Source organism: Pandoraea pulmonicola (genome assembly GCF_000815105.2).
Lineage (GTDB): Bacteria > Pseudomonadota > Gammaproteobacteria > Burkholderiales > Burkholderiaceae > Pandoraea > Pandoraea pulmonicola.
The window spans coordinates 57672-171604 of sequence record NZ_CP010310.2; the positions used below are offsets into that span (position 1 = coordinate 57672).

General features: G+C 65.4%; 100 protein-coding genes, 1 tRNA gene and 1 pseudogene (1 of these 102 only partly in view). 51 read left to right on the top strand and 51 right to left on the bottom strand.

What is annotated here, in order from left to right; genetic code table 11:
* Positions 1 to 2: 2 nt before the first annotated feature.
* Complete coding sequence (locus tag RO07_RS00175) at positions 3 to 1004, bottom strand: NEL-type E3 ubiquitin ligase domain-containing protein (RefSeq protein WP_052266893.1); 1002 nt, start codon at positions 1002 to 1004, stop codon at positions 3 to 5.
* Between the two features lie 554 nt (positions 1005 to 1558).
* Here RO07_RS00175 and RO07_RS25635 point away from each other — a divergent pair.
* Entirely contained in the window at positions 1559 to 1729 is a 171-nt protein-coding gene (locus RO07_RS25635) for a hypothetical protein (protein ID WP_157118186.1), read from the top strand.
* Here RO07_RS25635 and RO07_RS25405 read toward each other — a convergent pair.
* Complete coding sequence (locus RO07_RS25405; RefSeq protein ID WP_160118086.1) at positions 1707 to 3338, bottom strand: NEL-type E3 ubiquitin ligase domain-containing protein; 1632 nt, start codon at positions 3336 to 3338, stop codon at positions 1707 to 1709. The two genes, RO07_RS25635 and RO07_RS25405, sit on opposite strands and share 23 nt — an antisense overlap.
* A gap of 1017 nt (positions 3339 to 4355) precedes the next feature.
* A tRNA-Leu gene (locus RO07_RS00190) sits at positions 4356 to 4440 on the bottom strand.
* A 336-nt stretch (positions 4441 to 4776) separates the two neighbouring features.
* Here RO07_RS00190 and RO07_RS00200 point away from each other — a divergent pair.
* The gene (locus tag RO07_RS00200) at positions 4777 to 5298 is read left to right on the top strand and encodes a GNAT family N-acetyltransferase (protein WP_039406983.1); all 522 of its coding nucleotides are present in this window, start codon (positions 4777 to 4779) and stop codon (positions 5296 to 5298) included.
* Positions 5299 to 5374: 76 nt separating this feature from the next.
* Here the strand turns inward: RO07_RS00200 and RO07_RS00205 are convergent, their stop codons facing one another.
* From RO07_RS00205 to RO07_RS00215, 3 genes are all read right to left on the bottom strand, one after another.
* Positions 5375 to 7255 carry a methyl-accepting chemotaxis protein gene (locus RO07_RS00205; RefSeq protein ID WP_039406985.1) on the bottom strand — a complete coding sequence of 627 codons (1881 nt, stop codon included), beginning with the start codon at positions 7253 to 7255 and terminating at the stop codon, positions 5375 to 5377.
* A gap of 571 nt (positions 7256 to 7826) precedes the next feature.
* Positions 7827 to 8456 (bottom strand): ABC transporter ATP-binding protein, encoded by a 630-nt coding sequence (locus tag RO07_RS00210; protein WP_039406987.1) that lies wholly within the window; start codon positions 8454 to 8456, stop codon positions 7827 to 7829.
* 13 nt (positions 8457 to 8469) lie between these two features.
* Positions 8470 to 8739 (bottom strand): metal/formaldehyde-sensitive transcriptional repressor, encoded by a 270-nt coding sequence (locus RO07_RS00215; protein WP_039406991.1) that lies wholly within the window; start codon positions 8737 to 8739, stop codon positions 8470 to 8472.
* A 109-nt stretch (positions 8740 to 8848) separates the two neighbouring features.
* On the opposite strand from RO07_RS00215, the gene RO07_RS00220 reads away from it, so the two are divergent.
* The 3 genes from RO07_RS00220 (at position 8849) to RO07_RS00230 (ending at position 11409) form a co-directional block, all read left to right on the top strand.
* A complete protein-coding gene (locus RO07_RS00220) occupies positions 8849 to 9757 on the top strand; it encodes a nickel/cobalt efflux protein RcnA (RefSeq protein ID WP_039406994.1) in 909 nt (302 codons plus the stop codon).
* 100 nt (positions 9758 to 9857) lie between these two features.
* Entirely contained in the window at positions 9858 to 10715 is an 858-nt protein-coding gene (locus RO07_RS00225; protein WP_039406996.1) for a class I SAM-dependent methyltransferase, read from the top strand.
* Positions 10716 to 10836: 121 nt separating this feature from the next.
* A complete protein-coding gene (locus RO07_RS00230; protein ID WP_039406999.1) occupies positions 10837 to 11409 on the top strand; it encodes a DUF1993 domain-containing protein in 573 nt (190 codons plus the stop codon).
* Positions 11410 to 11428: 19 nt separating this feature from the next.
* Here the strand turns inward: RO07_RS00230 and RO07_RS00235 are convergent, their stop codons facing one another.
* Positions 11429 to 12307, bottom strand: a complete 879-nt coding sequence (locus RO07_RS00235) for a LysR substrate-binding domain-containing protein (RefSeq protein ID WP_039407002.1) — start codon at positions 12305 to 12307, stop codon at positions 11429 to 11431.
* 199 nt (positions 12308 to 12506) lie between these two features.
* Here RO07_RS00235 and RO07_RS00240 point away from each other — a divergent pair, with 199 nt between their 5' ends.
* The 7 genes from RO07_RS00240 (at position 12507) to metC (ending at position 19295) form a co-directional block, all read left to right on the top strand.
* The gene (locus RO07_RS00240) at positions 12507 to 13331 is read left to right on the top strand and encodes a transporter substrate-binding domain-containing protein (protein WP_039407005.1); all 825 of its coding nucleotides are present in this window, start codon (positions 12507 to 12509) and stop codon (positions 13329 to 13331) included.
* A gap of 15 nt (positions 13332 to 13346) precedes the next feature.
* Entirely contained in the window at positions 13347 to 14039 is a 693-nt protein-coding gene (locus RO07_RS00245; RefSeq protein ID WP_039407008.1) for an amino acid ABC transporter permease, read from the top strand.
* 1 nt (position 14040) lies between these two features.
* Complete coding sequence (locus RO07_RS00250; RefSeq protein ID WP_039407010.1) at positions 14041 to 14733, top strand: amino acid ABC transporter permease; 693 nt, start codon at positions 14041 to 14043, stop codon at positions 14731 to 14733.
* Positions 14734 to 14771: 38 nt separating this feature from the next.
* The gene (locus RO07_RS00255; protein ID WP_052267486.1) at positions 14772 to 15539 is read left to right on the top strand and encodes an amino acid ABC transporter ATP-binding protein; all 768 of its coding nucleotides are present in this window, start codon (positions 14772 to 14774) and stop codon (positions 15537 to 15539) included.
* A gap of 80 nt (positions 15540 to 15619) precedes the next feature.
* Positions 15620 to 16216: a cysteine dioxygenase family protein gene (locus RO07_RS00260; RefSeq protein WP_039407015.1), complete on the top strand. Its 597-nt coding sequence runs from the start codon at positions 15620 to 15622 to the stop codon at positions 16214 to 16216.
* 204 nt (positions 16217 to 16420) lie between these two features.
* Positions 16421 to 18019, top strand: coding sequence for a rhodanese-like domain-containing protein (locus tag RO07_RS00265; protein WP_052266895.1), 1599 nt, complete (start codon positions 16421 to 16423; stop codon positions 18017 to 18019).
* Between the two features lie 85 nt (positions 18020 to 18104).
* On the top strand, positions 18105 to 19295 hold the full coding sequence (metC, locus tag RO07_RS00270; protein ID WP_039407016.1) for a cystathionine beta-lyase: 1191 nt from the start codon (positions 18105 to 18107) through the stop codon (positions 19293 to 19295).
* A 38-nt stretch (positions 19296 to 19333) separates the two neighbouring features.
* On the opposite strand, the gene RO07_RS00275 is transcribed toward metC, so the two are convergent.
* The 4 genes from RO07_RS00275 to RO07_RS00290 form a co-directional block, all read right to left on the bottom strand.
* Positions 19334 to 20356: an alpha/beta hydrolase gene (locus RO07_RS00275; protein ID WP_084072374.1), complete on the bottom strand. Its 1023-nt coding sequence runs from the start codon at positions 20354 to 20356 to the stop codon at positions 19334 to 19336.
* Between the two features lie 37 nt (positions 20357 to 20393).
* Positions 20394 to 21620 carry a PNC family class C beta-lactamase gene (gene blaPNC, locus RO07_RS00280; RefSeq protein ID WP_052266896.1) on the bottom strand — a complete coding sequence of 409 codons (1227 nt, stop codon included), beginning with the start codon at positions 21618 to 21620 and terminating at the stop codon, positions 20394 to 20396.
* Between the two features lie 222 nt (positions 21621 to 21842).
* Positions 21843 to 22214, bottom strand: coding sequence for a DUF3331 domain-containing protein (locus RO07_RS00285; protein ID WP_052266897.1), 372 nt, complete (start codon positions 22212 to 22214; stop codon positions 21843 to 21845).
* 98 nt (positions 22215 to 22312) lie between these two features.
* The gene (locus RO07_RS00290; protein ID WP_039407019.1) at positions 22313 to 23608 is read right to left on the bottom strand and encodes an NAD(P)/FAD-dependent oxidoreductase; all 1296 of its coding nucleotides are present in this window, start codon (positions 23606 to 23608) and stop codon (positions 22313 to 22315) included.
* Positions 23609 to 23764: 156 nt separating this feature from the next.
* On the opposite strand from RO07_RS00290, the gene RO07_RS00295 reads away from it, so the two are divergent.
* The 3 genes from RO07_RS00295 (at position 23765) to RO07_RS00305 (ending at position 26229) form a co-directional block, all read left to right on the top strand.
* Positions 23765 to 24433, top strand: coding sequence for a TetR/AcrR family transcriptional regulator (locus RO07_RS00295; protein ID WP_039407022.1), 669 nt, complete (start codon positions 23765 to 23767; stop codon positions 24431 to 24433).
* Between the two features lie 112 nt (positions 24434 to 24545).
* Positions 24546 to 24899, top strand: a complete 354-nt coding sequence (locus RO07_RS00300; RefSeq protein WP_039407025.1) for a RidA family protein — start codon at positions 24546 to 24548, stop codon at positions 24897 to 24899.
* A gap of 97 nt (positions 24900 to 24996) precedes the next feature.
* Complete coding sequence (locus RO07_RS00305; protein WP_039407028.1) at positions 24997 to 26229, top strand: NAD(P)/FAD-dependent oxidoreductase; 1233 nt, start codon at positions 24997 to 24999, stop codon at positions 26227 to 26229.
* A gap of 58 nt (positions 26230 to 26287) precedes the next feature.
* On the opposite strand, the gene RO07_RS00310 is transcribed toward RO07_RS00305, so the two are convergent.
* Genes RO07_RS00310 through vapB form a run of 3 tightly spaced genes read right to left on the bottom strand, consistent with a single transcriptional unit; the run spans position 26288 to position 28573 of the window.
* Entirely contained in the window at positions 26288 to 27913 is a 1626-nt protein-coding gene (locus RO07_RS00310) for an SH3 domain-containing C40 family peptidase (RefSeq protein ID WP_052266898.1), read from the bottom strand.
* A gap of 22 nt (positions 27914 to 27935) precedes the next feature.
* Entirely contained in the window at positions 27936 to 28337 is a 402-nt protein-coding gene (locus tag RO07_RS00315) for a type II toxin-antitoxin system VapC family toxin (protein ID WP_039407032.1), read from the bottom strand.
* Positions 28337 to 28573, bottom strand: a complete 237-nt coding sequence (vapB, locus tag RO07_RS00320) for a type II toxin-antitoxin system VapB family antitoxin (protein ID WP_039407034.1) — start codon at positions 28571 to 28573, stop codon at positions 28337 to 28339. Before vapB ends, RO07_RS00315 begins: the two co-directional genes overlap by 1 nt.
* Before the next feature lie 280 nt (positions 28574 to 28853).
* On the opposite strand from vapB, the gene uvrA reads away from it, so the two are divergent.
* Complete coding sequence (gene uvrA / locus RO07_RS00325) at positions 28854 to 34772, top strand: excinuclease ABC subunit UvrA (RefSeq protein ID WP_039407036.1); 5919 nt, start codon at positions 28854 to 28856, stop codon at positions 34770 to 34772.
* A gap of 287 nt (positions 34773 to 35059) precedes the next feature.
* Positions 35060 to 35362, top strand: coding sequence for a DUF4148 domain-containing protein (locus RO07_RS00330; RefSeq protein ID WP_052266899.1), 303 nt, complete (start codon positions 35060 to 35062; stop codon positions 35360 to 35362).
* 543 nt (positions 35363 to 35905) lie between these two features.
* On the opposite strand, the gene RO07_RS00335 is transcribed toward RO07_RS00330, so the two are convergent.
* The gene (locus RO07_RS00335; RefSeq protein ID WP_052266900.1) at positions 35906 to 36811 is read right to left on the bottom strand and encodes a dienelactone hydrolase family protein; all 906 of its coding nucleotides are present in this window, start codon (positions 36809 to 36811) and stop codon (positions 35906 to 35908) included.
* A gap of 242 nt (positions 36812 to 37053) precedes the next feature.
* On the opposite strand from RO07_RS00335, the gene RO07_RS00340 reads away from it, so the two are divergent.
* Both RO07_RS00340 and RO07_RS00345 read left to right on the top strand, forming a co-directional pair.
* Positions 37054 to 38367 carry an O-acetylhomoserine aminocarboxypropyltransferase/cysteine synthase family protein gene (locus RO07_RS00340; RefSeq protein ID WP_039413729.1) on the top strand — a complete coding sequence of 438 codons (1314 nt, stop codon included), beginning with the start codon at positions 37054 to 37056 and terminating at the stop codon, positions 38365 to 38367.
* A gap of 198 nt (positions 38368 to 38565) precedes the next feature.
* Positions 38566 to 39417 (top strand): undecaprenyl-diphosphate phosphatase, encoded by an 852-nt coding sequence (locus RO07_RS00345; RefSeq protein ID WP_039407040.1) that lies wholly within the window; start codon positions 38566 to 38568, stop codon positions 39415 to 39417.
* Between the two features lie 295 nt (positions 39418 to 39712).
* Here RO07_RS00345 and RO07_RS00350 read toward each other — a convergent pair whose 3' ends face one another.
* Both RO07_RS00350 and RO07_RS00355 read right to left on the bottom strand, forming a co-directional pair.
* Positions 39713 to 39967, bottom strand: a complete 255-nt coding sequence (locus tag RO07_RS00350) for a hypothetical protein (RefSeq protein ID WP_039407043.1) — start codon at positions 39965 to 39967, stop codon at positions 39713 to 39715.
* A gap of 210 nt (positions 39968 to 40177) precedes the next feature.
* Positions 40178 to 40360 (bottom strand): hypothetical protein, encoded by a 183-nt coding sequence (locus RO07_RS00355; protein ID WP_039407046.1) that lies wholly within the window; start codon positions 40358 to 40360, stop codon positions 40178 to 40180.
* 333 nt (positions 40361 to 40693) lie between these two features.
* Between RO07_RS00355 and RO07_RS00360 the strand changes: the two genes are divergently transcribed.
* The 3 genes from RO07_RS00360 (at position 40694) to RO07_RS00370 (ending at position 43364) form a co-directional block, all read left to right on the top strand.
* Positions 40694 to 41005, top strand: a complete 312-nt coding sequence (locus RO07_RS00360; protein WP_039407049.1) for a DUF4148 domain-containing protein — start codon at positions 40694 to 40696, stop codon at positions 41003 to 41005.
* A 263-nt stretch (positions 41006 to 41268) separates the two neighbouring features.
* A complete protein-coding gene (locus RO07_RS00365; RefSeq protein ID WP_237171493.1) occupies positions 41269 to 42357 on the top strand; it encodes an NAD-dependent epimerase/dehydratase family protein in 1089 nt (362 codons plus the stop codon).
* Entirely contained in the window at positions 42354 to 43364 is a 1011-nt protein-coding gene (locus RO07_RS00370; protein WP_039407051.1) for an AraC family transcriptional regulator, read from the top strand. The genes RO07_RS00365 and RO07_RS00370 overlap by 4 nt, the downstream gene beginning before the upstream one ends.
* A gap of 9 nt (positions 43365 to 43373) precedes the next feature.
* On the opposite strand, the gene RO07_RS00375 is transcribed toward RO07_RS00370, so the two are convergent.
* Both RO07_RS00375 and RO07_RS00380 read right to left on the bottom strand, forming a co-directional pair.
* Positions 43374 to 44651 (bottom strand): DUF445 domain-containing protein, encoded by a 1278-nt coding sequence (locus tag RO07_RS00375; protein ID WP_039407054.1) that lies wholly within the window; start codon positions 44649 to 44651, stop codon positions 43374 to 43376.
* Positions 44652 to 44780: 129 nt separating this feature from the next.
* Positions 44781 to 46961, bottom strand: a complete 2181-nt coding sequence (locus RO07_RS00380; protein WP_039407057.1) for a malate synthase G — start codon at positions 46959 to 46961, stop codon at positions 44781 to 44783.
* Positions 46962 to 47448: 487 nt separating this feature from the next.
* Here RO07_RS00380 and pepE point away from each other — a divergent pair, with 487 nt between their 5' ends.
* Positions 47449 to 48147 carry a dipeptidase PepE gene (gene pepE, locus RO07_RS00385; protein WP_418303737.1) on the top strand — a complete coding sequence of 233 codons (699 nt, stop codon included), beginning with the start codon at positions 47449 to 47451 and terminating at the stop codon, positions 48145 to 48147.
* Positions 48148 to 48353: 206 nt separating this feature from the next.
* Here pepE and RO07_RS00390 read toward each other — a convergent pair whose 3' ends face one another.
* Positions 48354 to 48776 (bottom strand): hypothetical protein, encoded by a 423-nt coding sequence (locus RO07_RS00390; protein ID WP_039407064.1) that lies wholly within the window; start codon positions 48774 to 48776, stop codon positions 48354 to 48356.
* A gap of 193 nt (positions 48777 to 48969) precedes the next feature.
* Here RO07_RS00390 and RO07_RS00395 point away from each other — a divergent pair, with 193 nt between their 5' ends.
* Positions 48970 to 49332 (top strand): DUF2288 domain-containing protein, encoded by a 363-nt coding sequence (locus RO07_RS00395; RefSeq protein ID WP_039407066.1) that lies wholly within the window; start codon positions 48970 to 48972, stop codon positions 49330 to 49332.
* A gap of 46 nt (positions 49333 to 49378) precedes the next feature.
* Here the strand turns inward: RO07_RS00395 and RO07_RS00400 are convergent, their stop codons facing one another.
* Entirely contained in the window at positions 49379 to 49753 is a 375-nt protein-coding gene (locus tag RO07_RS00400; RefSeq protein WP_039407071.1) for a hypothetical protein, read from the bottom strand.
* A 49-nt stretch (positions 49754 to 49802) separates the two neighbouring features.
* Entirely contained in the window at positions 49803 to 50696 is an 894-nt protein-coding gene (locus tag RO07_RS00405; RefSeq protein WP_039407074.1) for a LysR family transcriptional regulator, read from the bottom strand.
* 218 nt (positions 50697 to 50914) lie between these two features.
* Here RO07_RS00405 and RO07_RS00410 point away from each other — a divergent pair, with 218 nt between their 5' ends.
* The gene (locus RO07_RS00410; RefSeq protein WP_084072807.1) at positions 50915 to 52240 is read left to right on the top strand and encodes an MFS transporter; all 1326 of its coding nucleotides are present in this window, start codon (positions 50915 to 50917) and stop codon (positions 52238 to 52240) included.
* Positions 52241 to 52279: 39 nt separating this feature from the next.
* Here the strand turns inward: RO07_RS00410 and RO07_RS00415 are convergent, their stop codons facing one another.
* Complete coding sequence (locus tag RO07_RS00415; protein WP_039407077.1) at positions 52280 to 53188, bottom strand: LysR family transcriptional regulator; 909 nt, start codon at positions 53186 to 53188, stop codon at positions 52280 to 52282.
* A 179-nt stretch (positions 53189 to 53367) separates the two neighbouring features.
* Here RO07_RS00415 and RO07_RS00420 point away from each other — a divergent pair, with 179 nt between their 5' ends.
* Positions 53368 to 54558 (top strand): MFS transporter, encoded by a 1191-nt coding sequence (locus tag RO07_RS00420; RefSeq protein ID WP_039407080.1) that lies wholly within the window; start codon positions 53368 to 53370, stop codon positions 54556 to 54558.
* Positions 54559 to 54585: 27 nt separating this feature from the next.
* On the opposite strand, the gene RO07_RS00425 is transcribed toward RO07_RS00420, so the two are convergent.
* Positions 54586 to 55437 carry a TOBE domain-containing protein gene (locus RO07_RS00425; protein ID WP_039407082.1) on the bottom strand — a complete coding sequence of 284 codons (852 nt, stop codon included), beginning with the start codon at positions 55435 to 55437 and terminating at the stop codon, positions 54586 to 54588.
* Between the two features lie 288 nt (positions 55438 to 55725).
* On the opposite strand from RO07_RS00425, the gene RO07_RS00430 reads away from it, so the two are divergent.
* The gene (locus RO07_RS00430; protein WP_147284577.1) at positions 55726 to 55998 is read left to right on the top strand and encodes a hypothetical protein; all 273 of its coding nucleotides are present in this window, start codon (positions 55726 to 55728) and stop codon (positions 55996 to 55998) included.
* A 96-nt stretch (positions 55999 to 56094) separates the two neighbouring features.
* Here RO07_RS00430 and RO07_RS00435 read toward each other — a convergent pair whose 3' ends face one another.
* Positions 56095 to 57711, bottom strand: a complete 1617-nt coding sequence (locus RO07_RS00435) for an EAL domain-containing protein (RefSeq protein WP_039407088.1) — start codon at positions 57709 to 57711, stop codon at positions 56095 to 56097.
* 411 nt (positions 57712 to 58122) lie between these two features.
* Here RO07_RS00435 and RO07_RS00440 point away from each other — a divergent pair, with 411 nt between their 5' ends.
* Positions 58123 to 59367, top strand: coding sequence for an MFS transporter (locus tag RO07_RS00440; protein ID WP_039407091.1), 1245 nt, complete (start codon positions 58123 to 58125; stop codon positions 59365 to 59367).
* Between the two features lie 94 nt (positions 59368 to 59461).
* Here the strand turns inward: RO07_RS00440 and RO07_RS00445 are convergent, their stop codons facing one another.
* The 3 genes and pseudogenes from RO07_RS00445 to RO07_RS26835 all read right to left on the bottom strand — a co-directional run.
* The gene (locus RO07_RS00445; protein WP_147284576.1) at positions 59462 to 60025 is read right to left on the bottom strand and encodes a hypothetical protein; all 564 of its coding nucleotides are present in this window, start codon (positions 60023 to 60025) and stop codon (positions 59462 to 59464) included.
* On the bottom strand, positions 60015 to 61136 hold the full coding sequence (locus tag RO07_RS00450) for an aminotransferase-like domain-containing protein (RefSeq protein WP_052266902.1): 1122 nt from the start codon (positions 61134 to 61136) through the stop codon (positions 60015 to 60017). Before RO07_RS00450 ends, RO07_RS00445 begins: the two co-directional genes overlap by 11 nt.
* A gap of 98 nt (positions 61137 to 61234) precedes the next feature.
* Positions 61235 to 61381: pseudogene (locus tag RO07_RS26835) on the bottom strand (PLP-dependent aminotransferase family protein); the annotation flags it as partial.
* Between the two features lie 133 nt (positions 61382 to 61514).
* Here RO07_RS26835 and RO07_RS00455 point away from each other — a divergent pair.
* Entirely contained in the window at positions 61515 to 62750 is a 1236-nt protein-coding gene (locus RO07_RS00455) for an MFS transporter (RefSeq protein WP_218026552.1), read from the top strand.
* Here the strand turns inward: RO07_RS00455 and RO07_RS00460 are convergent.
* A complete protein-coding gene (locus tag RO07_RS00460; protein ID WP_052266905.1) occupies positions 62734 to 63684 on the bottom strand; it encodes a MurR/RpiR family transcriptional regulator in 951 nt (316 codons plus the stop codon). The two genes, RO07_RS00455 and RO07_RS00460, sit on opposite strands and share 17 nt — an antisense overlap.
* Before the next feature lie 265 nt (positions 63685 to 63949).
* Between RO07_RS00460 and RO07_RS00465 the strand changes: the two genes are divergently transcribed.
* From RO07_RS00465 to RO07_RS00505, 9 genes are all read left to right on the top strand, one after another.
* Positions 63950 to 65299 carry an aspartate aminotransferase family protein gene (locus tag RO07_RS00465; RefSeq protein ID WP_039407095.1) on the top strand — a complete coding sequence of 450 codons (1350 nt, stop codon included), beginning with the start codon at positions 63950 to 63952 and terminating at the stop codon, positions 65297 to 65299.
* Positions 65296 to 66183, top strand: coding sequence for a beta-keto acid cleavage family enzyme (locus RO07_RS00470; protein ID WP_039407097.1), 888 nt, complete (start codon positions 65296 to 65298; stop codon positions 66181 to 66183). Before RO07_RS00465 ends, RO07_RS00470 begins: the two co-directional genes overlap by 4 nt.
* Positions 66184 to 66353: 170 nt before the next feature.
* On the top strand, positions 66354 to 68003 hold the full coding sequence (locus RO07_RS00475) for a methyl-accepting chemotaxis protein (RefSeq protein ID WP_039407099.1): 1650 nt from the start codon (positions 66354 to 66356) through the stop codon (positions 68001 to 68003).
* 55 nt (positions 68004 to 68058) lie between these two features.
* Entirely contained in the window at positions 68059 to 68562 is a 504-nt protein-coding gene (locus tag RO07_RS00480) for a chemotaxis protein CheW (RefSeq protein ID WP_039407110.1), read from the top strand.
* Positions 68559 to 70040 (top strand): CheR family methyltransferase, encoded by a 1482-nt coding sequence (locus RO07_RS00485; protein ID WP_052266906.1) that lies wholly within the window; start codon positions 68559 to 68561, stop codon positions 70038 to 70040. The genes RO07_RS00480 and RO07_RS00485 overlap by 4 nt, the downstream gene beginning before the upstream one ends.
* The gene (locus tag RO07_RS00490; protein WP_052266907.1) at positions 70037 to 70678 is read left to right on the top strand and encodes a chemotaxis protein CheW; all 642 of its coding nucleotides are present in this window, start codon (positions 70037 to 70039) and stop codon (positions 70676 to 70678) included. The genes RO07_RS00485 and RO07_RS00490 overlap by 4 nt, the downstream gene beginning before the upstream one ends.
* Complete coding sequence (locus RO07_RS00495; RefSeq protein ID WP_039407111.1) at positions 70675 to 73068, top strand: hybrid sensor histidine kinase/response regulator; 2394 nt, start codon at positions 70675 to 70677, stop codon at positions 73066 to 73068. Before RO07_RS00490 ends, RO07_RS00495 begins: the two co-directional genes overlap by 4 nt.
* On the top strand, positions 73065 to 74075 hold the full coding sequence (gene cheB / locus RO07_RS00500; RefSeq protein ID WP_039407113.1) for a chemotaxis-specific protein-glutamate methyltransferase CheB: 1011 nt from the start codon (positions 73065 to 73067) through the stop codon (positions 74073 to 74075). Before RO07_RS00495 ends, cheB begins: the two co-directional genes overlap by 4 nt.
* A 13-nt stretch (positions 74076 to 74088) precedes the next feature.
* Entirely contained in the window at positions 74089 to 75126 is a 1038-nt protein-coding gene (locus RO07_RS00505) for a diguanylate cyclase (protein ID WP_167369425.1), read from the top strand.
* 6 nt (positions 75127 to 75132) lie between these two features.
* Here RO07_RS00505 and RO07_RS00510 read toward each other — a convergent pair whose 3' ends face one another.
* The gene (locus RO07_RS00510; RefSeq protein WP_039407116.1) at positions 75133 to 75606 is read right to left on the bottom strand and encodes an SgcJ/EcaC family oxidoreductase; all 474 of its coding nucleotides are present in this window, start codon (positions 75604 to 75606) and stop codon (positions 75133 to 75135) included.
* Positions 75607 to 75802: 196 nt separating this feature from the next.
* On the opposite strand from RO07_RS00510, the gene RO07_RS00515 reads away from it, so the two are divergent.
* The gene (locus RO07_RS00515; RefSeq protein ID WP_039407118.1) at positions 75803 to 76540 is read left to right on the top strand and encodes a glutathione S-transferase; all 738 of its coding nucleotides are present in this window, start codon (positions 75803 to 75805) and stop codon (positions 76538 to 76540) included.
* Between the two features lie 63 nt (positions 76541 to 76603).
* On the opposite strand, the gene RO07_RS00520 is transcribed toward RO07_RS00515, so the two are convergent.
* The 3 genes from RO07_RS00520 to RO07_RS00530 form a co-directional block, all read right to left on the bottom strand.
* Positions 76604 to 77239, bottom strand: a complete 636-nt coding sequence (locus tag RO07_RS00520) for a GNAT family N-acetyltransferase (protein WP_084072376.1) — start codon at positions 77237 to 77239, stop codon at positions 76604 to 76606.
* A gap of 162 nt (positions 77240 to 77401) precedes the next feature.
* The gene (locus RO07_RS00525) at positions 77402 to 78823 is read right to left on the bottom strand and encodes a TAXI family TRAP transporter solute-binding subunit (RefSeq protein WP_052266908.1); all 1422 of its coding nucleotides are present in this window, start codon (positions 78821 to 78823) and stop codon (positions 77402 to 77404) included.
* Positions 78824 to 78898: 75 nt separating this feature from the next.
* Entirely contained in the window at positions 78899 to 79819 is a 921-nt protein-coding gene (locus RO07_RS00530; RefSeq protein ID WP_039413753.1) for a LysR family transcriptional regulator, read from the bottom strand.
* A 263-nt stretch (positions 79820 to 80082) separates the two neighbouring features.
* Between RO07_RS00530 and RO07_RS00535 the strand changes: the two genes are divergently transcribed.
* On the top strand, positions 80083 to 81273 hold the full coding sequence (locus tag RO07_RS00535; protein WP_039407121.1) for a M20 aminoacylase family protein: 1191 nt from the start codon (positions 80083 to 80085) through the stop codon (positions 81271 to 81273).
* A complete protein-coding gene (locus tag RO07_RS00540; protein WP_218026551.1) occupies positions 81270 to 82580 on the top strand; it encodes an MFS transporter in 1311 nt (436 codons plus the stop codon). The genes RO07_RS00535 and RO07_RS00540 overlap by 4 nt, the downstream gene beginning before the upstream one ends.
* Positions 82581 to 83103: 523 nt before the next feature.
* Here RO07_RS00540 and RO07_RS00545 read toward each other — a convergent pair.
* From RO07_RS00545 to RO07_RS00585, 9 genes are all read right to left on the bottom strand, one after another.
* Positions 83104 to 83709 carry a DUF4276 family protein gene (locus RO07_RS00545; RefSeq protein ID WP_072636919.1) on the bottom strand — a complete coding sequence of 202 codons (606 nt, stop codon included), beginning with the start codon at positions 83707 to 83709 and terminating at the stop codon, positions 83104 to 83106.
* The gene (locus RO07_RS00550; RefSeq protein ID WP_039407123.1) at positions 83706 to 84905 is read right to left on the bottom strand and encodes an AAA family ATPase; all 1200 of its coding nucleotides are present in this window, start codon (positions 84903 to 84905) and stop codon (positions 83706 to 83708) included. Before RO07_RS00550 ends, RO07_RS00545 begins: the two co-directional genes overlap by 4 nt.
* Before the next feature lie 607 nt (positions 84906 to 85512).
* Positions 85513 to 87012, bottom strand: a complete 1500-nt coding sequence (locus RO07_RS00555) for a M81 family metallopeptidase (protein ID WP_039407126.1) — start codon at positions 87010 to 87012, stop codon at positions 85513 to 85515.
* Complete coding sequence (locus RO07_RS00560; RefSeq protein ID WP_039407129.1) at positions 87009 to 88271, bottom strand: Zn-dependent hydrolase; 1263 nt, start codon at positions 88269 to 88271, stop codon at positions 87009 to 87011. The genes RO07_RS00555 and RO07_RS00560 overlap by 4 nt, the downstream gene beginning before the upstream one ends.
* Positions 88272 to 88396: 125 nt before the next feature.
* On the bottom strand, positions 88397 to 89098 hold the full coding sequence (locus tag RO07_RS00565; RefSeq protein WP_039407133.1) for an ABC transporter ATP-binding protein: 702 nt from the start codon (positions 89096 to 89098) through the stop codon (positions 88397 to 88399).
* Positions 89095 to 89862 (bottom strand): ABC transporter ATP-binding protein, encoded by a 768-nt coding sequence (locus tag RO07_RS00570; RefSeq protein WP_039407136.1) that lies wholly within the window; start codon positions 89860 to 89862, stop codon positions 89095 to 89097. Before RO07_RS00570 ends, RO07_RS00565 begins: the two co-directional genes overlap by 4 nt.
* Positions 89859 to 90845, bottom strand: a complete 987-nt coding sequence (locus RO07_RS00575) for a branched-chain amino acid ABC transporter permease (protein WP_039407139.1) — start codon at positions 90843 to 90845, stop codon at positions 89859 to 89861. The genes RO07_RS00570 and RO07_RS00575 overlap by 4 nt, the downstream gene beginning before the upstream one ends.
* Positions 90845 to 91702, bottom strand: coding sequence for a branched-chain amino acid ABC transporter permease (locus RO07_RS00580; RefSeq protein WP_039407142.1), 858 nt, complete (start codon positions 91700 to 91702; stop codon positions 90845 to 90847). The genes RO07_RS00575 and RO07_RS00580 overlap by 1 nt, the downstream gene beginning before the upstream one ends.
* A gap of 123 nt (positions 91703 to 91825) precedes the next feature.
* Entirely contained in the window at positions 91826 to 93031 is a 1206-nt protein-coding gene (locus RO07_RS00585) for an ABC transporter substrate-binding protein (RefSeq protein WP_039407145.1), read from the bottom strand.
* A gap of 235 nt (positions 93032 to 93266) precedes the next feature.
* On the opposite strand from RO07_RS00585, the gene RO07_RS00590 reads away from it, so the two are divergent.
* Complete coding sequence (locus RO07_RS00590; RefSeq protein ID WP_072636921.1) at positions 93267 to 94385, top strand: FadR/GntR family transcriptional regulator; 1119 nt, start codon at positions 93267 to 93269, stop codon at positions 94383 to 94385.
* Between the two features lie 72 nt (positions 94386 to 94457).
* Here the strand turns inward: RO07_RS00590 and RO07_RS00595 are convergent, their stop codons facing one another.
* From RO07_RS00595 to RO07_RS00605, 3 genes are all read right to left on the bottom strand, one after another.
* Complete coding sequence (locus tag RO07_RS00595; protein WP_052266910.1) at positions 94458 to 95057, bottom strand: molybdopterin-dependent oxidoreductase; 600 nt, start codon at positions 95055 to 95057, stop codon at positions 94458 to 94460.
* Between the two features lie 136 nt (positions 95058 to 95193).
* A complete protein-coding gene (locus RO07_RS00600) occupies positions 95194 to 98955 on the bottom strand; it encodes an AAA family ATPase (RefSeq protein WP_039407149.1) in 3762 nt (1253 codons plus the stop codon).
* Positions 98956 to 99284: 329 nt separating this feature from the next.
* A complete protein-coding gene (locus RO07_RS00605; RefSeq protein ID WP_084072378.1) occupies positions 99285 to 100355 on the bottom strand; it encodes an aliphatic sulfonate ABC transporter substrate-binding protein in 1071 nt (356 codons plus the stop codon).
* 13 nt (positions 100356 to 100368) lie between these two features.
* Here RO07_RS00605 and RO07_RS25640 point away from each other — a divergent pair, with 13 nt between their 5' ends.
* Positions 100369 to 100515, top strand: a complete 147-nt coding sequence (locus RO07_RS25640; RefSeq protein WP_157118187.1) for a hypothetical protein — start codon at positions 100369 to 100371, stop codon at positions 100513 to 100515.
* Positions 100516 to 100884: 369 nt separating this feature from the next.
* Here RO07_RS25640 and RO07_RS25645 read toward each other — a convergent pair whose 3' ends face one another.
* Positions 100885 to 101052 (bottom strand): hypothetical protein, encoded by a 168-nt coding sequence (locus RO07_RS25645; RefSeq protein WP_157118188.1) that lies wholly within the window; start codon positions 101050 to 101052, stop codon positions 100885 to 100887.
* On the opposite strand from RO07_RS25645, the gene RO07_RS00610 reads away from it, so the two are divergent.
* Together RO07_RS00610 and RO07_RS00615 are read left to right on the top strand one after the other, a co-directional pair.
* Complete coding sequence (locus tag RO07_RS00610) at positions 101051 to 103291, top strand: TonB-dependent receptor (RefSeq protein WP_039407151.1); 2241 nt, start codon at positions 101051 to 101053, stop codon at positions 103289 to 103291. The two genes, RO07_RS25645 and RO07_RS00610, sit on opposite strands and share 2 nt — an antisense overlap.
* Positions 103292 to 103428: 137 nt before the next feature.
* The gene (locus RO07_RS00615; RefSeq protein WP_039413767.1) at positions 103429 to 104115 is read left to right on the top strand and encodes a Fe2+-dependent dioxygenase; all 687 of its coding nucleotides are present in this window, start codon (positions 103429 to 103431) and stop codon (positions 104113 to 104115) included.
* Between the two features lie 128 nt (positions 104116 to 104243).
* Here RO07_RS00615 and RO07_RS00620 read toward each other — a convergent pair whose 3' ends face one another.
* Both RO07_RS00620 and RO07_RS00625 read right to left on the bottom strand, forming a co-directional pair.
* On the bottom strand, positions 104244 to 104831 hold the full coding sequence (locus RO07_RS00620) for a Spy/CpxP family protein refolding chaperone (protein ID WP_039407154.1): 588 nt from the start codon (positions 104829 to 104831) through the stop codon (positions 104244 to 104246).
* Between the two features lie 237 nt (positions 104832 to 105068).
* Entirely contained in the window at positions 105069 to 105476 is a 408-nt protein-coding gene (locus tag RO07_RS00625; protein WP_039407157.1) for a DoxX family protein, read from the bottom strand.
* Between the two features lie 333 nt (positions 105477 to 105809).
* On the opposite strand from RO07_RS00625, the gene RO07_RS00630 reads away from it, so the two are divergent.
* The 3 genes from RO07_RS00630 to RO07_RS00640 all read left to right on the top strand — a co-directional run bounded on the left by RO07_RS00630 (position 105810) and on the right by RO07_RS00640 (position 107810).
* Positions 105810 to 106397 carry a hypothetical protein gene (locus RO07_RS00630; protein ID WP_039407159.1) on the top strand — a complete coding sequence of 196 codons (588 nt, stop codon included), beginning with the start codon at positions 105810 to 105812 and terminating at the stop codon, positions 106395 to 106397.
* A gap of 121 nt (positions 106398 to 106518) precedes the next feature.
* Positions 106519 to 106920 carry a PaaI family thioesterase gene (locus RO07_RS00635; protein ID WP_039407161.1) on the top strand — a complete coding sequence of 134 codons (402 nt, stop codon included), beginning with the start codon at positions 106519 to 106521 and terminating at the stop codon, positions 106918 to 106920.
* Between the two features lie 41 nt (positions 106921 to 106961).
* The gene (locus RO07_RS00640) at positions 106962 to 107810 is read left to right on the top strand and encodes a patatin-like phospholipase family protein (protein ID WP_039407162.1); all 849 of its coding nucleotides are present in this window, start codon (positions 106962 to 106964) and stop codon (positions 107808 to 107810) included.
* 20 nt (positions 107811 to 107830) lie between these two features.
* On the opposite strand, the gene RO07_RS00645 is transcribed toward RO07_RS00640, so the two are convergent.
* A complete protein-coding gene (locus tag RO07_RS00645) occupies positions 107831 to 108841 on the bottom strand; it encodes a D-2-hydroxyacid dehydrogenase family protein (protein WP_039407163.1) in 1011 nt (336 codons plus the stop codon).
* A 565-nt stretch (positions 108842 to 109406) separates the two neighbouring features.
* On the opposite strand from RO07_RS00645, the gene RO07_RS00650 reads away from it, so the two are divergent.
* The 3 genes from RO07_RS00650 to RO07_RS00660 all read left to right on the top strand — a co-directional run bounded on the left by RO07_RS00650 (position 109407) and on the right by RO07_RS00660 (position 112198).
* Positions 109407 to 111293 (top strand): phosphoenolpyruvate carboxykinase (GTP), encoded by a 1887-nt coding sequence (locus RO07_RS00650; RefSeq protein ID WP_039407164.1) that lies wholly within the window; start codon positions 109407 to 109409, stop codon positions 111291 to 111293.
* 249 nt (positions 111294 to 111542) lie between these two features.
* Positions 111543 to 111761, top strand: coding sequence for a hypothetical protein (locus RO07_RS00655; RefSeq protein ID WP_039407166.1), 219 nt, complete (start codon positions 111543 to 111545; stop codon positions 111759 to 111761).
* A 17-nt stretch (positions 111762 to 111778) separates the two neighbouring features.
* Positions 111779 to 112198, top strand: coding sequence for a type II toxin-antitoxin system VapC family toxin (locus RO07_RS00660; RefSeq protein WP_039407169.1), 420 nt, complete (start codon positions 111779 to 111781; stop codon positions 112196 to 112198).
* A 38-nt stretch (positions 112199 to 112236) separates the two neighbouring features.
* Here the strand turns inward: RO07_RS00660 and RO07_RS00665 are convergent, their stop codons facing one another.
* Together RO07_RS00665 and RO07_RS00670 are read right to left on the bottom strand one after the other, a co-directional pair.
* Positions 112237 to 112869, bottom strand: coding sequence for a response regulator (locus RO07_RS00665; protein ID WP_115089003.1), 633 nt, complete (start codon positions 112867 to 112869; stop codon positions 112237 to 112239).
* Positions 112866 to 113933, bottom strand: the 3' portion of a protein-coding gene (locus RO07_RS00670; protein WP_039413770.1) for a cache domain-containing protein. It continues 318 nt past the right edge of the window; the window shows 1068 of its 1386 coding nt (coding positions 319-1386); the start codon falls outside the window, past its right edge; its stop codon occupies positions 112866 to 112868. The genes RO07_RS00665 and RO07_RS00670 overlap by 4 nt, the downstream gene beginning before the upstream one ends.

The window sequence follows — 113933 nt, forward strand, 5'->3', positions numbered from 1 at the left end:
CGTCACCGGTTGTTGGTGCCCATGATCTGGTCCATAAGCGCCTCCTCACCCCGCTTGCGCAAGAATTCTCGAGCGAGTTCCTTATAGGTCGCCAACTGCTGTGTCTTCATGATGCCGACCCCGACCTGTGCCTGCGTTTCGTGATCTCCCGGCAGACCGAGATTAATCAACTGCGCCGCCATTTCCTGCTCATATCCGGCGAGCATGTCCTGCATTTTCTGACGCGCTCGCTCTGTCCCTTCGGGATCCAATCGTGCCAGCACTTGCTGCCAAGGCTCCCATTCGACCAGAAAATACTGAGGGAACTCCGCGGACTCTCGAGCGTGAACCTCCTGCTCGGCGTTCGTCAGACCCTCTGGCGTCACCCCCGCAGCGTTGAAGAAGCGCATGTTCGCGATATCAGTGGGCAATTTCAACCGATCACGCAAGTGGACCTGATAGGCCAGGAAGACCTCGATTTCGTCAACGCGCGGCAACGATCGGGCTTTCATGCGGGCGATTTTCTCCAGTGCGTCCAGACGGAATGCGCCGCGCCCGCGCTCGACGATCTCGACGAGGTTATTGTCGTGATCGCCACGGCTGATGGCGCGCGCATGACTGAGTTTCGTCAGGTTGTTATATGTGAGCGCGACGCGATCCTCACAGGTCTCGGCGGCTCCTTGGGCGGCCTGGAAGGTCAATTGGCGAAGCTCCCCATCCTGGGCGAGCCCGGATAGCCAACTGGCGAGCTTCGTCTTGAATTCAGCGTTGTAGTTGACGGACGCTTTCAATCGGTCCAGAAAACGGGAGAACTCTGCGGCGTGTGCTTCTTCGCCGTACGCTTGCCATTGGTGAACCTGCGCTTGCTCGTCGTTTCGGAACCAGTCTCGAACGGCTTCGTGAAGGGGACGCGTTTCCGCCTTGATCGCACCGGGGGGCGTCATGGAGAAGTGCGTCTGATGCGTGCCATCCCATCGTATGGCACGTATGAGCGCCAGCATCTCCGCGGGAATTCGCGCTTCCATGAGCGCTGCGCGTTCGAACGAGTTTGATGGCCCGTCGGACGGATCAGGGATCCAACGGCACCGTGCGGAACTCTCCTGGATGGACGTCGACCAGTCCGATTGTTGCAATGTTCCGGGAGGCTGTTCGACGAAGCGTCGCAAGGCGCTCACCGCCAAGTCATGGGTACGTTGTTCCGTTCGTCCACCGGCCTGAACCGCCTGACCGGTGCCCGTCCCCGCTTCGAGGGGGGGCACGCATCGGCCCGGACTCGATGGCGCATGGGACCGCCCGTCAATCTGACACACTTCGCGCACGTTGGTGCCAAGGGTAGACAACCGCGTCGAAGTTGATGCTGACGGAGTACGTTGTGCCGACGTCGAGGTCGCCATGCGGGGCGGGGAGCTTAGAGCCCCAGTGCTTGAAACGGGACGCATTGGCTTGCCTCACGGGAGTTTCTTGATCGCGGCGTCCTGTCATCGTTGCGGCCCGCCGAATGCACTTGATTGTCGCAGGGGCTCACCAACCCCACATGCATAAATCGCTCTTTCGCCATTGCGCCATTGCGCAAATGCGAATGGAAATTTCCGCGATCGCGTTTGCGGGGCTAGCGATGCTCTCGGGCTTTACGTGGGTGCACATGCTCGCCAGGACGGAGCTGTTTCCGCCGCGTATCTGTGCGCTGGCAGTGGGCTGCCCGTCGCCGCTGATCGACGCCGAAGCCGTCACCGGTTGTCGGCGCCCATGATCCGGTCCATAAGCGCCTCCTCGCCCCGCTTGCGCAAGAATTCTCGAGTGAGCTCCTTATAGGTCGCCAACTGCTGTGCCTTCATGATGCCGACTCCGACCTGTGCCTGCGTATCGTGATCTCCCGGCAGACCGAGACTGACCAACTGCGTCGCCATTTCCTGCTCATATCTGGCGAGCATGTCCTGCATTTTCTGATGCGCTCGCTCTGTCCCCTCGGGATCCAATCGCGCCAGCACTTGCTGCCAAGGCTCCCATTCGACCAGAAAATACTGAGGGAACTCCGCGGACTCACGGGCGTGAACCTCTTGCTCGGCGTTCTCCAGTTCCGTCGCCGTCACCCCCGCGACGTTAAAAAAGCGCATATTCGCGATGTCAGTGGGCAATTTCAACCGCTCACGCAAGTGGACCTGATAGGCCAGGAAAACCTCGATTTCGTCGACGCGCGGTAACGATCGGGCTTTCGTGCGGGCGATTTTCTCCAGTGCGTCCAGACGGAATGCGCCGCGCCCGCGCTCGACGATCTCGACGAGGCTATTGTCGTGATCGCCACGGCTGACGGCGCGCGCATGACTGAGTTTCGTCAGGTTGTTATATGTGAGCGCGACGCGATCCTCGCAGGTCTCGGTGGCCTCTTGGGCAGCCAGGAAGGCCAGTTGACGAAGTTCTCCATCCTGGGCAAGCTTGGCCAACCATCCGGCTACCGCCGTCTTGAATTCAGCGTTGTAGTTGATGGACGCTTTCAAACGGTTCAGAAAACGGAAGAACTGTGCGGCGTGCGGTTCTTCGCTGTGCGCTTGCCATTGGTGAATCTGTGCTTGTTCGTCGTTGCTGAACCAGTCTCGCACGGCTTCGTGAAGGGGGCGCGGTGCTGCACGGATGTACGCATTCCTAATCGTGTTGAGCCGGTCCTCGCCGCGCTGGGTCAGTGTGCCGTTTGCACGAAGGTAATTTCTCAGTGCCGCAAGCGAGACATTGTCCCGCCTGGCCAGACCGCCGAGCCCACCCGAGGCCTCGATCCCCGCTTGGCCGAGGTCCGACCATGCCCGCAACATGGTGTCAGTGACCATCACATTACCCACCGCGTTGAGCCGGTCTTCGCCAAGCGCGGTCAGGCGGCCGTCTGCACGAAGGTAGCGTCTCAATGCCGCAAGCGAGACATTGTCCCGCCTGGCCAGACCGCCGAGCCCACCCATAGCCTCGATCCCTGTCTGACCGAGGGCCGTCCATGTCTGCAACATGACGGTGGTGATTCTCGCGTTCCTGCCCGACGCGTCAGTCCTTCGCCCGGGGTCTCCGGCCACGCGCGGCATGAGAGCCGCATCCCTTCCACGGCTTGCGTTCCGTGGCGCCGAATGCCTTTCCGATCCGCCGTACGAGGTGATTTCCAGCGTTAGTGTTGCGATGGAAAGCGGTCGTTGGGCCGAACTCGACGGCATGCCGACCAACGCCTGGGCATTGGCATCAGGTGCGAGTACGCCGCGTTGGGAGTCCAGAGACCCATCCACGATTTCCGGGACTTCGGAAGTTGGCGATCGTTGGGCCGAACTCGACGGCATGCCGAGCCGTTCATCGGCCTGACACACCGCGCGCACGTTGGCAGCCAGCACGGTCGGCGGCTCTCCGTTCTGTCGAGACTGCGCCGACGTTGAGGCAGTCACCGGGGGCTGGGAGCGCGTAGCTCCAGTACTGAGAACTTGATCCATGGCTTCTCACGATAGAAATTTCTGCGGTCGCGATTACCTGGTGTCAGGGAGGTTCCCATTCCCACCCGGGTTGAGCCGGTTTTCGCCTCGCTGGGGCAGGCTGCCGTCTCCTCGAAGGAGACGTCTCAGTGTCGCGAGCGAGATATTCCTCTGTCTGGCCAGACCTTCGAACCCACCCGCATCCCTGTTCCCGTAGAGCTGGTCTTCGCCGCGCGGAGTCAGGCTGCCGTCTCCACGAAGGTATAGATTCAGCACCGCAGGCGGGATACCTTCCCATCTGGCCAGTGCGGTGAGCCCACCCGCGGCCTCGATTCCCGCTCGACCGAGGCCGCGCCACCTCAGCAACATGGCGTTGGTGATCGTCGCATTCCTGTGCGACGGGCCAGGCCTTTGTTCGGCAATTTCGGCTGGGGGCTGTATGGGAACGGCATCCCTTCCACTGTTAGCGTCCTGTGGTACCGAAGGCCTTTCCGATTCGCCGTCCGAGATGGCTTCCGGTGTTGCGGGAGAATGCGGTCGTTGGGCCGAGCTCGACGGCATGCCGGAGGCCCGCGCGCCCGGCAGCGCTCGGCGAACGACTGACGGGGTGTCGGGAGGCGACGGTCGTTGGACTGAACCCGACGGCATGTCGAGCCGCTCATCGGCTTGACGCACCATACCCACATTGGCAGCCAGCGCAGTTGGCGGCTGTCCGATCTGTCGAGACTGCGCCGACGTCGAGGCAGTCACCGGGGATGGGGAGCGCGAGGCTCCAAGGCTGGGAACGTGACTCATGGCTTCTCACATGACGGAAATTTTTGCGATCGCAATCGACTGTCGCATGGTCTCGCCATCTGTGCTTGCATGAATCGCTCACGGCGCTTCCCCGGGCGTAAACGGAAAAGGCAGAAGAGCTAACGCTCCTCTGCCTTTTGAATTCCTTGGTGCCCAGGGCGGGACTCGAACCCGCACGCCTCTCGGCGCTACCCCCTCAAGATAGTGCGTCTACCAATTCCGCCACCTGGGCAAGGGGAGCGCGATTGTAACGGGAAAATTTAATTTTGTGAATGCTTCTCGTACCTCTCATCCCTGTATTTGTCTCAGTTGTGACATGCCCCAGCGCGCAGGAGAATGAACTCAACACGGCGCCATCGAGGTTCCGGGCAACCCTTCAACAACTCGCAAGGAGAAACATCATGCAACTGATCGCCGCCGCTCTGGGTGCCGCCTTCGCCTACGTCTCCCATACCTACGACCTGCCGATGTGGCTGTGAAAGCCGCCGGTACTGCAAAAAACCATCGACCTTGCAGCGCTACCGACCGACAATGGTTCTCCTCGAAATGTCATCAGCCAAGGGGAACCATGTCGTCAGCGCCGCATGCCATTCGCATCGAATCGCAACGTTTGACCCTCCGCCCGTTCCAACCCGCCGACGCGCCCGAAGCCTTTGATTGCATCTCCGCGCGTCTTGCCCGCTACATGTCCTGGGAGCCGTCACCGGACCTCGAACACTTCGAATCCGTATGGCAGACGTGGCTGACGCAAATGACGAACGGAACGGACTACGTCTTCACGGTTCGCCTGCATGACGGCGACGCGTTCCTCGGACTCGCCGGACTCCATCGCACGACAGACGAATACCCCGAACTCGGTATCTGGATCCGGGAGAGCCAGCATGGCAACGGATTCGGGACGGAGGCCGTTCGCGCCGTCGCCGATTGGGGCGCTCGCGTACTCGGCATTCGCGGGTACGTCTACCCGGTCGCGACGGAAAACACGCCGAGCCGCCGTATCGCCGAATCGCTGGGCGGCGTTGTCATCGACGCGCGTACCACGCCGAAGTACGCATTGGTGATCTACAGGATTCCGGTCGCTCCGCATTGAGCGGAAAAAAAGCACGCCGGGCGGAACCGGCGTGCCTTGTTTTGTCCCGGACGGACAATCGCGTCCCGTTATCTTGTCAGGCCGCCCGACGCTGCGTCGACGCAACCACCGACAGCGATGGCGCAGCGCCCAGACCGCGCAGTCCTTCGTGCTGCCCCTCGCGCAAGCGGAAGCGCGCCACCGTCTCGGCCAGCATGCGCGCCTGCTCGCTCAGCATCGCCGATGCCGCCGCCGACTCCTCGACCAGCGCCGCGTTCTGCTGCGTGGCCTGATCCATCTCCGAAACCGACCGGTCGATCTGGCTGATGCCCGTGCTCTGCTCGGTCATCGCGGCATGGATCTCGCCGACCAGACGCTGCACGCGCGTAATGCCCTCGACGATCTCGTGCATCGTCGTGCCCGCCGCCTGGACACGTTCGGTGCCGCTCTTCACGTTCTGCACCGACGTCTCGATCAGCGCCTTGATCTCCTGCGCCGCCGCCGCGCTGCGCTGCGCCAACGTGCGCACTTCGCCCGCCACCACGGCGAAGCCGCGGCCCTGCTCGCCCGCGCGCGCCGCCTCCACCGCCGCGTTGAGCGCCAGGATGTTGGTCTGGAACGCAATGCCGTCGATCACGCTGATGATCTCCGTGATGCGCTCCGACGACTGTGTGATCTCCCCCATCGTGCTCACGGCGTCGGTCACCACCTGACCGCCGCGCGCGGCAGCCGCGCTCGCATCGTTGGCCAGACGCGTTGCGTGCTCGGCCGTATCGGCCGTCTGCTTCACGCTGGACGTCAACTGGGTGAGTGCCGACGACGTCTCCTGCAACGAACCCGCCGACGCCTCCGTGCGCTGCGACAGATCGCGGTTGCCCATCTCGATCTCGCTCGTGGCCGATGTCATCGACGCGACGCCCGAACGCACGTCGAGCATGACCGAGCTGATCTTGTCGACGAATGCATTGAACGACTTCGAGATCTGCGCGACTTCGTCATCGCCGACGACATCCAGTCGCTGCCTCATGTCGCCATCGCCCGAACCGATGGTGTCCATCGCGTCGCGCACCGTCGACAGACGTTTGAACGCGCGCGACGTGAAGATCGACGCGATCGCCAGCGCGACCAGCGTGAGCACGATCAGCGTGACGACCGTCGCCCACAGCACGTACGTGAGCCCCGCGGTGGCCTCGGCACGGTCGAGCGCGACCACCAGGTACCAGTCCGTGCCCGGAATGCGCTTGGCCTTGAGCAGCTTGGGAGCGTCCGCGAGCGTCATCTGGACGGGTGCGGCGTCGTCGCTGGCCAGTCCTGGCAGCGATTCGGCCGTGAGCGTGGCCGCCACATCGGTGGACGGCTTGAGCGAGAACTTGTTGTCCGGGTGCGCGATCACCTGCCCGTCGCCCGCCACCACCAGCGCCAGGCTCGACGGCGTGGGATGCACCGCCTTGATGATGTCCTGCACGCCCGTGAGCGCCACCGCGCCGCTCACGGCACCGACGGTCTGACCGTCACGCACGAGCGGCGTGGTGAAGGCAACGTACGGGATGCCCGTCGACGAGTCGCCGTACGGCTTGGTGACGGTGAGCTTGCCCGCCGCGACGGCGCTCTTGTACCAGGGGCGCGCGGTCGGATCGTAGTCCGGCGGCGTGGGCGCGGTGGAAAAGAACGTCTTGTCGGACCAGCCCACGCTCGTGATCGGGAAGTCGTTCGTCTTGCCCATGAGCTTGACCAGCCCGCCCGGGTCGCCCTTCTCGACGACCTGCGCGGTGGCGTTCACCGCCTGCGCCTTGTCGGCCGACCAGCGTTCGATGGCGCTCGCGTTGCCTTTGGCCACGGCCGAGAGCGTCTGCGCGATGCTCGACATCATGCTGTCGCGCACGATCGCGTAAGTCGTGACGCCTGAGAGGATCAGCGCACCCACCACCGTCAGGCAGGTAATGAGCAGAATCCGGGTTCGCAACGAAGTGACTTTCATGGGCTTTCATCGGTAGGCCCGCAAGCGAGCCGTTGAGGGGGAATGCCGCTCGGGCAGTGCCGCCGCACTGGCCCACTGCCGCCTTACTCTCTGCGCTTACGGCCACTTCACCGCCGAACTTTAGTGAGCGCAGATCAACGCACGTCGGACTGGTTTCAACAGATCTGGCGATCCCGCCATTCCTCCCTCCGTCCGTCCCTCCTTTCCCTTCCCTTTCCACGCTTCGCCCCTTTGCCCCCTCAGCCGTGCCAGCGCCGTCCGCCGGGCGTGCCGCGCGGCACGAGCTCCGACCGCGCCGAGCGCGTACGCGGTGAACGCGGCGAGCATTGGGCGCACGGGCCCGAAACGGTCGGCGACGCGTCCCGCGCTCAGGCTGGCCACGGCCGACGGCGCGCGTGCGCTGCGTGGAATCCGGTGTAGCCTGATGAATGAGCTTGAGCTTGAGCTTGAGCTTGAGCTTGAGCTTGAGCTTGAGCTTGAGCGAGCACGGCACCAGCAGCGCCGCACCGATACCCCCACGCGGCGCGCGAAGCCACGAGCATCCACGGCGACACGGCAAGCGCGGCCGGGGTCAGGCCGGCTCGGCGCCGGAGAGTTCGGGGAAGCGGAGCGGGGTGGCGCGACAGCCGTCGACGAGCTCGTCGTCGTGCGTCGAGAAGAACACGCAACCCGTTTCGCCGAGGGTGGTGAACAGGTCGATCAGCACCGCGCGCGAAGCCGCATCGAGGCCGCCCGTCGGCTCGTCCGCAAGGATCACGCGCGGGCCGCCGAGCAGGACCGCCGTCAGATAGAACTTGCGACGCGTGCCGGTCGACATCTGCTCGAAGCGCTTTTCCATGTGCGGCATGAGACTGAAGCGTTCGACCAGATCGAGCACGCGGGCGTCGACGCTGGTGCGCCGGGCCGCCGCGCGGGCATCGAGAAAACCGCGACCCGTCTGCAGCGGTTCGGCGAGACAGTCATACGGTACGAAAGCCAGCGATGCACGTGCGCCGGCGGCGTCGTCGCGCATCGAATGGCCGTCGATCCAGATGTTTCCCTGGCCGGCATCGCGCTCGCCCGCGAGCATGCCGAGCAGCGTGCTCTTGCCGCCGCCGCCTTCGTCACGCAACGCGAAACAGCCGCGCTCGGCGCGAAAGCGCAGATTTTCAAACAGTGTGAAGTCGTCGAAACGTTGGGTGAGATTGTCGAAGCGCAGCATGGGGCGGGATCGGTTACTTCAGATAGGCCTTGATGACGTGCAGCACGGGAGCGAGCTCGGCTTCACGATCGGCCTGCTCAGGCTCGTTCACGAGGTGATCGACGAGATGACCTTCGATGACCGCCGCCATCAGGCCGTTGACCGCGCCGCGAATGGCGGCGATCTGCTGCAGCACTTCGACGCAGTCGCCCTCGTTGCTCAACTGACGCTCCAGCGCCTGCGTCTGGCCCTGAATGCGACGAACGCGCGCGAGCAGCTTGTTCTTGTCCCGGATCGTATGCACGTTCTGTCGCGCTCCTGTATTGGCGGTGAATCCACGAAAAAGACTAACACAAATATACTGGGGGGCAGTATATTGCAACCATCCTTCATTCGCCACCGAGCGCATCTCCATGACCGAGTTTTCGACCCTTCTCCAGCAGGGCAATGCCTGGCTGTTCGTGCCCAGCGCCATCCTGCTCGGTGCGCTCCACGGCCTCGAACCCGGGCATTCCAAGACGATGATGGCGGCATTCATCGTCGCCATTCGCGGCACCGTCGGGCAGGCCGTGCTGCTCGGCCTGTCGGCGACGCTCTCGCACACGGCCGTCGTTTGGCTCGTGGCGGCGGCCGGGATGTACTTCGGGCGCAATTGGAACGTCGAGGCCACCGAACCCTATTTCCAACTGGCCTCCGGGGTGCTGATCCTGCTGATCGCCGGATGGATGCTGTGGCGCACGTGGCGCGACAACGGACATGCGAAGGCGCATGGTCATTCGCACGGGCACGATCATGACCACGGGCATGACCATGGTCACGACCACGACCACGACCACGACCACAGCCACGACCATGGTCACACGCACAGCCACGCCACACACTCATCCGCGTTGGCGTCGCATTCGCACGTTGGCCTCGAACTGGGCGTGGTCGGTTACCAGGACGCTCACGAGCGGGCGCACGCGCGCGACATCCAGAAGCGTTTCGCGGGTCGTGACGTCACGACAGGTCAGATCGTCATGTTCGGCCTGACGGGCGGCCTGATTCCCTGCCCGGCATCGATCACGGTCCTGCTGCTGTGCCTGCAACTCAAGCGCTTCGCACTGGGCGCGGGTCTGGTGCTGTGCTTCAGCATCGGTCTTGCGCTGACGATGGTGGCGTCCGGCGCGTTGGCGGCGCTCAGCGTGCGGCATGTGTCGCGTCGCTGGCGCGGCTTCGGCGAGTTCGCCCGCAAGGCGCCGTACTTCTCCGGCATCCTCATCGTGCTGGTCGGCTTGTACGTCGGCTATCACGGCGCCGCGCAACTCTTCTTCAACGCCTGATCCGCTCGATTCTTCGGCGACACCTCACCCCTGCCGTGCCCGATCCGGCCGCTTGTGCAAGAATCTGCGCATCCGGCAACGATCTCACGAGGCAAGCGACATGGTTGACCCGAAAGACATCGCACCCGACAGCACGGCGGCACGCGTGGCGCTATGGCGCGCGCTGCATCTTGAAGCGGACGCCGCGCCGCACGTCCTGAAAGACGACATCGGTCTGAAGCTGCTCGAACCGCCCGACGACTGGCGCGAACGCGGCGACATGAGCCCGTTCACGCAGCCGTTTCGCGCCTCCATCATCGCGCGTGCGCGCTTCATCGAAGATCTCGTGGAAGCGGAGATGGCACGCGGCGTGCGCCAGTACGTGATCCTTGGCGCCGGTCTGGACAGCTTCGCGCAGCGACGTCCCGAGCTCGCCGACCGACTGACGATCTTCGAGATCGATCGTCCCGGCCCACAGGCGTGGAAGCGTCGACGCCTGATCGCCCTGGGCTACGGCGTACCCGACAGCCTGCGCTTCGTGCCGGTGGACTTCGAAGCGGGCCAGTCGTGGCGCGAGGCGCTCCTGCGGAACGGCTTCGCGGCGGACGAGCCGGCGGTGATCGTCTCCACGGGCGTGAGCATGTATCTCACGCGCGAAGCCAATGCGGCCACGTTGCGCGAAGTGGCGTCGTTCGCGCCGGGATCGACGTTCGCGATGACGTTCCTGCTGCCGTTGTCGATGGCGGACCCCGCCGTGCGCCCGGGCCTGGAAATGGCGGAGAAGGGCGCGCGCGAGAGCGGCACGCCGTTCATCAGCTACTTCACGCCGGACGAGATGATGGCGTTTGCGAGAGAGAACGGCTTTCGCGATGCCAGACATGTCTCGGCACAGACGCTGACCGAGCGCTACTTCTCGAATCGCAGCGACGGACTGCGTCCGCCGGCGAACGCGGAAGAGCTCCTCGTCGCGACGACCTAGCAGGCTCGCGGTGTGCCTCGGGACGGGCTGGTGTGCGAAGGGACGGCGGTCGCGATAAGCTTCGCGCGCGGCACATCGACCGCCACGATACCCATCACGAACGCACATACGGAGTCACCGCATGACCCTGACCGAAATTCTGAAGCCGACGACCTCACAGATGATGCGCGCCTTGTCGGCATGGCTCGACAAGGCGGCGCGCTACGAAAAGTCGAAGGGCGGTACGCCCGACAGGCTGATGACGCTGCGTCTTGCACCCGACATGTACCCGCTCGCCGCCCAGGTGCGCTTCGTCAGTTATCAGGCGATGGAGCCGGCGTTCCGTCTGCGCGGCGAAGCGATTCCCGACGACGTGCTCGCCGTGCAGAGCGAGGGCTGGCGCGCGAGCGAAAAGCCAGGCACGTTTGCCGAGGCCAAGGCCTGTCTCGCCAACGCCATCGCGTTTGTCGATGCGTTGCCCGCGAACGCGCTCGACGCCGGCGCCGACAAGGTCGTCTCGCTCGCCCTGCCCAACGGCGTGATCTTCGACATGACGGGCGAGCAGTACGTGCGGGACTGGCTGCTCGCGCAGTTCTACTTCCATACCAACACCGCTTACGCCATCCTGCGCCAGCACGGCGTGGAACTCGGCAAGGCCGACTACGTGGCGCATGTGCTTCCCTACATGCGTTCCGGCAGCGCGCCGCAGGGCTGATATCGCCGCCGCCCGTCGATCATTCTCCGATGAGGAACGGCGGGCCGAAGCGCGTGGCGATGTGTTCGGTCGATTCGAACAGCTCGCGCAGCACCTGGCTCGTGCACGTCGGCTGCACGTAAAGATAGAACGCGACGTCGGGCAGGCGCGGAAGACCGTCCGCCTCGGACAGCACGCGCATGTTCGCGTCGAGCAATTCCGTCGTGCGGGCGGTGACGCCAAGACCTGCATTGATCGCCGCCTTGATGCCGGTAAGCGTCGGTGAAATGAAGCTCGTGCGCCACGCGATGCCCGCCGCGTTGAGGCGCTCGATCGACAACCGTCGGAAGAGGCTCAGTTCATCGGCCATCACCAGCGGCACGGGCGCGGCGGCGTTGAAGATGAAGTCGTCCGCGCAGATCCACACCATCGGCGACGTGCGCAACTTGATGCCGGGAAAGGCTTCGTCGTAGCGCGTGGAGATCGCCAGATCCAGCTCCTTGTCGCGCAGCGCGTCCATGAGGTGCGGACTGCGTCCGACGATGATCTCGAGCTGCAGTTCCGCCGAGAGCTTCGACAGGCGTCGCAGCATGCTCGGCAGGATCGAATCGGCCACGTCGTGCGGCGAACCGATGCGCAACTTCTCCGCCGGCCCCCGCGTCTGCATGACCTGCACGGCCTGATCGTTGAGCGCCAGAATCTTGTTGGCGTACGCGACGAGACGTACGCCGTCGGCCGTCATTGTCTTCTGCCGCCCCTGCTTTTCGAACAGCGGGCATCCCATCTCCTGTTCCAGCCGCTGCATCTGCTGCGTGATGGCCGATTGCGTGCGGCCCACTCGCGTGGCCGCCGCCGCAAAGGTTTCGTGCTGTGCGATCGCCACGAAAGTCCGCAACAGATCGATATCGAGATTGCGCATGGTCGCCTGAGTCGATACTTCAGAAACGATAATGTTTCCGAGATAAAAATTAAATTGTTCTTGGGGATTTTGGTCGATAACCTGCCTGACACTCAAGCAATATTTATGTGACCGGGCAATAAAGGGTGGATCTCCGGCGCTGTCCGGTCGCCCGCTAATCGATTCGCCCGCCTGGCCGAACTCAAGGAGACTCAGGATCATGTGGCAACGACACCTTGCAGCCGCGCTGTTCGCGACACTCGCCATGATGGACGTCGCGCACGCCGATCAACTGGCCGACATCAAGGCGCGCGGCACGCTCGTTTGCGGCACGCAAAACGCGAGCGAACCGTACGCCTTCCCCGATGCCGCCACGCGCAAGATCGTCGGCTTCGACGTCGACGTGTGCCATGCGATTGCCAAGGGGCTTGGCGTGAAGCTCGAGCATCGCGCCCTGTCGACCGATGCGCGCATCCCCGAGTTGAAGACGCGTCGCGTGGACGTGCTGGCCGCTGCCGTGGCCTGGATGCCGGCCCGCGCCGCCCAGGTCGATTTCAGCGATCAGTACTTCGTTGCACCGATTCGCGTGCTGGTGCGCGCCGACTCGCCGGTGCAGACGCTCGATCAACTCGCCGGCAAGAAGATCGCCGCCTCGGAAGGCTCGAGCTCGGCGGCGGTGTCGGTCACGCGCCTGCCGGATTCGAACCTGCTCACGTTCCATGACATTTCGTCGGCATTCCTCGCGCTGCAACAGGGCAAGGTGGAAGGCCTCGTGGCCGGACAGCTGATCCTCGCGCGCTTCGCCAACGAAGCCGCGGCCAAGGGCGGTCAGCAATACCGCCTGCTCACGAAACCGGTGTTCGAAGAGCGCTGGGGTGTGGTGATGAACAAGAACGAACCGGCGCTGCTCGCGGCCGTGAACAAGATACTGCTCGACTACGAGAAGACGAACGGTCTGCAGGACAGCTTCGACAAGTGGCTCGGCAACAAGTCGGTCTACAAGTTCACGCGCGACTACAAGGTCGAGCCGATCAAGGTGCAGTAAGCGAGACACGACGCAATGTTCGACCTCTCGTTTCTGCTCGAAGACGGCTACCTGAAGCTGTTTCGCGACGGGGTGCTGACCACGCTTAGGCTGTTCGTGGTCTCGGGCCTGCTGGCGATCGTGGTGGGCGTGGTGCTCACCACGTTGCGCGCCCTGCCGGTCAAGCTCTTCAAGGGCTTCGTGATCGTGGTGGTGGAGTATCACCGCAACGTGCCGGTGCTCGTGCAGATCCTCGTGTGGTACTTCGGCGTGCCGCAACTGCTGCCCGACGGCTTGCGCGACTGGATCAACGCGGGCAACACCGAGTTCTTCTTCGCCACGGTGGCGCTGGCGCTCAACGCGGGCGCCTTCATCTCCGAAGACCTGCGCTCGGGGCTGCGCGCCATTCCGAACACGCAACAGGAAGCCGCGTGGTCCATTGGCCTCACGTATCTGCAGTCGTTCCGCTACGTGATCCTGCCGCAGGGCATTCGCGTGGCGCTGCCGGCGCTGCTCAACCAGGCGCTGCTGCTCTTCAAGAACAGCTCGCTGGCGATGGCCATCGGTGTGCACGAGCTGCTGTACCGCACGCGCCAGATCGACAACCTCACGTTCCGCACGTTCGATGTGTTCCTGGTGGCGACGATCCTGTACCTGATCGGCACGCTTGCCCTGATGGCGCTCTCCGAGCACTTCGCCAAACGCCGTACGGCGCCCTCGGGAGTCTGAGATGTACGAGATTCTGCACGACTATCTCGCGTTGTTCCTCGTCGGCAGCTGGCCCAACGGTCCGCTGGGCGGCGTGGCCGTCACGCTTATCCTTTCGGCGCTCGGGCTGGTGATTTCGTTTCCCATCGCCGTCGTCGTCGGCATGGCGCAGGTTTCGCCGTGGCGCTGGCTGCGGCGTGCGATCGGCGTCTGGACGCGCCTCGTGCGCGGCATTCCGCTGTTGATGATCATCTTCTGGGCGTACTTCGCCGTGCCGCTGCTCGTGGGGGCCGAGGTGTCGGCCTTTACCACGGCGGTGTGCGCGATCATCGTCTACGAAAGCGCGTTCCTGTCGCAGATCGTGCGCGCCGGGCTCGAAGGGCTGCCGCGCGGACAGATGGAGGCGGCGCGCTCGAACGGCCTGTCGTGGCTGCAGAGCATGCGCTACGTGCAACTGCCGCAGGCGCTCGCGAACATGCTGCCGTCGATCGTCAATCAGTTCGTGTCGATCATCAAGGCGACGTCGCTCGCCTACGTGATCGGCGTGCCGGAGCTCACCTATTCGGCCGCGCAGGTCAATACGATCACGCTGACCAAGCCGCTGCAGACGTTCCTCGTGCTCGCAGCTTTCTATTTCGTGCTGTGTTTCGCCATTTCGCGCTTCGCCGGCTGGCTGGAGCGGCGCATCGCCCGCCAGCGCGCGGGGCTGGCATGAGCACGCCGGGTCTTACGAAGGAGAACGCGACCATGACCATGCTCGCATTCGAGAATGTCCACAAATACTACGGCGAACATCACGTCCTCAAGGGGATCGACGCCACCATCGGGCGCGGCGAAGTCGTGGTCGTGTGCGGTCCGTCGGGCTCGGGCAAGTCGACGCTGATTCGCACCGTCACGCGACTCGAAGCCATCCAGAAGGGCCGCATCCTGTTCGAGGGCAAGGACGTTGCCGCCCGCGACGTGAAGCTCAACCAGTTGCGCGCGCGCATCGGCTTCGTGTTCCAGAGCTTCAACCTGTTCCAGAATCTGTCGGTGCGGCAGAACCTGATGCTCGGGCCGACGAAGGTGCTCGGCATGTCGCGCGACGAAGCCGTGGCGCAGGCCGAAACGCTGCTCGCCAAGGTGGGCCTCGCGCACAAGATCGACGCGATGCCGGCCAATCTGTCGGGCGGCCAGCAGCAGCGTGTCGCGATTGCGCGCGCGCTCGCCATGAAGCCGCCGCTCATGCTGTTCGACGAGCCGACCAGCGCGCTCGATCCCGAGATGGTGCAGGAGGTGCTGCAGGTCATGCGCTCGCTGGCCGACGACGGCTTGACGATGATGATCGTCACGCACGAGATGGGTTTTGCGCGCGACGTGTCGAGCCGCGTCTGGTTCATGGACCAGGGGCAACTGCTCGAAGACTCGCCGCCCGCGGAATTCTTCAGCCAGCCCAGGCACGCTCGCGCACAGCGATTCCTGCAGGACGTCCTGCGTCCGTCGCCGCTCGTGAGCGTGCCGCGCGACGCCGTGCCTGCCTGAACGGCCAGACATCACCCACACACGACAGCGCCTCACCCGGGCACATCGCATAACAAGGCACTACGGAGAAGACTTTCATCATGTCCACGCCCTCCCTTTCCGAACAACGTCAAGCCGCTGTTGCGGGCGCCATCGACGCCATGAAGGCCGCGCTGGCCCCGGCGGGCGAGACGCGCCCCGCACTGGCCGCCGTCCTGGAGCAGGTCAAATCGCTCGCCGCGCAGCGCGCGCTGTGGAGCGAAGCCGATTTCCCGCCGCCGACGGACGGCGAGCTCCAGGCCCGCTACCTGATTCACGAAGATGCCGACAAGACGTACGCGCTGTACCTGAACGTCATGCGACCCGGCAAGAAGATCACGCCGCACAACCACACCACGTGGGCGTGCATCGCCGCGGTCGATGGCGTGGAATACAACTACGTCTACCGTCGCACGGACGACGGCAGGACGCCCGGCGTCGGCACGCTGGAAGTGAGCGACACGGTGGTGGTCGATCCGGGCCATGGCATCGCGCTGGCGTCGGACGATATCCACGCCGTGGAGATCAAGGGCGACGCCCCGATTCGCCATCTGCACATGTACGGGCGCGCGCTGGAGACGCTCACCGAGCGCATCACCTTCGATCTCGAGAAAGGCACGTATCAAGTGATGGACATCGGCGTGAAGACGCGCCGCTGACGTCCGGCGTCAATGCCTGATTTGCCGCCGGGTGCGAACGTCACGACACCTTCGCCCGGCGGCGCGAATCCCTGACGGCGCGAGCGATTTTCGCGCCACCCGAATCACATCGCCCCGGCGGGCGGTGCGGGCCCGCTCATTCCTGCGATCTGGCCAAGGCCTGCGCAAAACCTGATAACGGATGCCGGTCACCGGCGCAACGCTATGACTTCGTTCATTCCCCAATTTGTGCCGCCTTCCCAGCTCAAGGCCTGGCTGCACGACGGCGACGAGATCGCCGTGTTCGACGTGCGCGAGCACGGCCAGTACGGTGAGGCGCATCTTTTCTACGGCGTCACCCTGCCCTACAGCCGGTTGGAAATCGACATCGTGCGACTCGCGCCGCGCCGCGATGCGCGCATCGTCGTCTACGACACCGACGCGAGTGTTGCCGTGCTCGCGGCGCAGCGTCTTGCCGCGCTCGGCTATTCGGACGTCCACGTGCTCGAAGGCGGCACGAACGCCTGGCAACAGGCCGGCTACACCTTGTTCGCGGGCGTGAATGTGCCGTCGAAAACCTTCGGCGAACTGGTGGAGATGGCGTATCACACGCCGCGCGTGACGGCGCGCGAGCTGGCCGCGATGCGCGAGCGCGGCGAGAACGTGGTGATTCTCGACGGTCGTCCCGTGAGCGAGTATCTGAAGATGACGATCCCGTCGTCGATCTGCTGCCCCAACGGCGAATTGGGCTATCGTATTCGCGAGCTCGTGCCCGATACGACGACGCCCATCGTGGTGAACTGCGCCGGTCGCACGCGCAGCATCATCGGCGCGCAGACGCTCATCAACCTCGGCATTCCCAATCCGGTGATGGCGCTGGAGAACGGTACGCAGGGGTGGTATCTCGAAGACCTGCCGCTCGAGCATGGCAGCACGCGCCGCTATCCCGATGCGGTGGCGTCCTCGAGCCTCGCGCAGATGCGTGAGGCGAGTCAGGCACTCGCCGCGCGGTTCGCCGTGCCCGAGGTCGACGCCGCGACGTTCGCCCAGTGGGCGGAAGACACGTCGCGCACGCTGTTCCTGTGCGACGTGCGCACGCCGGAGGAATTCGCCGCCGGTTCGCTGCCGGGCGCGCAGCACACGCCGGGCGGCCAGTTGATTCAGGCGACGGATCAGTACGTCGGCGTGCGTCACGCGCGCGTGGTGCTGTTCGACAGCGATGGCGTGCGCGCGCCCATCGTGGCGAGCTGGCTGCGTCAGCTGGGGCACGACGCCTACGTGCTTCGCGACGGCCTCGCCAGCGGCGCCTCGTTGCGCGCGAGCACGCCCGGCGTCGAGACGACGCTGCCGCGCGTCGATGCCGCGGCGCTGGCCAGCGCTCTCGCCGACGGCAGCGTGCTCGCCGTCGATCTGCGACCGAGCATGAGCTATCGCCGCGAGCATGTGCCGGGGTCGCAATGGGCGATCCGGCCGCGTCTGCCGCAGTTGCCAGCCTCGCGTAACATCGTGCTCGTCGCCGACGAACCCGGCGTGGCCGAGTTGTTCGTCGCCGACTGGCGTGCGAAGCACAGGCAGGATACGCGCACGTTCTCGCTGCTCTCCGGCGGTCTGAAAGCGTGGGTGGCGGCCGGCCATCCGGTCGAGAGCACGCCGGATCTCCCGCCGGACGCGGACTGCATCGACTACCTGTTCTTCGTGCACGATCGCCACGACGGCAACAAGGCGGCGGCGCGTCAGTACCTCGCGTGGGAGACCGGTCTGCTCGCCCAGCTCGACGATCAGGAGCGCGGTGCGTTCCGCATTGGCGAGCCTGCCGCGAAGTAAGCTCGGGGGGCGGGCATGGGGTTGCCCCAGCACGCCTTTCGCCCGTTGTTCGAACCGTCGAATCGTTTAACGTAGTTCTCCGATCATGTCTCGACAAACGTCTCCCAAACGCCTCGCCACCCGGCTCGTCAAAGGCGGTACGCATCTCGCCGTCGACGGTGGCCGCGCCGTGAATCCGCCGGTCGTGCGCGCTTCCACCGTGCTGTTCGAGTCGATGGACGACCTCAACGACGCACGGCGCCGTCGCGGCTCGCAGCGGCTGTTCACCTACGGCGCACGCGGCAACCCGACCGGCTTCGCGCTGGAGGACGTGGTCGCCGACCTGGAGGGCGGCTATCGCGCACGCCTCTTCCCGACCGGGCTCGCCGCCATCGCCATGGTGTTTCAGGCCTATCTGCGACCCGGCGATCATGTGTTGATTTCCGATTGCGTCTACCAGCCGCTGCGTCACTTCGTCGATACGTTCCTGCGGCCGTGGGGCGTGCAGGTGACCTATTTCCGCGCCGACGGCAGCGACGCCGCCGAGCACATGACTGCGCGCACGAAGATGCTCTACGTCGAGACGCCAGGCTCGCTCGTCTACGAGCTGTGCGACATTCCGGCGCTGGCCGAGCTGGCGCATCGCCACGGCGCGCTGCTGGTCGCGGACAACACGTGGGGCTCGGGCGTGCAGTACCGCCCGCTCATGCTGGGTGCGGACGTCTCGATCATGGCGGCGACGAAGTACCTCAGCGGGCATTCCGACGTCATGATGGGCACCATCGCCACCACCGAGGAGACCTGGCAGACGCTCGCCGTCATGTGCGATGCCCAGGGCGTGGCGGTGAGTCCCGACGACGCCTATCTCGTGCTGCGCGGCACGCGCACGCTGGCGGCGCGTCTGCAGATGCACGAGCGGCATGCGCTCGAAGTGGCGCACTGGCTGAGCAGCGTGCCGGACGTCGCCCGCGTGTTCTGTCCGGCGCTGCCGACGCACCCGGGACACGCGCTGTGGCAGCGCGATTGCAGCGGCACCAACGGCCTCGTCTCGTTCGAATTCGCCAACGCCACGACCGCGCAGGCGGATCGCTTCGTCGACGCGCTGGAGTTGTTCGGCATCGGCGCCTCGTGGGGGGGCTTCGAGAGCCTGGCGACGGTGACGAACGTGGCGGCGACGCGCACTTGCGAGGACTGGTCATCGGCCGGACCCATCGTGCGCCTGCACATCGGTCTGGAAGATCCTCAGGATCTGATCGATGACCTGGCGGCGTCGCTGGAGAAGGTGTTCGGGCGTTGATGTCGCCGCAACGCACCCGCGTGTGCCCCACGTGTGCGCTACCGAGCGGGGGCGGGTGTCGTCGGGTGAGCGTCGATGAAGCCGGCAATGGTGTCGACGACCCCCGGCGCGAGCGGCAGCGAGGCGTCGCTGTAGGTGCGCAGGTTGGCGGCGCGATCGTCCGTCGTGACCGTCTTCAGTACATGGTTGGTGTCGGGCAGCAGGGCGAGCGTGGCGGTCGGCTGCGCCTGCTCGAGTCGCCGTGCATCGGCCGGACTCACTTGCAGATCGCGCGCGCCCTGCACGATCAGCACCGGCACGCGCACCTGCGCGATCAACCGTGCCGGGTTCTGGGCAAAGAGGCTCATGAGGAAGCCCTGCACCGCCGGATTGAACAGCGGCGCGAGCGGTGCGGGTAACGTCGAGGCGTCGACGTGCCTGCCTTTCGTGAGCGCACGGATGGCGTCGTCGCCCGCGTCGGCCAGCGGACCGTTGGCCGGATTGGCGTGCAACTGCTCGCTGAGCACGTCGCCGAGCGGCCGTCCGGCCGTCGACACCAGAATCACGCCGCAGATCGATGCGGAATCGCGCGCCGCCGTCGCGAGCGCCATCAAGCCGCCTTCGCTGTGCCCCAGCAGCCAGACACACGGCGTGCCGGTCTTCGCGCGGATCGCGTCGATCCACGCGCGGGTGTCGCGCACGTAGTCGTCCACCGTCACGGCGTTCGCATCGCTCACGGCGCTCGCGCTGCCGAACATGCCGCGCTTGTCGACGCGCACGCTGGCGATGCGTCGCGCGGCGAGGCCGTCGGCCAGCAGCCGATAGGGGCTCGCACGCACGCCGAGTGGATTGTTGCCGTCGCGATCGGTCGGCCCGGAGCCGGGAATGACGAGGACGGTGGCGTGGCTGCCGGCAGGGGCTTCGTAAGTGCCCGCGAGCGGCTTTTGCAAGCCCTCGGGGCCGGGGGCCCGAATCTCGGTGGACGGTGCCGCGCCGAGTGGGCTCGCCGCGGCCGTCGTCGTGACGGCCGCGGCGATGGTCAGGGCGATACCCCGGGCGAGGGACAGAGCGCTGGGCGTCATCGGTGCGGTGTCGGAATCGTGGAAACCGATGACGATATCACTGCTGCGGGACCACCGCGGTGCGCGGTATGCCGTCGAGGACAGTGAGGATGTGATGCGCGGCCCGCACGCGCTCCTTGATCGGATAGTTCTTGTTTGCCAGCATGACGATGCCCATCTGTTTCGACGGCACGAACGCCACGTAAGTCCCGAAGCCTTGCATCGAACCGGTCTTGTTGACCCATGCGACCGGCGTGGGCGCCATCGGCGGCGAGAATTCGCGCACGGGCGTCGGCTCGTAAGCCATCTTTGCGGAATTGCCTTCGAGCAGTGTGTCCACGCTGACAGGGTACGGGTATTGCTCCCAGACCAGATCCTGCGTCATCGGCTTGTCGAAGAAATAGCCGGTGCGCGTGGCATAGATCGCGTGGCGCAGACGATAGTTGAACACCGGCTTGCCCAGGTTGGCGCTCACGAAGCGCAGCAGGTCGCTCGCCGTCGTCTTGACGCCATAGGCTTCCTCTCCCATCAACGCCGGGGAGACGCGCACCGGTTTGCCGGTCTTGTCGTAACCCCACGCGTAATGCTTCATCTGATCGGCGGGCACGCGGATGAAGGTGTGCTCGAGCTCCAGCGGCTTGAAGACGTGCTCCGTCATGAGCGTGGCGAAGTCGCCGCGCATGGCGCGCGCGACGATTTTCCCGAGCATGCCGATGCTCACGTTCGAGTACGTGCGCACGGTGCCGGTGGGCTGCGCGGGCTTCCATGCCTTGAGGTACCGGAGCAACTGTTCGTCGTTGGTGACGTCGTCGGGCACCTGCAACGGCATGCCGCCGGTGGTGTGCGTGCCGAGGTTCACGAGGCTGACCTCGCCGAACGGCGTGCCGGCGACTTCGGGCATGAAGCGGCGGGTCTTGTCGGTAAGCGAGAGCGCCCCGGCGCCCTGCGCATAAGTCGCGAGCGTAGCGGTGAACGTCTTGCTCACGGAGCCGATTTCGAAGAGCGTCTCGTGTGTGACGGGGCGATTGCCGGCCTTGTCCGCAACCCCATAGTCGAAGACATAGGTCTTGCCGTCGAAGTCGACACCGACGGCCATGCCGGGAATCTGCTGCTGAGCCATCAACGGCTCGACGGTCTTGTCGACCAGCGAGCGGATCTCCGCCAGACGCGGATCGCTCTCTGGTTGCGCGGCATAGCTGCGGGCGCTGAGCCCCATCCAGACGACGGCTGCGGTGGCCGTCAGCGTGGCAAGGGCGGTGAAGACAGTGGGACGGGACTTGGACATCGAGGAGACTCTCCTTGGCAGTGAGGGGCCGGATTGCCGTCATTGTGAGGCTGCGGCAAACGATGTCGGAAGCGTAATCCCAAAGCGGTCGTCGGTTGCATCTGCGGACGGTAACCGGCGTAACCGATGCAACGCACCGCCAAAAAAAAACCGCCCTCTCGGGGCGGTAACACGCTGAATTCAACGGGGGGTCCGGGGGGACTACATTTCAGCGCGAGGGAGTCAGTCGTCTTGCAACGCCGGTTCCAGCTCCCGCTCGCGCATGGCGCGGATGGGGCTTGCCAGAATCATGGCGTCGGCGTTGAGCGGCGGGATATCGCCGAAGAGCGGACGGTAGACGAAGTCGCCCACGTCGATCGTCTCTCCCGTGAGCGCGCACTCGCCCGGATGATGCGCCTTGCGAATGCGCCAGATCTGCGCGCCGTAGTTGCCGCCCATCGCGTCGTTCCACGACACGGTGATCGTCAGCTCGCTGGAGATTTCCAGCACGCGCACGATGGGCGCGCGCCGCGTGTAGGGAATGACCGGCTGGCATATCACGGGCTCGGCGTCGAGCATGGCCACGGTGTGTTGCCAGACACCCTGATCGCGCACGGTTGCACGCGAGGTGCGTGCCGCACGTGCGGTGGAGGCGCCGGGGGTGCGGCTGCTGCCGCTTCGGTTGGGACAATCAGTTCTGTCGCTTCGCATGTTCAGGCCAGCCGGATGCGCGGCCCGCGAAGGCCGCCGAGTTTTTCCGCGCCAAGCAGCACGGTCGCGCGGGCGAACCCGTGCAGCGCATGCTGATGGCGCCGGTACAACATGGCGTGGCTCCACTGCGCGAAGCGTCCGCGCACGATGCCACCTTTGAAAAAGCCGAATCGCCCGAGTGCCCCGGACGCGTTGTATCCCGACAGCGATACCAACGCGCCAGGCGCCCGATATACGAACGGCGCAATGGCGCGGCCCGTTTCGAGCCACACCCCGAGATGACGGCCCAGATGCGCCGCCTGCTGCGTGGCCACCTGCGCTGTCGGCGGCAACGGGAATTCACCTTGCGTGGGCGTGAGCGAGGCGCAGTCGCCCAGCGCGAAGATGCGCTCGTCCTGCGCCGTCTGCAGGGTGTTGCGCACCACGATCTGGTTCGCGTCGTTGGTCGTCAGGCCGCCGATGCCGCGCAGGAAGTCGGGCGCCTTGACGCCCGCTGCCCAGACCAGCAAATCGCCCGGAATCAACTGGCCGTCGTCGCGATAGAAGCCATCGCGATCGGCGCACGCGACGCGCGTGTCCGTGAGCACGCGAAAGCCGAGTCCTTCGAGCTGCGCCTGCGTCGACGCCGAGACGTCTGGCGGGAACGCGCCGAGCACGCGCGGGCCTCGCTCCACCAGCGTGAGCTTGAGCCGCTCGGCCATCTGTGGGGCGCCATAACCGGCCGTCAGCGCAAACGTGCGGCTCAGCTCGGCGGCAAGTGCCACGCCCGTCGTGCCGCCGCCGGCGATCACGATACGCAGCGCATCGTCGTTGACCGCACTGCGCAGCGCTTCGCAGCGCAAGGCCGCGTGAAACGCCTCGGCCTGCGGCTGACTGTCGATGAAATGGCAGACGTCGCGCACACCGGGCAGACAGGCGTCGTCGGCCTGCGAACCGAGCGCGAGCACGAGCGCGTCGTAAGACACGCGGCGCTCGTCGAGCAGACGCGAGCCGTCGGGCCCCGTCATTTCCCCCAGGACGATCTCGCGCCGCACCCGGTCCAGACCGCACATGCGGCCCGCCTGATACGTGAAACCGTGGCTGCAGGCATGCGTGAGATAGGCCACCTCGGTATGGGTGACGTCGCGCGTGCCGGCTGCCACGGTATGCAGCATCGGCTTCCAGAGATGTGTGGGATGACTGTCGATCAATGTCACGCGCGCAGCGCCGCCACGGCCCAGCGTGCGGCCCAGACGGGTCGCCAGCATCAGGCCGGCAATGCCGCCACCGACGATCACGATTCGGTTTGCACGAGACATTTGGGGGGAAATGCTCAATTCAACAAGTGATGAATAAGGGCATAATAACGAGCGTCGCCCCGGCATGTCAAATAGGAAGTGTCTGGGCAGGCAGGAGCGTTCGGGTCGGGTAGACTTGGCGCATTGCTGTCGCGAATTGACTTACCCCATCGCTCAATGACTCTGAACAAAGCCGTCTCGCAAGCCGATCCAACTTTCGTTACGCGCAAGCGCACGCGAGGGCGCCCGACGTGCAACTGCACGCACGGCGCCGACGCGTTGCTGCTCAACGCCCGACGCATCTTCGCGCAGCGGGGGTTCTATGCGAGCAGCGTGCGGCAGATCGCGGAAGCGTCCGGCGTCGATGCGGCGCTGATCTCGCATCACTTCGGTTCGAAGGAGGCGCTGTGGGTCGCCGTGGTCGATCAGATCGCCACGCTGACGCACGAGCTCATCGAGCAGACGAACGAATTGCGGCACGCGGAGATGGAGCCGGCCGAGCGCGTCGAGCAGGCGGTGCGTCTGTTCGTGGAAGCCGTATTCGCGAATCCCGACGTCGGTATGTTCTTCTCGACCGCGGCCACCGAAGAGGGCGAACGGCTCGACATTCTCACGCAGCGGCTCGTGCGTCCCTATCGCGACGCGATGGTGCCGCTCGTGGCCGACTGGCTCGAGTCGCAGAACCGTCCCGCGCAGGATGCCGACGTGATGTACTTCATGCTCACCTCGGCCATCAGCAAGACGGTTTCGTATCGCCACATGATGGGGCCGTTCCTGCCGCCCGAAGGCATGGCCGACCTCAAGCGCACGGTGCTCGATTGCGCGATGGCGCTCATCCGGCAGTGATCATGTGACAAGGGGCGTGCTGGTATCGGTACGCAGGCGTCGTATAAGATGAGGGCACCCGGGCCGACTTCCGGCCCGTTTTTCTTTTCCGTTTCTTTTTTACGGTGCCCCCATGTCGAACGAAATCAAGCGTCTGCACACCAACGCCCGCATGAGCCAGATCGTGATCGCCAATGGCGTCGTGTATCTGGCTGGCCAGGTGCCCGATACGGCCAACGTGTCGGTGACGCAGCAAACCACCGAGATTCTCACGCGCATCGACTCGCTGCTCAAGGAAGCGGGCGTCGACAAGACGCGCCTGCTCACCGCCAACATCTGGCTGTCGGATGCGAAGCACTTCGCCGAATTCAACGCCGTGTGGGACGCCTGGGTGCCGGAAGGCCACGCCCCGACGCGCGCCTGCGTGCAATCGCCGCTCATGCGCGCCGGCCTGGAAGTCGAAATCGCCGTGACGGCCCTGGCGTAATCGCATTGCCATGGCACCGGGCTCGACGCCGCGCGTCGTGCCATAGCGCGAGGGCCCGGTGTTCCCCTCCTTCGATCCACTCTCTGACGCCAGACCCATGAAGCTCGACGCCCTCGTTCTCGGTGCCGGTATCGTAGGTGTGTCCGTCGCCGTGCATTTGCAGCGGCGCGGCATGTCGGTCGCGCTGATCGATCGCAAGCCGCCGGGCAATGAAACCTCGTTCGGCAATGCGGGATTGATCCAGCGTGAAGGCGTGTACCCGTACGCGTTCCCGCGCGACATCGCCACGCTGCTGCGCTATGCGCGCAACGATGCGACCGACGTGCGTTACCACGTCTCGGCGATGCCCACCGCCGCGCCCTTCCTCGCGCGTTACTGGTATCACTCCGAACCGTCGCGTCACGCCCGGATCGCGCGCGACTACAGCACGCTGATCGCACATTGCGTGACCGAGCATCGTGCGCTGATCGAAGCGTCGGGCGCGCAGGCGTTGTTGCGCGAAGACGGCTGGGTGAAGGCATTCCGCACGGTGAAGGCGATGGACGCCGCGCGTCGCGACGCCGAGCGTTGGCAGCACGAATATGGTGTGCCCTTCGAGGCGCTCGACGCCGAGCGGCTGCGTGCCGATGAGCCGTCGCTCTCGCATGTGCTGGTCGGCGGTCTGCGCTATACGGCGACGGATTCGGTCAGTGATCCCGGAGCGCTGGTGGCCGCCTATGCGCGCTATTTCGAATCGCTGGGTGGACGTGTGTTGATGGGCGACGCCACGACGCTGCAACCGCAATGGTCGGTGCAGACGGCGCAGGGGCGCATCGAGGCGCCGCGTGCGGTGATCGCGCTCGGCCCATGGGCGGACACGATGACCAACGCGTTGGGTTACCGTCTGCCGCTTGCGGTCAAACGCGGCTATCACATGCACTATCGCGCTCGACCGGGGGCGACGCTGAACCAGCCGGTGCTCGACGCGGAGTGTGGTTACCTGATCACGCCGATGGCGCGCGGCATCCGGCTCACGACCGGTGTGGAACTCGGGCTGCGCGATACGCCGCCTACGCCCGTGCAGCTCGCGGCCGTCGAGCCGATCGCTCGCGAGACGTTCCCGCTGGGTGAGCGGGTCGACGACGCCCCGTGGCTCGGCCGCCGTCCGTGCACGCCGGACATGAAGCCGGTGATCGGTCCCGCCCCGCGCCACCGCGATCTGTGGTTCGCGTTCGGTCACGCACATCACGGCCTCACGCTGGGGCCGGTGACGGGACGACTCGTGGCCGAGATGATGACGGGCGAAGCGCCGATCGTCGATCCCCGGCCGTTCAGCCCTCAACGTTTCTGAGCGACGGCCGGCGCGGCGCCCGGGGTGGCGTTGTGGTGACTCCGGCCCTTCGCTTCGGCTACCGCGGCGTCTTCGCTGACGTATCCGCACCCGGCGCATGTTCTGCACCGATGCTCTCGGTGGCCCCGCCCTCGTCCGTCGCGCCGATCACACTGATGTCGAACAGGGAGTAGCCCGCGAGCGAGCGGGCCTGCGGGTCTTCCGGATATGTCTTGAGCAGGGGCAGGATCACCGATCCGCCGATCACGTTGCGGCGGCTGTTATCGGCGGGCGACAGGCCCCATACGTTCTGGTAGGTCATCGGCACGCTCTCGCCGTCGCGCTGCGCGTTGCCGAGATACAGCATGATGTGCCCGTTGAGGTGGATCAGCGTCATGAGTGGGCGCCCGCGCTCGGCCAGCGTGCGCAGGCGCGTATCGATATCGGCGTTGCGCAGATCGATGCGTTGTCCGGCGCTCGGCTGATCCGACGATTGACGCGGCAGCCACACGCCGAACGGCGCGAAGAGACTGCGCGTCTCCGCGGAGCAATCGTTGTAGAAGAGCGTATTGCCCCAGCCGTAGGGACGACCGATCTGTTGCTTCATGACCTGCGCCAGATGTCGCGGCGTGAGCGTCCATGGCATCGGCACGAGGCTCGAGGCGTCCAGCTGGACCGTGCGGATCTGCGCCTGACGACGAAGGTCGGCGACCGGAAACATGGCCGCCTGACGTCCGTCGCTCGAGCGCATCATCGGCAGCACGGTGCCGATCGGCGCGAACGTACGGTAGCGCGGCGTGCTCGCGCCCGGCGGCGTGTCCGCCAGCGGCGCGTTGACGCGGACGATGGCGCCGAGTTCGCGCTGTGCGGCGGCTCGCCACGTCGCGACGAAACGCTCGTCGACCGAGGCCACCGTGCGCACATCGACCCAGCCGATCAGATCGGGCGAATAGACGAGCAGCCACGCGCCATCGGCGCTGTGCGCGAGCGTGTAGACGGGCGTGCCCGGACGCAGTGCGGAGTCTTGCAGAGCGTCGAACGGATAGCCTTGCCCGGCTTCACGGAAGTCGTGGAACGCCGGATCGTGAGTCGGCAGCAGCCGGACCAGCGCATTGTCGACGGTGATGCCGCGACGACGCGGATCGTAGGGCCGGTTGGCGTGATCGGCGCCGAGTTGCGCGAGCGCCATGTTGGCTTCGATGGCACGGATCCATGCGCTGGTGTGCGGCTGGAAGTTTTCGCCGTAGGTCTTGCGCACGCCCGGCGTGGCGTTGTCGAAGCGTCGCACGCGCTGCGCCTGCGAATCGGCGATCTGCCGGGCGCCGGCGGCGTCGAGCAGCGACGCCGAGAGCCAGGCGCCGTTCCACGGTGACGGATCGCGAGCCCCGGTGCCGAAGTACCGAGCGCGCAGCGCGTCGAAGCGACGGGCTTGCTCCGGTGCGGAAAGCAGCGGTTGATCGTAGCCGGGGGCGTCGGGACGAATCCAGTGATCGACGTCCTGGTCGTAATGCTCGATGGGGAACCGGGCGACGTTGTAGCGCGTGGCGGGCGCGCTTGCCATTGCGGGCGCCGACGCGGCGGGCTTCTCCGGAGCGCCCGCGCATGCGGCGAGAACGGCCAGCGGAAGGAGCGAGACGAGGACGGGAATGCGGATCGCGGAACGTACACCCATGTCGTACGAGAAAAAGAGCCGGAATGCCGCCATGCTACTCCGTCGTTGCCGTGGGTCAGCCGTTCAACCAGTTTTCGACGCGAAGGCCGGGATAGAGGGTGAAGTCTCGCTCGTTGTTCGTGATGAGCGTGACGTCCAGAGAGACGGCATGCGAAGCGATCAGCTTGTCGAGTTGGTCCTTTCTTCGTTCCCGGCTGGCTTCGCGAACGGGACCGTAGGCTTTGGCCGCGGCGCCGTCGAATGGCAAAACCGGAATATCCTCAACCAGAGCCGCAAGATGGTGACGCTCCCGATCAGGGTTTGCGGCGACGGAAACGCCGTAGAACAGTTCTGCAAACGTGATCGCGGACATCACCACGTCGCCGACCATGCATTGCGCGAAACGCTTCGCGACCGCCTCCGGCTGATGCTTCATCAGATAGATGCAGATGTTGGTGTCGAGCATGTAGCGAGGCATCACAGGGCCTCGCGATCCGATTGCTCCTGGTCCCCGCGGCCTTCGGCCATTACATCCGCGCCGAACCGGGCGAACTTGTCCATTACGCCGGTGAGCGGGCGGCGGCGCGGACGGATGCGCAGTTCGTCGCCGACGCGCTCGATTTCCAGCTCCATGTTCGTATCGGGATAGGCGAGCTCGGCCGGAATCCGCACAGCCTGCGAGTTGCCGTTCCGAAACGCACGGGTGATGTGCATGAGTGACTCCAGCAAGTAGACGTCCTGCCGATACTTTAGGCGCCGAGTCGGGTGATGTAAATACATATGTGTGTACGTTGGGTGGGAGGATTGAAAACCGGTACCGCAAATTAGGAATGCCGGGACTAGGGGAATTGAGAATGCTGTACAAATGTACAGTACAATCGTCGCGTGCCGAACGAAGCATGGATGCTGCCAGCGACTGTCGTATCGGCCTGATACAGTAGTTCCCCCGAGGCGCGTACGCGCGCTGTCAGACGTCAACCAAGCGGCTATTCAATTGGATAATTCGTCCTCGAAACCCGACCCGTCGGCCAGCCACGCCATTCGTATCCGTGGTGCCCGCCAGCACAACCTCAAGAATCTCGACGTCGATCTCCAGACCGGCGAGATGACCGTCGTGACCGGCCCGTCCGGTTCCGGCAAGTCGAGCCTCGTCTTCGACACGCTGTTCGCCGAAGGCCAGCGGCGCTACGTCGAGACGTTCAGCGCCTACGCACGTCAGTTCCTCGATCGCATGGACCGACCGCAGGTCGATCATGTGGAAGGCGTGCCTCCGGCCATCGCCATCGACCAGACCAACCCCGTGCGCAGCTCGCGCTCGACGGTCGGCACGATGACCGAGCTCAACGACCACCTCAAGCTCCTGTTCGCGCGGGCGGCGGCGCTGTTCGATCGCGAGACCGCGCAACCGGTGCGCCACGACACCCCCGAGACGATCTATGCCGACCTGATGGCGCGCAGCGCCCAGGGGGGCGACCCGCGCCTCGTGGTCACCTTTCCGGTGGAGCTGCCCGGCACCGTGACCGCCGATGAAGTCGAGCAATGGCTCTCCGCGTCCGGCTACACGCGCGTGCAGGCCGAACGCGAGATCGCGAGCGCCGAAGGCACCCGCAAGGTGCTCGACGTCGTGGCCGACCGCTTCCGCCTGCAGAACACCGAGAAGGCGCGTGCGATGGAAGCCGTCGAGTCCTCGCTCAAGCGCGGCCGGGGACGCGTGAACGTCTATGTCCTCGCCGACGAAGGCGAGCCCGACATCTGGCGCTACTCGCAAGACCTGCATTGCCCGGACAGCGATCTGCATTACGCCGATCCGCAACCGGCGCTGTTCTCGTTCAACTCGGCCTACGGCGCCTGCGAGGCCTGTCGCGGCTTCGGGCGCGTGATTGGCGTCGATCTCGGCCTGGTGATTCCCGACGAGCGCAAGACATTGCGCGGCGGCGCGGTGAAGACCATCCAGACGCCCGCGTGGAAAGAGATCCAGGACGATCTGCTCGAGTACGCCGGCAAGGCGGGCATTCCGCGCGACACGCCCTGGTCGAAGCTCTCCCCCGAGCATCGCGAATGGGTCATCGAAGGCGCCCCCGACTGGAAGGGCGAGTGGAACAAGCAGTGGTACGGCATCCGGCGCTTCTTCGGCTATCTTGAGTCGAAGGCGTACAAGATGCATATCCGCGTGCTGCTCTCGAAGTACCGCAGCTACACCACGTGCGAGACGTGCGGCGGCGCGCGTCTGAAGACCGAGGGCCTGCTGTGGCGCATCGGCACGAAGGAAAACGCCGACGCCGTGCTGCCGCCCTCGCAGCGCTTCATGCCGCGCGGCGTGTCGTGGTCGCGCGAGCAGCTCGAAGCGCTGCCCGGTCTGACGATGCACGACCTGATGCTCATGCCGATTTCGCGCGTGCGTCAATTCTTCGATTCGCTCACGCTGCCCTCGAGCCTGCTGGACGACGCGCTCAAGCTGTTGCAGGAGGAAGTCGGCACCCGGCTGAAGTATCTGTGCGACGTCGGTATCGGTTATCTCACGCTCGATCGCCAGAGCCGCACACTTTCGGGCGGCGAGGTCCAGCGCATCAATCTGACGACGGCGCTGGGCACGTCGCTCGTCAACACGCTCTTCGTGCTCGACGAGCCCAGCATCGGCCTGCACCCGCGCGACATGGACCGCATCGTCGCGGCCATGCATCGTCTGCGCGATGCGGGCAACACGCTCGTCGTGGTGGAGCACGATCCCGCCGTGATGCTCGCGGCCGATCGCGTCATCGACATGGGCCCGGGGCCGGGCGAGCGCGGTGGCCAAATCGTCTTCGACGGCACCCCCGAGGAAGTGCGCCAGGCCGACACGCTCACCGGCAGCTACCTCGGCGGACGCAAGCATGTCGCGAACGCGTCGAACTGGCGCGCGCGACCGGTGGACGCCGCCACGCCGCGCCTGACGCTGACCGGCGCGCGCGAGCACAACCTCAAACATGTCGACGTCGAGATCCCGCTCGGCCGCCTCGTGTGCGTGACCGGCGTGTCGGGTTCGGGCAAATCGACGCTCGTGCAGGACATTCTCAACCCGGCGCTCGCGCGTCACTTCGGCGACCCGACCGAAGCGCCCGGCGCGCATGACGAATTGACCGGCGCGGAGCAACTGTCCGGCGTGGTGTTCGTCGACCAGTCGCCCATCGGCAAGACGGCGCGCTCGAACCCGGCGAGCTACGTCGGCGCGTTCGACGAGATTCGCAAGCTCTTTGCGGCGGAGCCCGTCGCGCTGCAACGCGGCTACACCGCGAGCACGTTCAGCTTCAACTCCGGCAACGGGCGTTGCCCGACGTGCGGCGGCTCGGGCTTCGAGCACGTGGAGATGCAGTTCCTGAGCGACGTGTACCTGCGCTGCCCGGACTGCGACGGCAAGCGCTATCGCGCCGAAGTGCTCGACGTGAAGATTCAGCGCGCCGTGCCGGGCGAGACCATGCGCGAGCTGAGCGTGTCCGACGTGCTCGAACTGACGGTCAACGAGGCGGTGAAGCTGTTCTCGTCGGATCGCGACGTGCTGCGCGTGCTGCAGCCGATCGTGGACGTCGGTCTGGAATACGTGAAGCTGGGTCAGCCCGTGCCCACCCTCTCGGGCGGCGAGGCGCAGCGTCTGAAGCTCGCGGGCTTCCTCGCCGAAGCGACGCAGAAGAAGACGGCCAGCGGGCAGAAGGTGGCGCATCGCGGCCGTCTGTTCATCTTCGACGAACCGACGACCGGCCTGCATTTCGACGACATCGCCAAGCTGATGCGCGCCTTCGGCAAGCTGCTCGACGGCGGCAATTCGCTGCTGGTCATCGAACATAACCTCGATGTCGTGCGCGCCGCCGACTGGATCATCGACCTCGGTCCCGAGGGCGGCGAAGGCGGCGGCGAGGTGCTGTGCGCGGGCACGCTTGCGGATGTCGTGGCGTGCGAAGGCTCGCATACCGGACGCGCGCTCGCCGAGTACGAACGCACCGTGGTCGCGCCGGCGCAAACGCCCGTGCGTGCGGCCGACCCCGGCATGCCCCTGCAGACGGCGTTGCGCGCCGCGCGGGCGCATCGCAAGCCGGCCGGCGGCGACGACATTCGCATCGTCAACGCGCGCGAGCACAACCTCAAGGCGCTCGATGTCGCGATTCCGCGCGGCAAGTTCAGCGTGATTACGGGGGTCTCGGGCTCGGGCAAGTCGACGCTTGCCTTCGACATCCTCTTCAACGAGGGACAGCGCCGCTACCTCGAATCGCTCAACGCCTACGCGCGCTCCATCGTGCAGCCGGCCGGGCGTCCCGAGGTGGACGCCGTGTACGGCATTCCGCCGACGGTCGCGATCGAACAGCGTCTGTCGCGCGGCGGTCGCAAGAGTACCGTGGCGACGACGACCGAAGTCTGGCACTTCCTGCGTCTGCTGTACGTGAAGCTCGGCATTCAGCACTGCATTCACGATGGTGCGCCGGTTACGGCGCAGAGCCCGGATTCCATCGTCGCGCAACTGCTGCGCGATCGTCGCGGGCAGCATGTCGGCTTGCTCGCGCCGCTCGTTGTCGGCCGCAAGGGCATCTACACCGATCTGGCGAAGTGGGCGAAGGCGCGCGGGCACTCGCATCTGCGCGTGGACGGCGTCTTCCTGCCGGTCGACCCGTGGCCGAAGCTCGACCGTTTCCGCGAGCACACCATCGAACTGCCGGTCGGCGACGTCGTGGTCACGCCCGAGAACGAGGGGCTGTTGCGCACGCTGCTCGCGGCGGCGCTGGAACAGGGCAAGGGCGTGATGCATCTGCTGGCGCCGCTCGACGGTCTCGGCGACGCGATGCACGGCGAACAGCCGGGCGAAGGCGTGGGCGAGATCGAGGTGTTCTCGGTCAAGCGCGCGTGCCCGGTGTGCGGCACCAGCTATCCGGATCTCGATCCGCGCATGTTCTCGTTCAACAGCAAGCATGGCTGGTGTTCGACGTGCGTCGGCACGGGGCTTGCGCTCACGCGCGAACAACGCGAAGCGTTCGACGACACGGTGCTCAATCAGGACAACCGGGGACGCGAACATTCGCTGCCGTCGCAGGAGCAGGAACCCGAAGACGTGGGCGATCAGCCGTGCCCGGACTGCCACGGTGCGCGTCTGAACCCGGTAGCGCGCGCGGTGACGTTCGACGAACACGCTATCTCCGACGTTGCGCAATGGACGGTGACGGACGTGCGCGAATGGATCGAGCACCTCGCCCTGCACGGCCGCGACGCGAGCATCGCGCGCGATCTGATCAGCGAGATCCAGGGGCGTCTGGAATTCCTGGAGGAGGTTGGCCTCGGCTACCTCACGCTCGACCGCGCGGCGCCCACCCTCTCGGGCGGCGAGTCGCAGCGCATTCGCCTCGCGGCGCAGCTCGGCAGCAACCTGCAGGGTGTGTGCTACGTGCTCGATGAACCGACCATCGGTTTGCACCCCCGCGATAACGGCATCTTGCTCAGTGCGCTGCGCAAGCTCGGCGACCAGGGCAACACGCTGGTGGTGGTCGAGCACGATGAAGACACCATCCGTCGCGCGGATCACATCATCGATATCGGGCCGGGGGCCGGCAAGCGCGGCGGCACGCTCGTCGCCCAGGGCAAGGTGAGCGATCTGGCCGCGCACCCCGACTCGCTGACGGGCAAGCTCCTCGCGCATCCGCTGCAGCACCCGATCCAACCGCGTCGCGACGTGGTCGCGCCCGCGAAGGGCGTCGAGGCGGTGCCGCCGCACTGGCTCACCGTGCACGGCGCCACGCTGCACAACCTGAAGAACGTGACGGCGTCGTTGCCGCTCTCGCGTCTCACGGCGATCACGGGCGTTTCCGGATCGGGCAAATCGACGCTGGCGCGCGACGTGCTGATGACGAACCTGCTCGACGCCGTGGGCCGTTCGGTGCTGTCGTCGCCGGCCGAGCGACGCGCCCGCAAGGGCACCGTGCGCCATGCCGTGAAGGCCGACGGCAAGCCGCGTGCGAAGGCTGAAGCGTCGGCCGCGCCGCGTCGTCCGGTGGTGCATGCGTGGCACGGCTGCGAGTCGGTGACCGGCTGGGAGACGATCGATCGCGTGCTCGAAGTCGACCAGACGCCGATCGGCAAGACCCCGCGCTCATGCCCGGCCACTTACATCGGCTTCTGGGACACCGTTCGCCGGCTGTTCGCCGATACGCTCGAAGCGCGCGCTCGCGGCTATTCGGCGTCGCGCTTCTCGTTCAACACCGGCGAAGGGCGTTGCCCGGCGTGCGAGGGACAGGGGGTGCGCACCATCGGCATGAGCTTCCTGGCGGACGTGAAGGTGCTGTGCGACGTCTGTCACGGCCAACGCTTCAATGCCGAGACGCTGGCCGTGACATGGCGCGGCAAGAGCATCGGCGACGTGCTGACGATGGAAGTGGACGAAGCCGTCGAGTTCTTCGCGTCGATGCCGAGCATCGCGCATCCGCTGCAGTTGATGAAGGACGTGGGGCTGGGCTACCTCACGCTGGGACAGCCGTCGCCGACGCTTTCGGGCGGTGAAGCGCAGCGCATCAAACTCGTGACCGAGCTCACGAAGGTGCGCGACGACATCACGCGTCGCGGACAGAAGTCGCCGCACACGCTGTACGTGCTCGACGAACCGACGGTCGGTCTGCACATGGCGGACGTGGCGCGACTGATCAACGTGCTGCATCGTCTCGTCAACGGCGGTCACACGGTGGTGGTGATCGAACACAACCTCGACGTGATCGCGGAGGCCGACTGGATCGTCGACATGGGGCCGGAAGGCGGCAAGGACGGTGGCACCGTGGTTGCGGCCACATCGCCGGATGCGCTGACGAAGGTTCGCGCGAGCCATACCGGCGAAGCGCTCAAGCCGGTGCTTGCGCAGTCGGCGCCGCCATCTTCCCGACCGAGAGTGGCAGCGGCGGCCGGGAAGTAGCGGCTGCAGCCGGCGTTGAAGGATGTCGCAGGGGTAGAGGGACGAGCGGCCTCGTCCGCGGTGAAGCGCAGCTGACTTTGCCGCGGCTGACGATTGCAGAAGGGACGCCATTCGGCGTCCCTTCTGCATTTCAGGCGATGCAAGCGCGATGCACGTTTGAATTATTTCAAATTCAGCAATTTAAAATTGGCAATTATCGAGTTTATTGCAATGAATGCCGGTAATAGACTGCAGTTGTCGACGATGAATTGAACATCGCCGCGTTTCAAACAGACAGGAGAAATACCATGAAGCGCACGCTTATCACCTCTGCCCTGGTTTCCGCGATGCTGGCCGTATCGGCCGGGTCGGCTTTCGCCAGCGACGCCTTCGACGGTCCGTCGGAATTCTCGTGGGTCCCCCAAACCAGCGTGCTCTCGCGCGCCCAGGTTCGTGAAGAACTGGTGCGAGCCCAGCAAGCCGGTCTGGTGCAACAGCACGACGCCGTCTATCCGAAGTCGGTGGCTAAGGTTGGCGGTGCTGCCTCGGCCGTGACGTCGGGCTCGGTCGGTCAAATTGCCGCCGCCGGTTCGACCTACTTCGGCAACTGATCCGGCGCCGTAATCGCCGCACTTGCCTTACCCGCCCGTGAGCGAGCGTCCGCGCGACGTCTCCTGACTCCGGGGAGCAGTCTCCGATGACAAGTCGGCCGCACTTTGGCGGCCGATTTTGTTTTGTGCGTACGAGTCACGTACCGACGTGCTTTTGAGCTTCGTTAATCATCCCTGTGGACAAGTCTGTCGATAACGCTGTGCACAAGCGGTGTTTTGCCTGTGGGCAACCCTGTGGATGACAGTGGGATAGCCGGTGGATAGCCCGGGGAAAAATGCCCGATTCGGTAGGGATAAACCAGTGAATATCCCGTGGATATCCAGTGAACATCGAGTGGATATCCATTGGATAACCCGGGAAAGTCAGTGGATTTCCTGTGGAGATCCCAGGTTTTTTCTGTGAATAACATTGTGGATTGCCGGTGGGCAAGTCGTCGTTGATCCGGCTGAAATGCCCGTCGCATGGACGTTTGCCATCATGGCGCGCAACAACGGGCGAATCGAATGGGTGCACACGGTTGGCCGTCGGCCAGCAACCACCAATCAGCTACCTAGCGTTTTGGACAGGAATGCCGTCACGCGAGCGATGGCGTCTTCGCGTGCTTCGGGCTGGGTGCCGGTAATCGGCACGACATGCGTGCGCGGGTTGGTGAATTCCGGCCGTTCGCGCCGCGGCAGGTTCGGATAATCGAAGTCGTGCACCGCGCCGGGGTAGACGTGGAAATCCACGGGGACGCCGTTGGCCGTGATGTCCTTCATGAACGCTTCGCATGGGGCGGCCTTCGTCCAGACGTCGTCCGCGCCGGTGAGCACCAGCAGCGGGATGCGCGTCGACCAGTTCGCGCCTTGCGCCTTCACGTTGCACCAGCCCGGGTAGAACGCGACAGCCGCGGCGAAGTCCGGCGCGGACGTATCGGCGCCCTGCGCACGCGCCGGGCTGCCGGGGCCGACGGAAAACAGCACCGTGCCGCCGCCGTGCGACCACCCCATGAGGGCGACGCGATCGGCTCGGATGCCGGGGAGTCGCTGCAGGTAGCGAAGCGCACCGTAAGCGTCGCGCGCTCGCTCCACGGAGGGGCGCACCGCGCCGCCGCCCGTGCACTCGCTGCCCTGCCCACGAGACGAAAAACTGTCCACCGCGAGCACCGCATAGCCTTGCGCATTGAAGCGACGTGCCCAGTCGAGCTCACGTGCGTCGATCTTCCCCTTGCGGGTGAACATGCCGTTGCAGCCGTGCATGAAGACGACGGCAGGCGTCGGCCCACTCGCATCGGCAGGCCGGAACAGATAGGCGTCGATCATCACGGGCGCTCCGTGGCTGTCCGTGTCCAGCGAGGGAAGGCCAACTTTCTCCTGCGCCGATGCGGGCGCGACATGGCCGGCCAACGCGGCCGACAGACAACCGAGCATGAGCGCAAGGCGCGCTAGGGTACGTCGCGAAGCCGGCATGACGCCTCCAGACCTGGTGCGTTAGGAATCGGGTGCGAACGAGTATAGCCAGCCGGATGCGCGCGAAATAGCGCGGCGACGGCACGTCATATTACGAATGGTTGCAAGTCGCGCGGCGCATGTACCGCTAAGCATGTGCCGATCGAAGATAAGGCCCGCGCGTGCGGCCCCTTAGAATGGCATCGGAGATCCAATCAATCGTTCCAGCGATGGAGCGCCATGTTTATCCGGAGACATTCGACATGAGCGACAAGACCGACGCCGCGCAAGACCTTCAAGCCCCGCAATGGCGTCTCGAGACGCTGGCCGTCCATGGCGGCTACAAGCCCGATCCGACCACGCGCGCCGTGGCCGTGCCGATCTATCAGACGGTGGCCTACGCCTTCGACGATACGCAGCACGGCGCCGATCTGTTCGACCTCAAGGTGCCCGGCAATATCTATACGCGCATCATGAACCCGACGCAGGACGTGCTGGAACAGCGCGTCGCAGCGCTCGAGGGCGGTGTGGCGGCGCTGGCGCTCGCGTCCGGGCAGGCCGCCGTGACCTACGCCATCCAGACGATTGCCGAAGCCGGCGACAACATCGTGGCGGCCAGCACGCTCTATGGCGGCACCTACAATCTGCTTGCGCATACGCTTCCGCTCTCGGGCATCACCACGCGCTTCGCCGATCCGCGCGAACCCGAGTCGTTCGAGCCGCTCATCGACGCGAACACCAAGGCGATCTTCGCCGAGTCGGTCGGCAACCCGCTGGGCAATATCACCGACATCGCGAAATTGGCCGAGATCGCCCACCGGCACGGCATTCCGCTCATCATCGACAACACGGTGCCCACGCCGTATCTGCTGCGCCCGTTCGAGCACGGCGCCGACATCGTCGTGCATTCGCTCACGAAATACCTGGGCGGTCACGGCACGAGCCTGGGCGGCGCGATCGTCGACTCGGGCAAATTCCCGTGGGCGGATCACAAGGTGCGCTTCAAGCGTCTGAACGAGCCGGACGTGAGCTATCACGGCGTGGTGTACACGGAAGCGTTCGGTCCGGCGGCCTACATCGGACGCGCCCGCGTGGTGCCGCTGCGCAATACCGGTGCGGCGATTTCGCCGTTCAATGCCTTCCAGATCCTGCAGGGCATCGAGACGCTTGCGCTGCGCCTGGATCGCATCACGGACAACGCATTGAAGGTCGCACAGTTCCTGAAGTCGCACCCGAAGGTCGAGTGGGTCAACTACGCGGGCTTGCCGACGCATCCCGATCACGCACTCGTCGAGAAGTATCTGTCGGGGCGGGGGCCGGGCATTCTCACGTTCGGCGTGAAAGGCGGTCGCGCGGCGGGCGCGGCGTTCCAGGACGCACTGCGACTCTTCACGCGGCTCGTCAACATCGGCGACGCCAAGTCGCTCGCCACGCACCCGGCGTCGACCACGCACCGTCAGCTATCGCCCGAAGAACTGCACAAGGCGGGGGTGAGCGAGGAGACGGTGCGGCTGTCCGTCGGCATCGAGCACATCGACGATCTGCTCGCCGATCTGGATCAGGCGCTGGGTCGATGAATGACGGCCGAGGGCGCGGGAGGCGGCGGCAAGTCGCCGCCACGACACGTCGGCCCGCCCCTCATTCCATACCAATTCTGACGGAGTATCATGCGCGGCAACCGGTCGAGGGTAGGCGGCCGGTTCGCCGTCATGTGATCGTCATGAAATCGTCACATGCGCGGCGTAGTGTCCTTGCCCATTTCTCAAGGATTGCGCATGGATTATCTGCAAGTACTGGTGCTCGCGATCGTGCAGGGCATTGCCGAACTGCTCCCGGTGTCGAGTTCGGCACACGTCATCATGGCCGAGAAGCTCATGGGGCTCGATCCGTCGGCGCCCGCCATGACCTTGTTGCTGGTCATGCTTCATACCGGCACGATGCTCGCGGTCATCGTCTATTTCTGGAAGTCGTGGCGTGAGCGCTACTTCTCGTCGAAGCAAGACTTCGTTCACAACGCCAAGCAGGTGATCATCGCCACCGCCTTCACCGGCGTGATCGGCCTCGCACTGATGCTGTTCATCGAGAAGGTACTCATGCGTGGCAGCGAGCACGCCGAGATCGAGCATCTCTTCGGCAATCTCTACATCATCTCCGCCGGCCTCGCGATGGCGGGCATCCTGATCCTGATCTCCGGACGCAAGCGAGCGCCGATGGGCGATCGTCCCATGCGCGGTGCGGACTCCGCCTGGATCGGTGCGGTGCAGGGGCTTTGCCTGCCGTTTCGCGGTTTCTCGCGCTCGGGCTCGACCATCTCGACGGGCATGCTGCGTGGTCTCGACAAGGTTCGCGTCGAAGAATTCAGCTTCGCGCTCGCCGTGGTGCTCACGCCGCCGGTGATCGTCAAGGAAGCGTATCGTCTGTACAAGTCGGGCGGTGCGCAGACGCTCTCCGGCCACTTCGCCACGGTGATCACGCCGAGCCTCGCCGGCATGGTGTTCAGCTTCCTCGCGGGGTTGATCGCGTTGCGCTGGCTCTCGCGCTGGCTCGAACACGGCCGCTGGTACCTGTTCGGCATCTACTGTCTCGTGGCGTCCGCCGTCGTGCTCGCCGCCAGCCAGGTGATGTGATGTGCGCCGGGGGCCCGGCCTCCGGCATCGCGCTGCATCGGATGTTGTCGTTCACCTTCACACCGGTCCCACTACGACCTCCAGGAACGAAGCATTCACGCGTGCCGCCCGACGAACGCCGTGGTCTCGACGCGGGCGTTGCTGGTTGACGAGGAAAGTGAGGGGTGACGGATCTCGGTGTCAGAAGCACGGCAGGCCGGTGGATGGCTCCCCGGCCTGCCGTTCTTTTTGCGCCGCGCCATACGGGGCGGCGCGTGGTTGGCGCCTACCGATGCCCTGTGACGCCTGACGACGATTACTGACCGAAGTAAATCGAGCCCGCGCGATTCACGCGGCCCGGCACTTCATAGACCGGGGCGACCGTGGTGGTTTGTTGCGCGGTCACCGGACCCGGCTGCGCTTGCGCCTGCACTTGCTGTTGTGCCTGCGTAGGCTGGGTTTGCTGGGCTTGTTGAACCTGGACGGCAGGTTGCGCGTTTTCGGCGGCGCTCACGGCACCTGTACCCAGCAATCCGGCGGCGAAGATCGAGGCGATCAGAGTGTGCTTCATTTTCATTTCTCCTGTCTGGCGAGACGTCCACCATGGGCGTCGTCATTGGGGCCAATCTACGCCCGCGAAACAAGGAGAAAAATGCGCATCCGGGGAAGGGCGCATTGCTGAAACGGAAATAATCAACCGTCGATCACGGCGATCCCGCCGACTCGTGAGCCCAACGGCATGCGACGGCGTCCGCCGGCGCTCTGCGGCGCCCGACGATGCCTAGCGACGTGTTACGCGCGCTTCCTGACGGCGCGAACGTGCGGCACGGCTGCGCAGATACGAGGCGGTAAGCACCGAAGCGCTCGCCAGCAAAAGGAAAGAACCGAGGGCAGCCATTGTCTTGCTCCTGTGTCGGTTGTCGTCGCCCGCGATGCGGCGCACCGGGATGACGGTCAACTTCATGATGTCACTCTACTGCCGACGCACTTTGCAATAAACCCCATTGACCTAAACAAGCTGTTGCGCATGGCGGCATTACGGTCAATTTCCCACCCAAACCCCATCGTCGGCGTGCCATCTGGACGTTTCAACGGTATTAAGTGTTTGATTTTCAATAGTTTTTTCGAATCGGACGATCGGTTGCGTTTTGTAGACGCTCAGTTGCGAAAAAACCACGGGTTTTCCCTAAGATTCACTCATGCCAACGCGACGGACCCTGCAACGCAGCAAAACGCGGCAGGTATCCCGAACGCTAGCTGATCACGAAAGTACACAACCATTGACAGGAGTATCACCATGAACACCCGTATCCTTGCTGCTGTTGTTGCTGCTGCCTCGTTCGTGTCGGCCTCTGCTTTCGCCGACGCTCGTTACAACGACAACACTCCCGACATCCAGGTCCAGGCCAGCCAACTGACGCGCGCTGAGGTGCGTAGCGAGCTGGCGCAAGCTGCCGCAGCCGGGCAACTGAACCAGGTCGAGACCGGCACGCCGCTGATCGCCGCCTCGCAAGCGCAGAAGGTTGCGCCGGCCAACGCGCTGACCCGTGCCGACGTGCGCGCCCAGTTGAACGACCGTGCCTTGCTCGACCGGGACAGCCGTTCGTAAGTCACGCGCTTACACGCTCACGCGCATCGCCTGCCCGCGATGCCACGCCGCCGGCCTTTCGGGGTCGGCGGTTTTTTCGTTCGTTTGGCGCACTTTGCAGACAGAATGTCATCCTTTGCGAGTGACGCCGTCGCTTTGCACAAGATAGTCTCCTGTTTATCGCTGATTCACCCATTTCACCGATTAACGCCGTTGTACCTGCGACCCGTCGTTCTGTCGGGTTGGGCATCCAGCAGACCGGCAAGGAGCTGTCCGTGAACAAAATCGAAATCGACAAGAACAAGCCGGTGATGGTCACCGGTGCGACCGGCTATGTCGCCAGCTGGATCGTCAAGCGGCTACTGGAGGAAGGCGTAACCGTTCACGCCGCCGTCAGAGATCCCGTCGACCGAAACAAGGTCCGTCATCTTGACGAGATGGCCGCCAAGTTGCCGGGCACCCTTCGTTATTTCGCGGCCGACCTGCTGGATCAAGGCTCCTACGCCGAGGCAATGGCTGGCTGTGGCATCGTTTTTCACACGGCTTCGCCGTTTACGCTAAACGTCCGGGACGCCCAGAAGGATCTCGTCGATCCAGCCTTGCTGGGGACGCGCAATGTTCTCGAAACGGCCAATCGGACGGCATCCGTAACGCGTGTCGTTCTGACCAGCAGTTGCGCGGCCATCTACGGCGACAATGCCGACCTTGAAAAAACCCCGCGGGGCGTCTTCACCGAGGAAGTCTGGAACAGCAGTTCGTCTCTCACGCACATCCCCTATTCCTATTCGAAGACGGTCGCCGAGCGTGAGGCGTGGGAGATTGTCGGGAAACAATCCCGTTGGAATCTGGTGGTGGTCAACCCGAGCCTTGTCATTGGCCCGGGGCTTAACGCCCACGGCACGTCGGAGAGCTTCAACATCGTGCGGCAGATGGGGGATGGCCGCATGAAGGCCGGCGCTCCGGACATCGGAGTGGGCGCGGTCGACGTTCGGGACCTGGCGGAAGCGCACCTGAGAGCCGCATACTTGCCCAAGGCGCAAGGCCGCAACATCATTTCCGGGCACAACACTTCCCTCCTGGAAATCGCCAGCGCGCTTTTGCCGAAGTTCGACGCTTACCCGGTGCCGCGTCGTACGCTGCCGAAGTGGCTGGTGTGGCTCGTTGCCCCGCTGGTGGACAAGACCACCACTCGCAAATTCGTGTCGCGTAACGTTGGCTTCCCCTGGCGAGCCGACAACGGCAAGAGCGTCCGGGATCTCGGCATGGTCTATCGGCCCCTGGCGGACTCCATCCAGGACATGTTCCAGCAAATGATCGACAACGGGTTGATTCCGAAGCGCCCGGGCGCGATGGCCACGAGAAACGGAACATGACGAAACAAGCCGCGCACTTCGTCGTCCAGCCGGGCTGGCGGTTGTTGCTCGCGGACATCGGGGTGGATTCCGCCCGTGTGTTGCGTCACGCAGACCTGCCTGCCGATCTGTTCTCTCGCCAGGAGGCGACCATCACGCCCGCCCAGTTTTTTCAACTATGGCGAGCCATCGAGCAGGTTGCAGGAGACGGCATGGCCCTGCCGCTCAAATTGGGCCAGGCAATCTCCGTTGAGGCCTTCGATCCTCCGATTTTTGCCTGCTTGTGCAGTCCCAATCTCAACATCGCCTTCCAGCGTCTGGCGGCCTTCAAGACGCTGATCGGCCCCATGGCGCTCCTGGTCGACGTGGGCGCCAGCCAAACTTCGGTGACGTTGGAATGCTATGCGGACGCCGGCCCTATCCCGCGCAGCATGGCGGCTTCCGAAATGATCTTCCTGACGCAATTGGTCAGGCTTGCCACGCGCCACCGCGTTGTTCCCAAGGAGATCACGCTTGCGGAACTTCCTGATCACCTCGAGCGCTACGAGGACTATTTTGGCGTCGTGCCAAAAGCGGGCCAGGATATCCGACTCACGTTCTCGAAAGAGGATGGCGCGCGTCAATTCCTGACCGCCAACGATTCCATGTGGGCGTTTTTCGAGGCGGGCTTGCGCGAGCGTCTGGCGGCTCTGGACACGACGGCAACCATGAGCGATCGCGTCAAGGCCGTGTTGCTGGAGGGACTTCCCTCCGGGCAGTACGCGGCCGACGATGTCGCGAAACAGCTGGCCGTCAGCAAGCGCACCCTGCAGCGACAATTGAGCGAAGAATCGACATCCTTCAAGGAAGTTCTCAATGCCACCCGCCAGCAACTTGCGGTTCACTACCTTCGGACGCCCACCATCTCACAGGGGGAAATCGCCTTCCTGCTTGGATTCCAGGACGTCAACTCGTTTATTCGGGCGTTCAAGGACTGGCGAGGTGTCACGCCGGGAGCCTACCGGCATGAGATGCACAACAGGCACTAGCCCCCTCTCCTATGCGCCCCTCGCGAGCAACTCCGGCGCCTGTGCGATGAGATAGAGCACGGCGCCGATCAGCCCGCCGACGAGGGTGCCGTTGATGCGGATGTACTGCAGGTCCTGCCCGACGCTCAAACGAATCTGGCGGGACAGATGCTCGGCGTTCCAGCCATGCACCGTGGCCCGGATATGTTCGGTCACGAAATCGGCAAAGCCCGGCGCCATGCGTTCGGCCGCATCCAGCAGTTGCGCGTCGAGCGCGCGGCGCAGCGAATCGCTACGCGCGAGCTCCTGTCCGATCCACGCCGCCGCGCCCGTGATCTTCGCCCCGATCACCGAATCCGCCCGCGTCAGATCGCGCTTCACCCAGTCGCGCCACTCGTTCCACACGCCGCCCACGTAGGCGTTAAGCGCCGTGTCGCCTTTGAGTTGCGTCTTGAAGACGTCGAGCTTCGACTGCAGTTCGGTGTCGTGCTTCAAGCGCTCGATCAGACCCGACACCGCACGATCGAAGGCCTGACGCAACTGATGCGACTCGTCTGCCTCCATCTGCGCGAGCAGGCGCACGACTGCCGCCGAAATCATCTCCGCTCCCTTGTCGCCGATCCACTCCGTGGGTAGCACCTTTTCCTTTTTCGGATGGTCGACCTTGAGCCAGTCGACGATGCGCGCCGAAATGAACTCGCGCGTGTCCGGCTCGTTGAGCAGCGCGACGAGATAGTCGAGCGTCTCGTCGAGCAACGCCTGATGACGACCGTCGCGCGTGAGCGCATCGAGAATGGCCGCGGTCGACTGCGATATGTCGAGCCGGTCGACGATCGTGTCGAGCGCGCGGCGTATGAAGGCCTGCACGTTGCGCTCGTCCATCACGTCGAGCACGCCGCCGGCCACCTTCACCAGCACGGCGCTCAACTGACGCGTGTTCTCGTAGGAGCCGAGCCAGTGCGATACGGCATCGGCCGGGTTCTGCTGCCGGATGAGGCGCACGACCGTGGGCGTATCGAGAAATTTCTCCCTGACGAAACGTGCGAGACCGTCGCCCAGCGCATCCTTCTTGCGGATCAGGATGTTGGTGTGCTGCGAGAGTCCCGGAATCGGGATGCGTCGAAACAGCGCTTCGACAGCGAACCAGTCGGCCAGTCCGCCCACCATGGCGGCTTCGGCGGCGGCGCGAATCCAGCCGGTGACGAAGTGCGGCGGCATGAACAGCGTGGCGATGAAAATGACCAGCGCCACGAGGAGAAAGGACAGGGCGCGCCGCTCGGCGCGTTGTAGGGCGATGGCGGGGTCCATGCGCAACCGGCTCCCGAAAAAACAAGGACGCCCGACAGGTTACCCCGCCGGGCGCTCGATGATAAGTGCCGCGTCGATCGACGGACGGGCGGCATCGCCTTGCACGATGCCGCCCCCTCGACGCGGTGCTTACCCGCGCTGCTTCGCCTTCAGTTCCAGACGGTACTTGTGCAGCAGCGGCTCGGTGTAACCGTTGGGCTGGGCGAGCCCTTCGAACACCAGCGCGCTGGCTGCCTGGAACGCCAGCGAGTCGCTGAAGTTCGGCGCCATCGGGCGATAGGCCTTGTCGCCGGCGTTTTGCTTGTCGACCACGGCCGCCATGCGCTTCAACGTCTCTTCGACCTGCTCGCGCGTGATCACGCCGTGACGCAGCCAGTTCGCCAGATGCTGGCTCGAGATGCGCAGCGTGGCACGGTCTTCCATCAGGCCGATGTCGTTGATGTCGGGCACCTTCGAGCAGCCGACGCCCTGATCGATCCAGCGCACGACGTAACCCAGAATGCCCTGCGCGTTGTTCTCGATTTCCTTGCGGATTTCGTCGGCGCTCCATTCGGCCTTGGCCACCACCGGAACGGTCAGCAACCCGGCGAGGAGGGCGTCGCGCTCCTTCGCGTAGTCGATCTTTTCGAGCGCCTGCTGCACGGCCTGCACGTCGACCATGTGGTAGTGCAGCGCGTGCAGCGTGGCCGCGGTCGGCGACGGCACCCAGGCGGTGTTCGCGCCGGCCTTCGGATGAGCGATTTTCTGTTCCAGCATGGCGTGCATCAGATCCGGCATGGCCCACATGCCCTTGCCGATCTGCGCGCGGCCACGCAGACCGGCAGCCAGACCGACGAGCACGTTGCTCTTCTCGTAGGCGGTGATCCACGCCGACGACTTCATGTCGCCCTTGCGCATCATCGGACCGGCTTCCATCGCGGTGTGCATTTCGTCGCCCGTGCGATCGAGGAAGCCGGTGTTGATGAACGCCACGCGCGCGGCAGCCGCCGCGATACAGGCCGAGAGGTTCACCGAGGTGCGACGCTCTTCGTCCATGATGCCCATCTTGAGCGTGTTGCGCGGCAGTGCGTAGAGGTCCTCGATGCGGCCGAACAACTCGTCGGCGAACGCGACTTCGGCCGGGCCGTGCATCTTCGGCTTGACGATGTAGATCGAGCCCGTGCGCGAATTCAGTCGCAGCTTGCGGTCGTGCAGCGCGGCGAGCACCGTCACCACGCCATCGAGAATGCCTTCGGGGATCTCGCGGCCGTCGCGGTCGGTGATCGCCGGGTTGGTCATCAGATGGCCCACGTTGCGGATGAACAGCAGCGAGCGGCCGTGCAGCTTCACGGGCTTGCCATCGGCACCGGTGTACTCGCGGTCGGCGTTCAGGCGGCGCGTGAACGACTTGCCGCCCTTGTTGACTTCCTCCGTGAGCGTGCCTTGCATCAGGCCCAGCCAGTTGCGGTAGAGCTCGACCTTGTCGTCGGCGTCCACGGCGGCGACCGAGTCTTCACAGTCGATGATGGTCGTGACGGCAGCCTCGACGAGCACGTCCTTGATATGGGCGGCGTCGGTCTTGCCGATCGGATGATTCGCGTCGAACTGGATTTCGAAGTGCAGACCGTTGTGCTTGAGCAGCACGGCGCCCGGCGATGCGACGTCGCCCTGGTAGCCGATGAACTGCGCCGGCGTGGCGAGCGACGTCTCGCCGCCCTTGGTGGTGACGACGAGCTTGCCGCCTTCCACGCGATAGCCGGTGGCGTCCTTGTGCGAGCCCTCGGCAAGCGGCGCGGCCTGGTCGAGGAAGCCGCGCGCGAATGCGATCACGAGTTCGCCGCGTTTCGGGTTATAGCCGTTGCCCTTCTCGGCGCCATTGGCTTCCGGGATGGCGTCGGTGCCGTAGAGCGCGTCATACAGGCTGCCCCAGCGCGCGTTGGCGGCGTTCAGCGCGTAGCGCGCGTTCGAGAGCGGCACGACGAGCTGCGGACCGGCCTGCTCGGCGATTTCGTAGTCGACGTTGGCGGTGGTTGCCTTCACGCCGGCCGGCGCGGGCAGCAGGTAGCCGATCTTTTCGAGGAAGGCGCGGTAGGCGGCGGCGTCGGCGATGGGGCCCGGATGGGCGCGGTGCCAGGCGTCGATCTCACCCTGCAGACGGTCGCGCTCGGCGAGCAGGGCGCGGTTCTGCGGGGCGAGATCGTGAACGATGGCATCGAAACCGCGCCAGAACGCGTCGGCATCGACGCCGGTGCCCGGCAGGGCTTCCTTTTCGATGAACGCGATCAGATTGTCTGCGACCTTCAGGCCGCCACGCTGGGAAGTGGAAGTCATGATGCTGTACTCGAGTTTGAAAACCAGTTTGACGCGACTTCGTCCATCGATCCACCCAGGCGCTTGCGTTGCGACGCAGGTCACCTCGACAGTGCGGCTGACGATAAGGGGCAGTCTTATATAAGAGTCTGAGTGTAATCTTTCTGTGGGCGCTCGAAAACCCGGGATTTCGAGCCGCGGCACTGCCCCAGCTTATAGGTGGCATAAGGGTTTGCGTATGACGTCCACGCGACGAGGCTTCGCGCGCCATGCCGTTTTTTCCGTGTGCAATTGCAGCATTCGGTACGGCTTTTCATCTTGTGAGAAATGACGTCGAAAGATGGCGAAGCGGCCACTGGCGAGCGTTCCGAATTTTTTGACTTTGCCTTCGGGCAGGGGTGCACGGGTTACGCTATGCGGTTGCATGACGACATATGCAAGAACCGAGATTCCCGACACCCCCGAAAAAGTTTCTGCCGAGGAGGCATGAATCGTGAAGCAAATACTGATGATGAGCAGCTCCCGCAAGGGCAACCTCGGCTACATGGAGCATGCGGACGAACAACTCCACGTCTTGCTCGAGGGACGCGCCAAACGCGTGTTGTTCGTGCCCTATGCCGGCGGCATCACTTTCAGTTACGACGAATACGAAGGACGCGTGAAGCCGGTGTTCGAGCGGCTGGGTTACGCGCTCGAATCGATCCATCATCACAAGGATCCGCGGGCGGCCGTCGAGCAGGCCGAAGCCATTGCCGTGGGTGGCGGCAATACCTTCGCGTTGCTCGATCGCCTGTACAACGCCGGTCTGGTGGGCCTGATTCGCGAGCGTGTGAATGCTGGCGTGCCCTACATCGGCTGGAGCGCCGGTTCGAACGTCGTGTGCCCGACGATTCGAACGACCAACGACATGCCCATCGTGGAGCCGCCCACGCTCAAGGCGCTCGACCTGATTCCGTTCCAGGTCAATCCGCACTTCATCGGCGGCAAGCCGGCCGGTCACAACGGCGAATCGCGCGAAGAGCGTTTGGCCGAGTATCTCGCCATCAATCCGGACGAGTCCGTGGTCGGCCTTCCGGAGGGCACCGCGCTGCACGTGCAGGGGGAGAACGCCACGGTGCTCGGCGAGTTCGATGCGCTTCACTTCAAGCAGGGCGGCGCCATCGACAGGATTGCGACGGGCAGCACCTTCGCGCTCGCGTCGATCTAAACGGCGGTTCATGAGGCTCGGCGACAAATTCGATAACGCGCCGGGCAGCATCCGTTCGAGCGCAGTGGGCCGGCAGGGCCCATGGCCGGACGGCGACGCCGGAAAACGACACCGCCGCCCGGACGTGAGCCACGGGCGGCGGTCGGACAACCTTCATGGCAGGGGCGGCGCTGCGCAGCCTCTGTTGCGAATGGCCGTTGCGGCGATCAGGCGTCGTCGTCGAGCCAGGGCACTTCGACGTCGGTCAGATGTGCGACCATCGCCAGTGGGCGTGCTTCATGACGCCCCATCCGGCCGTCGGCACGATGCCACACCACCTGGAACGTCTCCGGGTACCTGTCGGCGAGCAACTGCACGGTGCGCAATTCCTCTTCGTCAGCTTCGTCGATAGGACCGTCGAACGACAGCACCAGCGACTGCGGCCACACGCCGTCTTCCGGATCGTAGACCTTGTCGCCGTTCGGCACGTCCACCACCGCTTCGACGCCGATCGTCGCCGAGGCTGCCACGATCATCTCGCCAAGCGCGCGCAGCAGCGCCGTCGCACGTGCGGAGTTGATCTGACGCATGGCGAGATCGCCGCGCGTCAGGGCTTGTTCCAGCTTGGGATCGGTTTTTTGTTTGGACATGCGGTTCCTCGGTAAAACGTTGACCACCGCGCGACGGCGATGTCATATCACTGCGACATCAGCGCCATGCGCGGGGTTCCGATGCTACCACCGTCGCGCACGCCGGGGCGCATTACAATGCGGTTTTCGTTATCTGTCGTCCCCGGGAGTCAGTCGCTCGTCGATCTGTGCCGCTCCGGAGTCCCACCTCGCCATGGATTCGCGCAAGCCCCCCCAATCAGCCCAAACTCCCGACGCCTCGCAAGCCGCTCCAGCGGGTGCGAGCGACGTCTATCTGCGTTTGTTGGGCGAGACCGCCAAGATCGATTGGAAGGACCTGGAATCGTTTTTCGCGCGAGGCGTACTGTTGTATGTCGCGCCCGGCGTCGACCTCGTGTCGGTCGCGGAGGCGGTGGCCAACGACGACACGTCGACCGTGTCGCAATGGCTCTCGTCCGGCATGGTGCAGCGCATGCAAGCCGAACAGGCGAGCGATTTCACCGCTCGTACGCCCGAGTTGTGGGCGGTCGTCGTCGCGCCATGGGTGCTCGTGCAGGAGCGTGGCGCGCTCGCCTGAGCGCTCCTCACGTCGCCTGTCGTTCTTGTGTCCCCGTGTTCCCGTTCTATTCCGTGATGCCTGCTTCGACGAGGCGTCGCGTGCAGTCCTCGAGCAAGTCCTGCGCCACGACCGACGCGTAAGCATAGTCCGCGTCGAGCGACTCCATCATTTCATGCGCCGTGTAAAGGCCGGCTTCGCGCGACAGCGCTCCGGCCAGCTCGCGCGCGAAGTCGTCGCTCAACGACGAAAGCAGACGGCGCTCCTCCAGCGGCAATTGCAACTTGGAACGCGATAGCCACATCTGCGCAAGCGTCGCGCCCTGTTTGTCCGTCATCCACTGACCATGCTCGTAATATGCCGACAGACGCTCGGCCGTGAGCGCGAACAGCAGTGCGCGGCGGGTGTTGAAATTCAGACGGATCGGTGTGGCTTCCGGCATGACGGCAACCGCAATATGCGGACAAAATCGGGATCAGGGGGCAAAGGTATCACGCAAAGAGCCGCAGCAGCGCATTGCGCGCGTGGCGGATGAGTTCGGTCTCGTCGGCGCGTCCGGGCAACAGGTGGAACTCGGCGCGCGGCAGCGGCGGCAACCCGAGCGACGGCGGGCAGACGACGAGATCGGACGTGAGCGCCGATTCGTTCAGACACGAGATGCCGAGACCCGCGCCGAGGGCCAGTTGCATGCCCGCCACGCCGGCGGCGGAATGCGAGACGCGATACGGCACCTTGTGTTTCTCCAGCACGCCGAGCACCAGGCTCTGCAACGCGCAAGAAGGCGGCAGCGTGACGAGCGGCAGCGGTTCGCCGACCGGTTCGGCGAGCGTCGACGACATCGCCCAGACCAGGCGCTCGCGTCGCACCAGCGTGCCGGGTGTGCGATAGCCGAGCGCCTTCGCTCCCTTGCCGACATCCTCGTTCATCAGTCGCAACGCCAGCCCCACGTCGAAATGCTCGCCGGTCAGTGCCGTGCGCTCGATCTGCGCGCTTTGCATCGCGCTCACGTGCAGGCGCAGACGCGGATACAGGCTGGTGAAGCGCTTGAGTACGCGACCCACATCGTGCGGACGGTAGTAGTCAGTGATGGCGATACGCAGCTCGCCGTCGAGCAACACGCCTTGCAGATCCTCGAACGCCGCTTCGGACAGCGCCGAAATCTGACGTGCGTAAGCGAGCAGACGCGTGCCCGCCGGCGTAGCGCGCATGCCCTTGCGCGAGCGCACGAGCAGCGGCTGGCCGGCGCGTTCCTCCAGCTTCTTGAGCTGTTCGCTCACCGTCGATTGCGACAGAAAGATCTGCTCCGCCGCCGCTGAAATGCTGCCGGCGTCGTGAATGGCGATGAAGGTGCGCAACTGCGTGAGATCGAAGGCGCGGGTGGACATGGCGGGTCTCGAAGGGATATCGCGCCGACAACGGATCTCGGGGGAATCGACGTTGATCCGGAAAACACGATATAAGGCATCGAATTTTCCCGCTTTTCCGATGGATTGTCCATCCGTACGATGCGGAGCGTAGCACTCGGCTCCGCCCGACGGCAGTGCCCGATGCCCTCGATCTCTTCTTTGCGCCGCGCGCCCGTGGGCCGCGCACCGTATCACTCATGAGCGAACGACTTTCCTGTACTGCCGCCGTGCCATCTCCCGTTGCAACGGCGGCCTCGCCTGTTCTTGGCCGCAATCATCGCTGGAAGGTGCTCGGCGTTGGGGTTGCGGCCAACGCCAGTTTCGCCGCCGCACTTGGCGGCATTCCCGCGACGGCCGTGCAAATGCGTGCGGCCTACTCGCTGGCGAACGCGGACCTCGGCATCGTGCTCGGCATGATCGGGCTTGGCATTGCCATTTCGGAGCTGCCCTGGGGCATGCTCACCGACCGCTGGGGCGACCGGCGCGTCCTGCTTGCCGGCTTGATGGTGACGGCGGCGGCGCTTGTCGCGCTCGGCCTGTGGGGCGTGCCCACGCCGCACTACGTGCCGTCGATGCCAATGCTCGCGGCGGGGATGCTCGCGGTCGGCGTGCTCGGCGGCAGCGTCAACGGTTCGAGCGGCCGCGCTGTCATGCGCTGGTTTCACGATAACGAGCGGGGGCTCGCGATGAGCGTGCGGCAGTGCGCCGTACCGCTCGGTGGCGGTATCGGCGCGTTGCTGCTGCCGGGGGCGGCGCTGCATTTCGGTTTCGGGGCGGTGTACTTCGGCCTCGCCATCGCATGCTTCGCGGCGGCGTTCATGGCGTGGCTGTGGCTGCTGGAGCCGCCTGAAGAACCGCACGAAGCGTCGCGTGACGTTCGCGGGGGCAGCCATGCCTCCTCGGCCGGCAGACGCACGGGCGCGAGCTATTCGCCGTTGCGCGATGGCCGACTGCTCGGTACCGCGCTCGGCATGGCCGTGCTCGCGATGCCGCAAGTGGCGGTGCTCACCTTCGGCACGGTGTTTCTGCACGACTTCGCGCATGTGAGCGTGGCGACGATCTCGCTCACGCTCGGCGTCGTGCAGACGGGGGCTGCGATAACGCGCGTCTGGAGTGGACGCTACACGGACAGGCGCCGCAACCGCCCGCAATACCTTCGCGTGTGCGCCGTTGCCGTGGGCGCCGTCTTTGCCGCGCTTGCCGTGCTCGTCGCGTGGCTCGGCCGCCATCCCGAGTGGCTGGCTCACGGTACACCGGTGATGATCGTGCTGCTCGTCGCGGGCGGTGTGGTGGCGTCGGCATGGCATGGGGTGGCGTTCACCGAACTGGCGACGATGGCAGGGGCTTCCCGCGCGGGCACGGCGCTGGGCATCGGCAACACCGGCGTATTCCTGACGATGTTCCTCACGCCGTTGTCCATCCCGCTGCTGCTCGCCCTCGGCGGCTGGGGCCTGGTGTGGGCGGGCGGCCTGATGTGCGCCGCGCTGGCGTGGCCGCTCTTCGTGTGGTCGCATCGGCGCTGACCTCGGCGGCATCGCTCGCGCTGGAGGTCGTGCGGCGCGTCAGGGGAGATGGATGTTCGCGACCAGAAAGTCGAGGAATGCTCGTACGCGGGCGGGCAAGTGTCCGCCCTGCCCCACGTACACCGCATGCACGGGTTCGAGATCGCCGGGGTTGTAGTCTTCGAGCACGGTGACAAGCCGTCCGGCGCGCAGATCGGCATCGACGTGATAACGCGAATGGCGCGCCAGACCCAGTCCTTCGACGGCAAGCTGGCGCATGATCTCGCCGTTGCTCACGAGCATGTTGCCGATCTGGGAGTAGTGCGTGACACCCCCGGCGCCGTCGAGAAACGGCCAGCCTTGCACCTGCCGGTCGAAGTTGAACGCCATGACGTTGTGGTGGATCAGGTCGGCCGGCGTGCGCAGCGGGCCGTTGCGCGCCAGATACCCGGGCGACGCCACCACGTGCACGCGGCTCTCGCCCAGCTTGCGCGCCACCAGCCGCGAGTCGCGCAGCGGTCCCGCGCGAACCGCGACGTCGGCCCGCTGTTCGAGCAGGTCGACGACGGTGTCGGTGAGCGTGAGATCGAGACGAATCTCCGGATACCGCGCGAGAAATGCCGGGATGACCGGCAGCAGATAGTGCATGCCGATCGGCACGCTCGAATTGACGCGCAGCAGACCGCGCGGCACGGCGCCCGCCGCCACCTCGCGCTCGGCCGCTTCGATGTCGGCCAGTACCCGCACGGCGCGTTCGTGAAAGGCCGTGCCTTCGGGCGTGAGCTGCAGACGCCGCGTGGAACGATTGAACAGCCGGGTACCCAGGCGGGCTTCCAGTCGCGCGATCAATTTGCTGACGGCGGATGGCGTCATGCGCAGCGCGCGCGCCGCCGCCGAGAAGCCGCCCAACTCCACGACACGCACGAAGACTTCCATATCGCCCGAGCGATTGACGTCCTGTCGACCCATCGGCTGTGTCCTCGCCCCTTGTTGTGACTGACTTTGCGGGTTTCTGTGACTGTAGGTCACAAATGATTTTCCTTTGCGCAGTCTATTTCATCAATGCGAGGGCGTCTATATTCCGCTCATCGGTTGGCCGCTGTGACCTGGATGGCGTGACCGTTCCCAATATCAGACAGGAGTTTTCCGTGCCCATCGCCCTTTACGCCCTGACCGCCGGTGCCTTCGGCATTGGCGTGACGGAATTCGTCATCATGGGTCTGCTGCTCAACGTCGGCGCCGATTTCGGCGTATCGATCGCGGCGGCGGGTCTGCTGATCTCCGGTTATGCCCTCGGGGTCGTCGTCGGCGCCCCGCTCATGACGACCGCCACCGCCCGCTGGCCGCGCAAGACCGTGCTGCTCGTGCTCATGGCCATCTTCACCATCGGCAACGCGGCGTGCGCGCTGGCGCCGAACTATACGGCGCTCATGGCCGCCCGCGTGCTGACGTCGTTCGCACACGGCACGTTCTTCGGCGTCGGCTCCGTCGTCGCGACCGGTCTCGTATCGCGCGAGCGCCGTGCCTCGGCCATCGCCGTGATGTTCACCGGCCTGACGGTTGCCAACATTCTCGGCGTGCCGTTCGGCACCTGGCTCGGACAACACTTCGGCTGGCGCGCGAGCTTCTGGGCCGTCACGCTCATCGGTGCGCTCGCCTTCCTCGTGATCGCCGGGTTCGTGCCGAAGATCGCCGCCCCGAAGGACGCCGGCGACTGGCGTGCCGATCTGCGCGCGCTGGCACGCCGCCCGGTGCTGCTCGGTCTGCTGACCACGGTGCTCGGTTGGGTCGGTGTGTTCGCGGTGTTCACTTACATCGCGCCGCTGCTCATCGAAGTGACGGGGTTCCCGGAAGGTGCCGTCTCGCCGATTCTGCTGGTCTTCGGCGGCGGCCTGGTCGTCGGCAACCTGTTCGGCGGCAAGCTCGCGGATCGCCACGTCGTGCCCACGGTGCTCGGCAGCCTGTTCGTGCTGTCGGTCGTGCTCGGCCTGATGACCTTCACCCTGCACTCGCGTTGGCCGGCCATCGTGTCCGTGGCGTTGCTCGGCGCCGCCGCCTTCGCGACCGTGGCGCCGTTGCAGCTGTGGGTCATGGAGAAGGCGTCGGGGGCCGGCGAGAGCCTGGCATCGAGCTTCAACATTGCCGCGTTCAACCTCGGCAACGCAATCGGGGCGTGGCTCGGTGGCTTCGTCATCGAACACGGCCCGGGTTTGACGGCGGTGCCGTGGGTGGCGGCGCTCGTACCCCTGGCCGGTGTCGGCGTGGCGGTGCTGAGCCTGCGACTGGATCGTCGCGACGTCAGATCGCTCACGCCGGTTTGCGAGAATCCCGCGTCGTAGTCTGCGCGACGGCCCGATGCGTCAGCGTCAGGCCAATACCCCCACGATCACACTGGCGGCCGCGAATGCGGCCGTCGCGTTTGTGCCGACGTTCAGTCCGCGTGCGCTCAGCGTCTCGTGCGGCATGACGGCGGCCAGCCGGCTGCCACCAGGCAGGACGAGGATGATCTCCGCCTGTCCGGCGTCGTCGGTGACGGCGTCGACGACACCCGCGAGACGATTCGCCGTGGGCAGTCCGGCGAGGTCGGCGCCGCGTGCCACGTCGATCCATGGCGCCTTGATGAGCGCGAACGCTTCACCGCCGACGGCGAGTCCGAGCGTCTGCGTGCTGTGATGCGTCAACGAGGCCGTGATCGTCTCGCCGCCGGGCAGGGCGAGCGTTACCTCGTCGTTCACGCCGTGCGGCCGGATGCCCGAGATCGTGCCGTGCAACTGGTTGCGCGCGCTGGTCTGGAGGGCGAGCCGGGAGATGAGGGGCCATTGCTCGTCGAACTGCTCCAGATCGCTGGCCACACGCGCGAGGAATTGCCTTTGCGCAGTCTCCACGGCCCGGAACGCGGCGACGAGCTTGGCGCCGCGTGCCGTGAGCCGGGTACCGCCACCGCCGCGCCCGCCCGTACTGCGCTCGACGAGCGGCTCGCCGGCGAGCTGGTTCATGGCATCCACGGCATCCCAGGCGGCCTTGTAGCTCATGCCGGCCGCTCTGGCGGCCGCCGTTATCGAGCCGTGCGTGGCAATGTGCTCGAGCAGGGCAATGCGCGCCTGACCGCCCAGCGATGTATTGCCCCGATGCAGCCAAAGCGAGCCGCTCACTTGCAGGTTGTCGGTCATTTCGTTGTGTAAAACATCGTCCGGCGTTGAAGAAGGTTCGGAAACCATAACGCTTTTATCGATTCAATACAGCAGGTCGTCGCGTCTGGAAGGGATGGAAAACCGGCTCAGCCGACCGTGTGGTTTGCCATCCGCGTCGAGCCGCGGTTCGACGTCGAACCGGGAAGTGTTGCGGCGCACCAACGAAGCGAACTTCGGACGTCCTGCTGGGGGACGAATGGGGGACGTTTCTCCTCTACATTGATTTCGCCGCATGCCCCCCCAAGCCGGTCGGTGCCGTATCGGTCAGGACTCCAGGTCTGACGCGAATCGACTGGGAATGCGACGTTCACCGAAGTGCCCACTCACCTGACACAACAGAAACGGGGTGAAATGATGCGCGTCAGGAATATCAAGGAAACGGTTGACGGGGCTCGATATTATCGTCTGGTTCGCACGCTGCCCAACGGCAAGCGGCATCAGATGCAGATTTCTTTTTCCGCCGGTGAAATGCGCTTCAGGCGCTTCGTTGCGCAACGCCTGTGGTTGCTGCGCGCCGAGATGCGGGACAGTACGCGGGCGGCCGCCACGCCTGCCCCGCGCAACCCCATGCCTCAGTTGGTCTTCTAGTCGGACGATCGCCTTACAGGTCGCCGCACCGGCAGCTTTCCGCCGGGCGGCGGCGCTCGCCGATGGGGGGGGATGACATTGCCCGACAGACGGCTCTTAGCCCGTCAGGCGCGGTGTCGTCGGCAGGATCGATGAGATCGACGTGGGGGACGCCGGCTTGACGGCCGCAAGCCCCGTGCCGGCGTTCGCGATGGCGAACTGCACCAGCTCGTCGAATGCAATCGGCCGCGCGAACAGATACCCCTGCGCATAGGTCACGTTGCGCTCGCGCAGATAGGCGGCCTGCATTTCGTTCTCCACACCTTCCGCCACGATCGTCATCCCCAGCCGCTCGGCCAGATGAATGATCGAATCGCAGATATTGCGCGTGACGACGTCGTCCGCGGTCACCGGCAGGAATTCCTTGTCGATCTTCAGATAGTTGAAGTCGTAGCGCTTGAGATAGCCGATGGAGTTGTTCTCGGCGCCGAAGTCGTCGAGTGCCGTCTCGATGCCACGCCGCTGAAGTTCGGCCATCACGTTGCGCGCGGCGGCGGTATCGCGAATCACGTAACGCTCGGTGATTTCGGCGACCAGCGGATAGGTCTCGTTGAGCGAGCCGTAGTAGCGCTCGATATCGCTCACGATCGTGGTGTCGCGCAGATGCCGCTCGGCCAGGTTGATGCCGATATGGAAGCCGGCTGGAAGGGCGCCTTTCGACACGTCGTTGCGGATCTGGCGCAGCAAGGCTCGCGTGAGCTCGATGATCAGGCCGTTGCCCTCGGCGATCGGAATGAAGGCGTCCGGCCGAACGAGGCCGGCGACCGGGTGGTGCCAGCGCACGAGCGCTTCGCTTCCCGCGCAACGGCCGGTCGCCAGTTCCATCACGGGCTGGTAGTAGACCTTGAATTCATTGCGCTTGATGCCGTGCGCGATCTGGCGACGCATGAACTGTGCGGGGCCGAGATGGCGAAACGTCAATATGCCCAGCAGGAAGGCGACGACGCTGCCGAACGCCAGGAAGATCGGCGCCTGGTTGGCGGCGAGCGAGCGCATGAGCGACGGACTGCCGGCGAGCGACGTCACGAAATGCTCCGATACGAGCGTGACCTGCGCTCCGCGCGTGGCGACGCCGGCCGATTCGAGGCGCGGGCCTTCCGAGGTGAGCGCGACCTTGCCGACGCTCATTGCCGTCCAGGCGAGATCGCTGCTCTTCACGCTATGCAAGGTTTCGGTGAGGTACACGCCGTCGACGAACCCAAGCACGCCGTCGGTGGCCGAGGTCGGCACGTAGATCGCCAACGCGGGCGAATCGCTCACGTAGGGCGAACCGCCGACGAGCAGGGCGCGCGTGCCGGTCAGCATGGGTACCAGATCGGCCGGCAGCGGCATGTTGACCGCTTCCTGGGTGCGAACAACCGACGAACAATAAAGCTGGCCGCGCGAGACGAGAAAGATCGAGCGGAAATAGGGACTGAGCGTGCCGGCGGCCTGGAGAGAGCTGCCGACCTCGTGGCATGAACGGCCGACCCACGGAGTTGCGCCCCGCAGCGTGCCCTCGGCCTGCGAGACGATCCGTTCGAGCGCATCGCGCTGGCGTCCGGCTTCGTCGCGAAGGATCGACTGCGACATGTGATAAATGCGCAGCCAGCCCAGGAAAAGGACGACAACGAGCGTGACCGCCACGACAAGCCCGGTCACCAGCCACTGCACGACTCTGGAGTGTTGAATCATGTTTTGCTGTCAACCATGGAATGAGTGGAGCCCGGGCGTGTGCTTCGTGCTGCACGGCACAACTCGTCAATTGACTCTACACGAATCCCCGACGGCGTCCAACGCCCGATAAACCCGCAGGAAACGTGGGGGAAGGTCCGAAGAATCGCCCGGGGGGGACATCCATCGGGAAAGCGCTGCCAGTCGCTTGTCGATTCGCGCAACAACGCAGCGAACGGCCCCTTAAGCGAAATGCCGGGATGGCGGAATCGCGACAAAACTTGGCGTAACGACGATTTACGCATGCTCTACACTTCACTTATTCAATTTCTGGCGAAAAATGGGATAAATCCTAAGTTTTACGCATATCTGCACGAAATCCGCCGGAAAGTCTGCGTTTTCCAAAGCCATTGACGTCAGTCTGTTCATTCCATGTCGAGTCAACCTGCATCCACCCTCTCCGGCGCCTCTGCGCCGGCTGCCCAGGGCACGGCATTCCGCGTGCTGTCGGCGATCAGCTTCTCCCATTTGCTCAACGACATGATTCAGTCGTTGATTCTTGCCATCTACCCGCTGCTGAAGGCCGGTTTTGATCTGAGTTTCGGTCAGGTCGGCCTGATCACGTTGACGTACCAGATCACGGCGTCGCTGCTGCAACCGGTGGTGGGTCTCTACACCGACAGGCATCCGAAGCCGTACTCGTTGCCGGTCGGCATGGGCTTCACGCTGGTGGGGCTGCTGTTGCTGGCGATCGCGCCGAATTTCGGTGTTCTGCTCGTGGCGGCCGCGCTCGTCGGCATGGGGTCGTCGGTGTTCCATCCGGAGTCGTCGCGCGTGGCCCGCATGGCCTCGGGGGGCCGTCATGGCATGGCGCAGTCGTTCTTCCAGGTGGGCGGCAACGTCGGCTCGTCGCTCGGTCCGTTACTCGCTGCGCTCATCATCGTGCCGCATGGCCGCGGCAGCGTGGCGTGGTTCTCGGTGGCGGCGCTCGTCGCGATCGTCGTGCTGTTCCAGGTGAGTCGCTGGTACGCGGTGCAGCGTGCCGCGAGCAAGGGCAAGCCGGCCGCGCGACGTGGCGGCACCGTGCACCTGTCGCGCGGCAAGGTGATGTTCGCCATCGGCATCCTGCTGCTGCTGATCTTCTCGAAGTACTTCTACCTTGCGAGCATCAGCAGCTACTTCACGTTCTACCTGATCAGCAAATTCCACGTGTCGGTGCAAAGCGCACAGGTGCATCTGTTCGTGTTCCTGTTCGCGGTGGCCGCCGGCACGATGATCGGCGGCCCGTTGGGCGACAGGATCGGTCGCAAGTATGTGATCTGGGGCTCGATCCTCGGCGCTGCGCCTTTCACGCTGATGCTGCCGTACGCGAACCTGTTCTGGACGGGAGCGCTCACGGTCGTGATCGGTCTGGTGCTGGCGTCGGCGTTCTCGGCGATCCTCGTCTATGCGCAGGAACTGATCCCCGGCAAGGTGGGCACGGTCTCGGGGCTGTTCTTCGGTTTCGCCTTCGGCATGGGCGGTGTGGGCGCCGCCGTGCTGGGCGAGCTCGCCGACACCACGAGCATCGACTTCGTCTATCACGTGTGCGCCTACCTGCCGCTGCTCGGCATCGTGACGATTTTCCTGCCCGACATGGAAGGCAACGAGCGTCGCAAGGAGACGGCGGCAGCCTGAGCCGCTCGACGGCTGCCCCATGAAGAACGCCGGTCCGAAGCCGCTTCGGGACCGGCGTTTTTTTGCGCCTGACTCGAGATTCGAGGCGAGCGAATTACGGCGCGGCGCGCTTTTGCAGTTCCCAGCGACCGTCGTCGCCCTTCTTGCAGGCGGACAGCTTGAGTTCGACCTCTTGCCCTTTCGCGTTGAGCTGCACGATCAGGTCGCGGCAGGTCTTGTCGCCGATCTTCTGGGTGTTGGTCGGCGTCAGTTGGGCGATGACGCCGGCTGGATTGCGCGTCGCCTTGCCGTCCCACGTGAGGGTGTCGTTGTCCTGTTTCTTGGACAATGCTTCGTTGGCGGCCTTCGCGAGCGCTTCGTTGTCGGCCTTGCGCAGATACGCCAGCGGGGAGTTGCTCATGAAGGCCAGGTTGGAGGCGGCAAACGCCGGCACGGCGACACTTGCGCCAATGACGAGCGCTGTGCCAAGCGCGATCGAGTGGGCACGCGACGAGCGGAATTGCGACATTCGGAATCCTTGAGATTGTCGACAGGGGACGGATCCTGCGCGATGCCGCGACGCCTGAAACACATCGCGCGCCTCGGGCGCGGACGCCACCGCCGCAGGGAGCACGACGATCATAAAAGAAACCGGCAACGGCGTCACCTCAACACGCATGCGCCCATGAGCGCATCACGTCGGCGACTTGCCGCAGGGCGGCTTCCAGCACGGTGTCGCTGGACGGCGATCCGAGTGCGATACGGATCGCCGCGGGCGCCGTCTGCCCCGGTGCGGCAAAGGCATCGACCGGCGTCACGGCGATGCCGCGCGCTTGCAGCGTGGCGACGACGTCGTCGCAGCGCACATGAGCGGGCACGGGAAGGAGACGGTGAAACGCACCGGCGTAGCCCGTCGAGCCGAGGCCTTCGAAACAGGTCTGCGCGAGGGTCTGACGCCGCACGGCCAACGCGCGCTTGCGCGCGATCCAACCATCGAGCGTGCCGTCGCCCAGCCAGCGTGAGGCCAGTTGCGCCATCAGCGGCGCAGCACTCCACACGCTCGCGCGTATGGCGGCGTGCACGCGCGACACGAACGCCGGCGGCGCGATCAGATAGGCGATGCGCAGCCCCGGCGCGCCGGGCTTCGACAGGCTGTACACCTCGAATGTGCGCTCGGGCGCGAGCGCGCGCAGCGGCGGCGGGGCGTCGGGCACCAGGAAGCCGTACGCACTGTCCTCCACGAGCAGAAGATCGTGACGTCGCGCCACGGCCACCAGCGCCTGGCGTTGTTCGAGCGGCATGACATCGCCCAGCGGATTGTGCAGCGTGGGCATCGTATAGACCACGCGCAAGCGGCCCGCGCGCATCCGGCAGCGTCTGTCGAGGGCCGACGGATCGAGTCCGCCGGGCGCCATGGCCACGGCCGCGAGCGGGATGTCGCGCAACGCGGCCAGCGCCTTCCACCCCGGATAGGTCAACGCTTCGACACCCACCGGCTCCCCCGCGCGACAAAGCGCCAGTTGCACGACGTCGAGCGCATGCTGGCCGCCGGCACAGACGACGAGGGTGTCGGGAGACACGGCAACGTCGTCACGGCGCGCCAGCCATTGGGCAGCCGCCGCGCGGTCGGCGCGATGCCCGTCGTGCGGCGTATGCGCGAGCAATGCACTGAGGTCGCCACCCGCCGCCGTTTCGCGCAACGCTTGCCGGAACGCGTCCGTCTGTTCCGGCAACACGGGATAGTTGAACGCCAGATCGACGCCACCCACAGCACCCGGGCCGGGGCCCATTGTGCGAACGCGGCGGCCGCACCCACGGCGGGCGAACGCACGAACGTGCCGCGACCGACTTCGCCCACGGCCAGGCCGCGCCGCGCGAGTTCGGCATACACGCGCGTGACGGTGGACGTTGCGAGCCCGTGCGCGTCGGCGTACTCGCGTTGTGGCGGCAGCCGGGTACCGGAGGCGAGTTCGCCCGACGCAATGGCGGCGGCGAGACGTTCGACGTGTTCGAGATAGCGGGCGTGGCCGGCCATGGGGCGGAAAATTGATCTCAGGACAATTCAATAATTGCACTGACTTCGTGCGCTGACAATACTAGCCGCTGCATGGCGGTTACTGCTGCCGTCTCTTAATGTCGTCCCCAATTTTCCGTTCTTCGATTTCTTCATGTCTCGCCAATCGCCGCACCGCCCGGGATCGTCCGCGATGAACACCGGCCCCGACGCATTCCGCCATGGCACGCCGCCCTGGGCGATCCCGCTGCTCGCGCTGCAACTTTTTCTCGTGACGTTCTCCGTCAATCTGCAAGCACCACTGGTGCCGCACTACGCGGCGGCCAGCGGCTACGGTGCCGGCGCGCAGGCGTTGGCCTTCGCGTGCTACGTGGGCGCGCTGGTGCCGGCACTGCTCTTTCTGGCGGGATTGTCGGATCGCATCGGACGCCGCTTGCCGTTAGCCGTCGCACTCCTGCTCGGACTGGCGGGCACATGGTTGACGCTGCGCTGGCCCTCGCTCGTCGCGCTTGGCGGCGCGCGCGCGTGCTACGGACTCGCGACGGGACTGGTGGCAGGCAGCGGCACGGCGTATATGACGGAACTGTATGGCGAGCGCGAAGACGCCGCCGCGCGCGGCGCGGCGCTGGTGGCGGCGTCCACGTCGCTGGGCTTCGGCATGGGCGCGCTCGTCACGGGCGTTTGCCTCGTGGTGGCGCCGGCGATGCTGCCGCCGCTGAGCCTGCCGGTGTATCTGCCATTCGCGCTGGTGGCGGCGGTGGCCGTCGTGGCGTTGCCGGCGCCCGCCCGCCATCCCGACGTGCCGTGGCTGCGTTGGCCGGTGCTCGCGCCGGGCACGGTGCCGCTGGGCGTGGCGATCCTGCTGGCCTGGGCGGCGGTCGGCGTGGTGATCGGTGTCGTGCCGGCGGCGCTCGCCGCGCATGGCCATGCCGCGTGGTCGGGCTTTGCGACGTTCTTCGTGATTTCGACGGGCCTGCTGTTTCAGCCCGCGGCGCGCCGCATGAACCCTGTGCGCGCCGTGCGCACGGGACTGGTGCTGGTGCCGCTCGGTTTCGTGGTGCTGGCCCTGGGTGTGATCCACGCGAGTTTGCCGGCGCTGCTGGCCGGTGCGGCCATTGCGAGTTCGGCGTGCTACGGCTTCACGTATCTGGGCGGGCTGGCGGCGGTCAACGCCGCGGTCGCCCCGGTATTGCGCGCGCGAGCGGCCGCAGGCTACTTCCTGTTCGCGTACTTTGGATTTTCGGTGCCGGTGATCACGAGCGGCTGGCTGGCCGATCGTTTCGGCATGCCCGTCGCCCTGGCGTTGTTTGCTGTCGCGTTGAGCGCGGGCAGCGTCGCCCTCGCCGTGGCGCTGCGCCGCGAGCCGGCATCGGCTACGCGCCCGATTTGACGCGCTTGCCGCGCCCGGTCTTTCCGCCACCGGTGCCCCTACCCCTGCCACTGCCGGGGCTGACGTAAGCCCCGGTGCCGTGCAACTGGTCCTCGGCAAGTTCCAGTGCCCGCACGGCGCCGCGCCCCTTGCGCGCGAGCAGCATTTCCACGAGCGTTTCCACCACTGCAATGCCTGCCGTGATGGACGGAAAGAACGACGGGCTTTCATGCGAGAACAGCACCGTCACGTCGGCGCCGAGCGCGAGCGGCGAGACCGTGGAGTCCGTGAGCGCCAGGACTCGTGCACCGGCGGCACGCGCCGCCTGCGCGACGATCAGCGCTTCGTTCGAATACGGAGCGAAGCTGATCACCACCACCACATCGCGCGCGGACAGCGCGCGCAATTCCATCTCCAGCGTGCCGGCCTCGCCGCGGATCAGATGCACCGTCGGCCGGAACAGCCGATAGACGTACTGGAACGTGAACGCGATCGGAAAGCACGCGCGAAAGCCCGCCACGTGGACGGTGCCCGCCCCCGCCAGCAAATCGACGGCGGCGCCCAGCGACGCATTGGCTCCCGCCTCGGTCAGATCGAGGTTGTTGTGCTGCACGCGGAACATCTCCGGCACCATGCGCGCCGCATCGCCTTCGCGGATCACCTGCCGCGCGCGGCTCGCGTAAGGCTGCGGCCCGAGCCGGATCGATTCGAGAAAGAGCTCGCGCAGACCATGCCAGCCCTCGAAGCCGAGATGCTGCGCGAGCCGCACGAACGTGGCGGGCTGCACACCGGCTTGCGAGGCGATCGCCCGCATCGAACTGATCGGCACCTGCTGCGGATGATCGAGCAGGAAACGTGCGCCCGCCTGGAACTGTGGACTGAGGTGAGGGTAACGTTCGCGCAGCAGCGTGTTGAGCTGTTCGAGCGTGTGCGGCAGCGCGGTGGCTTTGGTCATTGGGAGATGGCAACACGGCGTCGGAATGGTGTAACGATTGTTGCATGAAATGCCTCGGGCGCGCACGCGCTTTCCCCATCGGGTGTGGGCTGCACGGAAACATCGAGTGTGATAGCGGTATTGCGCGGAGTGTTGCGTTGTTGATGTGTGTGAAACGTATGTTGCAAGTGATGGGCGATACGCCTACACTAGGCGGCATCGTTCGCACGTCGGTGTGCCGTGCGGCCATTGCACGATGCGCCGTCTTTTCGTCAGAGGTTCAGGCATGACTCACGTGTTTCACCGCAATCCGCGCCAGACGCTGCCCGTCGCCGTCGGCGGCCAGGGAATCGAGCTGATCGACAGCACCGGCAAACGCTATCTCGACGCCTGCGGCGGCGCCGCCGTCTCCTGCCTGGGACACGGCCACCCGCGGGTGGTCGAAGCCATGCGGCAACAGGCGGCGCATCTCGCCTATGCGCACACCTCGTTCTTCACGACGGAAGTGGCCGAGCAACTGGCCGACACGCTCGCCGCGAGCGCGCCTGGCGATCTGAATCATGTGTATTTCGTGAGCGGCGGCTCGGAAGGTGTGGAAGCGGCGCTCAAGCTCGCGCGCCAGTACTTCGTCGAGATCGGTCAGCCGCAGCGCCAATACTTCATCGCACGCCGTCAGAGCTACCACGGCAACACGCTGGGCGCGCTGGCCATCGGCGGCAACGCGTGGCGTCGCGAGCCGTTCCTGCCGCTGCTCGTGCCGGCGCATCATGTCTCGCCTTGCTTCGCTTATCGCGAGCGCCACGAAGGCGAGAGCGATGCCGCCTACGTCCAGCGCCTGGCAGACGAGCTCGAAGCGAAGATCCTCGAGCTCGGCGGCGACACGGTCATCGCATTCGTGGCGGAAACGGTGGTCGGCGCGACTGCCGGCGCCGTGCCGCCGGTGGACGACTACTTCAAACGCATCCGCGCCGTGTGCGACAAATACGGCGTGCTGCTGCTGCTCGACGAAGTGATGTCGGGCATGGGCCGCACCGGTTACCTGTTCGCGTGCGAGGAAGACGGCGTCGTGCCCGACATTCTCGTCGTCGCGAAGGGACTCGGCGCCGGCTATCAGCCGATCGGCGCGATGCTGTGCTCGGACAGGATCTACGACGCCGTGGTCGGCGGCTCGGGCTTCTTCCAGCACGGTCACACGTATCTGGGCCACGCCATGGCGTGCGCGGCGGCGCTCGCCGTGCAACGCACGATTGCCGAGGACAACCTGCTGGAGAACGTGAAGGCGCGCGGCGAGCAGTTGCGCGCGCGACTGCGCGAAGTCTTCGCCGATCATCCGAACGTGGGCGACGTGCGCGGGCGGGGTCTCTTCGTGGGCGTCGAGTTCGTGGCAGACCGCGCGACCAGGCGGACGCTGCCGGTGGCCGACAAGACACATGCGCGCCTGAAGGCCGCCGCGAAGGTGCGCGGGCTGCTGATCTACCCGATGGGTGGCACGGTCGACGGCGTACACGGCGATCATGCGCTGATTGCACCGCCGTTCATCTGCCGGCCGGGCGATATCGATCGCATCGTCGAATGGCTGGCGCTGTCCGTGGCCGACGTGACCGGTGTGCCCACGAAGCTCGGAGGCGCGGCATGACGCGGGCCTTCGCGCTGGCCGTCGCCCCCAACGGCGCGCGTCGCACGCACGCCGATCATCCGGCGCTGCCGATGACGCCTGCCGAACTCGGCGCCTGCGCGAGAGCGTGCCTCGACGCCGGAGCGGCAATGATCCATCTTCACGTACGCCGCGCGGATGGCACGCACAGCCTCGAAGTCGCGGATTATGCGGCGGGCATCGCCGCCGTGCGGCGTGCGGTCGGCAACGATCTCGTGCTGCAGGTGACGACCGAAGCGGTCGGCATCTACACGCCGGCGCAGCAGATCGCGACGGTGCGCGCGTTGCATCCGGAAGCCATCTCGGTCGCATTGCGCGAGGTGTTGCCGGACGCCGATCACGCCCCGGTCGCCGAAGCGTTCTTCGAATGGCTGTGGCAGGAGCACATCACGGCGCAGTACATCCTGTACGACACGGACGACGTGGCGCACTACTGGCGGTTGCGCGCGCGCGGTGCGATCCGCCCGGGCCGTCATTGGGTGCTGTTCGTGCTGGGGCGGTACAGCAAGGGGCAACTGTCGTCGCCCGCCGATCTCCTGCCGTTCCTCGCCGCCTGGCGGACGGGCGTGGGCGGCATGGGTGGCATGGGTGGCATGGGTGGCGTGGGCGGTGCCACCGGCACCGGTGCGTCGCCCGACACCACGCCGTGGGCCATGTGCGCTTTCGGACCCCGCGAGACCGAGTGCGCACTGGCGGCCGTGTTGCACGGCGGCCACGCCCGTATCGGCTTCGAGAACAATCTCTTCCTGCCCGATGGCAGTGTCTCGCCGGGCAACGACGCTTCGCTGCGCGCACTCACCGCCGCCGCGTCCCCGCTGGCGCTCGCGCCGATGACGGCCGACGCGTTGCGCGAGCTCACGCGCTGACCCGCTGCCGATCCCGCGACGCTCGCGGGATCGAATCGGAAATAAACCCAAATACACGAGGTGACCGACGTTGCCTGGCCGGGCCGCTGTAATAGAATCGGCGTAACCTTGACAAGGCTCGCGTCGCCCTCCCCCCGGCACCGGGCGTCACCAACGAACGGGAGCGCGGCGTGAAACACTGGTCTATCCGACATCGCATTCTGGCCAGTTTTGGCCTGATTCTCGCCTTGATGGGCCTCATGGCCGGCATCGCCTACACGCGGCTGGTCGCCATCGAGCAGGAGGCGTACAGCGTGGAGTCCGACTCCACACCGGGGCTGTACTACAGCACGATGCTGCGGGGCGCATGGTTCGAGAGCTATCAACTGATCCAGCAGGCCGTGGCCGTCGATGACAACGACAAGACGCGCGCCGTCGACCTCGAAGCGCTGCGCGCCGTCGACGCGAAGATCGACGGCTGGATCAAGAACTACGGCACCACCGTCAACCGTACTATCGATCGCGAGCAGTACGAGGAAGTGCTCACCGTGCGCCGGCAATACGGCCGCGTCGGCACCGAAGTGCTCAAACTCGTGGCCGACGGTCAACTGCCCGCGGCGCGCGCCATGCTCTCGAGCCAGCTCTATCCCGAATGGGGACGCGGACGCACCGCCATTCAGAGTCTGGTCGAGACCAACAAGACCTTCGCCGACGAATCGACACACAACATCGCTCAGGCCGTGGCCGCTGCCAAGGCAACGCTGCTCATCACGCTGGCGGTCGCGCTGGCGGCGGCGATCCTCTGCGGCTGGCTGCTGTTCCGCGCGATCAGCGTGCCGCTCGCGAGCGTGATGCAGATTCTCGAAGTCATGCGCTCCGGCGATCTGACCAAGCGGCTCGACCTGGGCCGTCGCGACGAATTCGGCGCGCTCGAGTCGGGCTTCAACCGCATGACGGACGAGCTCACGGGCCTCGTCGGACAGGCACAGAAGTCGGCGCTGCAGGTGACGACGTCCGTCACCGAGATTGCCGCCACGTCGCGCCAGCAGCAGGCCACCGCGTCGGAGACGGCGGCGACCACGACCGAGATCGGCGCGACGTCGCGCGAGATCTTCGCGACGTCGCGCGATCTCGCACGCACCATGACCGAGGTCGCCGGGGTGGCCGATCACGCGGCAACGCTCGCGGACACCGGCCACGTCGGACTCACGCGCATGGAGGACGCCATGCGTCACGTCATGGAAGCGGCCGGCTCGGTCAACGGCAAGCTTGGCATCCTCAACGAGAAGGCGGGCAACATCAACCAGGTCGTCACCACGATCACCAAGGTGGCGGACCAGACCAACCTGCTTTCGCTGAACGCCGCCATCGAGGCCGAGAAGGCCGGCGAGTACGGGCGTGGGTTCGCGGTGGTGGCCACCGAAATCCGACGCCTGGCCGACCAGACCGCCGTGGCGACCTACGACATCGAGCAGATGATCAAGGAGATTCAGTCGGCCGTGTCCGCCGGCGTGATGGGCATGGACAAGTTCGCCGAGGAGGTGCGTCGCGGCATGGACGAGATGCGTCAGGTCGGCGATCAGCTCGCGCAGATCATTGCGCAGGTGCAGACGCTGCCGCCGCGCTTCCAGGTCGTCAACGAAGGCATGCAGGCACAGGCCACCGGTGCGGAGCAGATCAACCAGGCGTTGGTGCAGCTCTCCGAGGCGGCCCAGCAGACGGCTGAATCGCTGCAGCAGTCGAGTCAGGCCATCGACGAGCTCAATCACGTCGCCAACGGACTCAAGAGCGGCGTGTCGCGCTTCAAGGTGCTGGCAATCAGGCCGAACGGGCTGGGCTGAGCACGGCGCGCGCCCTCATCCCTTTCCCCCTTGACCGTCACTCGCGGACATCGATATGTTGTTCCTGCGCTTCGCCATCGCGACCGATCACTACGTCATCGAGGCCAGTCACGTGGCCGAGGTGCTGCCGTGGCTCGCGCTCAAGCGCCTGCCCGCCGCGCCGGCGTGGGTCGCCGGGGCGTTCAGCTATCGCGGTGAACCCGTGCCCGTGATCGATCTCACGTGTCTGGCCACCGGCGCGAGCGCGCCCGAGCGACGCTCGACGCGTCTGGCGCTGGTGCACTATCCCGAGCCCGGCCCGCATGCGCGGCGTCTCGGCGTGCTGGTCGAACGCGCCACGGACACGCTGCGTGCCGACCCTGCCGCATTTCGCGCGAGCGGCGTCGATCTGCCCGAGGGCCGCTACCTCGGCCCGGTGCTCGACACCGACGAGGGACTGGTGCAGTGGGTGCGCGTCGGGCAATTGCTTACCGACGAAGCGCGCGCGTTGCTCTTCGACGCCGCCGGCGAGGCGTTGTCCGAGGCTTCGCCCACCGACGCCCGGGAGGCATCGCCATGAGCCACGTGCGGGATATCGAGCGGTTGTTGCGCGACACGATGGGTCTCGACGCCGAGACGCTCGGCGCCAATGCCGTCGAACGTGCGGTGCGCGCGCGCCTTGCCGCTATCCCGGCGCACGACGAGGGCATCGCCGCCGACTCGATGTACTGGCAGCGACTGCAGCAGTCGCCGCAGGAGCTGCAGGCGTTGATCGAAGCCGTCGTGGTGCCCGAAACCTGGTTCTTCCGGCATCGCGAGGCCTTCGCGACGCTGGCGCAAATGGCGCGCGACGAACAGGCGGCGCGACGCGGTACCGTGCGCGAGGGACAGCCGTTGCGGCTGCTGAGTCTACCCTGCGCCACAGGCGAGGAACCGTACTCGATGGCGATGGCGCTCTTCGATGCGGGATTCGACACGGGTGGCTTCACGATCGACGCACTCGACATCAGCGAACGCGCACTCGCCATCGCGCGCGAGGGCGTGTACGGCCGCAACTCGTTTCGTGGACCACCGGCCACGCTGCTGTTCCGCGATCGCCACTTCACGCCGCTGGGCGAGAGCTATCGTGTGATCGACGCGCTGCGCTCGCCGGTGCGCTGGCACGCCGGCAATCTGTTCGACGCGTCGCTCGTCGAGCGCCTGGGCACCTTCGATTTCGTGTTCTTCCGCAACGTGCTGATCTATTTCGATCGCGAGACCCAGCAACGGGCGATCGCGCTGCTCATGCGTCTCATGCGCATGGGCGCGACGCTTTTCGCCGGACCGGCCGAGGGCGGCACGCTGACGAGCAATGGCCTGATCTCCACCGGCCACGCGCAGGCGTTCTCGTTTCGCGTTGCCGGGCCGATCAGCGATACCGCGCCCACGGCGGCCAACGTGTCGCGCGTGCCGGGTACGCTCGATCCTGTCAGCGCGGTGCTGCCGGCAGGCAGTCCCGGTACCTTCGGCACCCTTGGCGCCGTCAGTGCTGTCTTGCAGCGACGCACGCACATCACGCAAGTGGCGCAGTTGCCGCACGCGCATACGAGCTCGGCCCGGCCGCTCGCCCCGGCATCCGCCTCTGTGCGTGTTGCCCGGTCAGCCACCGCGTCCAGCGCCGTTGCGCCGAACGCGCGCACGGGCGGCAATGCCGCCGACGGTGCGTTGCTCGAGCAGGCACAAGCGGCGGCTGATGGTGGCGACTTCACGCGCGCCGTGGCGTTGTGCCGAAACGTCCTCGCGACCGACCGCGCCAACGCGCAGGCGGAATACCTGCTCGGTCTTGTCGACGATGCGCGCGGCGATGCGCAGGGCGCGATGATTCACTACCGTCGCGCGCTGTATCTCGAGCCGAACCACTACGAGGCACTTGTGCATTGCGCGGCGCAGCTCGACGCACGCGGCGACGCCGCCGGTGCGCGTCGTCTGCTCGATCGTGCGGAACGTGTGCGGCCGGTGCACGACGCCGACGCCCCACCCCATGACCGCGTCCACCGCCCCGGGGCCCGACATCAATGATCCATCGCGAACTCGCGCATGACGCGTCCTCCGTCACCGGCGAACGCACACCGAAGCCGGATGCCAGGGTGATCCGCCGCCAGGCGGCCGAACTGCTCGACCGCCTGCCCGTGGCGCCGGTCGATCCCGCGCCGTGGCGCGCGGCTCCGGAGGCGGCGACCGACACACGCGGCACCGCGTTACTGCTGTTCCGTCTGGCCGACGAGTGGCTGGCGCTGCCGGTCGAGACCATCGAGGAAGTCGCGTCGATGCGCGCCTGGCATACGGTGCCCGGGCATCGCCAGCGAGCACTGCTCGGCCTCGTGAATCTCCGCGGGGCGCTGGTGCCCTGCCTGTCGCTCGGTGAACTGCTGCGGGTACAGTCCGCGCCGCCCGCCAGTGTGACGCCCGCGAACGCGTCGCGCGCCAGCACGTCGCGCTTGCTCGCGTTGCGTCACGGTTCGCATCTGAGCGCTTTTCCGGTGACCGAAGTGCACGGCACCGTAACGCCCGAGAAACACGACCTGGGCGCTGTCCCTGCGACGGTGCTCGGGGCGTCCGGCGGTTTTGCGGTGGCCGTGTTCCATTGGCGCGATCACGCGGTGGGCGTGCTCGATCCGCTGCGCGTGGGCGCCGCGTTCGACAGGAGCCTCGCATGAGCGACGACTTGCAGAACGCGACGCTGCTCGATTTGTTCCGCATGGAGACGGAGACTCAGGCGCAGGTGCTCGGCGACGGACTGCTGGCGCTGGAGCGCTCGCCCGGCGACGCTACGTGTCTCGAAGTGTGCATGCGCGCGGCGCACTCGCTCAAGGGCGCCGCGCGCATCGTCGGTGTGGACGCCGGGGTGTCGCTTGCCCACGTGCTCGAAGACGCCTTCGTTGCCACTCAGCGCGGCACGCTGCGGCTGGACGGGGTGCTCATCGACCGACTGTTGCAAGGCGTGGATCTGCTCATGCGGCTCGCACATCCGCCGGGTGGCGACGTCAATTGGGCGCAAGGCGCGGGCAAGGCCGAGATCGATGCGTTCGTATCGACGTTCGCCACCGAGCTCGCCGGGTTGACGGGTGGCGCGGCGGTGACCGCGCGCGGCGGCCAGGGACTCGACTACGTCGGCTACGGCGCACGGACGGCTGCGGAATTCGCGCCGCCGGTGAAGGAGGACGCCCCCGTGGCGCCGGAGCCGCCGGTCGGCGACAGGCCCGGGCCCGGAGGCGGGCATAGCGGCCGGGGCGCTGGTGGCGGAGATGGCGGTGGTAATGGCGGTGGTGATGGCGCCGACCATGCGTCGCGCGCCCTGCGCGTATCGGCCGAGAGCCTGAACCGGCTGCTGCGGCTCTCGAGCGAGGCGTTGGTGGCGTCGCGCTGGTCGCAGCCGTTCGCACAGTCATTGCGGCGTCTGAAGCGTCATCAGCATGATGCGAGTGACGCGCTCGATCGCGTAAGCGCCGCATTGGTGCGAGCGGCGGAGCACCCCGGCGAGGACCGTCAGGCGATGCTCGCCGCGCTGGCCGACTTGCGCCGTACGCTGGGCATGGGTGGGCAGTTGCTCGCCGAACAACTGCACGAACTGGACCAGTTCGATCGTCGCTCGACGCAACTGTCGCAGCGCCTGTACGACGAAGCGCTCGCTTGCCGCATGCGTCCGTTCGAAGACGGGATCGGCGGCTTCGCGCGCATGGTGCGCGATCTCGGACGCGCGCTCGGCAAGCCGGCGCGTCTGGAGATTCGCGGCGCGGATACGCAGGTCGATCGCGACATCCTCGACCAACTCGAAGCGCCCCTCGGCCATCTGCTGCGCAATGCCGTCGATCACGGGCTCGAGAGCCCGGCGCAACGCGCGGCGGCGGGCAAGCCGGCCGAAGGCGTCGTCACGCTCAGTGCGCGGCACAGGGCCGGTCTGCTGCAGGTGAGCGTGGCCGACGATGGCGCGGGCGTCGATCTCGAGCGAGTGCGTCAGGCGGTCGTCTCGCGCGGGCTCGCCACTGCGCAGACCGCGCAGCGTCTCGACGAAAACGAACTGCTCGAATTCCTGATGTTGCCGGGCTTCACGCTGCGCGACACCGTGACGGACGTGTCGGGCCGCGGTGTGGGCCTCGACGCCGTGCGCGCGATGGTCGCGATGGTGCGCGGCACGGTGCGCATCGAACAGACGTCGGGCCGCGGCACGAAATTCACCCTGCAATTGCCGCTCACGCTGTCGGTGGTGCGCAGCCTGCTCGTCGAGATCGCCGGCGAGCCGTATGCACTGCCACTGGCGAATCTGTCGCGCACGCTCGCGCTTGCGCCCGAGGACATCGACATGCTCGAAGGGCGGCCGCATTTCACGCTCGACGGGCGCCAGATCGGACTGGTGAGCGCGCAGCAGGTGCTGACCGGCAACGCGCCGGTCGGGGCGTCCGGCGATCAGCCGGTGGTGGTTCTTGGTGAGGGCGAGGCGCATTACGGGCTGGCCGTCGACAAATTCCTGGGCGAGCGCATGCTGGTCGTGCAGCCGCTCGACGCCCGTATGGGCAAGGTGCCGAACATTGCCGCCGGTGCGCTCGCCGAAGACGGTTCGCCGCTGCTCATCATCGATGCGGTGGATCTCGTGCGCTCGATCGCCAAGGCCGTGGGGACGGGGTCGCTCGAACGGCTGCCGGCGCCCGCGGCGCAGACGAGCGGCCGTTCGCGCAAGCGCGTGCTTGTCGTCGACGACTCCTTGACCGTGCGCGAACTCGAACGCAAACTGCTTGCCGCACGCGGTTACGACGTGAGTGTGGCGGTCGACGGGATGGACGGATGGAACGCGGTGCGCAGCGAGTCGTTCGACATGGTGATCACCGACGTCGACATGCCGCGCCTGGACGGCATCGAACTCGTCACGCTCATCAAGAGAGATGCACGCACGGCCGATATTCCGGTCATGATCGTGTCCTATAAGGATCGCGAGGAAGATCGACAGCGCGGACTCGACGCGGGTGCCGATTATTACCTCGCAAAGGGCAGCTTCCACGACGACGCGCTGCTGCGGGCCGTGGTGGATCTCATCGGGGAGTCGGGGACATGAGAATCGGCATCGTGAACGATTCGATCATCGCCGTGGAAGCGTTGCGGCGCACACTCGCGCAGCGCCCCGGACTCGAAGTGGCCTGGGTGGCGTACGACGGTGCGCAGGCCGTGGCGCTGTGCTCGCCCGTGCCGCCGGACCTGGTGCTGATGGATCTCGTCATGCCGGTCATGGACGGTGTGGCGGCCACGCGCGAGATCATGCGTCGCACGCCGTGTCCGATCCTGATCGTGACGTCCGATGTGGGCCATCACGCCAGCCTCGTGTTCGACGCGATGGGCGCCGGCGCGGTGGATGCCGTCGATACGCCGGTGCTGGGCGCGGCGGCGCCGGCGCGTCCGGCGTCGTCGCTGCTCGCGAAGATCGACGCCATTGCGGCGCAGCAAGCCGACGCCCGCAAGGCGCACGCCGCCGCCCCTGCGTCGGCCCCGCGAGGGAACACCGATGCGCTCGTGGCGATCGGCGCGTCGGCCGGCGGTCCGGCGGCGCTTGCCGCCCTGCTTGGACGGCTGCCCGCACACTTCGGTGCGGGCGTGATCGTTGTACAGCATGTGGACGAGGCGTTCGCGCAAGGCATGGCGACATGGCTCGACCAGCAGACGCTGCTCACCGTGCGGCTGGCGCGGGCGGGGGAACGGCCCGCGGCCGGCGTAGTATTGCTCGCGGGAGGGAATCGTCATCTGCGGGTGGATGCGAGCGGACGTTGCGTATATACGGACGAGCCGGAGGATGCCGTCTATCGACCGTCCATCGACGTTTTCCTGAGCAGCGTGGCTGAGCACTGGCGCTCGCGCGCGGTTGGCGTGCTGCTCACGGGTATGGGGCGCGATGGTGCGGCCGGTCTGGGCGCCATGCGCGCGCGGGGCTTTATCACCATTGCGCAGGATCGCGCGACGAGTGCGGTGTACGGTATGCCCAAGGCGGCGGCCGAAGCCGGAGCGGCGTCGGAAATACTGCCGCTGCCGACCATTGCGCCGCAATTGACGGCGATGTTTGGAAACGTATGACAGGATGTGAATCATGACGACAATTCCGCGCCCATCTCGGCCATTGACCGTGCTCGGTGCCGAAGGCAGCCTGAACGATTCGTCGGCGATGGTGCTGCTCGTCGACGATCAGGCCATGGTTGGCGAGGCGGTTCGCCGCGCCCTCGCCAGCGAGTCCAACATCGACTTCCACTATTGCGCGAATCCGGAAAATGCGTTGCAGGTGGCGGAGCAGACGCGCCCGACCGTCATCCTGCAGGATCTCGTGATGCCGGGCACGGACGGATTGTCGCTCGTCAGACAGTATCGGACGAGTCCGCTCACCCGAGACATTCCGATCATCGTGCTCTCGACCAAGGAAGAGTCGACGGTCAAGCGCGAAGCGTTTGCCGCGGGGGCCAACGACTATCTCGTCAAGCTGCCGGACACGATCGAGCTGGTCGCGCGCATCCGCTACCACTCGCGCTCGTACATGAACCTGCTCCAGCGCGACGAAGCGTATCGCGCGTTGCGCGAAAGTCAGCAGCAACTGCTCGAGACGAACCTGGAGCTCCAGCGCCTCACGCATTCGGACGGCCTCACGGGGCTCGCGAACCGGCGCTATTTCGATGAGTACTTCGGTGCGGAATGGCGTCGCGCGCTGCGCGAGCAACGCGAGATGGCGCTGCTGATGATCGACGTCGACAACTTCAAGTTCTACAACGACACCTACGGCCACATCGCGGGCGACGACGTATTGCGCCGTGTGGCGCATACGCTTTCCGGCGCCGCGTCGCGTCCGGAAGACCTCGCGGCGCGCTTCGGCGGCGAGGAGTTCGCGATCGTGCTGCCGAACACTGGAGCTGCGGGCGCCGCAGTCATCGCGGAAAAAGTGCGGGCACAGATCGACGCGATGGCGATCCCGCACGTCGGCGCGGCCAATGGCAGGAATGTCACCGTCAGCGTGGGCGGCGCGGCATTGGTGCCGCGCACGCATATGGCGTCCACCTCGCTCATCGAGGCTGCCGACCTGGCGCTGTATCGCGCCAAGCAACAGGGCAAGAACCGCGCGGAAATGCAGCCGGGCGTCTGACGTCGATTACTCCTCTTCGGGTTTTTTCGACGAATGGTGGCTGGAGATCAGCCACTTGCCGTTGAGCCGGCGGTAGGTGAAGGTGTAGCGCGCGGCAACCTTGCGGCCGTCGTCGAGCGTAAACGTGTAGTTGCCGATGTCGATGGCGGTATCGCAGCCGATCTTGATTTCGCGGTAATCGATGCGACCCGACGGCTTGTGCGTGAGGAAGTGGGTGAAATAATCGATGCGCGCCTTGGACGTCGTTCGGATTTCGCCCGATAGCGTAGGCAGGAGCACGGCGTCCGGCGCATAGTTGGCGTCGACGGTGGCGGGGTTGCCGGTCGCGAGCGAGGCGTTCCAGCGATCGAACAGCGCCGCAATTTCGTCCGGCTTTGTCGCGTGGCAGGTCACCTGCCTTGCGAGAGCTCCCGCGGACGCAAGCATGACGATAGTGCCGGCGCCGAAGACGAGTACGGATCGCTTTACCTCGCGTTTCATGTCGATTTCCCTTGCGGAGTGTGGTGTGCCTCGGCGGATGCGATGCCAAGCATCGACGAACCGAAGTCGGTGGCGTGACGCGGCGTGCAACGAGTGCAACGGGCGTACGCGGTAGAACGCCATGGTTGTACCGCGCGCAAGCATAGCAGGTTGCCATTGCGTCGCCGCCGGTGTTTCCTGAACCTGAGGAGGATGCATGACCTTCGAACTGTTCTACTGGCCGGGGCTGCAGGGACGCGGCGAATTCGTCCGTCTCGCGTTCGAAGCCACCGGCACACCGTATGTGGAAATCGTGCAGGGCACCGGGCCCGGACAGGGCGTCGACGGCCTGATGCGGACGATGGACGATCCCGCCCGCGTCGATCCGCCCTATGCACCGCCTTTCCTGCGCGTGGGCGACGAACTCATCGGCCAGACGGCCAATATCCTCGCCTACCTGGGGCCGCTGCTGGGGCTCGTCGGCGAGGCGCCGCGTACGCGCCGCTGGGTGAACCAGTTGCAGCTCACGCTCGCCGATCTCGTCGCCGAAGTGCACGACGGCCACCATCCGATCGCGAGCCGCCTGTACTACAGCAACCAACGCACCGAAGCGCGCCGGCGCACGGCGGATCTCATCGACTACCGACTGCCCAGGTTCTTCGATTACTTCGAGCGCGTGCTGGTCAACAATCCCCAGGCCGGTGGCTGGCTCTCCGAGGGGGCGATGTCGTATGCGGATCTCTCGTTGTTCCAGGTGATCGCGGGACTGTACTACGCGTTCCCCCGCGCGATGTCGGGCTTCGCCAAAGCGTACCCGCGTTGCCGCGCGGTGCACGACGCCGTCGCCCGGGAGCCGCTCGTGGCGGCCTATCTGAAGTCGTCGCGCCGCATCCCATTCAACACCACGGGGATCTTCCGGCACTACAAGGAACTGGACCGCGCCACGCCGTTCTGACGCGCGCCGCCGGTCGCGGGCGATTGGGTTCGCTCGGACCGGACCGCTTCCGCTTGGCCTGCGCTATTCGTGCGACTCGGGAAGTGTCGTATCGCCGGCGTTCAGCGGGCGTTGCATGAGGACGGTATCGACCCAGCGGCCGAACTTGAAGCCCACGGACTTGAGCATGCCCGCGTGCTCGAATCCGCACGCGGCGTGCAGCGCCAGCGACGCGGCGTTACCGCTGTCGCCGACGTTGGCGATCAACTGCCGCCACGGACCGCCCTCGCAGCGTGCGATGAGCGTGAGCAGCAGCGCGCGGCCGACGCCCTGTCCGATGGCGTCGGCGGCGATATAGACCGAATCCTCGAGCGTGAACCGGTACGCCGAGCGCGGGCGGTAGTGCGTCGCGTAGGCGTAGCCGAGCACCTTGCCGTCGCGCTCGGCGACGAGATACGGCAGCCCGGCGTCGAGCACCTTCGTGCAGCGCGCCCGCATTTCCGCCTCGTCCGGCGGCACTTCCTCGAACGACGCCGACCCCGTGAGCACGTGATGGGCGTAGATCGCCGTGATGGCCGGCAGATCGGCGTCGCGCACGGGACGCACCGTGCACGCGTTGCGTGCCAGTTCGGTGCCCGAGCGTCGCGCCGCACCTGGCGACGCGCAGGGCGAAGCCGCGGCGGGCGGCGCAACGGAAGTGGAAGACGGGGACGACGACATACGGAAGAGCCAGTGCGTTGAGTTGTGGGGAAATTTCAGGATGGCGTCATGTGGATCCGGTGCGCTGCGGTCCGACTCGCCATGGCCTGTAGTTTGCACCCCGAGTTGGCATAAGGAAAGTTTGTATCGATTATGAGAAGTATAAGTTTTGCTTTGTCACCGTCAGGCGCTCCTTTCGCTGGGGGCACCGGCTCCGCCCGCTGCGCCAGGCGCCCGCGTACCCGTACCGGCCCCACCCTGCTCAGCGTCCATGGCGTCGAGCCGGTGCCGTACGAAGCCGATATGTTCGCGTAGCACGTAGAACTGATCGGCATACGCGAGCGGGATCTTCAGTCGGTTGACGGCGGCCTCGATCGCATCGAGACGACTGCGCAGACTCTTGTATTCGATGTGAGCGTCGTCGGCGAGCGCTTCGCGTTCCAGCGCGATGAGGCCGCCGTACCAGCGATACAGCCGCGACTTCACCCGCCAGCTGTACAGCGACGGCACCAGCCGGAAGGCCGGGATCAGCACCACGATGATGGGGACGAGCAGCACGACGATGCGGTCGGCCAGACTCGCGACCCAGAACGGCAGGTGCCGGTACAGGAAACCCTTGCCCGACTGGTAGTAACGCGCGGCATCGTCGGAGAGCGGAAACTCGTGCACTTGCGACGAGGGGAATTCACCCGCGCGCTGCAGCAGACTCGCCTTGCCGTGCACTTCGCGAGCCGCCTCGATCAGCAGATCGGACAGCGCCGGGTGCAGGCTGTCGCGCGCCACGAGCTCGACCGTCGGACTGATGACGTGCACCGGCTGCGCGGGCAGATTGCGTCCGAGATCGAATAAACCGCGCGGCAACGTCAGTTGATTCAGGTAGGTGAAGCGTCGCGTGTAGGCGTCGGCCTGCGCAAAGTCCATCAGGCGCACGCCTGGCGTGCGGATGAGCTTGGCCATCGTCGGTCCGGTCGCCGTGTCGCCGGTGAGCATCGCCGCATCGACGCGACCGTCGATCAGCGCCTGCGCGGCCTCCTGTCCATCGTAAGCCGTGAGTGTCGTTGGTCCGCCCGGCTCGATGCCGTTCGCCTTGAGCAGCGTGAGGGCGAGCGTGCGCGCCCCGCTGCCTTCCCGGCCGATGGCGATGCGCTTGCCCGCGAGGTCCGAGAGCTTGGTGACGCGCTCGCCGCGATAGAACACGGAGATCGGGGCGTAGAAGACGCTGCCGAGCGAGACGAGACCGTCGACGTCGAGCCCCGCCGACACGCCGCCCTGCACGAGCCCCAGATCGACGTTCTGATTGGGGTCGGCAAGGCGCTCGACGTTCTGGCGCGAGCCCTCCGAGCTCAGTACATTGAGCGTGATGTCGTTGCGCGCGAGGATTTCCTTGTACCGCTGTGCCGCGCTCCAGAAGGAGCTGCCTTCCGGACCCGCGCTGATGGTCACGGTGCGCGGCGGCGCCGGCTGCACGAGCCACACGGCGAGCCAGATGGCCGCAATCGCCACGAGCACGACAGGGCCGAAGGACACGGCGAGATCGCGCCACGAAATCGCAACGAAACGCGCGCGCAATCGCCGGTGAGCAGGTTGGTTCGAGTCGGTCGTCATTGAGAAGGCAGGCTAATCCAACACCCGGCCGATCATACGCCATCTGCGGAATTCGACCGGTGCGCTCGGCGCGGGTCAACGGTGCGCGAGGCTTTGTGCGAGTTGCTTCCAGAGGTGATCGGCGGCGGGCGAGAGGCGCCGGCCGACGCGCGTCATCATCTGACTCGAGAAGCCGGCGGCGATCGGATGGTCGATCGGCACGGCCACCAGCTCGCCGAGTTCGATGCCGCGTCGCGCCGTGATGGCCGACATGAACGCGACACCGAGCCCGGCAGCGGCGAGCGTCTGCGCCGTGTTGAACAGGTCCACGCGATAGGCGGGCGTGACGTTCAGGCGTGTGGTGTCGAGCACCGAATGCACGAACTGCTGCACGCCGTGCGCTTCGGTCATGAAGATGAGCCGTTCGTGCGCCAGTTCCGCCGGCGGCACGCTCGCCATCGTGGCGAAGCGATGCGTGGGGGCGACCACCGCGCACAGCGCCTTCGCCGCGAACGGATGAATGCGCATGGCGGGGTCGTCGGCGGAGCGTGCGCACAGGCCGATATCCACGACGTCGTCGCGCACGAGCGAGAGCACCACGGGCGTGGGGCCGGAGCGGATCTCGACGAGGATGTCGGGGTAGCGTTTCGAAAAGCGCTGCAACGCCTGCGCGATCAGCCGGCCGATGAATCCCTCGCCCACACCGATGGCCACGCGTCCGCGTTTCAGATGCCGATACTCCTCGAGCCGCGCCGCGAGGTCGCGCTGCCGGCGCTGACCGTCACGGTAGTAGTCGATCAGCATCTGGCCGATCTCCGTGACGCTCACGTTGCGTCCGCGCCGCTCGATGAGCGGGAAGCGCAGACGGCGCTCCAACGCGGCGACCTGACGGCTGACCACCGAAGGGTTCACGCCGAGCGCTTCGGCGGCCATGCGCACGCCGCCCGTCGCGGCAATTTCGGCGAGATATCTGAGCGGTCGCTCGCCGATGTCGTCGACCCAGGAATCGATTGTCATGATGGGCTCACAGAGGCGCTCGAGCGACGACACCGCGCTGGCTGTCGGCGATTCCGACGGCCATACGGCGCCTTGCGGGCCATGAGAGACGCACCTCGACGCCTCGATTCGACGTCGGTTTCCCGCTCCGATTCGGACATTTTCCTGACATCGTCCATCGCTCGACTGTTGACTTGAGAGCAACATTTTGGACTGGTTTGCGTCATGGGTGCGAAATTTCGTCGATGCAATACTCCGCGATATTCAAAAAAGAGGAGCCCTCGATGAGCGAGATTCGCTATTGCGAAGTCGGCGATCTGCACGACGCCCGTGATCAACTGGCCGACATTCGCCGCCACATTCACCAACACCCCGAACTGTCCTACGAGGAAGTCGACACGTCGCGCTACGTGGCCGAGATGCTCGAGCGCTGGGGATATCGGGTCACGCGCAACGTGGGCGGACACGGTGTGGTGGCCTCGCTCACCGTCGGCACGAGCGGCCGCTCGGTCGGCGTGCGCGCCGACATGGACGCACTGCCGATTCACGAGCAGACGGGCCTCGCCTACGCCAGCGTGCACGACGGCAAGATGCACGCCTGCGGCCACGACGGCCACACGACCGTGCTGCTCGGCGCGGCTCAGCGACTCGCGAAGACACGCAATTTCGACGGCACTGTTCATCTGATTTTCCAGCCGGCGGAAGAAGCTGGTTCGAACAGCGGCGCCGAGCAGATGATCGCGGACGGCCTGTTCGAGCGCTTTCCGTGCGATGCGATCTTCGGTCTGCATAACCACCCGGGTGTGGCGACAGGGACGTTCGGTTTTCGCGCCGGGCCGCTGATGGCCGCGTGCGACACCGTCAAGGTTCGCATTCACGGCCGTGGCGGCCACGCGGCGCGTCCGCACCTGGCCATCGACCCGGTGGTGGTCGGCAGCGGCCTCGTGATGGCGCTGCAGACCGTCGTCGCCCGCAACGTCGATCCGACGGAGGCGGCCGTCGTGACGGTTGGCACCTTCCATGCCGGGTTCGCCCCGAACGTGATTCCCGAGGAGGCCGTGCTGGAGATGAGCGTGCGCTCGTTCTCGGCGACGGTGCGCACCACGCTCGAAACGCGCATCCGGGCGCTCGTGAAGTCGCACACCGAGGGCTACGGCGCGAGCGCGGACATCGAGTACATCCGCGGCTATCCCGTGCTCGTGAACAGCGAAGCGGAAACGGCGTTCGCACGCGGCGTGGCCGAGGAACTGGTGGGTGCCGAGCACGTCATCTCGCCGTTCCCGCCCATCGCGGGCAGCGAGGATTTCGCCTACTACCTGCAGAAAGTGCCGGGCTGCTTCATCCGTCTCGGCAACGGCGAAGGCAAGCCAATGCTGCACAACGCCAAGTACGACTTCAACGACGACAACCTGACCATCGGTGCGGCCTTCTGGACGCGTCTGGTCGAACGCTTTCTCGCCCGGGAGTACGCATGACCATCGCAACGCAAGCTTTTCCGGCCGAGGGCGCACAAGCCTCGCCGATGACCCCCGCGCAGCAGCGCAAGATCGTTTTCGCCGCCGTCATCGGCAACCTGCTCGAGTTCTTCGACTTCACGGTCTATAGCTATTTCGCGCTGACCATCGGCAAGCAGTTCTTCCCGGCGGACGATCCGATCACGTCGTCGCTGCTCGCGTTCGCCGTGTTCGCGGTCGGCTTCGTGATGCGCCCGCTCGGCGGCATCGTGCTCGGTCGCTACGCCGACCGCGCCGGCCGCAAGCCCGCGCTCACGCTCACCATCCTGCTGATGGCGCTCGGCTCGGCCGCCATCGGGCTTGCGCCGACGTATGCGCAGATCGGTCTGGCCGCACCGTTGCTGATCGTGGCGGCGCGCCTGCTGCAAGGCTTCGCGCAAGGCGGCGAGTTCGGCGCCGCCACGGCGACGCTGCTCGAGGTCGGTGGCGCGAAGAGCCGCGGCTTCCGGGCGAGCTGGCAGCTCGCGAGCCAGGGCGCGGCCGCCCTGCTGGGATCGGGTCTCGCGGCGAGCCTCGGCTTTCTGCTCTCGGACGACACGATGCATAGCTGGGGCTGGCGCATTCCGTTCCTGCTCGGCACGCTGATCGCCCCGGTCGGGATCTACCTGCGCCGCCACATTCAGGAAGAACCGCCGAAGGCGAAGGCCGTCGCCGGCCGCGACGACCCGAAGCGCGCCTTGTATGTGCGCAACTGGTTCCTCACGATCTTCTCGATCGCCGGCATGTCGGTGTCGACGTACGTGATGATGTATTACATGCCGACGTACTGCATCCAGTATCTGGGTCTGCCGCCGAAGATGTCGATGCTCGCCGGCGTGACCGCGAGCACGATCTCGTTGGTGATGTGTCCGATCTATGGCGCCTGGTCGGACCGGATGGGCCGTCGCAAGCCGCTGACTCTCTTCGGCCGCGTGGCGCTCATCGTGCTGCTGTATCCGGCGTTCTGGATCATGACGCACTTCCCGTCGCTGCCCGTCGTGCTTGCCGCGTTGATCGTGCTGATGCTCTGCTACACGATGGGTTCGGCGCCGGCTTACGCGCTGATGCCGGAGAATTTTCCGAAGCATCTGCGCGCGGGCTACATGTCGAGCGCGTATGCGATTTCGGTGTCGGCGTTCGGCGGCACGGCGCAGCTCGTGGCGGGCTGGCTGATTCGTGTGACCGGCAACAAGATGGCGCCGGCGTGGTACATGATCGCGTGCGTGATCGTCTCGCTCATCGCCGTGTCGATGTTCGAAGAGACCGGCAGCAAGGCGCTCGACGAGTAAGCGTCGGGATATGTACCTCCGCACTATCGCATGCGTCTAAGCAATGTGCATAAAGGAACGCCACGCATGGACGCGTGGCGTTCGTTTCTTTTCAATCTGCGATTCCCGCCATCCGCTGCATTGCGTAGAGGGTGGGCGGGCATTGGACTAGGTTGGCGAACCGCTGACGAACCAGGATTAACGGCACACCCGAAGGTGTCCCAATCCAGGCCCACCCGTAAAGGTGACGCTCAAGATTGCGCACACGAAAGCCGCAACTGCGTGCGGCTGTGCGCCCCGGTAAAACGTCAATCGGGTCGCCAAACCCGGTCGCGGTTGGAGCGTGACGGGAACAAGATTAACGAGCCTGCTGTGAGGGCACCCCGCGTTCGGAGTCGCATTCTAGGGCACTCGTTATGAATAAGAACATTCCGAGACCTCAATCGGGACTCTTCTTGATCGACGAGCGAATGTGCGAACGACGCAACTCAAAACGAAAACGGAGCCATGGCTCCGTTGACGCGTCTTTGGGAGATGACTTCACTCAGTTGCCCGCCGGCCTTCGAGCGAGCTGATGATCCCATTCGCTGCAGAGCTTACGAAACGAGCGGCAACGCGCATGAGCTTGGGCCAAGTCCATGATCGCCGAAAATGCGGCTTGATCAGTGGTTTCGCCGTACGTTCGATCGGATTTTCGTTCGCGCAACCACCCCTTGGCGTCTCGAGGAGCTTCGGCATCAATTTGCAGGTCGGCAGGGGAAATGTTCAATCCTCGGCATCCGTTTAGTGAATCTGCAGCACCGATCATCCACGCTTCGTATTCGCGTTTTGCCAGTACGACCGAAACCGCCTTATGCGGCACAACGTGCCGGGCTCGATCCAAGATTTGTTGCCCCATCGTGGCAGGACAATCATCGTCCGCGTCGAGGAGAATTAGTACCCATCCGTCATCGCCACACTTGGACGAAGCCAATTTCAAATGTCGGCTGAATTCATCGTCGCGATTAAGGAAGCGGTCCCTATGGACTCGAATTGGCGGTGGAACGTCCACGTATTCCTGCGGCGACCGCCACTCACCAATGCGTCGTAAAAGTACTGGAACGGCTATGACTTCCCCATGCCCTTCAACAATGCACGAGATGCGAGTCAATTCGCACCCCCATCGAACAGGTCCCGCTGTCTTGAACTCTGTTCTCGTATGACGTCGGGGTCTGGCTGCAATTGACCGAGTTTTAGCAGTTCACCGGCTGAAAACAGGTGGTTTCGAATGGCATCTCTTGATGCGGGATCGATTTTTGCCAGCTTGGTTTCCCCCGCTTGGGAGACAACGGCCAAAATCTGGTCATCTCCAATGGCGATGTCATCGAGCAATTCCGGACTGTGGCTTGTGACGATAATCTGTGTCGATTGCGATGCCCGAAACAGCGCTTCCCTAAGTGCTGCACTAGCTGCTGGGTGAAGAGCCGTTTCAGGTTCTTCGATTCCTATTAAAGTCGAAGCAAAATCGCGATTGCTTTGGAAGAGTGCGGTTAGCACGCCCAGCGCCCGCAGTGTACCGTCAGACATGTTCTGTGCCACAAATCGCCACGGATCCTTCGCTCCAGGCACATCCTGCCGGAATTCAAGCGTCTCCATTGGTCCAACTGAAACACGTTTCACTGCATGCACCGTTGGCACAACGGTTTGGAGATACTCCACGATGATTGCCAACGCGTCTGGATTAACTCTCTCTAGATGACCAATGACGCTCGCAATATTCTCGCCTTCGCTCTTGAGCAGTTTTCCTTCTTGCGGTTTTTGTAGGTCGCTGATCAACTTGGGGTTCAGCCTGTAAAACCCCATGGAAGTTAGGCCATCGAAAATCGGACGAAATTCACTTAGACCTGAGAGCGCCACCAACGCCAGTCGATCACTTGTTAGCGCGGGAAGAGTGGTTTGACTGCTGGCGACAACCTTTCCCCTTTCTATACGGTAAAACGGCCCTTTTCCCTGACCACCAAGGCTGCATTCCTCCGTCTGTACTTCGAAGCCGCGGTTTTTCAGAGCGCCGATGCTGAACGCGTAGTGACCAGGTTGGCTATCGATCGTAAACTCCAGGCGGATGCCGAAGTGAGTGGGATGCCCACTAGAGCGACGTCGGACCTCTGACAGCCCACCTCGGACACTTAGTGCTTGCTCAAGTGAGCTGGTCAAGGCGTCCGTGACCAGATGCAGCGCATCCAGAAAGTTACTCTTTCCCGCACCATTTGCTCCCACTAGGTACGTCAATGGGCCGAGCGAAATGTCACACTGACCGATGCTCTTGTAGTTACGCAGAAAGACGCGAGTGATGAAAGATGCGGTCATCGAGGGTGAGCCTGTTTGGGTAAGCGGAATCGAACGTATTCGCTGGCTGCCAAGCCAGATGGTTTGCCCCTAGGGGCGAGGGTTTTCGCGGACGTCACGCACGGATTTGGTGAAAATATATCAGACTGATTCGGACGATGACGATCCCATCGCTCAATCAGGTCCCGGTACGGTGTCGGCCAGCGCGATTCGTGTGAGGTCGCGGAAGTGTCTAACGTCCAACCGTCGGGCATTCCGCAAGGGCCATAGTGCTGTGGGCGCTACCGTATTGCCAGTGGGGTGTGCATTGAGAAGGCACTAACACAACCTTCCCGTACATCAGCAATCTCCCATCAGAGACAACGTGTTTCCGTTAGGTACCCCAGTTTCCCCATGTGAACGCCGGTCATCGTCTCGGCACTGCGCCGATGGGCGTTCGAGCGGCGTCGATGACGACGACGTCAGTTTGCATAGCGAAGTCTCCTAACCCTCTGGTCGAAAGACCGGAACCGCTGCGCACACGGAAGCCGGCTTCCGTGGCCAGACTCTTTAGCTTAAGTCGAGGCTTCGCGTAAAGCGCCTGACAAAGCCGACAAGTGGCGGGCCGTGAAAGGCCGCCATCGTATACTCATTCGCCGAACCTCACCCCCAGATCCAGCGGATACACCGGACGCTTCACGCGCGAGAACGGAAACAGCGCGTAGTTCGAGCTCGTCACGCCGTTGCTGTCGCACTCGACCAGTCCCGCCGAGATCGGCACGAACACCGGTCGGCAGTACATGCGCGACTTGAGCAGCAGGAAGCGTTCACCGCGCGGATCGAGGCCGACGCAGGTGAACACGCCGTGATCCCACGGCTCATGCGTGCGCTCCGTCACCACGATGCGCGCCGGGCCGATGTCGAACAGTACCGTGCGTCCCATGTAGCAGCGCTGGCCCGTGTAGGTCGGCCCCGTCACGATGTACTCGCCGTCGCTGATCCTGCGCACGATGCCGGTCAGCACAGGCGGCGTTTTCGTAACGCCCAACTGCGTCAACGGACGCTTGTTGCCCACGGCCAACGTGACCTCAGCACCCTCGCCCGCGGCAATCAGTGTCGCCACGGCTTCCGGGTCGCACAGCGGACCGACGCCGATGCCCGTGAGGCCGCCGGCGAGCGCGGCTTCGAGGACGTCCATCGTGTCGCAGGTGCCGCCCGACATGCAGTTGTCGCTGTGATCGAGCAGCAACACCGGCTTGTCGGCGCCATCGGCCAGTCGCTTCGCTTCGGCAATCGATTCGGCGAGCGGCGCGCTGCGATAGACGAAGCCATCGCGCTCGTCCCACGCCTGGGCCGCGATACGGTCGGCCACCGCTTGCGCGCGCGCCACGCCATCGTCGCTGTCTTCCGCGGTTACGACGATGCTGATGCAAGGCGCGGGAATGTCGGCGAGCGAGAAGCCCGAGAATACCGATATCGCCGGGATGCCCTCCTCCGCCTCGGCGCGTCGCGCGGCATCCAGCGCGCGCTTCATCGCACCGCCATGGCTCGTGCTGCGCAGCGAATGCACCATCAGGGGCGGCTGCCGCCAGACTACCTTCGGGCGACGCTTGCCCGCCAGCATTTCGAAGAGCAGACGCCCGGCGTGTTCGCCCGTCTCGTACATGTCGACGTGCGGATAGGTCTTGAAGCCGACGACGATGTCGGCGTTCGCGACGATCTTCGGCGTCACGTTGGCGTGCAGGTCGAGCGCCACGGCGATCGGCGTGCCGGGGGCTGTCGCACGCACGCGTTCGAGCAGATCCCCTTCGCCGTCGTCGCTGTTCTGCGCGACCATCGCGCCATGCAGGTCGAGCAGGATGGCGTCGACGCCGCGGGCGGCCGCCACGATACGCCGACACAGTTCGTCATAGGCGCTCGCCGCCACCGGCCCGCTCGGATTCGCACTGGCGGAGACCGGCGTCACCATCTCGGCGCCGGCTGCTTGCGCGAGATCGATGAACGCCGACATCGCCGTGCGCATGCCCTTGTTGTCGCGATAGGCCTGCTCGTCGTAGGTCGGGCCATGATTCCCGAAGGCTTCGAGCGGCGTCGGCACCGGCGAGAACGTGTTCGTCTCGTGATTCATCCGCGCGATCATGACCTTCATGCCGCACCTCCCGCGCGTTGCAGCATGGCTTGGAGCAGTACGTTGCAGCCCGCTTCCAGATGCACCGGATCGGCGTCTTCGATCTCGTTGTGGCTGATGCCGTCCTTGCAAGGCACGAAGATCATCGCCGTCGGCGCGACGCGCGCCAGGTAGACCGCGTCGTGTCCCGCGCCGCTGATCGCATCCATCGACGACAGGCCGAGCGCCTGCGCGCCGGTACGGATCGCCTCGACGAGCTCGGGCGCGAACGGCTGCGGCGGGAAGTACACGACCTGTTCGATGGCCACGTCGATGCCGTTCGTGCTCAGGGCCTCGCACTGCGCGCGCAGCTTGTCGTTCAGGGCGTCGAGCGTGGCGTCGTCCGCCGCGCGAAGATCGACCGAGAGCTTTACGCGGCCGGGAATCACGTTGCGCGAGTTCGGGTAGTTGTCCACCCAGCCGACGGTGCCGCGTGCGTGCGGCGCGTGCTCGCACGCGATGCGGTTGACGGCCTGGATCAGTTGCGCGGCGGCGAGCAGCGCATCGCGGCGCAGCGCCATCGGCGTGGGGCCCGCATGCGCTTCCATGCCGGTGACGGTGACGTCGTACCAGCGTTGACCGAGCGCGCCCTGCACGACGCCGATGGTCTTTTCGTGCGCTTCGAGCACCGGGCCCTGTTCGATATGCGCTTCGAAGTACGCACCGACGGCACCCGGTTGGCCCACCGCGGACACGCTGCCGGCATAGCCGATGGCGTTCAGTGCTTCGGAGACGCTCACGCCGTCGTGGTCCTTCTGTGCGAGCGCATGTTCCAGCGTGAAGGCGCCGGCGTAGACGCCGGAGCCCATCATCACCGGCACGAAGCGCGAGCCCTCTTCGTTGGTCCAGACGGCGACTTCCAGCGGCGCGTCGGTCACGATACCGTTGTCGTCGAGCGTGCGCAGCACCTCCAGGCCGGCAAGCACGCCGTAGTTGCCGTCGAACTTGCCGCCGGTCGGCTGCGTGTCGATGTGGCTGCCGGTCATGACGGGCGGCAGCGCGTCGTTGCGTCCGGCGCGGCGCGCGAAGATGTTGCCGATGGCATCGATACGCACCGTGCAGCCGATCTCTTTCGCCCACTTCACGAAGAGATCGCGCCCCTGCCGGTCGAGATCGGTCAGGGCGAGACGGCAGACGCCGCCCTTGGCGGTCGCGCCGATCCGGGCGAGTTGCATGAGGCTGTTCCACAGGCGCGCGCCGTCGATGCGCACTGCGGCCGCCGGTTGATCGAGATGTTCCATGTTCACGAATCCTTCAGGGCATGGGTGGCGCGGCGATTTCGCGTCGCGGCAACCCATGCATTGACCAATGGCGCACCCATCCTACGGCTGGACGAGGCGCGCCGGGGGAGTGACAACCGCGCGGCTCATGCCACGCCCACGCCGAGGTAACGGTCCTTGACGACCTCATCGGCGAGGAACGCGGCGTTGTCCGCGCCATACACGATCACACCCTGCTCGACGATGTAATGCCGGTCGGCGAGTTGGGTGCAGACTTCCAGGTTCTGTTCGACGAGCAGGATCGCCACGCCCGCCTGTTTGATGAGCTTCAGTTGCGCCACGATCTCCTCGACGATGACGGGGGCGAGACCTTCGACCGGTTCGTCGAGCATGAGCAGACGCGGATGGTTCATGAGCGCGCGTCCGATCGCGAGCATCTGCTGTTCGCCGCCCGAGAGCTGCGCACCGCCGTTCCTGCGACGCTCCTGCAGACGCGGAAAGATGCGATAGATGTCCGCGAGCTGCCAGGGCGAATCGCGCCGCGCGCCGAGCTTGAGGTTCTCCTCGACCGTGAGCAGCTTGAAGATGCCGCGATGCTCGGGCACGAAACACACGCCGCGCGCCGCGATGCGATGCGCCGGCTGCCCGGCGACGGGCTTGCCGAGAAACGAGATGCTCCCCGCCCTGGGCGTGACGACGCCGGCGATCGTCTTGAGCGTCGTGGACTTTCCCGCGCCGTTGCGCCCGAGCAGCGTGACGAGTTCGCCGTCGCCGACGTTCAGCGAGACGCCCTGCAGGATATGACTCTTGCCGTAATAGCTGTGAATGCCTGCGACATCGAGAATCATGCGCGGCCTCCGGTGATCATGTTGCCGAGATAGGCGGCGCGCACGCGATCGTCGGCGCGAATGGCGTCCGGCTTGCCTTCGACGAGCACCCGGCCCTGCTGCATCACGGTGATCGTGTCGGAGATGTCCATCACGATGTTCATGTTGTGCTCGATCAGCACCACCGTGTGGTCGTCGCGCAAGCCGCGGATAAGCTGCTTCATGTCGTCGAGATCGTCGATGCCCATGCCCGAGGTCGGCTCGTCGAGAAAGATCGCCTTGGGGCGGGCCGCAAGCGCCATGCCGACTTCGAGCCGGCGCTGCTGCCCGTGCGAGAGCGAGCCGGCCGTCGTGTCGGCGTGGCGCGTGAGCGCGAGGCGTGAGAGCACGTCGTCGACGACCGATGCGCAGGCACGCGGTCCCTCGGCCTTGCGCCAGCACGAGAGCGCCTGACGCGGTGTGACGCCCAGTGCCGCGAGGCGCAGGTTCTCGCGCACCGACAGGTTCTGGAACAGCGCCGTGACCTGGAACGAACGGGCGATGCCGCGCTGCACGCGCCGGTAGTCGGCTTCGGTGGTGACGTCATGGCCGTCGAACACGATGCGCCCGCCGGAGACCGGCACCGTGCCAGTGAGCATGTGGAACAGCGTGGTCTTGCCGGCGCCGTTCGGACCGATGACCGAGTGCACGGTGCGTGGCGCCACGCGCAGATCGACGCCGTGCAGCGCCGTGAACTTGCCGTAGCGCTTGACGATGCCTGAGGCTTCGATGAGGGCTTCGCTCATGTCGGGTCTCCCTGCGTGCTCCGCGGTTCCAGTTTGGCGCGCTTGCCGCCTACGCGCTGCCACAGCGATTCGCCCACGCCCCACAGCCCGCGATGCATGAACAGACTCACGGCGATGAGCAGCAGGCCGAGCAGCAGCAACCAGCGCGGCCACAGCGTGGAGAGCCAGTCGGCGGCGAGCACGTAGAACGCCGCGCCCAGCACCGAGGCGAACAGGTTGCCGGTGCCGCCGATCACGGTCATCACGAGAATCATCTCGCTCGCGTGGTATTCGATGTTCGACAGCGGCGCGATGCCCGTCATCAGCGCGTGCAATGCGCCGGCCAACGCCGTGACCGCACCGGAGATGGCGAACGCCACGAGCTTGAACGTCTTCACGTGATAGCCGATGGCGGCCGCGCGCGTTTCGTTGTCGCGAATGGCGAGCAGCGTGCGCCCGAATACCGAATCGGCCACGCGCAGCAGCACCGCGAACACGATCAGGAAGACCACCGCCACGAAGGTGTAGTACTGCCAGGGCGTATCGAGCGGGACGAGCGTCCGTCCGCCGATCGAGAGCGACTTGCGCGGAATGTCGAGCAGGCCGTTGTCGCCGCCGGTCCAGTCGGTCGCCGTGTACGCAAGGAAGTAGAACATCTGCGCGCAGGCGAGCGTGAGCATCACGAAGTAGGTGCCCTTCTGCCGGATCGCGAAGCTGCCGACGAGCGCCGCGACGAGCGCGCCCAGCACGATCGAGGCGATGACCGCCACTGGCATCGGCAGTGCCGTGCGGGTGAGCAGGATGCCCAGCGTGTAGCTGCCCAGACCGAAGAAGATGCCCTGGCCGAACGACAGCAGCCCGGTGTAGCCGAGCAGCAGATTGCAGCCGAGGGCGGCCAGCGCATAGATCAGCACTTCGGTGGCGAGCGTGCCCGACGAGAGCGTGAGCGGCAGGATCAGCGTGACGGCCGCCGCGAGCAGCCAAAAACGATAGCGTTGCAGCATCATCCCCTCCCCAGCAGACCGTGCGGACGCATGAGCAGCACGGCCGCCATCGCCACGTAGATCATCAATCGTGCGCCTTCCGGCCACAACGTGCTCATCAGGCTCTGCACGATGCCGATCACGAGGCCGCCCACGAGCGCGCCGGCGAAGCTGCCCATGCCGCCGATGACGACCACGACGAACGCGATGCCCAGCGCTTCGATGCCCATGAACGGTTCGACGCCGCGCACCGGCGCGGCCAGCACGCCCGCGAGGGCCGCCGTGCCCGCGCCGAGTCCGAACGCGAGACTGAACACGCGAAACACGTTGATGCCGAGCAACGACACCATCTCCGACGATTCACTGCCCGCGCGCACGGCACTGCCCAGGCGCGTGCCTTCGAGCAGCCACCACAGCACGGCGGCGAAAGCGGCGGTAAAGCCAATGAGGAAAAGCCGGTACTTGGGATAGACGAAGCTGCCCCACATCACCACGCCGTCGAGCGCTTCGGGCACTGCGACGTTATCTCCCAGGGGCCCCCAGACGATGATGACCAGTTCCTGCACGACGAGCGCCAGGCCGACGGTCACGAGGATGTGGAATTCGTGCGCCTTCTCGTAGATGTGCGAGAGCAGCACTTTCTCGGCGATCCACGCGATGACGCCGACGACGATGGGGCACACGATCAGCGCGAGCCAGAACGACAGGCCCCATTGCAACGCCTGGTAGCAGAAATACGCGCCGAGCAGATAGAAGGCGCCGTGCGCGAAGTTCACGAAGCGCAACAGGCCGAAGATGATCGACAACCCGACGGCGAGCAGGAAGTACAACATGCCGATCCCGACGCCGTTGATGACTTGCAGCAAATAGACGTTCATGCGCGTCCCGTGAAAGCTTGAGTGGACGTGGAACCCCGTGCGCCGCCCGCTTGCGCGGGCGGCACGGACGACACGTGCGGGGACGCCGCAGCGCCCCGCCAGCGACACTGCGGCGTTGTGCCGTCAGGCCATCTTGCACTCGGTCTTGTCGAGCGGCAGGAACGACTTGCCCGCGCTCACGATATCGGCGTAGTCGTCGGCATTCTTCATCTTCGACTTCGCCTTGCCCTTGAGCAGGTAGTAGTTCTTGAGCACCTGGTGATCGCCCTTGCGGATCTCTTCCGGACCGGTGAGCCCGTCGTACTTCATGCCTTCCATCGCGGCGATGACGGCCTTCGGCTCGGCGCTGCCCGCCTTGACCATCGCGTCGAGCATGAGCTTCGAACAGATGTACGAGCCCGCCAGACTGTAGTTCGGATTCTGCTTGAAACGATCCTGCGTGCGCTTGACCAGATCGAGGTTCAGCGGCGCAGCCACGGCGTGCCAGTATTGCGCGCCGAAGTACACGCCGTCGCATAGATCCGCGCCGAGCGTCTCGAACTGTTCCAGGCCCGAGGCCCATGCCATCAGGATCGTGCAGTTCTTCTTCATGCCGAAGCTCACCGCCTGACGCAGCGTGTCGGACGACTGCGAGCCGAAGTTCAGGATCAGCAGCACGTCGGGCTTGGCGGCGGCGGCGTTGGTGAGATAGCCCGAGAACTCCTTCTCGGTGAGCGAGTGGTAGCTGTTGCCCACGTGCTCGATGCCCTTTTCCTTGAAGATGTTCTTCGCGGCGGTGAGCAAGCCTTCGCCGAACACGTATTGCGGCGTGATCGTGTACCAGCGCTTGGCCTTCGGCATCGATTCGATGAGCGGACGCACGGTCTGCTCGATGGCGCCGAAGGTCGGCACCGACCAGCGGAACGTGGCGCTGTTGCAGTCCTTGCCGGTGATCTCGTCGGCGCCAGCAGTGGTGATGAAGATGCCGCCGGCCTTCTCGGCTTCCTTGCCCATCGCCAGCGCTTCCGAGGAAAGAATGCCGCCCGCGAAGAAGCGCACGCCTTTTTGCTGCGCGATTTCCTGCACGCGGCGAATTGCCGTGGCGGGTTTACCCTCGGTGTCGAGCGTGGTGTAGGCGAGCGGTCGGCCGAGCACCTTGCCGTACTGCTCGACGATGAGTTTCATGCCGAGATCGGCGAACTTGCCGTTGGCGGCGAAAGGCCCCGACATGGGCACCGGGCACGCCAGCTGGATGGCGCCGGCGCTTTGTGCGAACACGTCGCGAGCGGAGAATAGGGAGCCAGGCAAAGACGCTGCGGCGGCGAGCTTCAACAGTTCACGACGATTCAATTGGGTCTCCAGTGAGGGAGCAATCGTTCAGTGGGTGCAAACGTGCAGCGCGTCACACGCGAACAGGCCAGCGACCTGGAAACCGACAGTAACGACTTGCAACGTCCGGGGCCTTATCCCTATTCGTCATATTTATAATGATAAATAGGATGAAATTGATCGTAGGTATAATGCTTTGGAGTGTCAATCGGAAAAAATTCCGGGTCGGCACGGCCGACAATTAGCGAGGCGCCACATGGCATTGGATCCGCAAACGATGCGTGAGCCGTTGGAAATCAAGCAGCAGAAGCGCGGCGATCTCGTCGCGGAATCGATCAAGCGTCTGATCACCGAAGGCAATCTGCTACCGGGCGACCGTCTGCCGCGCGAGGTGGAATTGCAGCAGATGTTCGGGGTGTCGAAGAGCACCATTCGCGAGGCGCTCAAGTCGCTCGAAGTGCAGGGGCTCATCAAGGTGAGCACAGGACCGTCGGGTGGCGGCATGGTGGTGGAGGTGCCGCTCGAGCGCACGTTCCAGCTCATGCAGAACTATCTGTTCTTCAAGGAAGTGAGCATCGACGACATCTACACGGTGCGTCAGTTGCTCGAGCCGGAGCTCGCGGCCGGGGCGGTGCCGCATCTGACCGAGGCCGACTTCGCGGCGCTCGAGCACAATATGGCGTGCTGCAGCCCGGCCTCCCACGATCGGCGCGAACTGCTGCGACAACGTCAGGCCGACGTGGACTTCCACGATATTCTCGCGGCCGCCAATCCGAACAGCTTCCTGCGTTTCACGTGCGAACTCGTCAACGAGATGATTCGCCAACTGATCGTGTTCGGCAACGAGACGCCACGCCGCGAGCACGAGAAGTTCGGCACGGCCAACGTCAACATCCATCGCGAGATCACCGACGCGGCGCGTGCCGGCGACGCGCCGCGCGTGCGCGAACTCATGCAGTTCCACATGCAGGAGGCGCGCACTTACATCAAGCGGATGAACGGCAAGCTGCGCGGCCGGCTGATTCTCGACTCGGACATCGCCGACATGCAGCAGCGCGTGCGCTCGCAACTCGGTAACGGGATGGCGGGGATGGCGGGGATGGCGGGGACGGCACAGAAAGCGGGACGCAAATCGTCAGCGGCGAACGTGGCGCCCGCGCAGGACGTCGCGAAGCGCAAGCGCGCCACGGGCAAGGCCACGGAAGACGCGGCGGGGAAGGGCGTAGCGAAAGTCGTCGGCAAGCGCGCCGCAGCCCAGGTGGCCGTCAAGGCGGCGCCGGGTGTGGCGCGCAAGACGCCCGCGAAGCGCAAGGCGGTCGAACCGGGCGCCGCAAAGGCCAAGGCCGCGCCCCGCAAGCGCGCGGTGGCAGGCTGACGTCGCGTGCGATCGGCGTATCAGCGTATCGGCGTATCAGTCGGTCGGACGACCCGTCGTCGGGTCGGCCGCTCAACGCGAGTCCGGATCGGCCAGGTGGACCGTAAGGCGCCTGAGCGCACGCACCTGGCGCAATGCCACGCGAAGATCGCACGTCGAAATCAAACCGATGCCGCCTTCCGCATCGCCGAGCGGCTGGCCGTCCCGCTCGTAGACAACGAGCGCGCCCACGCCGACCGGCGTGTTGTAGAGCTCGTGCCACGAGAACATCACGGTATAGCCGTCGGCGCCCTGCGCCATCACGTAGGCGCGGGTGAAATCGCGCGCTTGCGGCAGACGCAGTTGCGCGACGTCGAGCAACGCGGTGAGCCGCACGCCCTTGTAGTCGCTCGCGCTGCGCACCTTTCTCCCTGACAGGCACACCACGTCGAGCGGCCCGGTCAATTGCGTGGGCAAACGCATGAGCGAGCAAAGATCGAACGAGTGACGTCGTTTGACGCAACCCGAAACGATCACCTCGTGCGAGGTATGCGAGATGTGCGGGATGGGGGAAAGCGGAGAGGCGGGAGGCTCCGCAGCGGAGCTCACCCGCGCAAGCGGCGCGTGGCCGGCGGCGGAGCGCGGCGCATCGGGCGCAAGGCCGGCTTGCACGCGCAGGAGGTCGATGGACATGTCGGGGTCGGCGTATGGGCTTGGGGGCACCGGTCGCCTCAATATAGCGGGCCGGCCTCGCGCGGACATACGACGCGCCTGATAGGGGCTATTCGTATGTCCAGGCGGGCTTCCGGGCTACGACCCGACTTGCCGTTCAGCTCCCGTAACGTGCCGTGTGGGGTCGCGGCATGCGCGCCGATACATCGGCCAGCAAGGCGCGTGCTTCCTGGACGTCGGCAAGCGTCTCGCCGCCTTGCAGCGCGTCGAGCGCGCCGCGCAGCACCGCCACGCATTCGGCGTCGCGCGTCGCGTCGTTACCGTCGAGTCGCAACAGACTGAGCGCGGCGCGCAGCGTCAGCATCGGCGAACCCTGCGCCTGTGCGATCTGCAACGCATGTTCCAGCCACGGCCGGACGGTTTCGTCAGGGTGATGGCCCGCGCGCAGGAAGTCGCCCTTCTGCCGCAGGAACTCGGCTTGCCAATGCGCATCGCTGCGGCGCGCCGCCACATGCGCGCCGCGTTCGGCGGCATGCAGTCCGAGGGCGATGTCGCCGGTGCCCGCGCACGCTTCCACGAGCAGTCCGAAGAAGATGCCTTCGACGCCGCCCATGATCTCGCTAAGACGCCCGACGCTGTCGGTGATGCGCTCCAGCCCGTTCACATCGCCGCGCGACGCCAGTGCCCAACCGCGAATCGTCTGACCGGCGAGCGCCCACAGCGCGACGCCGGTCTCCGTCGCCACTTCCGTGGCTTCGCTTGCCAGCGCTTCCGCAGGGGCGATTTCACGACGGAAGCGCCGCAGCATTGCCGCAAACACGAGTGCGAACGAGAACGAGTAGCGTCGGCCCTGCTGACGGCCCATCGCCAACGCTTCCTCGCTCGCGGCCAGCGACGCGTCGTGGCGTCCGGTGAACCAGTACGCCCACGACAGGAACGACAGGCCGGTGATGCGGGCGTCCTCGCCGAGGCCGGTGTCGGCGCTCTCCGGCCGGTAGTGCGACAGGCCGGTTTCGAGCGCGCTCACCGCGTCGGCGAAGTCGCCATGGCTGCACAGACTGTTGCCCAGCGCGTAGTACGCGTGGGCGAGCAGCGGCGCGGCATTGGCTTGTTCGGCAATGTGAATGAGCTTGCGCGCGAGCTCGATGCTGCGATCGAAGTCGCTCCATGAACTGGAGCCCAGCCACAGCCCCCAGTACACGGGGAAGAGCGCGACATCGTCGCCCATCGGCTGCGCGAGCGCGAGTGCGGTCTCGAAGTTATGCCTTGCCGGTTCCGAACCGTAGCCATGCAGCGCCACGAGCGGCACGCCGAGCGCCATGCGCAGTTGCAGCTCGCGCTGCGCCGTCTGCGCGGCGGTGCCCGTCTGACGCAGGACGTCGAGCGCGCTCTGGTAGTGCGCGCATGCTTCGCGGAACGCCTGACGTCCTGTCGCGTACTCGCCGGCGAGACGATAGTGCTCGATGGCGGCGTCGGGCTCGTCGGCCTGACGGAAATGCCAGGCGAGCACCTCGGGTTCGGTTTGCACCGCCGTTTCGTCGTGCTCGCGCATGGCGAGGGCGATGCGGCGATGCGCGTCCTGACGCCGCTCCTGCGGCTGCGCGTCATAAGCGGCCTTGTGCAGCAATGCGTGACGGAAGACGTAGCGACCATTGTCCTGACGCTGCACGAGCGCACAGGCGACCAGGGTGTCGAGCGCGCGCTCGACGAGGGCCATCGTCCGTCCGCTCGCGCGAGCGAGCACGTCCGCCTGGAACTCGGGACCGAGGCACGACGCGAAGTGCGCGACCGGTTTGGCGCTGCCCGCGGCGTCGATGCGCGCCATCATCAATTCCTGCAGGCTAGCCGGCATGGGCATGGCGCCACTGGCACCGCGCCCGCCTTGCTGGGCCGCCGTCGCGCGCGCGAGCTCCTGGAGGAACAGCGGCACACCTTCGGCCAGATGCACGATACGCTCGCGCATGGCCGCCGGCAGCGCCACGCGAGGCGTGGCCGCGCGCACGATGGAGGCGGCGGCGCCAGCGTCGAGCGGCGCGAGATCGATGCGTCGCAAGCTCACGGTGTGACGCCACGGCAGTTCGAATTCCGGTCGCGCGCAGACGAGCAGCAGGCGTCCGCCCGGCGGATTTTCCGCCATGAGCGAGAGCAGTTCCTGCGTGGACGGATCGGCCCAGTGCGCGTCGTCGAGCATCAGCACGCCGCCGTCGGGCAGCAGCGCGGCGAGCAGTCCGGGGGCTTCGTCGAGCACGGCCTGTTTCCACGCGTGCGGCACGTTGCCGTCGGCGGGCATGTCGAACAGCGCGTGCAGCCGGCGATGCGCGAGCAGGGCGGGCTGCGGCATCTGCGAAGCGTCGGCCGCCGATTGCACGCGCAGCCAGCGGGCGATCGGGTGGAAGGGGGTGCCCGCGCCGTCCTGTGCGCAGGCCAGATCGATCGCGCGCAGGCCGCGCGTCTCCACGAAATGGCGCACGAGCGCCGACTTGCCGATGCCCGCTTCACCGATGACCAACGCCAGCACGCCCTGGCCGGTACTTTCGTCGCGCACGGCGGCGTGCGCGGCGGCGAGTTCGGCGAGCGCGCCGTCGCGGCCGAAGAGCATCGCCGCGCGGCGGCGCGAACGGCGCTCCGGCGTGGGATCGGGATTGACGCGGTGCACCGCGATTTCGCGATTGGCATGGCGCTCGCGCACACTGCCGTGCGGCGTCGTGGCAACCGCCACGCCGATCAGGCGCTGGGTGGCGTCGCAGATCAGCACTTCGCCCGGCAACGCCATGTCGGCGAGTTGCGCGGCCGAGCGCGACACGCGCCCGCCGGTGTCGGGACTGTCATCGGCCACCGAACTGATCACGAGGCCGGTGTGAACGCCCACACCGATGCCCACGCGTGCCGTGCTCGCCTGCACGCAGCGCATGGCGGCCTCGACGGCATGGCGCCCCGCGCCTTCGAGCGCCGTGGGATAGCCGAAGTAGCCGAGCAGACCGCCGGTCGGGGTGCGCACCGTGTAGCCCCACGATTGGCGCAGGATCGTTTCACACTGCACGAGCGGTGGCCGCATCATGCCGACGAGCTGATCGGGGTCGTCGATGCCGTTGGGCGCGAGCTCGATGGCGACGACGGTGAGCTGGCGTCGCTCCGGCCCCGTGGCACGTTGTTCCATGCGCGCGGGCGGCGTTTCGAGCAACTGGGTGAGCGCTTGGCCCGGCAGTTCGCCGAGCTCGTCGTGAAGGATGTCGCACAGGCGCCGGTATTCGGTTTCGGCTTCGTCGCGGCGCCCTGCGCGCAGCAGCAGCGCGAGCAGGCAGTGCCAGCCCGATTCGTCGAACGGGGCGAGTGCGACGAGCTGGCGCGCATGCGCGAGCGCCTGATCGAGATCGCCCAGACGCGCATAGCCGTCGGCCAGCAGGCGCTCGCCGAACACGCGGCGGCGCTGATATTCGTCGCGCTGCAGCTCGATCCATTGTTCGAGATCGGGCGTGTCGCGCACCGAGAGCCCGTGCAGGAACGGTCCCTGGTAGAGCGCGACGGCGTCGGCCAGGTGCTGAAGGTGTGCCGCGAGATCGAGGCCGGTGACGGTATCGAGCGTGCGGCTGGCCTGCTCGATCATGCTCGCGAAGACGTGCGCGTCGATCCACAGGCCGGTCTCGGGACGCAGGCGCACCACCTGACGGTCGGACTCGAAGAGTTCGTCGCCCAGCGTGTCGCGCAGATGGAAGAGCATGCGCTTGAGCTTGTCGCGTCCGCCCTGGCCGTCTTCGTCAGGCCAGAAGAGGTCCGCGAGGGCGCCGCGCGTGTGATAGCCCGGTTGCAGGGCGAGATACGCAAGCAGGCCGCGCGCTTTCGTGTACTTCACGGCGCACGCCTGTTTGCCTTGTTCGACCCGCATCGGTCCGAGCAGGTAGAGCGATCTGGTGGGTTGCATTGTCCCTGGACGGCCAATAGGCAACGCCGGCGCGCTCGCATGAGAGGGCGCACCGGCGCTGCCAATTCGATGATGTCGTCGCGCCAGGCCGACGTGTCCGGACTATCCACTCAGTGCAGCGCGTGCTGCCCTCGGATTCGAGTGGCCGGCACTCTGGCGCTACGCCAAGGCCGTTCCGGGGGGCTCCGGCCGAATGCGTTATGAATTGCAGGTCCAAGTATAAACACGTGTATGAATTCCGTCGGGAATACCTGAGAAATTCGCATGAAATTGTGGGAATTGTGCCCACGCGGGCGACATCCTGCCGGTGTTGCCAGCTCGCGGGAGCGTCAGGCCGGCGCCTGCCAGATCGTCGCGTCCGCGGCGTCGACGCGCTTGGGCAGCAAGCCCGCCTGCGTGAAGACGTCGGCGATGCGCTGCTGTTCGGCGATGGCATCACGCACCACCGGCTGTACGTCGTAGCTGCGACGCCGGTTGGCGGCCTCGACGGTGGCGGCATCCAGTCCCCAGACGGGCGAGAGCTGGGCGGCCGCCTCGCGCGGGTTGGCGCGTACCCATTGACCGGTTTCCCGCAGCGTCCTGTAGATCTCGCGCAGCACGGTGTCGTGATCCCGTGCGAACGCCGGTGTGGCGAGGTAGTAGCGCTGATAGCCGGCCAGGCCGCGCGCGGTGGTCAACGTGCGGACCTTGTCCTGACGCTCGACGCTCGCGACGAACGGATCCCACGTCACCCAGGCGTCGACGTTGCCGCTGGCGAAGGCCGCTCGGCCGTCGGCCGGCGTGAGATAGGCCGGCTGCACGTCACCGATACGCAGTCCTACGCTTTGCAGCGCCGCGATCAACAGGTAGTGCACGCCCGCGCCCTTGGTGACGGCGATGCGCTTGCCCTTGAGATCGGCGAGCGTGCGGATCGGCGAGTGTTGCGGCACGAGAATCGCTTCGGCGTCCGGCGAGGGCGTCTCGCGTGCGACGTACGCGATGCGTGCGCCGGCGGCCTGCGCGAACACGGGCACGGTGTCGGCCACGTCGGCCGAGAAGTCGATGCTGCCGACGTTGAGCGCTTCGAGCAACGGCAGGCCGCTCGTGAATTCATGCCACGTCAGCGTGACGTTATGCGCGGCGAGCGCCTGGGCCAGCGTGCCGCGCGTCTTGGCGAGCACGGTCAGCGTGGACGACTTTTGATAGCCGATGCGCAGCGCGAGCGGGCTGGTCGCCGCCCGCGCCGGCGCGCTGTGCGTCAGCACGCCGGCGAGGCCGAGTGCTGACGCGCCGCCTGCAAGTACGGCAACACCGGAGCGCTGAAGAAACCGCCGGCGACCCTGGCGCGCGGCGACGCTGTTCTCGACGGGGGTGGTGCGAAGCGTGGAAGCGGGCAGGGCGTGATCGTTCTTCGAGGACATGGAGCAAGGAGCAATGACGAAAGGAGACGGAGACGCCACGAACGCCAGGCGCCGCCGCTGCATGGCGCGGCGGGAAGACGTGGTGGGCGTGGCGGTGGTCGAGCGATGCGCGGAGCGCTTTCCCGACTTGTATCGCGGCGCCCGGCAGACGCGCCAATAAGCGATTCGCCTTTGCTAAGCGTGTGCGGTGTCATATCGATATGACGCAAGTGGGAAGGCGGAAAAAGCGTGCCGTACCCCTCCGAGCTCATCAGACGAAACCGACGCATGGCCGCGGTTGCTCGGTCGCCGTCGAAAAATCGGCGCAATGTCCAGTGACCGTTGCGCCGTTGGCCCTAGGGAAAACCCGTATTTGTCGCGTGTATCAGCGCGCATCAGCGATTCGGGGTCGGCAAATCAAACGTCTTGCTTTCATTGCCTTACCTCTGAGGTGCACTGAAGTGGTGCGAATGTATTACGCCGTATTACAGAAAATCCTGCGATTTCAGTGAGTTGCGCAGTGCTTCCTGTCTTGTAATGAAAATCATTCCTATTTATATTCGCCGCCCATGCCGGAGGCGGTGAGTGCCGTCGCGAAGTGAGGATTTCCCGTCTGGTTCGAATCGCCGCCGCCGCCGCTGCCGTCGTTTTTCGCGCGTTGTCCGCGCTTTTTCCGTTTCTCGTCCTTTCGTCCACAACGCACTTCGAACTCGATCATGATGCAACGCAAGCCGCTGGCTCTCGCAATGATGGCGCTCTTCGCCGCACCCTTCGCCGTCACCTGTGCGGCGCCAGCGATGGCGCAGAGCACGGCGCCCGCTTCGCCCCAGGGCGCGGCGCAGTCGTCGACGGCCGCGAGCGCGCTGCCGCAGACGGACGTGAGCGGTGCGGCGATTCGCGACGACTACCAGCGCGACGTGGCGACTGTCGGCGGCAAGGTGCCGACGGCAATTCGCGACATTCCGCAGTCGGTCACGGTGATCGACAAGGCGGTAATGCAGGCGCAGGGCGCGACCTCGTTCGCCGATGCGCTGCGCAATTCGCCGGCCATCACGCTCGGCGGTGCCGAAGGCGGTCAGATCGGCAACAACATCAATTTGCGCGGCTTCACGGCGCGCACCGACATTTTTCTCGACGGCTTCCGCGATCGCGGACAGTACTATCGCGACACGTTCTATCTCGACTCGATCGAAGTGCTCGAAGGGCCGTCGTCGATGCTATTCGGTCGCGGCTCGACCGGTGGCGTGATCAACCAGGTGAGCAAGCAGGCGAACCTCAAGCCGCTCAACGAAGTCTCCGGCACCATCGGCACCCATGACCGCTACCGAGGCTCGTTCGACTTCAATCGTCCGCTCTCGGACACCGCGGCGTTTCGCATCAACGGCTTCGCGCAGGATATCCACACCACGCGCGACGTCATGAACAACCGGGACTGGGGCGTCGCACCGACGCTGAAGCTGGGTATCGGCACGCCGACGCAGATCACGCTTTCGGCACTCATCGAACATAACCGCGACATGCCGGACTACGGCACGGTCGGTTACAACGGCCACCCGCTGCCGATCTCCAGGCGGCAATTCTACGGGCTGACCACCGATCGCACGGTGCAGGACGTGATGAGCTTCACGGCGAAGATCGAGCACAAGGTCGACGACACGCTGAAGATCACCAACCAGACGCAATACAGCCGCTATGTGATCGACGCGATCGAGACGTCGTCGCATGCGGTGGGTGTGCCTAACGGTGCAAGTGGTGCAAGTGGCGCGGGGAGCTTCACGACCTTGCCCACGGGCGCGACGGCGGGCATTCCGTCGTACTCGCTCGATCAGCTCTGGGTGCAGTTGCAAAGCCATGACCGCAAGATCACGGACTCCGCGCTGTACAACCAGACGGACGTGGTGAAGTCGTTCGACACCGGCCCGTTGCGGCACACGGTAATCGCCGGGGCGGAATTCGGGCGCGACACCTACGAGAACCAGACCTATCTGCGCACGGGCGCCGGACAGGCGTCGGGTTTCCTGGGCTGGATTCCGGCGAGCAGCACGGCGTACTACGCGAACCTGCCGAACGTGACGACCAGCGCCGGCAACTTCGCGCAGGGCACGGCCGAGACGGTGGCGCTCTACGCCAACGACACCATCGAACTCAACAAGCAGTGGAAGCTCGTGGGCGGCCTGCGCTGGGATAGGTACAAGGCGCAACTGTCCAACACCGTGAGCTCGCCGGGCTACGCGACGCAAACGGTCAATTACACGAGTGTGCGCACCGGAGTGATCTACCAGCCGGACGAGGCACAGTCGTATTACTTCTCGTACGGCACGTCGTTCAATCCGTCGCTCGAAGCGCTGAGCGTCACCAACAACACGCAGGCGCTGCCGCCGGAGACGAACGAGTCGTTCGAAGTGGGCAGCAAGTGGAATCTGTTCGACGACAACCTGGCGATCAACACGGCGCTGTTCCAGATCACGAAGAACAACGCGCGCACGCAGACGGGCACCTCGGGCCAATACACCAGCGCGGGCAAGGTGCGCGTGCGCGGCGCCGAAGTGAGCGCCACGGGCCACATCACGCCGAACTGGCAGGTGATGGGCGGCTACATGTTCCTGAACTCGCAGGTGCTGCAGGCCAACGACGGCACGCAGGGCAATGTGCTGGCGAACACGCCGAAGCACTCGGTCACGCTCTGGTCGACGTACACGCTCGGCCATTGGGAGGTCGGCGGCGGCATGAACTATATGTCGATGCGCTACGCGGCAAACACCAACCTCATCCGCGTGGGCGGCTACACGCGCTGGGACGCGACCGTCGCCTATCACCAGCCGAAGTACGACATCCGCTTCAACCTGCTCAACGTGTTCGACAAGACGTACTTCGACGGCCTGATCCAGTCGGACGGCGGGCGCGCCGCGCCGGGCATCGGACGCACGGCGTTGCTCACGGGCACGTACCGGTTCTGACGCTGCACGGCTTGATCCACCGCAAACGGGCAGCGGCGGCGCTGCCCGACGTGCTGCAAAATGACGCACAATACGAGGCGCGAGCGGGCAGTGCGATCCGGCTCGCGCCTTGCTTTTTTCACGAGGGACGCCCGCCGATGTTGCTGCATATACCGAATGTCCTCAGCGCCGACCAGGTGCGCTGGGTCCGTACCAAGCTCGATGGCGCAGGCGACGCGTGGGTCGACGGACTCGCCACGGCCGGCTATCAGGGGGCTCCGGTCAAGCAGAACCAGCAGATCGACGAGCGCGCACCCATCGCGCGCGAACTGGGCGACGTGATCCTCGGCGCACTCGAGCGCAACCCGACGTTCATCAGCGCCGCGCTGCCGAACAAGGTCTACGCACCGATGTTCAACCGCTACGGCGAAGGCATGCACTTCGGCAACCATGTGGACGGGGCGATTCGTCTGCAACCGGGCAGCGGCATGCGCATTCGCACCGATGTGTCCGCCACGCTCTTCCTGGCCTCGCCCGACGAATACGACGGCGGCGAGCTCGTGATCGAGGATCAGTACGGCGCGCATCAGGTGAAGCTGCCGGCCGGCGACATGGTGCTGTATCCCGCGACGAGCCTGCACCGCGTCAATCCGATTACGCGAGGCGCTCGCGTCGGGTGCTTCTTCTGGGTGCAGAGCCTCGTGAAGGACGACACGCAGCGCACGCTGCTCTTCGACATGGACAACGCCATCCAGCGGCTGAACACGACCGAAGCCGACGAGACGGCGCGTCGCACGCTCATCGGCTGCTATCACAATCTGCTGCGCATCTGGAGCGAGACCTGAGCGCGCCGCAGCCCATCGCCTCTCGCAGGCTGAAGTCAATAAATAACGCCCGGCCCTGACGGTATCCAGGGACCGGGCGTTTCATCGTGTGCCGAACCATCGTGTCCGGTGGCGCTGGTCTCCCGTGCCTATTGGGCCTGGCCAGGGGCCGCGGGGGCCGGTGCTGCCGGTGAGGTCGGTGCGCTCGGCGCTGCACCCTTGTGTACCTGCTCACGACGTTGCATCGCCTTGTCGTGCCAGGCCTTCATCTTGGTCCAGCGCGCCTTGATGGCATTGCTCACGAGCGTCTTCTGATCGTTGTTCAGGCCGTTGTAGACGTTCAGCCAGGCGTCTTCGGTCTGGCTGCGCAACTGACGATTCTGATCGAAGACTTTCTCGCGCGCGGTGCGCATGCCGGCCAGGTCGAGCACTTGCTGATCCTTTGCCTGCTCGATCATCTGGCGGAATTGCTCGCCGTTCTTGCGCATGGCCTCACGGTTCTGCCGGGACGTGTTTACTGCCTGCTGCCAGGCTTGTTCCTGCTGTGCGTTGAGTTTCAGCTCGTCGTGCAGCTTGCGAATGTCACCGAGCCCCCAGGGGCCGTGGTCGCCGCGCATATGGTGCATGGCGGCGTGAGGTCCCGTGGCCGGCGCAGCGGCGTCGGCGGCATGGGCGACGCCGAACATCGAGGTGGCGACGAGGACGGCCGACGCGGCGGCGATCTTCAATTTGCGCATGGTGTTTGACTCCTGTGGATACTGCCGGAATTGGCAGTTTCAGCGTAAGTCATTGCCGCGCGCAATAAGTTGCAAAGTGCTACCGCCGTATTACCTGACGTTACCGGGAGCCGCGTTCGCAACATTCCGAAACGACTCGGCCCGCCCTTGCCGGCGTTCGACAAGGGCGGGCCGTTGTGCCGAACGGCACGACATCCCGCGTGCCGTTCGGTTCCCGAACTAACTGGGTGGCGACGATCAGTCCCAGGCGCCGCGCCCGCCCGACACGCTGTAGCGGCCAGCGCCGAAGAGCATCACGCAAAGACCAGCGAAGAGATAAAAGCCCTGGAGTTCCAGCGCCCAGCCACCGGTCTTCGCGAGATCGCCGAGCTGGCTCAGGTGAACGAGGAAGAGCGCGACGAGCATGTTGGCCACGACGAGCAGTCCACCCAGGCGCGTGAGCACACCGAGGATGAGCAGCACCGGTGCGAGCACTTCGCCGAGGTAGGCGCCGTAAGCGAGGAAGCCGGGCAGGCCGTGCGAGGTGATCATGCCTTCGATGAAGCCAACGCCGTTGATGACTTTGCTCACGCCGTGGAACAACAGCAGGATACCGAGGGTGAGGCGCAGGATCAGTTTGCCGAGGTCGTCTCTGGTGCTCTGCATGGTGGTGCTCCTTCTTGACTCGCTGGTTCGCGGTGGGGGGCTGACAGGTAACGGAGTGGTGCGCCCCGCGTGCGGCGCACCGGCCAAATGGGCATCACTGTATCAAATCGTTACGGCGCTGTCTGCGGGTGCCCCCGGGGTTTCCGCGAGGCGCCGGGACTTTCTCGCAATGCGTGGATTACAAGCCGTTACTTTTCGGGTCGAGCCGTTACAAGACGCCTGTCGGCGCACTGCGTGCGAGGGCCGTTGATTCGCATAAGGACGCGGTCAATCGCTGGCAATCCCGCCAGCCCGCCGGTCCCGCCATCACCCAATCGCTGATAAGGATTCCACATGAACGTTCGTAAAACGCTGATTCTGAGTGCCGTGACCGTCGCCCTCGGCGGGGTGTTCGCTTCGCAGGCGTTCGCGCAAGGCACGGCCACCGAGACCGCCCGCGATGTCAATCAGCAGCAGCGCATCGAGAACGGTTTGAAGAGCGGTCAGTTGACGACCGGAGAGGCGTCGCGCCTGGAGAAGGGGGAAGCGAAGATCGACCGCATGCAGGCCCATGCCGATCACACGGGTGATACCGCCGCGCAGAAGGGCCGCATCGCTCGCGCCCAGAATCGGGAAAGCGCGAAGATCGGTCAGCTCGAGCACAACGGGGCGGTCGGCAACCCGGCGTCGGTCTCTTCGCAACGGATGCAGGCCGACGTGCAACGCAACGTCAACCAGGAAAAGCGCATCGCACAGGGCCAGGCGGCCGGCACGCTGAACAAGCGGGAAGTCGGCAGTCTGGAACGCGGTCAGGCGCACGTGGACGCGGCCGAGGCCCGTGCCGGCAAGAACGGTCACGTGAGCGCTGCCGAGCAGGCCGGCGTGCAGCATCGCGAGAATCATCAGAGCCAGCGCATCCGTCACGACAAGACGAACGGCTAGGCACCGTCGGCGGCCTTCGGGTCGATGCCGCGAACGGCTACGCAAGCGCCACCCTTTGCCGGGTGGCGCTTGCGTTTTGAGGCTATCATCGGCGACACAACAAATCAGGAGGACGATCGGGATGGAGTTGGTGCAAGCGCAGAAGATGCTCGAAGAACTCGTGGCGCCGTGGGTGCGGCAGCTCAATCTGCAGGTCGAGGCGACCGGGCCGGAGCAGAGCGAATTGCGACTGCCGTTCGACGCGGCCCTGAAGCATGGCGGCGGCGTCATCTGCGGTCAGGTGTTCATGGCCGTGGCCGATACGGCGATGGTGGTGGCGCTCTCGGCGGCGCTCGGCGGCTTTCAGCCGATGACCACCGTCGCGCTCAATACCCAATTCATGCGTCCGGTGAGCGATGGCGATCTGCGCGTGATCGCGCGCATTCTGCGTCGCGGCAAGAATCTGGTGTTCGGGGAGATCGAGATCTTCGACGCTTCGGGCAAGATGGCCGTGCACGCGACGACGACTTACGCGCTGCTCTGAACGGAGCGCAACGCCTGGCCGGACAGGCGCGGGGAGAAACGATGTTCGATCAGATCGTATTTGCCGGTGGCGGCAACCGCTGCTGGTGGCAGGCGGGATTCTGGGAGCGTGTCGCGCGCGAGGTTCCGTTGCGCCCACGCGTCATTGCCGGCATTTCGGCTGGCGCGGCCACGGCCTGCATGCTGCACATGCGCGAGTCCGACTGGGTCATGGCGTACTACCGCAACGCGCTCGCGAACAATCGCAAGAACGCATATTGGGGCAATCTGCTGCGCGGCGAGCGCGTGTTTCCCCACTATCGCATCTATCGGCAGGCGCTGCTCGACATCTACGACGGGCAGCTCGAGAAGCTGGCGAGCGGCCCCGAGATCCGCGTTGGCGTCTCGCACATTCCGCGCTGGCTGGGGCCGCGCACGGCGACGGCGGCCGGGCTGGTCGCCTACAACATCGACAAGCACGTGCGTCGTACGCTGCATCCGACGCTCGCACGGCGGCTCGGCTTCCGGCCCGAATTCGTGCGCGCGCAGGACTGTGCGAGCACGGCCGATCTGGCGGATCTGATGCTGCAGTCGTCGTGCACGCCGCCGTTCACGCCGATCCTGCGGCGCGGCGGACGCGCGGTGCTCGATGGCGGCATGGTCGACAACGTGCCGGTCGATGCGCTCGATGCGACGCCAGGGCAGGTGCTCGTGCTAGTCACGCGTCGCTATCCACGTCCGCAAATCTTCACGCAGCATCACGGCGGGCAGGATCGGCTGTATGTGCAGCCGTCCGCGCCCGTGCCGATTTCCAGTTGGGACTACACGCGCCCGGACATGATGGCGCCCGCCTTCGAGCTGGGCCGCAAGGACGGCGAGGCGTTCCTGCGGCATCTCGACACGATGAAGTAGGCGGGCGGGGCGGCCGGCGCCTATCGTCCGAAGCCGAGCAGCGCGGTCGGGTTCGCCACGTGGGCGCGATCGCCGTTCAGGAAGTCCACGATGTTCTGGAACGCCACGCGGAAATACAGCTCATAGCTTTCGCGCTCGACGTAGCCGATATGCGGCGTGCATACGCAATTCTCCAGGCGCAGCAGCGGGTTGCCCTGCAGAATGGGCTCGCTTTCGAAGACGTCGATGGCGGCCATGCCGGGCCGGCCGCGATTGAGGGCCGTGATCAGGGCGTTTTCTTCCACCAGTTCGGCACGGCTCGTGTTGACGAAGAGCGCCGTCGGCTTCATCTGCTGCAGATCTTCCAGCTTGACGATGTGACGCGTCTCGTCGTTCAGGCGCAGGTGCAGCGACAGAACGTCGCTTTGCGTGAACAGTTCTTCCTTGCTGTTCGCCACGCGCAGACCGTCGGCCGCGGCGGCCTCGCGCGAGCCTTCGCGGCCCCACACCATCACTTCCATGCCGAAGGCCTTGCCGTAGCCGGCCACGAGGCGGCCGATCTTGCCATAGCCCCAGAGACCGAGCGTCTGGCCGCGCAGCACCTGACCCAGGCCGAAGTTCGGCGGCATGCTCGAGGACTTCAGGCCCGACTGCTGCCAGGCGCCGTGCTTGAGGCTGGAGACGTATTGCGGAATGCGGCGCTGGGCGGCCATGATCAGCGCCCAGGTGAGCTCGGCGGGAGCGGTGGGCGAGCCCACGCCCTCGAGCACGGCGACGCCGCGGGCGGTGCAGGCGTCGATGTCGATGTGGTTGCCCGCCCGGCCGGTCTGGCTGATGACGCGCAGGCGCGGCAGTTTGTCGATGAGCTGAGCGGTGATGGCGGTGCGTTCGCGGATGAGTACGAGGACTTCGGCCTCGCCGACGCGGGCGGTCAGTTGGCCCACACCCTTGACCGTGTTGTTGAAGACTTTGACGTCATGACCGGCTAACAGGGAAAAGCAATCGAGCTTGCGAACGGCGTCCTGGTAGTCGTCGAGAATGGCAATTTTCATGGCAAAGCGTAGTCGGATCGGCGCGACAGGGGGCATGCCGCGCAATCGGTACATAAATCTGAGGCCGCCGCGACGGCGGGCGTACTGGTCGTTGACATGGACGGTGTGCAACGGGGCGAACCCCAGCCGGCCTTGTTGCGACGCAGCACCGGCGCGATTTGCGCGGTGGTATGCTGACGCCTCGTTTTGCATAGTATGGCAGGTGTCCTGGCAACCATGGCGAAACCGCCTCAACACGATGGCAAAAAATCGAACCCACCCCGCAAAAGCAAGTCGGACCCGGTGAGCGAGACGCCTGATGCGTACCGACCGGTGCGCCCGTTGCCCCCTGCTTCCTCGCGTGTGTCGCAAGACCTGCGGCGCGCTCCCTATTTCATGCGGCCAGGGTCCGCGCGCGCCGGTCATCCGGGTGCGCCGGGCCTTCGTCGGGGCAATGACGCCCGTCCGGTATCCCCAACCGGATCGGGTCGCCCGGCGAAACCCGAGCCGAAAGGCAGAAAGGCGCCCGCGCGACGGACGTTCATCGTCCGCTCCGATTTACCGACTCTGCATGGAGACAACCCCCATGACTCAAGCCAGTGTGAGCGCCAATGCGCTCAACACCTCCTCCTCGTCCAATGTCGCCACTCGTGATCTGCCCTCGTGGGTGCGTCACCGCAAGCTGATCGACTGGGTGTCGAGCATTGCGGCGATCACGCAGCCCGAGCGCGTCGTCTGGTGCGACGGCTCGCAGGAGGAGTACGACCGTCTGTGCGAACAGATGGTTGCGGCCGGAACGATGAAGCGGCTCAACCCCGCCAAGCGTCCCAACTCGTTCCTCGCGCTGTCCGATCCGTCGGACGTCGCACGCGTGGAAGACCGTACGTTCATCTGCAGCGAAAAGCGCGAGGACGCCGGTCCGACCAATCACTGGATCGCTCCGGGCGAAATGCGCAGCACCCTCGACGGGCTCTTCCAGGGCTGCATGCGCGGGCGCACGATGTACGTCGTGCCGTTCTCGATGGGGCCGCTCGGGTCGCCCATCGCGCACATCGGCGTGGAACTGTCGGATACGCCGTACGTGGCCGTGAACATGCGCATCATGACGCGCATGGGGCGCGCGGTGTACGACGTGCTGGGCGACGACGGCGAATTCGTGCCGTGCGTGCATTCCGTCGGCAAGCCGCTCGCGGCCGGCGAGAAGGATGTGGCGTGGCCGTGCAACAGCACGAAGTACATCGTTCATTTTCCGGAAACGCGCGAGATCTGGAGCTATGGCTCGGGCTACGGCGGCAACGCACTGCTGGGCAAGAAGTGCTTCGCGCTGCGCATTGCCTCGAAGATGGGCCGCGACGAAGGCTGGCTCGCGGAGCACATGCTGATCCTCGGCGTGACGTCGCCGGAGGGCAGGAAGTACCACGTGGCCGCGGCATTCCCGTCGGCCTGCGGCAAGACCAACTTCGCGATGCTGATCGCGCCCAAGGGTTTCGAGGGCTGGAAGGTCGAGACCATCGGCGACGACATCGCGTGGATCAAGCCGGGCAAGGACGGACGTCTCTATGCGATCAACCCGGAAGCAGGCTTCTTCGGCGTGGCCCCGGGCACGAGCCAGAAGACCAACCCGAACGCGCTCGCCACGCTGGGCGAGAACGTGATCTTCACGAACGTTGCACTCACCGATGACGGCGACGTGTGGTGGGAAGGTCTGACCGATACGCCGCCGGCGCACCTGATCGACTGGCAGGGCCAGGACTGGACGCCGGAAAGCGCGAAGGAGACGGGTCGCAAGGCGGCGCATCCGAACTCGCGTTTCACGGCGCCTGCCGCGCAATGTCCGTCGATCGATCCCGACTGGGAAAACCCGGCCGGTGTGCCTATCGACGCGTTCATCTTCGGCGGCCGCCGTTCGACGACCGTGCCGCTTGTGACCGAGGCGCGCGACTGGACCGAAGGCGTCTACATGGCCGCGACGATGGGCTCGGAGACGACCGCCGCCGCCGCGGGCCAGCAAGGTGTGGTGCGCCGCGACCCGTTCGCGATGCTGCCGTTCTGCGGCTACAACATGGCCGACTACTTCCAGCATTGGCTCGATACCGGCGCGCATCTCGGCAAGACAGGGGCGAAGCTGCCGAAGATCTACTGCGTGAACTGGTTCCGCAAGGGCGCAGACGGCAAGTTCGTGTGGCCGGGCTTCGGCGAAAACATGCGCGTGCTGGCCTGGATGCTGGGCCGTATCGACGGCACGGCAAAGGGCGAGGAAAACGCGTTCGGCATCACGCCGCGCTACGAAGATCTGAACTGGAACGGCTTGTCGTTCACGCAGGCGCAGTTCGACGACGTAACGTCGATGGATCCGGCGGCGTGGCGCGAGGAACTCAAGCTCCACGCCGAGCTCTTCGAGACGCTCAAGCATCGTCTGCCGCAAGCGCTGCTCGATACGAAGGCCGATATCGAGCGCCGTCTGAATGCCTGAGGACGAGGCGAAGATCGATCGCCGGCGCGGGAAGGCCGTGATTGCGGCCGGCTGATCCGGCATCCATCGCCGTAAGTCGCAACGATCCCATCGAGGGAAACTTCGATGGGATTTTTTATGGATGTTTCCGTGTCTTGTGATCCTTCCGAAAGCCCCGTGGATCAAGGTTTTCGGGAGATTCCGAGCGAGGCTCGGTGATAGCATTTCTTCTGTGGGGTGTCGTTGCAGTGGAATCTGGACTACGAATAAATGGAGGACGTGATGCACATGTTATTGATCGAAGGAATCGATGATGAGCTTATGAGGTCGATCCGCACACGGGCGGTGATACATCAGCGAACGCTGGAGGAAGAGGCGCTGTCGATGCTGAACAGCCTGCCGAAGCATCCCGGCTTTCGGTGTCTTGGCGAAGCGATCCTGCATTTCCCCAATGTCGGGCTCGACAGCGATTTCGAGCGCGTCAATTAAGGCGAATGAGAACCGAGATGTATCTGCTGGATACCAATGTGATCAGCGAATGCAGGAAGGGCGGTGGCGGCGACCTCGGCGTGCAACGGTTCATTCGCGACACGAACACTCGGGGAGTGCCACGCTACCTTTCGGTCATTACGTTGGGGGAAATGCACCGAGGGGCGCTGTTGCTGAGACATCGAAATGACCTCCGTCAGGCTGCGCTGATCGATAACTGGGTCGAGTCGGTGCGATTCGACCATATCCGATACACGCTGCCGGTCGATTTGAAGATCTGCTACGAATGGGCACGCCTGCGCGTGCCTCACCAGCAGCATCCTGTCGACAAATTGCTCGCTGCCACGGCGCGGGTGCATCGGCTCGTCGTCGTCACTCGAAACGTCAAGGATTTCCGCGAGACCGGCGTGGAGGTATACAACCCGTTTCTTCATTGATTGGCGAGGCCGCGACGGTTTACTGTCACCCCGGGGGCTCAGAGCCGGTTCTCCACCGCGAACTTGATCAGCTCGGCCTGACCTTCGATGCCGAGCTTGCGTTTGATGTTGAGTCGATGCGTCTCCACGGTCCGCACCGACAGATCCATCTCCGTCGCGATCTGCTTGTTCGCCAGTCCGCGAGCGATGCGCGACAGGATTTCGCGCTCGCGAGGCGTGAGCGAATCGATCGGGGCATGCGCCGTCGAGGCCTGTACCACGCGCGCGGCGATCGCGGCGCTGTAGTAGGCATCACCGCGCGCGACACGCTCGATGGCCGTCACGATCTCATGGGCGGGCGCATCCTTGAGGACATAGCCGCGTGCCCCGGCACGTACCGCCTGACGCACATACTCGGCGTTGTCGTGCATCGACAGAATCAGCACGGCGATATGCGGAAACTGTTCGCGGAAGAGGGCGGTCAACTCGATGCCGTTCGTGCCGCGCATGCTGATGTCCATCAGCGCGAGATCGGGTGACGACGTCTTGGCGCGGGCCAGCGCTTCCTGCGCATTGCCGGCTTCGCCGACCACTTGCAGGTTGGGGGTCGCCTCGAATCGCGCGCGCAGGCCGTCGCGTACCAGCGGGTGATCGTCGATCAACAGCAATCGGATAGGGTGAGCTTGCATCATTTGCGGGAGGTTGCACGAAGCGCCGCTTTGGCGGCGGCGGGCGTGAGCGGCACCCACGCACTGATGGTGGTGAGGCCGGGCCAGGATTGAACACCGAGAACACCGCCCACGGCGTCGAGTCGCTCGCGCATGTTGCGCAGGCCGATGCCGTGCCGGGGATTGTGATGCACGTCGGTCACGTCGAAGCCGCGCCCGTCGTCGGCGATCGCCAGATGAATGCCGTCGGTCTTGAAGACGAGCAGGATCGATACGCGCGACGCCTGCGCGTGCCGCTCGATATTGGTCAGCGCTTCCTGCGCGATACGGAACAGCATCGTCTTGATGTTGTCGTCGAGCGCAGGCGCTTCGCCTTCGACGTTCATCTCGACAGGCAGCCCGGCGTGCGAGCCGAACTCCCGCGCGAGTTGGTCGATGGCTGCGGCAAGGCCCAGATCGTCGAGCATGGCCGGACGCAACGCCTGCGAAATGCGTCGCACCTCGCCGAGCGTGCCGTTCAGACGGTCGATCGCCACGCCCAGCGTGGTGCTCGCTGCCGCGGGCGAGCCGGGCAGCCGCATCGAGGCCGACTCGAGCAGCAACTTGACCGATACGAGCAACTGGCTGATGCCGTCGTGCAGTTCGCGAGAAATCCGCGAGCGCTCCACCTCCTGGGACTCCACGACCTGGCGTGCGAGCTGGCGTAACTTCGCGTCGGCCGTCTTCAGTTCGGTGATGTTCACCACGAGCCCGCACAGGCCCACGATGGCCAGACACGACGAAGCGATGAGCGTGATCCAGATCAGCGTGCGATCGATGTTGGCCTGCGCGCGATCGTCCGATTGTCGCAGCGTGGCCTCGACATCGTCGAGATAGATGCCGGTGCCGATCATCCAGTTCCAGCGCGGCAAAGCGATCACGTAGCCGAGCTTCGGCGCCATGTGCTGCAACGACGGCTTTTCCCACGCGTATTGCACATAGCCGCCGCCGGAACGCGCGGCGCCGATCAGGCGCTGGATCGTGGGGGCGCCGGATTCGTCCTTGAGTGTCCAGAGGTTGTGACCGACGAGTTCGGGTTGTCGCGGGTG

Bases quoted from the DNA above. Each gene is read 5' to 3' on its own strand.
- RO07_RS00175 (WP_052266893.1), bottom strand. From the start codon at position 1,004: ATGGAAGCGCGAATTCCCGCGGAGATGCTGGCGCTCATACGTGCCATA.
- RO07_RS25635 (WP_157118186.1), top strand. From the start codon at position 1,559: ATGGAAATTTCCGCGATCGCGTTTGCGGGGCTAGCGATGCTCTCGGGC.
- RO07_RS00200 (WP_039406983.1), top strand. From the start codon at position 4,777: ATGTCGTCAGCGCCGCATGCCATTCGCATCGAATCGCAACGTTTGACC.
- RO07_RS00205 (WP_039406985.1), bottom strand. From the start codon at position 7,255: ATGAAAGTCACTTCGTTGCGAACCCGGATTCTGCTCATTACCTGCCTG.
- RO07_RS00210 (WP_039406987.1), bottom strand. From the start codon at position 8,456: ATGCTGCGCTTCGACAATCTCACCCAACGTTTCGACGACTTCACACTG.
- RO07_RS00220 (WP_039406994.1), top strand. From the start codon at position 8,849: ATGACCGAGTTTTCGACCCTTCTCCAGCAGGGCAATGCCTGGCTGTTC.
- RO07_RS00225 (WP_039406996.1), top strand. From the start codon at position 9,858: ATGGTTGACCCGAAAGACATCGCACCCGACAGCACGGCGGCACGCGTG.
- RO07_RS00230 (WP_039406999.1), top strand. From the start codon at position 10,837: ATGACCCTGACCGAAATTCTGAAGCCGACGACCTCACAGATGATGCGC.
- RO07_RS00235 (WP_039407002.1), bottom strand. From the start codon at position 12,307: ATGCGCAATCTCGATATCGATCTGTTGCGGACTTTCGTGGCGATCGCA.
- RO07_RS00240 (WP_039407005.1), top strand. From the start codon at position 12,507: ATGTGGCAACGACACCTTGCAGCCGCGCTGTTCGCGACACTCGCCATG.
- RO07_RS00245 (WP_039407008.1), top strand. From the start codon at position 13,347: ATGTTCGACCTCTCGTTTCTGCTCGAAGACGGCTACCTGAAGCTGTTT.
- RO07_RS00250 (WP_039407010.1), top strand. From the start codon at position 14,041: ATGTACGAGATTCTGCACGACTATCTCGCGTTGTTCCTCGTCGGCAGC.
- RO07_RS00255 (WP_052267486.1), top strand. From the start codon at position 14,772: ATGCTCGCATTCGAGAATGTCCACAAATACTACGGCGAACATCACGTC.
- RO07_RS00260 (WP_039407015.1), top strand. From the start codon at position 15,620: ATGTCCACGCCCTCCCTTTCCGAACAACGTCAAGCCGCTGTTGCGGGC.
- RO07_RS00265 (WP_052266895.1), top strand. From the start codon at position 16,421: ATGACTTCGTTCATTCCCCAATTTGTGCCGCCTTCCCAGCTCAAGGCC.
- metC (WP_039407016.1), top strand. From the start codon at position 18,105: ATGTCTCGACAAACGTCTCCCAAACGCCTCGCCACCCGGCTCGTCAAA.
- RO07_RS00275 (WP_084072374.1), bottom strand. From the start codon at position 20,356: ATGACGCCCAGCGCTCTGTCCCTCGCCCGGGGTATCGCCCTGACCATC.
- blaPNC (WP_052266896.1), bottom strand. From the start codon at position 21,620: ATGTCCAAGTCCCGTCCCACTGTCTTCACCGCCCTTGCCACGCTGACG.
- RO07_RS00290 (WP_039407019.1), bottom strand. From the start codon at position 23,608: ATGTCTCGTGCAAACCGAATCGTGATCGTCGGTGGCGGCATTGCCGGC.
- RO07_RS00295 (WP_039407022.1), top strand. From the start codon at position 23,765: ATGACTCTGAACAAAGCCGTCTCGCAAGCCGATCCAACTTTCGTTACG.
- RO07_RS00300 (WP_039407025.1), top strand. From the start codon at position 24,546: ATGTCGAACGAAATCAAGCGTCTGCACACCAACGCCCGCATGAGCCAG.
- RO07_RS00305 (WP_039407028.1), top strand. From the start codon at position 24,997: ATGAAGCTCGACGCCCTCGTTCTCGGTGCCGGTATCGTAGGTGTGTCC.
- RO07_RS00310 (WP_052266898.1), bottom strand. From the start codon at position 27,913: ATGGCGGCATTCCGGCTCTTTTTCTCGTACGACATGGGTGTACGTTCC.
- RO07_RS00315 (WP_039407032.1), bottom strand. From the start codon at position 28,337: ATGCCTCGCTACATGCTCGACACCAACATCTGCATCTATCTGATGAAG.
- vapB (WP_039407034.1), bottom strand. From the start codon at position 28,573: ATGCACATCACCCGTGCGTTTCGGAACGGCAACTCGCAGGCTGTGCGG.
- RO07_RS00330 (WP_052266899.1), top strand. From the start codon at position 35,060: ATGAAGCGCACGCTTATCACCTCTGCCCTGGTTTCCGCGATGCTGGCC.
- RO07_RS00335 (WP_052266900.1), bottom strand. From the start codon at position 36,811: ATGCCGGCTTCGCGACGTACCCTAGCGCGCCTTGCGCTCATGCTCGGT.
- RO07_RS00340 (WP_039413729.1), top strand. From the start codon at position 37,054: ATGAGCGACAAGACCGACGCCGCGCAAGACCTTCAAGCCCCGCAATGG.
- RO07_RS00345 (WP_039407040.1), top strand. From the start codon at position 38,566: ATGGATTATCTGCAAGTACTGGTGCTCGCGATCGTGCAGGGCATTGCC.
- RO07_RS00350 (WP_039407043.1), bottom strand. From the start codon at position 39,967: ATGAAGCACACTCTGATCGCCTCGATCTTCGCCGCCGGATTGCTGGGT.
- RO07_RS00355 (WP_039407046.1), bottom strand. From the start codon at position 40,360: ATGAAGTTGACCGTCATCCCGGTGCGCCGCATCGCGGGCGACGACAAC.
- RO07_RS00360 (WP_039407049.1), top strand. From the start codon at position 40,694: ATGAACACCCGTATCCTTGCTGCTGTTGTTGCTGCTGCCTCGTTCGTG.
- RO07_RS00370 (WP_039407051.1), top strand. From the start codon at position 42,354: ATGACGAAACAAGCCGCGCACTTCGTCGTCCAGCCGGGCTGGCGGTTG.
- RO07_RS00375 (WP_039407054.1), bottom strand. From the start codon at position 44,651: ATGGACCCCGCCATCGCCCTACAACGCGCCGAGCGGCGCGCCCTGTCC.
- RO07_RS00380 (WP_039407057.1), bottom strand. From the start codon at position 46,961: ATGACTTCCACTTCCCAGCGTGGCGGCCTGAAGGTCGCAGACAATCTG.
- pepE (WP_418303737.1), top strand. From the start codon at position 47,449: ATGATGAGCAGCTCCCGCAAGGGCAACCTCGGCTACATGGAGCATGCG.
- RO07_RS00390 (WP_039407064.1), bottom strand. From the start codon at position 48,776: ATGTCCAAACAAAAAACCGATCCCAAGCTGGAACAAGCCCTGACGCGC.
- RO07_RS00395 (WP_039407066.1), top strand. From the start codon at position 48,970: ATGGATTCGCGCAAGCCCCCCCAATCAGCCCAAACTCCCGACGCCTCG.
- RO07_RS00400 (WP_039407071.1), bottom strand. From the start codon at position 49,753: ATGCCGGAAGCCACACCGATCCGTCTGAATTTCAACACCCGCCGCGCA.
- RO07_RS00405 (WP_039407074.1), bottom strand. From the start codon at position 50,696: ATGTCCACCCGCGCCTTCGATCTCACGCAGTTGCGCACCTTCATCGCC.
- RO07_RS00410 (WP_084072807.1), top strand. From the start codon at position 50,915: ATGAGCGAACGACTTTCCTGTACTGCCGCCGTGCCATCTCCCGTTGCA.
- RO07_RS00415 (WP_039407077.1), bottom strand. From the start codon at position 53,188: ATGGGTCGACAGGACGTCAATCGCTCGGGCGATATGGAAGTCTTCGTG.
- RO07_RS00425 (WP_039407082.1), bottom strand. From the start codon at position 55,437: ATGGTTTCCGAACCTTCTTCAACGCCGGACGATGTTTTACACAACGAA.
- RO07_RS00435 (WP_039407088.1), bottom strand. From the start codon at position 57,711: ATGATTCAACACTCCAGAGTCGTGCAGTGGCTGGTGACCGGGCTTGTC.
- RO07_RS00440 (WP_039407091.1), top strand. From the start codon at position 58,123: ATGTCGAGTCAACCTGCATCCACCCTCTCCGGCGCCTCTGCGCCGGCT.
- RO07_RS00445 (WP_147284576.1), bottom strand. From the start codon at position 60,025: ATGCGTGTTGAGGTGACGCCGTTGCCGGTTTCTTTTATGATCGTCGTG.
- RO07_RS00450 (WP_052266902.1), bottom strand. From the start codon at position 61,136: ATGGGCCCCGGCCCGGGTGCTGTGGGTGGCGTCGATCTGGCGTTCAAC.
- RO07_RS00455 (WP_218026552.1), top strand. From the start codon at position 61,515: ATGTCTCGCCAATCGCCGCACCGCCCGGGATCGTCCGCGATGAACACC.
- RO07_RS00460 (WP_052266905.1), bottom strand. From the start codon at position 63,684: ATGACCAAAGCCACCGCGCTGCCGCACACGCTCGAACAGCTCAACACG.
- RO07_RS00465 (WP_039407095.1), top strand. From the start codon at position 63,950: ATGACTCACGTGTTTCACCGCAATCCGCGCCAGACGCTGCCCGTCGCC.
- RO07_RS00470 (WP_039407097.1), top strand. From the start codon at position 65,296: ATGACGCGGGCCTTCGCGCTGGCCGTCGCCCCCAACGGCGCGCGTCGC.
- RO07_RS00480 (WP_039407110.1), top strand. From the start codon at position 68,059: ATGTTGTTCCTGCGCTTCGCCATCGCGACCGATCACTACGTCATCGAG.
- RO07_RS00485 (WP_052266906.1), top strand. From the start codon at position 68,559: ATGAGCCACGTGCGGGATATCGAGCGGTTGTTGCGCGACACGATGGGT.
- RO07_RS00490 (WP_052266907.1), top strand. From the start codon at position 70,037: ATGATCCATCGCGAACTCGCGCATGACGCGTCCTCCGTCACCGGCGAA.
- RO07_RS00495 (WP_039407111.1), top strand. From the start codon at position 70,675: ATGAGCGACGACTTGCAGAACGCGACGCTGCTCGATTTGTTCCGCATG.
- cheB (WP_039407113.1), top strand. From the start codon at position 73,065: ATGAGAATCGGCATCGTGAACGATTCGATCATCGCCGTGGAAGCGTTG.
- RO07_RS00505 (WP_167369425.1), top strand. From the start codon at position 74,089: ATGACGACAATTCCGCGCCCATCTCGGCCATTGACCGTGCTCGGTGCC.
- RO07_RS00510 (WP_039407116.1), bottom strand. From the start codon at position 75,606: ATGAAACGCGAGGTAAAGCGATCCGTACTCGTCTTCGGCGCCGGCACT.
- RO07_RS00515 (WP_039407118.1), top strand. From the start codon at position 75,803: ATGACCTTCGAACTGTTCTACTGGCCGGGGCTGCAGGGACGCGGCGAA.
- RO07_RS00520 (WP_084072376.1), bottom strand. From the start codon at position 77,239: ATGTCGTCGTCCCCGTCTTCCACTTCCGTTGCGCCGCCCGCCGCGGCT.
- RO07_RS00525 (WP_052266908.1), bottom strand. From the start codon at position 78,823: ATGACGACCGACTCGAACCAACCTGCTCACCGGCGATTGCGCGCGCGT.
- RO07_RS00530 (WP_039413753.1), bottom strand. From the start codon at position 79,819: ATGACAATCGATTCCTGGGTCGACGACATCGGCGAGCGACCGCTCAGA.
- RO07_RS00535 (WP_039407121.1), top strand. From the start codon at position 80,083: ATGAGCGAGATTCGCTATTGCGAAGTCGGCGATCTGCACGACGCCCGT.
- RO07_RS00540 (WP_218026551.1), top strand. From the start codon at position 81,270: ATGACCATCGCAACGCAAGCTTTTCCGGCCGAGGGCGCACAAGCCTCG.
- RO07_RS00550 (WP_039407123.1), bottom strand. From the start codon at position 84,905: ATGACCGCATCTTTCATCACTCGCGTCTTTCTGCGTAACTACAAGAGC.
- RO07_RS00555 (WP_039407126.1), bottom strand. From the start codon at position 87,012: ATGAAGGTCATGATCGCGCGGATGAATCACGAGACGAACACGTTCTCG.
- RO07_RS00560 (WP_039407129.1), bottom strand. From the start codon at position 88,271: ATGGAACATCTCGATCAACCGGCGGCCGCAGTGCGCATCGACGGCGCG.
- RO07_RS00565 (WP_039407133.1), bottom strand. From the start codon at position 89,098: ATGATTCTCGATGTCGCAGGCATTCACAGCTATTACGGCAAGAGTCAT.
- RO07_RS00570 (WP_039407136.1), bottom strand. From the start codon at position 89,862: ATGAGCGAAGCCCTCATCGAAGCCTCAGGCATCGTCAAGCGCTACGGC.
- RO07_RS00575 (WP_039407139.1), bottom strand. From the start codon at position 90,845: ATGCTGCAACGCTATCGTTTTTGGCTGCTCGCGGCGGCCGTCACGCTG.
- RO07_RS00580 (WP_039407142.1), bottom strand. From the start codon at position 91,702: ATGAACGTCTATTTGCTGCAAGTCATCAACGGCGTCGGGATCGGCATG.
- RO07_RS00590 (WP_072636921.1), top strand. From the start codon at position 93,267: ATGGCATTGGATCCGCAAACGATGCGTGAGCCGTTGGAAATCAAGCAG.
- RO07_RS00595 (WP_052266910.1), bottom strand. From the start codon at position 95,057: ATGTCCATCGACCTCCTGCGCGTGCAAGCCGGCCTTGCGCCCGATGCG.
- RO07_RS00600 (WP_039407149.1), bottom strand. From the start codon at position 98,955: ATGCAACCCACCAGATCGCTCTACCTGCTCGGACCGATGCGGGTCGAA.
- RO07_RS00605 (WP_084072378.1), bottom strand. From the start codon at position 100,355: ATGTCCTCGAAGAACGATCACGCCCTGCCCGCTTCCACGCTTCGCACC.
- RO07_RS25640 (WP_157118187.1), top strand. From the start codon at position 100,369: ATGACGAAAGGAGACGGAGACGCCACGAACGCCAGGCGCCGCCGCTGC.
- RO07_RS00610 (WP_039407151.1), top strand. From the start codon at position 101,051: ATGATGCAACGCAAGCCGCTGGCTCTCGCAATGATGGCGCTCTTCGCC.
- RO07_RS25645 (WP_157118188.1), bottom strand. From the start codon at position 101,052: ATGATCGAGTTCGAAGTGCGTTGTGGACGAAAGGACGAGAAACGGAAA.
- RO07_RS00615 (WP_039413767.1), top strand. From the start codon at position 103,429: ATGTTGCTGCATATACCGAATGTCCTCAGCGCCGACCAGGTGCGCTGG.
- RO07_RS00620 (WP_039407154.1), bottom strand. From the start codon at position 104,831: ATGCGCAAATTGAAGATCGCCGCCGCGTCGGCCGTCCTCGTCGCCACC.
- RO07_RS00625 (WP_039407157.1), bottom strand. From the start codon at position 105,476: ATGCAGAGCACCAGAGACGACCTCGGCAAACTGATCCTGCGCCTCACC.
- RO07_RS00630 (WP_039407159.1), top strand. From the start codon at position 105,810: ATGAACGTTCGTAAAACGCTGATTCTGAGTGCCGTGACCGTCGCCCTC.
- RO07_RS00635 (WP_039407161.1), top strand. From the start codon at position 106,519: ATGGAGTTGGTGCAAGCGCAGAAGATGCTCGAAGAACTCGTGGCGCCG.
- RO07_RS00640 (WP_039407162.1), top strand. From the start codon at position 106,962: ATGTTCGATCAGATCGTATTTGCCGGTGGCGGCAACCGCTGCTGGTGG.
- RO07_RS00645 (WP_039407163.1), bottom strand. From the start codon at position 108,841: ATGAAAATTGCCATTCTCGACGACTACCAGGACGCCGTTCGCAAGCTC.
- RO07_RS00650 (WP_039407164.1), top strand. From the start codon at position 109,407: ATGACTCAAGCCAGTGTGAGCGCCAATGCGCTCAACACCTCCTCCTCG.
- RO07_RS00655 (WP_039407166.1), top strand. From the start codon at position 111,543: ATGGAGGACGTGATGCACATGTTATTGATCGAAGGAATCGATGATGAG.
- RO07_RS00660 (WP_039407169.1), top strand. From the start codon at position 111,779: ATGTATCTGCTGGATACCAATGTGATCAGCGAATGCAGGAAGGGCGGT.
- RO07_RS00665 (WP_115089003.1), bottom strand. From the start codon at position 112,869: ATGATGCAAGCTCACCCTATCCGATTGCTGTTGATCGACGATCACCCG.